Here is a 115,343-nt window from a genome sequence, read left to right on the forward strand (position 1 = left end):
CGGGTTCGCGCAGTGTGGTCCGGGTCGCCGTCGACCGCGAGGGCGGGATCGATCTCGACGCCGTCGCCGCGGCCAGCAGGCTGGTCTCCGCCGCCTTGGACGACGAGGCCGAGGACGGTGCCGGCGGGCCACTCGCCGGGCCGTACGTGCTGGAGGTGACCTCGCCCGGAGTTGACCGGCCCCTGCTGGCTCCGCGGCACTGGCGCCGGGCCGTCGGGCGGGTGGTGCTCGTTCGCCGCTCCGATGGCGGCGACGTTGAGGGCAGGGTGCTTTCGGCTGACGACGAGGGTGCTGACCTGGCGGTTCCCACCGGGCCGGCCCGTCGTGGCCGGCCTGCCCGCACCCGGGTGGAGCGGGTGGTCTACGGCACGGTGACCCGCGCGACCGTACAGGTCGAGTTCGGGTCGGCTGCGGATGCCGACCAGCACGACCGGGAGGCGGGCGGAGACACGGTCGTCGGCCCCGGAGACGTCACCGACACGGATCTCGACGACTCCGAGGACTTCGACGACGCGGACGATTCCGATGACACGGACGACTTCGACGACGTCGACGACGCCCACGACTCGGACGACGCCGACGGAGTGGACGACCCGCGCGGCGTCGCAGGGGCGGCGACCGCCGAGGGCGGTGTGGGGGGCGTGGTCGCGGCGGAGGCCGGGCACACCGCGTCACACCCCGATGAGCTGGTGCAGGATCATGGTGCCGTGGGCGCGGTTGCGGGCCCGAGCGGCCGGGACGGCAAGGAGATGAACCGGTGAAGCTCGACGTCGCTGCGCTGCGGGGAATCGAGCGCGAGAAGGAGATCGCCTTCGACACTCTTGTCGAGGCGATCGAGACCGCGTTGCTGACCGCCTACAAACACACCAGTGGCTCCGCCGAGGATGCCCGGGTGGTGATCAACCGCACCAGTGGCGAGGTCGCGGTCTTCGCGCGGGAGAACGGGCCGGACGGTACCCCCAGGGAGTGGGACGACACGCCCGCGGACTTCGGCCGGATCGCCACCATGACCGCCAAGCAGGTCATCATGCAGCGCCTGCGTGAGGCGCAGCAGGAGGTGACCTACGGCCAGTACGCCGACCGCGAGCACGAGGTGGTCTCCGGCGTGGTCCAGCACCACGAGCAGCGGGCCGGTTCCCGGGTGGTCCTGGTCGACCTCGGCACGGTGGAAGGTGTCCTGCCGCCGGCCGAGCAGGTCCCCGGCGAGCGGCTCGAGCACGGTGATCGGATCAAGTGCTACGTCGTGCACGTGTCCCGCGGTGCGCACGGGCCGACCGTGACGCTCTCCCGCACCCATCCGGAGCTGGTCAAGGGGCTGTTCCGGCTCGAGGTGCCCGAGGTCGCCGACGGCACGGTCGAGCTGGCGGCGATCGCCCGCGAGGCCGGCCACCGCACCAAGATCGCGGTTCGTTCGAAGGCGTCCGGGGTGAACCCGAAGGGTGCCTGTATCGGCCCGATGGGCAGCCGCGTCCGGGCGGTCATGGCGGAGCTCCACGGCGAGAAGATCGACATCGTCGACTGGTCGGGCGACCCGGCGACCTTCGTCGGCAGCGCGCTCTCCCCGGCGCGGGTGTCGCGGGTGGAGGTCACCGACCTGGCGAGCCGGTCGGCAAGGGTCGTCGTGCCCGACTACCAGTTGTCGCTCGCGATCGGCCGGGAGGGCCAGAACGCCCGGCTCGCCGCGAGGCTCACCGGGTGGCGGATCGACATCCACTCCGACACCGAGGGGAGCGGGGAGCGTGCCGAGCGGCCGACCGGGGACAACACGCCCCGGCACAACGGATCCGGGGGCGGCCCGCGGAGGTCCTCCGCCATGGGCGGCCACTCTCGGGGCGCAACGGGATAGACTTATCATGGCGCGCCGTGCGGAGCCGGCTCCCCGGGTGACTCCCGCCCGTGCATCGAAAGCCCGTGCATCGAAACCAGATGCCGAGAAGTCGAATGCCGAGCAGGGGCCACCGGGGRACTCTGGACCGATTCGTACCTGTGTCGGTTGTCGAAGCCGGGTGGCGCGGTCGAGCCTGTTGCGTATCGTCGTGGTCGGTGGCGAGCTCCTTCCGGATGTCCGCCGCCGAATGCAGGGCCGGGGCGCCCACGTGCATCCCGACCCCACCTGCGTCGATCTCGCGGAGCGCCGCAAGGCGTTCCCGCGGGCACTGCGGGTCTCCGGGCCGCTCGGGCTGAAACAGGTCAGAGCACATCTGGAGCAGCGGACGCGCAACAGCAGCATGTAAAACTGAGGTACGGGCGCCGCGAAGTGGCGGTGCCCGGGTGAGACAGCGGTGCGGTACCCGTTCCGGTGGGGATCGGTTCGGGGGGTTCGCGCCGGTAGGCGACGCCAGATCGACGTCGACATGGAAGCAGGTCGAGACAGCGATGACCGCGCAGTGAGAACGCAACCATGATCACCAGCAGGTAACGAGGTCACGCGGGCATGGACCGCGGGCCGAACGAAGGAGCACCGTGGCAGGAAAGGCCCGCGTACATGAGCTCGCGAAAGAGCTCGGCGTCGACAGCAAGACCGTGCTCGCCAAGCTGAAGGATCTTGGTGAGTTCGTGAAGTCCGCCTCGTCCACTGTCGAGGCACCTGTGGTCCGCAAGCTCAAGGAGGCCTTCCCCGCGGAAGGCTCCGGCGCCGCGGGCCGTTCCGGTGGCCGTCCCGGTAACGGGGCCCGGCCAACCCCGCCGCCTCGCCCAGGCCCGGTGCCTGGTCGTCCCGGCCCCATGCCTGGTCGTCCCGGCCCCGCCGGTGCCCGGCCCGTGCCTGGTCGTCCTGGCCCCGCGCCCGCTGCGGCGCGTCCCGGCCCGCCGGCCCCCCCGCAGCCCCCCGTGACTCCGCCGTCTCCGATCGCCCCGCCGCCCGCGGCCCAGCCGCAGGCGCCCCGTCCGATCGCTGCCTCGGCGGCACCGGCCGCGCCCGCACCTCCGGCGCCGGCAACCCCGCCCGCTCCTGGCGCTCCTGGCGCTCCGGGTGCCTCCGGGCCGCGTCCCGGCCCGGCGAGCCCGACCGCGGGTGGCCCGCGTCCCGGCCCGGCCCAGCAGGGCCGGCCGCGTCCCGGTGGCCCCGGCCAGGGTGGTCCCGGCAGCGGTCCGCGTCCCGGCCCCAGGCCGGGTCCCCGCCCGGCCGGCGCCGGCAACAACCCGTACACCTCCCCGTCGGCCGGTCCGCGTGCCGGCTCCGGCCAGGGCGGCTCGCCGTCGGCTCCGCCGCGGCCCGGCGCCCCGCGTCCGGGTGGCCCGCGTCCGGGCGGCCCGCGTCCCGGTGGCCCGGGTGGTCCGCGTCCGTCGCCGGGCTCGATGCCGCCGCGTCCCGGCGGTTCCGGTGGTCAGCGTCCGTCGCCGGGCTCGATGCCGCCGCGTCCTGGTGGCTCCGGTGGTCCGCGTCCCAACGCGGGAATGTTCCAGCCCCGGCCTGCCGGTGGCGCTCCCGGGCGTCCTGGTGGCGCGCCGGGCCGTCCCGGTGGCGGCGGTGGCGGCGGTCCGCGCCCAGGCGGCGGCGGCGGGTTCGCCGGCCGTGGCGGTGCGCCCGGTCGTCCCGGCGGCGGTGGCGGTGGCGCTCCCGGTCGTCCCGGTGGCGGCGGTCCAGGTGGCGGCGGTCGTCCGGCCGCTGGTGGCCGCGGTCGCGGCGGTACCACGGCAGGTGCCTTCGGCCCCGGCGGCCGCGGGCGTCCCGGCCGGCAGCGCAAGTCCAAGCGCGCGAAGCGGCAGGAATGGGAGAGCGGGCTCGAGGCRCCGCGCATGGGGGCGATGGTCCCGCGCGGCAACGGGCAGGCGATCCGGCTGCCCCGCGGCGCGTCGCTCGCGGACTTCGCCGACAAGATCGACGCCAACCCCGGCGCTCTCGTCCAGGTGGTGTTCACCCAGCTGGGTGAGATGGTCACGGCCACCCAGTCCTGCACCGACGAGACGCTGCAGCTGCTCGGTGTGACGCTCGGCTACGAGGTCCAGATCGTCAGCCCGGAGGACGAGGACAAGGAGCTCCTGGAGAGCTTCGACCTCTCGTTCGGCGGCGAGTACGGCGACGACGTCGAGCTGGGTACCCGTCCGCCGGTCGTGACGGTCATGGGTCACGTCGACCACGGAAAGACGAAGCTGCTCGACGCGGTCCGCTCCACGGACGTCGTCGGTGGCGAGGCCGGCGGGATCACCCAGCACATCGGCGCCTACCAGGTGCGGGCGGTGGTCGACGGCGACGAGCGGCCGATCACCTTCATCGACACCCCGGGCCACGAGACCTTCACGGCCATGCGTGCCCGCGGTGCCCAGGTGACCGACATCGTGGTCCTCGTCGTCGCGGCGGACGACGGTGTGAAGCCGCAGACCGTCGAGGCGCTCAACCACGCGCAGGCGGCCGGTGTGCCGGTCGTCGTGGCGGTGAACAAGGTCGACAAGGAGGGCGCGGACCCGGCGAAGGTCCGCGGCCAGCTCACCGAGTACGGCCTGGTCGCCGAGGAGTACGGCGGCGACACGATGTTCGTCGACGTCTCCGCGCGCAACCGGACCGGTATCGACGCTCTGCTGGAGGCGGTCATCCTGACCGCCGACGCCTCCCTCGACCTGCAGGCGCCGACCGGCACCGAGGCTCAGGGTGTGGCGATCGAAGGCCGCCTCGACCGTGGCCGTGGCCCGGTGGCGACGGTGCTGGTCCAGCGCGGGACCCTGCGAGTCGGTGACTCGGTCGTCGCCGGCGAGGCCTTCGGCCGGGTGCGTGCGATGCTCGACGAGAACGGCGCGCAGGTCACCGAGGCGGGCCCGGCGCGGCCCGTGCAGGTGCTCGGTTTCACCAGCGTTCCCGACGCCGGCGACAACTTCCTCGTCGTACCCGAGGACCGGGTCGCCCGGCAGATCGCCGAGCGCAGGCAGGCCCGTGAGCGCAACGCCGAGCTGGCGCTGAGCCGCGGTCGYCCGACGCTGGAGAGCATCCTCGAGCGGATGAAGGAGGGCGAGAAGACCCAGCTCAACCTCATCCTCAAGGGTGACGTGTCGGGTTCGGTCGAAGCCCTCGAGGACGCCCTGCTCAAGATCGACGTCGGCGACGAGGTCGGTCTGCGGATCATCGACCGTGGTGTCGGTGCGATCACCGAGACCAACGTCATGCTGGCGTCGGCCTCGGACGCGGTCATCATCGGCTTCAACGTCCGCCCGCAGGGCAAGGCGACGGAGCTGGCCGACCGCGAGGGCGTGGAGGTCCGCTACTACTCGGTGATCTACCAGGCCATCGAGGACATCGAGAACGCCCTCAAGGGCATGCTCAAGCCGGTGTACGAAGAGGCCCAGCTCGGCACCGCGGAGGTCCGCGAGGTCTTCCGGGTGCCCCGGGTGGGTAACGTCGCCGGTTCGCTCGTCCGCTCCGGCATCATCCGCCGCAACACCAAGGCCCGGCTCATCCGGGACGGTGTGGTGGTCGCGGACAATCTCACCGTCGACTCGCTCAAGCGGTTCAAGGACGACGCGACGGAGGYCCGCGAGGGCTACGAGTGCGGTATCGGTCTCGGGTCGTTCAACGACATCAAGATCGATGACGTGATCGAGACCTTCGAGCAGCGGGAGGTTGCCCGCACCTGATCCGGCGGTGCCGGTGCCGGTCGTACCTCTGGTCCGACCGGCACCGGCGCTCGGCGCAGTCAGGATGTGGGAAGATCATGTGGATCGGGACCCTGACGCTGGACATCCTTCTCGGTGACGTCCACTCGCTGAAGGAGAAACGGTCGGTCGTCCGGCCGGTCGTGGCCGAGCTCCGGCGGCGTTTCGCGGTGAGTACCGCGGAGACCGGCAGCCTGGACCTGCACCGTCGCGTCGAGATCGGAGTGGCTGTCGTGGCCGCGGATCGCGCGCACTGCGTGGAGGTCATCAGCGCCTGCGAGGACCTGGTGGCGCGACGCCCGGAGCTGGAGGTCCTCTCGGCGCGAGCGCGCTTCCTCTCCGGGGAGGACGTGGACGGCCATCCCGGGCCCGCAACGGTTCCGTCCCAGGGAGTGTCCTAGGCCGTCCCGTGCCACGGGACGGCCCCTGCTGTGGACACGGACACGAGCGCGGCGGCACGGTTGCGAGCGCGGCACACGTAACCGGCGGTTCCGGGTGCGGTGCCTGGACCGCGGGGGCAGCAGAAATCTGGTGGGTGTCGACCGTGAACCGGCCGGGCACCGTGGTGTCCGCCCGTCGAGGTCGACCGGGTGAGTGAGTGAGGGAGGTGGGCGGTGGCTGATCCGGCCCGCGCACGCCGGCTGGCAGTGCGCATCCGTGAGGTGGTCGCGTCCACGCTGGAACGCGGTGTGAAGGATCCCCGTCTCGGAATGGTGACCGTGACGGACGCTCGGGTCACCCCCGACCTGCTCGACGCGACGATCTTCTACACGGTGTACGGCGATGACGACGCGCGGGAGGCCTCGGCCGCCGCGCTGGAATCGGCGAAGGGGATGCTGCGCAGCCAGGTCGGGCGCGCCACCGGGGTCAAGGTCACCCCGACGCTGACCTTCGTCCACGACYGGCTACCCGAGGACACACAGCACCTCGAGGACCTGCTCGACGTCGCCCRGCGGCGGGACGCGGAGATCGCCCGGGCGCGCCAGGACGCCACGCCCGCCGGTGAACCGGACCCTTACCGACGGCCCCGGGAGATCGATGCCGCTGAGGTCGACGAAGCCGACCTCGACCTCGAGCTCGACGTCGATCCGGAGCCGGGCCACGACTGGGCGGACCCCGATGCTGTGGGCGGTGACGAGGCCCGGAGCGGGTGGCGGGAGTCGGCGTCATGACGGTCATCTCCGCGACGGGTCCGGGATCCGGTGCGGGACCGTCCGGCCCAGGTGACGCCACGCTCGGCGCGCCGGGCGGCGCGGGATCCGTCCAGGCCCTGCAGGAGGCGGTGCGGGCGCTGCGCGGCGCCGCGGACGCCGGTGCGGAAGTGCTGCTGCTCGCCCACATCAACCCGGACGGGGACAGCCTCGGCTCGGCGATCGCGCTCGGCCTGGCCCTGCGCCGCCTTGGTGCGCGCCCCCGTGTCTCGTTCGACGCGGATCCCTTCGTGGTCCCGCGCACCCTGGGTTTCCTGCCCGGCCAGGACCTGCTGGTCGCACCCRACGACCTGGGCGGGCGTGGCGGTGCGGAGCTGGTGGTGACCCTGGACGCGGGCAGCGAGGAGCGTCTCGGTGTCCTGGCCCGGCGGCTCGCCGGCCCGCGTTCGCTCGTCGTGGACCACCACGCCTCCAACACCCTGTTCGGTGACATCAACCTGGTCGACATCGCGGCGGCGTCCACCAGCGTGCTGGTGGTGCGGCTGATCGACGCCCTCGGCGTGGAGCTCGACCGGGACATGGCCACCGCGGTGTACACGGGGCTGGCCACGGACACCGGTTCCTTCCGGTACGCGGCGACGACGCCGTCCGTCCACGAGCTGGCCGCCCGCCTGCTGGCGACCGGCGTCCGGCACGACCTGATCGGCCGGACGCTCTGGGACACCCACCGCTTCGGCTATCTCAAGCTGCTGGGGGAGACGCTGCAACGGGCCCGGCTGGAGCCCGAGTTCGATCTCATCTGGACCTGGTGCACCGAGGCCGACCTGCGCGCTGCCGGGATCGGGTACGACGAGATCGAGGCCGTCATCGACACGGTGCGGACGGTGTCCGAGGCCGAGGTCGCCGTCGTCTGCAAGCAGGACAGCGGCGTCTGGAAGCTGTCGGTGCGTTCCAAGGGTGCGGTGGACGTCGGCGCGGTCTGCACCGCCCTGGGCGGTGGCGGCCATCGCTTCGCAGCCGGGATCTCGTCGTCGGCGCCGCTCGAGACGGTGATGGCCCGGTTCCGGGAGAAGATCGTGCACGCTACCCGGCTCGCGGGGTGAACTCGTGGTGAGCCCGCCCGAATCCCCGGCCTCGGCGCCGGCGCCGGCGCCGTCTTCTCCGGCTGGGCCGTCGGCTGCGGCCGTGGACGGCCTGGTCGTGGTCGACAAGCCGGCAGGGTGGACGTCCCACGACGTGGTGGCGCGCTCCCGGCGCCTGCTGCGCACGCGCCGCGTCGGTCATGCCGGGACGCTCGACCCGATGGCCACCGGAGTGCTGGTCCTCGGCGTCGGCCGCGGCACGCGGCTGCTCGGCCGGCTGGCGCTGACCACGAAGGTGTACGAGGCGACGATCCGGCTCGGCCGCACCACCACGACGGACGACGCCGAGGGCGAGCTGATCGAGGACCGACCGGTCGAGGTCGACGCCGCTGGCCTGGCGGCGGGGATGGCGGCGTTGACCGGGGAGATCGACCAGGTCCCGTCCAGCGTGAGCGCGGTGAAGGTCAACGGGGTGCGGGCCTACGCCCGGGTCCGGGCCGGCGAGGAGGTCACCCTGGCGGCCCGCCGGGTCACCGTGAGCCGTTTCGACCTGCTCGCGCGGCGCGACAGCGATCTGGACGTCGTGGTGGCCTGCTCCAGCGGGACGTACATCCGCGCGCTCGCCCGCGACCTGGGTGCCGCCCTCGGCTGTGGGGGGCACCTGACCGCGCTGCGCCGGCGGGAGGTCGGGCCGTTCGGGCTCGCCGCGGCGGTGACCCTGGACGAGCTGGCCGAGCGTGGGCCGGCGGCGGTGCTGCCGCTCGGGGCGGCGGTGGCGACGGCCTTCCCACGCCGGGACGTCGGCGTGACCGAGGCCCGTGATGTCGCTCACGGCCGGAGACTGCCTCCGGTGGGCAGTTCCGGCCCCTACGGCGTGTTCGGCCCGGATGGCGCAGTTCTGGCCCTGTTCGAGGAGCGGGACGGAACAGCCCGGCCGATCGTGGTCTTCGCGCCGGCGTAGCACCGGCACCCCCCCGCCCGGCGCCGGCACCGCGCCGGCACCGCGCCGGCCGGGGGCAGTCGCGGGAACGCGAAGCTCGACCTGCCGCGGATCGAAGATCAATTCGCGATGCCCTAGGCTTCGGCAGGTGCGACGTTGGCGCGGAGTCGAGAACACCCCGGACGACTGGCCCGGCGGAGTCGTCACCATTGGCTTCTTCGACGGCGTTCATCTGGGTCACCGTCGGATCATCGGGCGGGCCGTCGAGCTTGCCCGGGAGCGCGGGCAGCAGGCGACGGTGCTGACGTTCGATCCGCATCCCGCCGAGGTCCTGCGCCCCGGTACGCATCCCGCGCAGCTGACCACCCTGCGCTACAAGGCGGAGCTGCTCGCGGCCATCGGCGTCGACGCGCTCTGCGTCGCCCCGTTCACCCTGGAGTTCAGCCGGATCCCGGCGGAGGAGTTCGTCCGCCAGGTGCTGGTGGGCCGGCTGCGGGCGTCCACCGTGGTCGTGGGGGAGAACTTCACCTACGGCCATCGCGCGGCCGGCACGGTGCAGACGCTGGCCCGCGGCGGGGCGGCGGAGGGCTTCGCGGTGGAGGGGATCGGCCTGGTGCGCGCGGACGAGAAGGTGCTGTCCTCCACCGAGATCCGCCGCCGGGTCGCCGCGGGCGACGTCGAGGGTGCCGCGGTGGCGCTCGGCCGGCCGCACCGGGTCGAGGGCGTGGTGGTGCACGGTGACGCCCGTGGCCGCACGATCGGCTACCCGACGGCGAACCTGCAGTGCACGCCGTGGTCGGCGGTGCCCGACGACGGCGTCTACGCGGGGTTCGCGAGCTGGTCCGACCAGCGTCGGGCCGCCGCGATCTCGATCGGTACGAACCCGACGTTCGAGGGGCGGGAGCGCAGGGTCGAGGCGTTCCTGCTCGACTTCGACGGCGACCTCTACGGCGAGTACATGACCTACGAGTTCACCCGCCGGCTGCGTCCGACCCTGCGTTTCGATTCCGTCGACGAGCTCGTCGAGCAGATGGGCCGGGACGTCGACGCGACCAGGACGGCCACCCTTCCCGTCTGACCCGGGCCGGAACCCGGGCCGTCTCGAGACCGGATCCGCGACCGGCTGGCGGGGCCCGCGGGTGGGGCGCGGAGAGGGCGCGGGGGCGGGGGCCGATGGTCGGTGTCCGGGCGGGTCGCCCGGGGTTGATAAGCTTCCCCCTCAGGCGGGAGCGGTGTGTCCGGTGACGGCGTGCCGGATGGTCGACTCGCGGTGGTTGCTGATGGTGTACAGCTGGTGACTTGCAGCTGATGGTGTTCAGCGGTCGCCGGGGTTCGGTGGTGGTCGGGGCGGGTTCGGCGTGGTGCCGAGAGCCCGGGGCCGCCGGCGGCGGTGCGACATCCGGTGGCTCACACCGGCGGGATGTCCGGGTGGAGAAGACCCCGGGCGCGCGCCGCCCCGGACGAGGAACGAGGTGGAGCGTGCCGCTCTCTAGCGACGTCAAGCAGAAGATCATGTCGGACTACGCCACGGTCGAACGGGACACCGGTTCGCCCGAGGTCCAGGTGGCGATGCTGACCCGTCGCATCAGTGACCTGACGGAGCACCTGAAGGTCCACAAGCACGACCACCACAGCCGCCGCGGGCTGCTCCTGCTGGTCGGGCGCCGGCGCCGGCTGCTGAACTACCTGTCGAAGACAGACATCAACCGCTATCGCGCACTGATCGAACGACTCGGTCTGCGCCGATAGTCAACAAGAGGGAGCGCCCCGGTGGCGCTCCCTCCGGCGCATCCGGGGTAGATACCGGGGCGTCGGGCCGTCGGCGGCACTCGGTCGCCCGGCGGTCGCAGGACCTGACCGGGTCCGCGCGGCATGAGCCGCCGGTCCTCGGTCGTGGCCGCCTGGACGGTGCCCACCGGCGCCGGCCCCGGAGACTTCGACTGAGCACCGGCATCCTCGATGGCGCGGGCACGGCCCACGATGAGGATGGAGTTTCGAGTGGACGACTCGACACAGGCGGCCGAGGCGGTCATCACGACACCGGCCGGAACCCGCACGGTGCGCTTCGAGACCGGCCGGCTGGCCAGGCAGGCCGCCGGTGCGGTGGTCGCGCACCTGGGCGACACCATGGTCCTGTCGGCGACGACGGTGAGCCGGTCGCCGAAGGAGCAGCTGGACTTCTTCCCGCTCACGGTGGACGTCGAGGAGCGGATGTACGCGGCCGGGCGCATTCCCGGATCGTTCTTCCGCCGTGAGGGGCGTCCCAGCGAGGACGCGATCCTGACCTGCCGGCTGATCGACCGCCCGCTGCGCCCGTCGTTCGCGAAGGGGCTGCGCAACGAGATCCAGGTCGTCGCGACCGTGCTGGCGCTGGACCCGGAGACCCTCTACGACGTCGTCGCGATCAACGCGGCGAGTGCGTCGACCATGCTGGCGGGCCTGCCGTTCAGCGGCCCGATCGGCGCGACCCGGGTCGGGTTCGTCGATGGTGAGTGGATCGCCTTCCCGACCCACCCCGAGCTGGAGCGGGCCACGTTCGACATGGTCGTGGCCGGCCGTGTCCTGGAGGACGGCTCCGACGTCGCGATCATGATGGTCGAGGCGGAGGCCACCCCGGGCACTGTCAACCTGCTCGCGGGCGGTGCGGCGGCGCCGACCGAGGAGGTCGTCGCGGCGGGTCTGGAGGCGGCGAAGCCCGCGATCCGCGAGCTGTGCCGGGCACAGAGCGAGCTCGCGGCCGGCGCGGCCAAGGCGCGGCGCGAGTTCCCGGTCTTCGTCGACTACCACGACGACGTGCTGGAGTCCATGACCGCGGCCGTGGGCGAGGAGCTCGCGGCGGCGCTGCGCATCGCGGGCAAGACCGAGCGCGAGACGGAGCTCGAGCGGGTCCGCGCGCTGGCGGTCGAGAAGGTCTCCGGCCAGTTCGAGGGTCGCGACAAGGAGATCAGCCCGGCCTACCGGGCGCTGACCAAGAAGCTGGTCCGCTCGCGGATCGTCGCCGACGGCGTGCGTATCGACGGCCGGTCGACGACCGAGATCCGGGAGCTGTCGGCCGAGGTCGACTACATCCCGCGGGTGCACGGCTCGGCGCTGTTCGAGCGGGGTGAGACGCAGATCCTCGGCGTCACGACGCTGGCGATGCTGCGGATGGAGCAGACCGTCGACACGCTCAACCCGGAGCGCACCAAGCGTTACATGCACAACTACAACTTCCCGCCGTACTCCACCGGGGAGACGGGCCGGGTCGGCTCGCCCAAGCGTCGCGAGATCGGCCACGGCGCGCTCGCCGAGCGGGCGCTGCTGCCGGTGCTGCCCAGCCGTGAGGAGTTCCCCTACGCGATCCGCCAGGTCTCCGAGGCGCTGGGCTCGAACGGCTCGACCAGCATGGGCTCGGTGTGYGCGAGCACGCTGTCGCTGCTCAACGCCGGTGTGCCGCTGAAGGCGCCGGTGGCCGGCATCGCGATGGGCCTGATCAAGGAGGGCGACTCCTTCGTCACCCTCACCGACATCCTCGGTGCCGAGGACGCCTACGGCGACATGGACTTCAAGGTCGCCGGCACCCGGGACTTCGTCACCGCCCTGCAGCTCGACACCAAGCTCGACGGCATCCCCGCGTCGGTGCTGGCGGCGGCCCTGCAGCAGGCGCGGGCGGCCCGGCTGACGATCCTGGAAGTGATGGCCGAGGCCATCGGCGAGCCGGACGAGATGTCCGCGCACGCCCCGCGGGTCATCTCGGTGAAGATCCCGGTCGACAAGATCGGCGAGGTCATCGGGCCCAAGGGCAAGATGATCAACCAGATCCAGGCCGACTCCGGCGCCGAGATCACGGTCGAGGACGACGGCACGATCTACATCGGCGCCGCCGACGGGCCGTCGGCGGAGACCGCCCGCTCCGCGATCAACGCGATCGCCAACCCGCAGATGCCCGAGGTGGGGGAGCGCTACCTCGGCACCATCGTCAAGATCACCAACTTCGGCGCCTTCGTGTCGCTGACCCCGGGCAAGGACGGCCTGCTCCACGTGAGCAAGCTCAAGCAGCTCGCGGGCGGCAAGCGGGTGGAGAAGGTGGAGGACGTCCTGTCGGTGGGCCAGAAGCTGCAGGTGGAGATCACCGAGATCGACGCCCGTGGCAAGATCAGCCTCGCGCCCGGGGCGGAGGCCGCCGACGCGGTTGCGGTCGAGTCCTGAGTCGCCCCGTGCACGCGGGGGTCCTCCTCCTGACAGGAGCACTGTGACGGAGACGGAACTGTCCTCCTCTGACGGGCGCACGCGGGCCACGGGCGGGCCGGAGGTCACCTCCGGCCCGCAGCCGGGCCGTGTCGCCGATCTGCTCGCGGCGGGCGGCGGCACCGCGGAGCTGCTCGCCGGGACGGTGCGCCGCACCGTCCTGCCGGGTGGCCTGCGGGTCATCACGGAGAAGGTGCCGGGGGTCCGCTCGGTGGCCATCGGCGTCTGGGTCGGCGTGGGGTCCCGCGACGAGACGCCCCTGACCGGCGGCTGCTCGCACTACCTGGAGCACCTGCTGTTCAAGGGCACGCCGACCCGGGACGCGCTGACGATCAGCGCCGCCATCGAGGCGGTCGGCGGGGATCTCAACGCCTTCACGAACAAGGAGTACACCTGCTACTACGCCCGGGTCCTCGACGATGACCTGGGCCTGGCCGTCGACGTCGTCTGCGACATGGTCGCCAACTCACTGGTGACCGCGGACGACGTCGAGGCCGAGCGCGGCGTGATCCTCGAGGAGATCGCCATGCACGAGGACGACCCCGGTGACGTCGTGCACGACGTCTTCGCGGATGCCGTCCTCGGGTCGTCCGTGCTGGGCCGGCCGGTGCTCGGCACGGTCGAGACGATCCAGGCCCTCGGCCGGGAGACGATCTTCGACTACTACCGCGAGCACTACGCGCCACCGGCGCTGGTGATCTCGATCGCGGGCAACCTCGACCACGACCACGCCCTTGACCGGGTGGCGAGGGCGTTCGCCGACCGCCTCGGCGGGCCGGCGCGGCCGCAGGACGTCCGCCGGGGTGACTACCCGTTCCCCCCGCCGCCGGGCATCATCGTCACCAACCGGCCGACCGAGCAGGCCCACGTCGTGCTCGGCACGGTCGGCCTGTCCCGGCACGACCCGCGCCGCTACGCGCTCGGGCTGCTGTCGCAGGCCCTGGGCGGCGGGATGAGCTCGCGGCTGTTCCAGGAGGTGCGGGAGAAGCGCGGCCTGGCCTACTCGGTCTACTCGTTCGACAACCAGTTCGCCGACGCCGGCCTCTTCGGGGTCTACGCGGGCTGCACCCCGGGCCGGGCGGACGACGTGCTGGAGATCTGCCGTGAGCAGGTGCACCAGATCGCCGAGCACGGCATCACCGATGAGGAGCTCGACCGGGCCCGCGGGCAGAACCGCGGGGGCCTCGTGCTCAACCTCGAGGACACCGGCTCGCGGATGACCCGGCTCGGCAAGTCCGAGCTCGTCCACGGCGAGATCCTCCCGGTCGACGAGGTGCTCGCCCGGGTCGAGGCTGTCACTCTGGACGACGTACGGGCCCTCGCCGGCGAGCTCGTCGACCAGCCGTGGGCGCTCGGTGTCATCGGCCCGTTCGACGACCACGACTTCAGCGCCGCGGTCGCCCGCTGAGTCAGCAGCCGTCAGCCAGCAGCCAGCTTTGATGATCATCCGGCCCCGCGGCCTGTGCCGCGGGGCCGGCACACGTGAGGGGCACGAAGTGATTGCTGTCGGGGTGCTCGGCTCCCGTGGCCGGATGGGTGCCACGGTGTGCTCGGCTGTCCGGGAGGCGCCGGATCTGGAGCTGGTGGCCGAGGCGGACGCCGGCGACGACCGCGCTCCGCTCGCGAAGGCGGACGTGGTCGTCGACTTCACCCATCCCGACGCGGTCATGGACAACCTGCGCTGGGCGGTCGACAACGGCGTCCACGCCGTGGTGGGCACGACCGGGCTCGACGGCGACCGCCTCGACACCGTGCGCGGCTGGCTGGGCGCCGAGCCGTCGGTCGGGGTGTTCGTGGCACCCAACTTCGGCATCGCCGCCGTGTTGATGATGCTCTTCGCCGCCCGGGCGGCGCCGTACTTCGAATCGGTGGAGATCGTCGAGCTGCACCATCCCGGCAAGGCGGACGCGCCCAGCGGCACGGCCCGGCGCACCGCCGAGCTCATCGCCGCCGCCCGGAAGTCCGCCGGACTCGACCCGGCCGGCCCGGACGCGACGACCTCGGCGCTCGACGGGGCCCGCGGTGCCCGCGCCGCCGGCGTGYCGGTGCACGCCGTCCGGCTCGCCGGGCTGGTCGCGCACCAGGAGGTGCTTCTCGGCGGTGCCGGCGAAACCCTCACGATCCGCCACGACTCGCTCGACCGCGCCTCGTTCATGCCCGGCGTCCTGCTCGCGGTGCGTCAGGTGGCCGCGCATCCGGGACTGACCGTGGGCCTGGAGAGCCTTCTCGACCTCGGCTGAGCCAGGCCGGGCCGGGGCCGCGCACCGGCGCGGGACCGGGTGTCGCCAAGCCGTCACCCGGTCCGCTGTCCGCCGCCGCCCATGCGGATGGATAGGTTTCGGGTGTGGCACGACAAACGGGTGGCCGGCCGGCCAACACGGGGACCGTCTTCGGTATCGACCTCGGGACGACCTTCAGCTGCCTGGCCAGGGTGTCCGCCTCCGGCGACCCCGAGGTCATCCCGCTGATGGACGGGTCGACGATCCTGCCCAGCGTGGTGCTGTTCGTCGGCCGCGACGACTACATCACCGGTGAGACCGCCCGGCGCCTCGCCCGGGCCCGGCCCGATGACGTCTGCTCGCTCGTCAAGCGCCGGATGGGCGACCGCGACTGGCGGTTCGTCACCCACGGGGCGGCCTGGTCGGCGCCGGCGGTCAGCGGGCTGATCCTCAAGGCGCTCGTCTCGGACGCCGGGATGACCGCCGGGGAGCCCGTCCGGGACGCCGTCATCACCGTGCCGGCCTACTTCGGTGACGAGGAGCGCCGGGCCACCGTGCTGGCCGGCGAGTACGCCGGGCTGAACGTCGTCGACGTCATCAACGAACCCACCGCCGCCGCGCTGTCCTACGGGTTCGCCCGGTTCGAGGTCGCGGGCCGGCGCACCCTCGCCGGCCCCGGCGTCCTCGCCGAGGAGGTCGCCCTCGTCTACGACCTGGGCGGTGGAACCTTCGACGTCACCATCGTCGAGCTCGCCGACCGCCGGGTCTCCGTCGTCGCGACCGACGGTGACCACCAGCTGGGCGGGGCCGACTGGGACGAGAAGATCGTCCTGTTCCTCACCGACCGCTTCCTCGCCGCCCACCCGGGCGCCGACGACCCGCTCGACGACGGCGAGGCCGCGCAGGTGCTGCAGCTCGCCGCCGAGCGCGCGCGGCGTGAGCTGACCGACGCGGACTCGACCGTGATCACCGTCAGTCACGGTGGGAGGACTCTGGACGTCACCCTGACCCGGGACGAGGTGGAGAACCTCACCGCGGTACTGCTCGACCGCACCCTCGAGCTGACCCGGTCGGCGATCGAGGCCGCCCGCGAGCGCGGGGTACGCGGCGTCGACCGGGTCCTGCTGGTCGGCGGTGCCTCGCGGATGCCGGCCGTGGCCCGGCGGCTGGCCGCCGAACTGTCGGTGCCGGTGGAGCTGAGCGATCCGGACCTGGCCGTCGCCCGCGGTGCCGCGATCTACGGGGAGAAGAAGGCGCTGGAGCGCCTGGTCGCCGCCGACCTCGTCACCCGCGGCCAGCTGGTGGACGGCGCCGCGGTGGACACGGCCGCCCCCGCCGACCTGGACGCCGCGTGCCGGCGCCTCGCCGAGGCCCTGGGGCTGCCCGCGGACCGGGTGCGGCGGACCGTCGAGGTGCAGGTCGTCAATGTCGTCTCCCGGGGCTTCGGTGTGCTGGCGCTGGACCGTTTCGGCGATCAGCGGGCGGTGTTCCTCGTTCACCGCAACGACCGGCTGCCGGTGGCCGTCCGCCGGCTGTTCGGCACCGTGCGCGACGACCAGGACGCGGTGACCGTCCACGTCGTCGAGCAGGCCGGGGGCGTGGAGTCCGCCCGCGTCGACGACAACAAGATCATTGCCAACGCGGAGATCACCGGCATTCCACCGGGCTATCCGGCCGGTACTCAGATAGAAATCATGTTTCGGATGGGGTTCGACGGCATCCTGGAAGTGACGGCACGCCACGAGGGGCTCGCCGACCGGCCGCTGACGGTTCGCATCGAGACGTCCGCGGCACTGAGCCAGGCGGACGTCGCGCGCGAGCGGGAGCAGGTCGCCCGGGCCCGCCGTGAGCGGGGCACGGATCCGGGCGCCGGTGGCGACCCCCTCCGCAAGAAGCCGCCGGACGCGGAGCAGGGCGGGCTCGGCGGCCCGCCCGGCTGGGTGTAGCCGGGCCTGGGCGCCAGCCGGCAGAGCGCCCGACAGAGCGCCCGACAGAACGGCCGGAGAGCGCGACGCCAGAGAGGGAGACCACCGTGCTGCCCTTCGACTCGAACGACTACCGGCGGCGGGTGCTCGCGGCGCTCCACGCCCGCGGCGGGGCCGAGCAGAGCGACCCCTTCGAGATCTACGACATCCCGGTCGTGGAGGCGCCCCGGCTCGGTGACGCGGAGGTCCGCGCCCGCCTGGACGAGGTCTGGGCCTTCTGGCAGCGCAGCCGGGACCATCCCCGCTACCGTGGTGTGATCATCGCCCTGCTGGGTCTGCACGACGAGCTGTCGGCGGCACTGGCCACCGCCGCGTCCCGCGCCGACCTCGCCGAGCGGGTCACCGCCGCCCGCGCGGCCCGGGACAGCGAGCGCTTCGCCGAGCTCGACGCCGCCGTCCGCCGCCTGGTGAGCCGCTTCGGCGGCCTGCCCGAGGACAAGGTCGCGGGACTGCGCGCCCTGGCCGCCGCGCAGGGCGTCGACGAGGCGGCGTTCGCGCAGCGCATCCGCCGGTACCGGCTGCTCCCCGCGGGCGCGCCGGAGCGGGCGACATCCGCGCAGGCCCGCCGGGCCGTGCCCGCGGAGGTGATCCGCCAGATCCGTGCCGATCTCGACGAGCTCGGACGGATCGCCGGGACCACCCCGCCGCGCAGCCTGTTCGACCTGCTCGGGGTCTCCCCGGGGAGCACCCGGGAGGAGATCCGGGCCGTCCGCGACGCGGCCGCGGCCCGCAACCGCGAGCGCCGGCCGGACCGGCGGCGCGCGCTGTTGGACGACCTGCTGACGGCCGTCCGTTCGCTGCTCGTCGACGGTGATCCGGAGGCCTACCTCGACGCCCTGGTCGAGCCGGTCAGGGCGGCGCTGCGACCGCGGGTCGCCACCGCCGTCCTCATCGAGGACCGTCTGCTCGCGTCGGCCGCCGCGGAGTTCGTCGCCCACGCCGAGGCGGAGGGCCTCGACCCGGCCCGGGCCCGGACGGTCGTCGCCGACCTCGCGCGTGAGAACGGCGTGGAGGCACCCGAGGTGGCGTACACGCCGCGCCGGTCCGGCGGTGCTGGCGGTGGTGCCGGTGCCGGTGCTGCCGGTGGCGGCGACGTGGTGCCGCCCGGGCGGGCGGTGCCGGCTCCCGCCCCCGGCCGTACGCGTGACTGGCAGGCCCTGCTTTCCCGGGCCCGGGCCGCGCTCCGGGCCGGACGGCCGATCGAGGCCAGTGACGAGATCTCCCGGGCGCGTGAGGCGGCAGGGGAGACCCTGCCACCCATCCGGGCGCTCGGGGACGAGGTGGAGCGGGTCATCCGGGCCGCGGGGGAGAGCTGGCGGGTCATCGTCGCCGAGGCCGGCACCGACCGACACCGCGCAGTTGCCCGCCTCACCGAGGACCTCGCCCGGGTCGCGGCGGACGTCCCTGGTCCAGGCGGACGGGTGCTCGACGAGGTACGCGCGACGGCACGGGCGCGCTGCGCCCAGGCGGACGAGCTCGTCCGCCGCGCGCGTGAGGCGCCCGGGCCGGAGCGGATCCGGCTGGCGCGGGAGGCGCTGGCCGCGGTGGCGGATCACGAGGAGGCACGCGCCCTGCTCGCGGACAGCCCGGACGCCGACGCCCCGCCGCGGCCGGCCCGGCAGCGACCGGTCACCGCCCCGGGTGACGGTTCGAACGAAGGTCCGAGCGAGGGTTCGGGTGAGGGCTCGGGCTCGGGTGGGCGGCCGGAGCCGGAGCGCGGGCAGGCCCGGGTCCCGGAGCAGGAGCGGGTGTCGGTGGACGACCGTCCGGCCCCTGCCGCCGTGCCGTCTGCCGTCGTGCCATCGGCCGCCGAGGCGCGGGTCGTCGAGGCGCCGAGCGGGGTGTCCGCCCGGTGGGACGGCGCGTCCGTGGTCGTCAGCTGGCGTGCGACGATCACTCCGGGTGATGTCCGGTACCGCATCCGGCGGATCACCGCGGACGGCAACGCCCGTGCGGTGGGTGTCACCGCCGCCACCTCGATCGAGGACGGCGGCGTGTACCGCGGGTCGTCGATTCCCGAGTACGAGGTGATCGCCGGCGTCGGTGGCGTCTGGTCGGTGCCGGCCCGGTGGCCGGAACCGGTGCGCGGCGAGGAACCTGCGCGTGACCAGGAACGGGTGCCCGAGCCGGAACGGGTGCCCGAGCCGGAGCGGACGGCGTCCGGTGCCGCCGGGGAGCGTGGCGGGACGCAGGCGCCGGGCCGGCTTCCGCCGGTTCCGGTGCCGGCCGAGGTGCCTGCCAAGGCGGCAGACGCGGCGCCGGCGGCAGACGCGGTGCCCGTGCCCGACGCGGTGCCCGGTCCGGCAGACGTGCGGGTCCCGCCGCCGGGTCCGCGGACCGCCGCCGATGAACTCGACCCGGCGTCCGACCTGCGGCTGGTGGCGGGGCGGCTGTGCTGGACCTGGCCGTCCGGCTGCACGGAGATGATGGTGACGGCGCGTGCGGACCTGCCGCCCGCCGGCGCGCAGGAGCTCGGCTCCATCACCCGCAAGATCACCAATACGAGGTACGACATCGACGGCGGCTTCGTGCTGCCGGAGGCGCGTCCGCTGCACGTGGCGCTCTTCGCCTGCGTTCGCGAGCGTGGTGAGCTGGTGGTCGCGGGCGCGGCGGCCGGGCGGTGCCTGGTGGACGCCGCCGGCGTCCTGGCTGTCATTGYGGTGACGCCTGGTGTTGCCGCTCCCGCCACGGGTGCGTCAGGAGGCTCCCGGACTGCCTAGCCGTCGGCGTGTAAGGTTCCGATCGTGCTTTTCTCGTCTCGACATCGGTGATCGCCGCGCTCTCAGGGTCCGATGAGCGTGTGTGGAGGCCACGCGCGCCCGCAGTGTCGAGAAAGAGGAGTTGTTCCGGCGATGGCCGATGCACCCGTGGTCCGTCCCACCCCGATCAGCGGATTTCCCGAATGGCTGCCCGACGTGCGGATGGTCGAGCTCCGCTGGCTGGACACCATCCGCGCCACGTTCGAGCGGTACGGGTTCTGCTCGGTCGAGACCCCGTCGGTGGAGGCGCTGGACGCCCTGATGGCCAAGGGCGAGACCTCGCAGGAGGTCTACACCCTGCGGCGGCTGCAGGCGGAGGACGACGGCGACAGCTCGCGCCTCGGTCTGCACTTCGACCTGACCGTTCCGTTCGCCCGTTACGTCGCGGCGCATTTCAACGACCTGGTCTTCCCGTTCAAGCGCTACCAGATCCAGCGGGTGTGGCGTGGGGAGCGGCCCCAGGAGGGGCGGTTCCGGGAGTTCACCCAGTGCGACATCGACGTCATCAACATCGACCAGGTGCCACTGCACTTCGATGCCGAGCTTCCCCGGATCGTGCACGAGGTCCTCACCACGCTCGGGGTGCCCGCGTGGACGCTGAACATCAACAACCGCAAGGTGCTACAGGGGTTCTACGAGGGGCTGGGAATCGGCGACCCGCTGGCCGTCATCCGGGCCGCCGACAAGATTGACAAGATCGGGTCCGCCGGAGTCGAGGCGCTGCTGACCGGCCCGGTCGGGCTCACCGCGGACCAGGCCCGGGCCTGCCTGGACCTGGCTCACGTGCGGGGGTCCGACTCCGGGGTCGTCGAGGCGGTCGGCCGGCTCGGGGCCAAGTCCGACCTGCTCACCGAGGGCCTCGACGAGCTGGCGCGGGTGCTCGACGATCTGGCGGACCTGCCGCCCGGCAGCGTGGTCGCCGATCTGTCGATCGCCCGCGGGCTGGACTACTACACGGGCACCGTCTACGAGGCGAAGTTCGTCGACGCCCCGGGCTACGGCAGCATCTGTTCCGGCGGGCGTTACGACGATCTCGCGGGGACCTTCATCCGCCGCCACCTGCCCGGGGTCGGCATCTCGATCGGCCTCACCCGCATCTTCGCCAAGCTGGTGGCGGACGGCCTCGTCGGCGGCGGGCCGGCGAGCCCGGCCCAGGTTCTGGTGGTGATCCCGAGCGACGAGCGGCGGGCGGACGCGCTGGCCACCGCCCGGCAGCTGCGGGCCCGCGGCCTCAACGTCGAGACCTACCACCAGGCGGACAAGCTCGCCAAGCAGATCCGTTACGCCTCCCGCAAGGGCATCGGGCACGTCTGGTTCCCGCCGTTCGGGGACGACCGGCCACACGAGGTGAAGAACATGGCGACCGGGGAGCAGAACCCGGCGGACCCGGCGGTGTGGTCGCCCGCTTCCTGAGACGGGCCCGGCCGCGGCCTCGTGAGCACGTGGCCGGCCGCGTCGCCCTGCCACGCGGCCGGTGGCTTTCGGCACGGCCGGTGGCCGCCCGTGCGTCGGTGGCCTTCCACGCGACCGCGGCGCCGGTCGGCGGCGCGGGAGACGGGCCGACCGGCGGTCGCGGCCGCGTGGCAGACGCGGTGCCCGCGCCGCCGACGTGGAGCTCGACCAGGAGCTGACGGGGGCGGAGACCCCTGGCCGCGCAGCGCCTGCCGGGCGAGCACCGGACCCCCCGCCGACCGCGGCGAGGCGCCCACATCCGGTGTACCACGGTGCGCCGCCGCCTCCACCGCGGTGTTCCGTACGGGTCACCGGACGGGTAAGTGGGTGGCGACACGGGTCGGTTGGGCGGTTCGAACGTAACCGGTCCGGTGCATGCCGATGCCGCCCCGCAGGAGATCGCCACCGGCGGGCCGGGGCGCGGTGGTCCCCTTGTCCCCGTTCGGCTCCAGTTCCTGACGGGCCGCGGAGAGCGGATACCGTGGGATGGCAGTCGCCGCGGTGCCCGCCGCGCGCTGGTTCCGGCCGTCAGACCGTCGGGGGAAACCGTCAGACCAACGGGAAATCGTCAGGACCGTCGGGGCAACGGGGTGGAGGTCGCTGTGGTGGATGTCGGAGTGCCGGGCGGAACCGGTGGGAGCGGGACTGGATCCGGGCCCGGGTCCGGGTCCGGGAGTGGTCCGGCGCAGGCCGGGCTGCGGGTCCAGGTGATCGCCCGCACCGAGTTCCTCCCGCCGGACGACGTCCCGTGGAGCACCGACGCCGACGGCGGCCAGGCGCTGGCCGAGTTCGCCGGGCGGGCCTGCTACCAGAGCTGGAACAAGCCGAACCCGGCGACGGCGACGAACGCCGGCTACCTCCGGCACATCCTCGACGTCGGGCATCTGTCGGTGCTGGAGCACGGGACGGTGTCGCTGTACATCACCGGGGTGTCGCGCAGTCTCACCCACGAGCTGGTGCGGCACCGGCACTTCTCCTACAGCCAGCTGTCGCAGCGCTACGTCCCCGAGCACGACGCGGCCCTGGTCGAACCGGCGGTGATCGCCGAGGACCCGGAGCTGCACGAGCTCTTCACCGAGGCGGCGRCCGCCTCGATGGAGGCGTACGCCCGGCTGCTGGAGGGCCTCGAGAAGCGCTTCGCCGACGTCTCCGCACCGACGTCACGGCGCAAGCAGGCCCGACAGGCGGCCCGGTCGGTGCTGATGAACGCCACCGAGACCAGGATCGTCGTGACCGGCAACTACCGCGCCTGGCGGCACTTCATCGGCATGCGTGCCAGTGAGCACGCCGATGTCGAGATCCGCGGCCTGGCGGTCGCGGTGCTCCGTGCACTGCAGGGCGTGGCGCCGAACGTGTTCGCCGACTTCCGGGTCAGCGCGCTGGATGACGGTACCGAGGTGGCGTCCAGCCCGCTCGTCGGCGAAGGCTGAACCAGCGCCCCGGCCGGCCGCAAGGGCCCTTCGGCTCGGAGACTGCCGACATTCGCCTCGCCGGTGCGCGGGCGGAGATAACCAGGTTCGTCCTCACAATGGATCAGTGTTCGGTCAGGAGCGCGCGGCACGATGATGGGGTCGAGCGGTGGGACGAGCGCGCGGGCAACGGCGCCGGAGCGGGCCGGGCAGGGGAGGGCAGGCATGGTCGACGTTGCCGAGATCRGCGCGGGGTCCGAGGTGGCGACACCGAAGCCGCTGCCGGCCGACGAACTGCGCCTGCTCGACGCCTACTGGCGGGCCGCCAACTACCTGGCCGTGGGGCAGATCTACCTGCTGGACAACCCGCTGCTGGCCGAGCCGCTGCGGGCCGAGCACATCAAGCCGCGCCTGCTGGGCCACTGGGGCACCACGCCCGGTCTGAACCTGATCTACACCCACCTCAACCGGGTCATCCGTCACCACGACCTGGACGCGATCTACGTGATCGGCCCGGGCCACGGCGGGCCGGCCATCGTGGCGAACACCTACCTCGAGGGCACCTACAGCGAGACCTACCCGTCCATCACCCAGGACCTGGCCGGGATGCGCCGGCTGTTCCGCCAGTTCTCCTTCCCGGGCGGGATCCCCAGCCATGTCGCCCCGGAGGTGCCCGGCTCCATCCACGAGGGCGGTGAGCTCGGCTACGCCCTCACCCACGCCTACGGGGCCGCGTTCGACAACCCGCACCTGCTGGTGGCCGCGGTCGTCGGCGACGGTGAGGCCGAGACGGGGCCGCTCGCGGCGAGCTGGCACTCGAACAAGTTTCTCGACCCCGTCCGTGACGGGGTGGTGCTGCCGATCCTGCACCTCAACGGATACAAGATCGCCCAGCCGACTGTCCTGGCCCGGATCCCGGAGACCGAGCTCGACGCGCTGATGCGCGGCTACGGCTACGAGCCGCTGTACGTGACCGGGGATGACCCGGCCGAGGTCCACCAGCAGTTCGCCCACGTGCTCGACACCGCGATCGCGCGGATCCACGGCATCCAGGACCGGGCGCGCCGGCTCGGTGATCCGTCCCGCCCGGCCTGGCCGATGATCATCCTGCGTACGCCGAAGGGCTGGACGGGCCCGGCGACCGTGGACGGCAAGCCGGTCGAGGGGAACTGGCGCTCCCATCAGGTTCCGCTTTCCGATCCGAAGAACGACACGGCGCACCTCGCCCAGCTCGAGGCCTGGCTGCGCAGCTATCGGCCCTGGGAGCTGTTCGAGGCCGACGGGCGGCTCCGGCCGGAACTCGCGGCACTGGCGCCGGTGGGCACCCGCCGGATGAGCGCCAACCCGCACGCCAACGGCGGCGAGCTGCTGCGCGACCTGACCCTGCCCGACTTCCGCGACTACGCCGTCGACATCCCGTCGCCAGGGATCGGCTGGAGCGAGGCGACACGGGTCCTCGGTGGCTTCCTGCGTGACGTCATGCGCGCCAACCCGAACACGTTCCGGGTCATGGGGCCGGACGAGACCGCGTCGAACCGGCTGGGCGCGCTGTTCGAGACCACCGCGCGCGCCTGGAACGCGGAGGTCGTCCCGACCGACGAGGATCTCGCGCCCGACGGCCGGGTGATGGAGGTGCTCTCCGAGCACCTGTGCCAGGGCTGGCTGGAGGGGTATCTGCTCACCGGCCGGCACGGGTTCTTCTCCTGCTACGAGGCGTTCATCCACATCGTCGACTCGATGGTGAACCAGCACGCCAAGTGGTTGAAGACGACGCTGAACATCCCCTGGCGCCGGCCGATCGCGTCGCTGAACTACCTGCTCACGAGCCACGTCTGGCGCCAGGACCACAACGGTTTCTCGCACCAGGACCCGGGCTTCATCGACCATGTGGTCAACAAGAAGRCAGAGATCATCCGCGTCTATCTGCCGCCGGACGCGAACACGCTGCTCTCGGTCGCCGACCACTGCCTGCGCAGCCGGCACTACATCAACGTGATCGTCGCCGGCAAGCAGTCAGCCCTGAACTACCTGCCGATGCCGGACGCGATCGCCCACTGCACCCGCGGGCTGGGTATCTGGGACTGGGCGAGCAACGACCACACCGAGYACGGCGACGGCAATCCGGACGTCGTGATGGCCTGCGCCGGCGACATCCCGACCCTGGAGACGCTGGCCGCGGTCGACATCCTGCGCCAGCACTTCCCGGACCTGAAGGTCCGGGTCGTCAACGTCGTCGACCTGATGTGCCTGCAGGACGAGGCAGAGCATCCGCACGGCATCTCCGACGCCCGGTTCGACGCGCTGTTCACCGAGGACCGGCCGGTCATCTTCGCCTACCACGGCTATCCGTGGCTGATCCACCGGCTCACCTACCGCCGCCGCAACCACAACAACCTGCATGTGCGGGGCTACATCGAGGAGGGCACGACCACCACGCCCTTCGACATGGTGATGATGAACAACCTCGACCGGTTCCACCTGGTCGTGGATGTGATCGACCGGGTGGAGAGCCTGGGCGCGCGGGCCGCGCACGTCCGGCAGCGGATGGTCGACGCGCGCCTCGCCGCCCGCGCCTACACCCGTGACCACGGAGTGGACGACCCACGCATCCGCGACTGGGTCTGGCCGTACTGAGAGCGGATCCAGAATGACCAGGGCCACGGACCGGGCGGGCGCCGCGACGGCGGGAGCGCCGTCCGCCCCCGCGTCGGCGGCGTCTCCCGACGGGCCGGGGAACGTCCTGGTTGTCAACGCGGGGTCGTCCAGCGTGAAACTGCGCCTGCTGGCCCCGGATGACCAGGTGCTGGCCGCACACGACCTGCGGGCTGCCGCCGGCCGGCCGGACCCCGACGAGCTGGAGCAGGCGGTCGAGGAGCTCGCACACGCCGGTGAGGTCGCGATCACCGGTCACCGGGTCGTGCACGGCGGATCGGTCTTCACCGACCCCGTCCTGGTCGACGACGAGGTGGAGGGGCAGCTACGGGCGCTCGTCCCGTTGGCGCCGCTGCACCAGCCCGCGGCGCTGGCCGCGCTCGCCGACGTGTCGGCGGCGCTCCCCGGGGTGCCGCGGGTTGCCTGCTTCGACACCGCGTTCCACGCGCGGATGCCACCCGAGGCCTTCACCTACGCGGTGCCGGCGCGCTGGCGGGAGGAGTACGGGGTGCGCCGCTACGGCTTCCACGGCCTGTCCCATGCCTATGCCTCGCGCCGTGCCGCCGAGCTGACCGGCGCCCGCCGGGTGGTCACCGCTCACCTGGGCTCGGGCGCCTCGCTGGCCGCCGTCCGCGACGGTGTGAGCGTCGACACGACCATGGGCTTCACCCCGCTGGAAGGCATGGTGATGGCCACCCGGTCCGGGACGGTGGACCCTGGCCTGCTGCTGTGGCTGCAGACCGAGCAGGGGATGTCCGCCGAGGAGCTCACCGACGCCCTGTTCCACCGCAGTGGCATGACCGGCCTGGTCGGCTCGGCGGACATGCGGGCCGTGCTCGACGGAGCCCGGCGTCCGGGCAGCCCGGAGGCGCTGGGCCTTGCCGTGTACCTGCACCGGCTGCGCGCGGAGACGGCCGCGATGGCCGCCGCCCTCGGCGGGATGGACGCGCTGGTCCTCACCGGCGGGGTGGGTGAGCGCGCGGCCCCGGTGCGGTCCGGCGCGGCGGCCGGTCTCGGCTTCCTGGGAGTCGAGATCGACGAGGCGCGCAGCGACTCCTACCAGCGCGGAGACCTGGAGATCAGCGTTCCCGGCGCACCCGTGCGCACCCTGGTCATCGAGGCTCGCGAGGACATCGAGATCGCCCGCGCCGCACGTGCCTACCTCCCGGCCCGCGCCGGAGGGTAGCGGCCTTCCGCCGTAAGGAGCGGCATCCGATCCGTGAGGATGCTGCTACTCTGCCCGGATGTGACGCGGCATCTGTATGGATCTGACCGGTTTCGGCCGCCGGTGCCCGTGGTCTGCGCGGCCGCCGCGGGGCTGGGGTAACGCGCGTGGCGTCAGGAAACGGGGGCGCGACCGGCGGTGCCGGAGGTCCGGGCGGGCCCGGCGGTGGATGGCCCGGCAGTGGGTGGCCCGGCGGGCGGCTCCGGCGCTGGAGCCGGCGGGACGACGCCGACAGCGCACCGGTCCTCGACCTCACCGACGTCGACGAGGTCACCACCATGCTGCTGGCCCCGCCGGCCGAGTACCAGGGGCTGCGTCGCCGGGTCGTCGACCAGTTCACGATCGTCAGCGCCAACCGCTGCCAGCTCGCCCGGTCCGTCAACTGGGGTCCGCTGGACGGGCTGCTGACCAGCATCGTTCCGGGCACCGGCCGCCTCGACACAGCCGGTCGGCTGCCGCCCGAGGTGTGCCTGCTGCTCCCGGTCTCCACCTTGCCGAAGCGGGCGCTGGTCGGTTTCGACCTCGTCGGCCCGAGCGGCTCGGACGCGCACCTGATGCCGTACGGAACGTCGGTCGCGATCCAGGGCAACCTGATCGCGCTGCTCGCCGAGGCCGCCGGCTGCCCGCTGCCGGGGCCGGCCCGCCGGGTCGTGGACGCGATCTCCCGCTTCCGGCCAGGCCGGCTCACCGGCAACATGCCGCGGCTGAGGCCCCGGCCGGGCCGTCCGCTCAGCCTCGACGCGGTGCGCACCTACCTCGAGCGCGAGGCGGACCTGGCGGTGCCCGCGGCGACCCTGCGGTCCTGGCACGCGCTGCTCGAACCGGCCCAGATCGCGCTGGGCGAGGCGCTCGCCGAGCCGTTCGACCCGCTGAGCAGCGCGGACACCCTGCTGCTCGCGGTCGGTGAACTGTGGCGGGACCCGGACGTCCCGACCCCGCTGGAGATCGGGCACATCGGCTACTACCTGCGCGAGTTCACCGGCTGGGTGGACGAGCTGAGCCTGGTGGGCGAGACCGCGACACCGGTGCTGAGYACGGTCGCCGAGTACGGGCGGCGCTGGGAGGCACTCGCCGCCGTCACCACGGACCCCTACCGGCCGTGTCTGATCAAGATGAAGGAGGAGCGCCGGACGGCGCTCGCCCGCCGGTGCCCGGTACGGGACGACGACGCAACGCTACGCCGGCGGTGGCTGATGCCGGTCGCCCTGGTGGACATCGACCCTGGCGGTCCGGGCAGCTACCACGTCAGCATCGGCACCGACGACTCCAGCATCGAACTGAGCACTCCGATCACGGTCGACCTGGAGCATCGGCGGATCGCCCGGACCTATGTGGAGGACGTCCACCAGAACCGCGAGGTGTATRCGTTCTACAGCACCGACGCGCGGCGGGCGGYGCGGGCGAAGCTGGTCGTCGGCCTGAGCGTCTCGCCGGATGTCGGCCGGGTCGCCGCCGCGATCATGATCCTCATGGTGCTCACCGTGGCGCTGTCGGCGCTGCCGTTCGAGCTCGGCGCCGACGCGGTCGCGGTGGTGGCGGTGCCGTCGTCGTTCGCCGCGACGGTGCTGCTCACCCGCGAGCGGTCGAGCCTGGCGGCCTGGGTGCTGGGCCCGGCGAAGCAGGCGCTGCTCGCGTTGCTGGTCGCGCTGGCGGTGCTGTCCGGGCTGCGCGCGCTGGGCTGGCACCGGCCGCCGGACGAGCCGGTCACGTCGATCACTCCCGGGGCGGGCGGGCAGCCCCAGGCTGGGCCGACACCCCTGACTGCTGTGGCCGCACTGTGGCCTTAGCGGACCATCAGGCCTGCTGGCAGGGGCGGGACGCCTCCCGCGCCGGCGAACAGCGACCGCCGCCGGGGCCGTGGCGGTACCCTGAACCCACTGTCGTGCGAGACGGGACGGTGAGCATGCCGAAAAACTACGGCGCGGGGGTCGCTGGCGGCGCGGCGCGCGTGGGTGGCCTGCGGTCGTTCGTCCGTCTCGGCCGTCGTGAGCTGTGGATGCGGCTTGACCGGAACATGATCGCCGGGGGCCGTCGAGAGCCCGCAGGGCGTCCGCCCGCGGGTCCGTCGGGGCCGTCGGGGCTGGTGTCAGGGTCCTGAAAGCCGCTTGGAAGTAGTTCTTCGTTCCCTGCCCGGCCCGCCGGTGCCGCGGACGCCCGGACGAGACGGTCCGGTCGTTCCGCCGGCACGCCGCGGAACTACGGGTGCGTGGTGGGGGATGCCGACTCCGCCGGTCGGTGACCGTCGGAGGAGATGTCGGAGGTGCCCGCTAGCGTGGCAGGTATGTCAGCATTGCCCCCGGCCCCGTTCGGGCGGATGATCACGGCGATGATCACGCCGTTCACCACGGACGGCGGGCTCGATGTCCCGGGCGCCGCGGCGCTCGCGGAGCACCTCGTCGACGCCGGGAACGAGGCGCTGGTCGTCAACGGCACGACCGGGGAGTCCCCGACCACCTCCGACGCGGAGAAGGACACGTTGCTGCGCGTGGTCCGCGAGGCGGTCGGTGGCCGGGCGCGTGTCATCGCCGGTGTCGGCACGAACGACACCCGGCACACGCTGGAACTGGCCGGCGCGGCCGAGAAGGCGGGCGCCGACGGCCTGCTGGTCGTCGCTCCGTACTACAACAAGCCCCCGCAGGCCGGGCTGCTCGCGCACTTCCGGGCCGTCGCGGACGCGACGTGCCTACCTGTCATGATCTACGATATTCCTGGCAGGTCCGGGGTGCCCGTCACGACGGAGACGCTTCTGCAGCTGGCCGACCACCCGCGCATCGTCGCGGTGAAGGACGCCAAGGACGATCTTTCCGCGTCGTCATGGGTGCTGGCCAACTCGGGCCTCGCCTACTACTCGGGCACGGACGTGCTCAATCTTCCGCTGCTGTCCGTTGGTGCGTGTGGTGTGGTCAGTGTTGTCGGTCACCTGGCCGCCCCCGCCATCCGGGCGATGATCGAGGCCTTCGGGGCCGGTGAGGTGGGTCGGGCGATCACGCTACACAAGGGCTTGCTGCCCGCATACGAGGGAGTTTTCCGCACTCAGGGTGTGATCACGACGAAGGCGGCACTGGCGATGGCCGGCCTGCCGGCGGGGCCGGTCCGTGCCCCACTGGTCGACGCCACCGAGGCCGAGCGCGCGCGGCTGCGCGCCGACCTCGCCGCGGCCGTCCTGGAGCCCGCTGCGGGTGGGTCGGCGGCGGCGCCGTCAGGGTCCGCCCCCGCGGGACCAGACGCCGCGAGACCGGGCACCGCCGCGGCTGCCGCCGGGACGGCGGCTTCATGACGCACCCGCACCCCGAACTGGGGCCACCGCCGCCGCTGCGTGCCGACGGCCTGCGGATCATCCCGCTGGGCGGGCTCGGTGAGATCGGCCGGAACATGACCGTGTTCGAGCACGCCGGCCGGCTGCTCATCGTGGACTGCGGCGTCCTGTTCCCGGAGACCGACCAGCCCGGCGTCGACCTGATCCTGCCCGACTTCACCGCCATCCGCGACCGCTTGCACGACATCGAGGCGGTCATCCTGACCCACGCCCACGAGGACCACATCGGGGCGGTTCCCTACCTTCTGCGTGAACGCCGCGACATCCCGCTGATCGGCACCAGGCTGACCCTCGCGCTCATGGTCGCGAAGCTCGCCGAGCACCGCATCAAGCCGGTGACGATGCAGATCCGCGAGGAGGAGCACCATACGTTCGGGCCGTTCGAGTGCGAGTTCCTCGCGGTGAACCACTCGATTCCGGACGCGGTGGCGGTCGCCATCCGCACCGATGCGGGCCTGGTCCTGCACACCGGTGACTTCAAGATGGACCAGCTCCCGCTCGACGGGCGACTGACCGACCTGGGTGGCTTCGCCCGCCTCGGCCGGGAGGGCGTCGACCTGCTGATGTCGGACTCCACCAACGCCGAGGTGCCCGGCTTCGTGGCCTCGGAGCGGCAGATCGCACCCGTGCTCGACAAGGTCTTCCGCGAAGCCGACCGGCGCATCGTCGTGGCCTGCTTCGCCAGCCACGTCCACCGGGTGCAACAGGTTCTCGACGCCGCGGAGACGCACGGCAGATCCGTCTGCTTCGTCGGTCGTTCCATGGTCCGCAACATGGGCGTCGCCCGTGACCTGGGCCTGCTGCGCGTTCCGCCTGGTCTGGTGATCGACAGCCGGGACGTCGACTCCCTGCCGGACCGCAACATCTGCCTGGTCTCGACCGGCTCCCAGGGCGAGCCGCTGTCGGCGCTGTCCCGAATGGCCAACCGGGACCACGCGATCCGGATCGAGGAGGGCGACACGGTCGTCCTCGCCTCCAGCCTGATCCCCGGCAACGAGACCGCGATCTACCGGGTGATCAACGGTCTGACCCGGTGGGGCGCGAAGGTCGTCCACAAGGGCGTGGCGATGGTGCACACCTCCGGGCACGCCCCGGCCGGCGAGCTGCTGTACGTGCTGAACGCGACGCGGCCGTCGAACATGATGCCGGTGCACGGCGAGTGGCGGCATCTGCGTGCCCACGGTGCCCTGGCGGAGGCGACCGGCGTCCCGCCGGACCGCGTGATCCTCGCCGAGGACGGCATGGTCATCGACCTGATCGACGGCCAGGCCAGCATCACCGGCGCGGTGCCGTGCGGCATGGTCTTCGTCGACGGTCTCGCCGTCGGAGACGTCGGAGAGTCCAGCCTGAAGGACAGGCGGATCCTCGGCGAGGAGGGCTTCATCACGATTACGGTCGTGGTGGACGCCGCCGCAGGGAAGGTCGTCGTCGGCCCGGACCTGTCGGCCCGCGGCTTCTCCGACGTCAAGAGTGCCTTCGACGAGGTCCAGAACCGGCTCGCCGACGCCCTGAACGACGCGATGCGCTCGGGGATGACCGACACGAACGCGCTGCAGCAGCTCGTCCGGCGCACGGTCGGCCGATGGGTGAACGAGCGTTACCGGCGCCGTCCCATGATCCTCCCGGTCGTCCTGGAAGTCTGAGAGCGGTCCGCGGATCTGCTCCGAAAGCCCTGGGCCAATCTCTGGCCCGGGGCTTTCTCCCTTTGCCGTGTGACATGCCGTGTGACATGCCGAGTGGCCCGCTCAGGCGGGTCAGAATGCCGTGGACACCGTCATGGCACGCCCGGATAGTCTGGGTTGCAGCGACTCGCGTCGCTTCCCGGGTACCTTCTCCGCGTGGCCACACGCACGTCCGGCGCCCGTACGCAGGCGCAGACCAAACCACGAGCGGCCACGGCGCGGTCCGGTGCGGGCGGCTCCGGGCGGGCTCCCGCGCGCAGGCAGCCCGCGGCTCCCACCCGTGGCGCCGCGACCCGCGGCGCGAGCGCGCGCCGGCGGTCAGAGCCGCCGAAGCCGCCGATCCAGCTGCTGATCGCGCAGATCGCCGTCAAGGCGGTCTACCACGCGTGGATGGCCGCGGCCGGGCTGCTCGGCAGCGCGCTGCGCCGGTTCGGCCGCAACACGCGGGATCTGCGGATCCATGCCGACCACCGGCGCGACGGCCTGGGGCTCGCCGCCTTCGGCGCCGCGATCCTGCTCGGCGCGGCTCTGTGGGGTGGCGCCGGCGGCCCGGCCGGGGGCTTCGTCGCGGCGGCGATCGAGCTGTTCGTCGGGGCCGGGGCGCTGGCCGTCCCGCTGTTCTGCCTCGGAGCGTCCTGGCGGCTCGTCCGGTCGCCGTCGGACCCGGAAAGCCGCGGGCGGGTGGTCATCGGCTGGGCCGCTGTCGCGCTGGGCATCCTGGGCGTGCTGCACATCGCGCGTGGCGAGCCGGACCTCGCCCAGGGCGTCGACAGGATACGCACGGCCGGGGGCCTGCTCGGGCTGCTCGGCGGCGCGCCGCTGGCGAGCGCGGTGACCGCCTATGTGGCCGTCCCGCTGCTGCTGATCATGTCGCTCTTCGGGTTCCTGGTGGTGACCGCGACACCGATCCGCCAGGTGCCGGAGAAGCTCCGCGAGTTCGCCGAGCGGCTCACCGTCCCGATCCGCGAGCCGGGTGGCTACGCCGGCGAGGACGACGAGTTCGACGACTACGAGTCGGGTGCGGACGTGGACGGCGCCGTCCACGAGGACACCGCGCTCGACGAGCTGCTCGACGAGGAGCCGCCGCGGTCGCGACGCCGGCGCGGTGCCTCCCGGTCCCCGCGCGAGGGCGTGTACGACGTGGACGCCGGCGGCGCGGGCGCGGAGGCGGGTGCGGGTGCGGGGCGCGGGCGGTCCGCTGCCGGCCGTTCGCGCCCTCCCGCGCCAGCGGATGACGGCACCGACCCGGCCGACCTGTTCGCCGACGTCGCGGGCCTGGCGGACGGGGAGGACAGCGAGGACGTCATCGGCCTCGTTGCCGGCGAGAACGGCGCGGCCGGCCCGGCAGCGCGGCGCCAGCGCGCCCGCGCGGCGGCCGGCGCGCCCGCCGCCGCAGCCGCGGTCGCGGTCGCGGGGTCCGACCTGGCCGGCGACCCACCGCCTGGTCCGGACGAGATCGAGTACCTTGTCCCGCCGACGGACGGCGCCTACCGGCTGCCGTCGCCGACGCTGCTGCGGTCGGGGACCCCGCCGAAGGTTCGCTCGGCGGCCACTGACGGTGTCATCGCCTCGCTGACCGACGTGTTCACGCAGTTCAAGGTGGACGCGAAGGTCACCGGCTTCACCCGGGGGCCGACGGTGACCCGGTACGAGGTGGAGCTGGGCTCGGCGGTGAAGGTCGAGCGCATCACCCAGCTCGGGAAGAACATCGCCTACGCCGTCAAGAGCCCGGACGTGCGGATCATCAGCCCGATCCCGGGCAAGAGCGCCGTGGGTATCGAGATCCCGAACACCGACCGCGAACTGGTGTCTCTCGGTGACGTCCTGCGTAGCGGGGAGGCGACGGGAAACCCGCATCCGCTGCTGGTGGGCCTCGGCAAGGACATCGAGGGCGGCTATGTGCTGGCCAACCTCGCGAAAATGCCGCACATCCTCATCGCGGGCGCGACCGGAGCGGGAAAATCGACCTGTATCAACACGCTCATCACCAGCGTGCTGGCGCGGGCCACCCCGGATCAGGTCCGCATGGTCCTGGTCGACCCGAAACGGGTCGAGCTGACGAGCTACCAGGGCATCCCCCATCTCATCACGCCGATCATCACCAATCCCAAGAAAGCGGCGGACGCGCTGCAGTGGGTGGTGAAGGAGATGGAGAACCGGTACGAGGATCTCGCCGCCGCCGGGGTCCGCCACGTCGACGACTTCAACCGCAAGGTCCGCAACGGCGAGATCGTGGCCCCGCCCGGGTCGGAACGGGTCTACGTGCCCTACCCGTACATCCTCACGATCGTCGACGAGCTGGCCGACCTGATGATGGTCGCGCCGCGTGACGTCGAGGACGCGATCACCCGGATCACGGCGATGGCCCGTGCGGTCGGCATCCACCTCGTGCTGGCGACCCAGCGGCCCTCCGTCGACGTCGTCACCGGTCTGATCAAGGCCAACGTGCCGTCCCGGCTGGCGTTTGCGACAGCGTCGCTGGCGGACAGYCGGACAATCCTCGACCAGGCGGGCGCGGAGAAGCTGGTCGGGCTCGGCGACGCGCTCTTCCTGCCGATGGGCGCGAGCAAGCCGGCCCGTATCCAGGGCGCGTTCGTCTCCGAGGACGAGATCTCCGCGATCGTCGATCACACGAAGGAGCAGGCGCAGCCCACCTTCGTGCCGGATGTCTTCGACGGCGGCGGCGAGGCACGCAAGGAGATCGACGAGGAGATCGGCGACGACATGGCGCTGTTCCTCCAGGCGGTCGAGCTCGTCGTGAGCACCCACTTCGGCTCGACGTCGATGTTGCAGCGCAAGCTGCGCGTCGGGTTCGCCAAGGCCGGCCGACTGATGGACCTGATGGAGAGCCGCGGCATAGTCGGGCCGAGCGAGGGCTCCAAGGCGCGGGACGTGCTGGTGATGCCGGACGAGCTGGAGGGACTTCTCACGACGCTCCGCAGCGGATAAGAAAGTCTGGACAGGTCCGTTGCCGGCTGTCGGACGTCGGCGGGCAACCGTAATATCGGCAGGCGCCGCTACGGCGCCAGCGGGATAACGGGTGCGGAGGTTCGCTCATGCAATCCGCGGACGAACCTGCGGCCCCTCGGTCGGGTGCCGCAGAGCCGGATGCGACGGAGCCGGATGCGACTGAGCTGGCTGTGACTGAGCCGGGCACACCGGAGCCGGGCACACCGGAGCGGGATGTCCCGATGCAGGGCGCCCCGGCCCCAGGTGCGTCCGGTGCCCCGCGTGCCTCCGGTGACCCGGATGCGGGCGGGTCACCGCAGCTGAGCCCGGACCTGCCGCTCCCCGGCCCGGTGGCCCCGGACTCGGTCGGGCAGACGCTCGTGGCGGCGCGTCACGCCGCGGGTCTCACCGTCGAGGACGTCAGCGACCGGACGAGGATCCGTGCGGCGCTGATCGGGCAGATCGAGCGCAACGACTTCAGTAACTGCGGTGGTGCCGTATACGCGCGCGGGCACCTGCGGACCATCGCGACCACGCTCGGCCTGGACCCGGTGCCGCTGCTCGCCGCCTACGACGCCGGCCACGAACGGGTTCCGTCCCCGGTTGTGGTCGCCTCGCCGGAGTTCGACCCGCTGCACGGCGGCGGCGGTGGCGGCGGCGGGCGACGGCGGGGTGGGTTCCGCTGGGCCCCCGCGATGATCGTGTCGCTGGTGGTGGTCTGCCTGTTCGCACTTGTCGCCCTGCTGCTGCCGTCCGGCGGTGACGGCGAGGACACGGTCGCCCAGCGTCCGAGCGCGCCGCCGAGCACCGCCCCCGTCGCCGCCCCGCCCACGCCGTCGCCGGCCCCGGCCACCTCCCAGCCGCCTGGCGTGAACGTCCGGGTCGAGGCCCGCGATGCGCAGAGCTGGCTGGAGGTGCGCGACGAGGGCGGGGAGCTCTTCCAGCTGCTCCTCGAGCAGGGTGACAGCCGCGAGGTGTCGTCCGAGGGCACGCTGGAGATCAAGATGGGTAACGCGGGTGCGGTGGATCTCTCGTGCAACGGGCGGAATCTCGGCCCGGCCGGGGCGCCGGGCCAGGTGGTCACCGTCCGGCTGACGCTCGCCGCGTCCGGTGGCGGCTGCACCATGGGCGATGACCAGGCGACCGGCCTGGCCGCGCCGAACCTGCGCTCACCGGCCGGTCGGCCGGGCCGCTGACCGGTCGGCACGCCGGCTCCGGCCGGGCCGTCGGCACGTCCGCCAGGCCTGTCCCGGTAGCCTGGGTCCGTGTCCCCTCGTCCGACCCGCCGGGTAGCTGTCGTCACACTCGGCTGTTCACGTAACGAGGTGGATTCGGAGGAGCTCGCCGCCCGGCTCGCCGGCGACGGCTGGGAGCTCGTCGACGACGCCGCCGACGCCGACGCGGTACTGGTGAACACCTGCGGTTTCGTCGAGGCGGCGAAGAAGGACTCGATCGACGCCCTGCTCGCGGCGGACTCCCTGCGCGAGCCCGACGGGGCAGCCGAGCCCGGCGGGCCGGCGGGCGGTCCGCGGGCGGTGGTCGCCGTCGGTTGCATGGCGGAGCGGTACGGCCGGGATCTGGCCGAGAGCCTGCCGGAGGCGGACGCGGTTCTCGGCTTCGACGCCTACCCGGCGATCTCGGCCCATCTCGACGCGGTCCTCGCCGGTGAGCGGCCGTCCGCGCACACCCCGCGGGACCGGCGCGCGCTGCTGCCGATCACGCCGGTCGAGCGGGCGGGCGCCGCGGGTGCTGCGCACGCCCCCCATCTGCCCGGCCACATCCAGCTGCCGCCCGCGGAGGCGGTCTCGGCGGCGCGGGCCGAGCCGGTGGGCGCGAGTGGTGCCGGCCGGCGGCGGCTCACCGCCGGTCCCGTCGTTCCGGTCAAGCTGTCGAGCGGGTGTGACCGGCGCTGTGCGTTCTGCGCCATCCCGTCGTTCCGCGGGTCGCACGTCTCCCGCCCCCCGGAGCAGGTGCTGGCCGAGGCCGAGTGGCTGGCCGGGCAGGGTGCGCGGGAGCTCGTGCTGGTCAGCGAGAACTCGACGTCCTACGGCAAGGACCTCGGTGACCTGCGGGCGCTGGAGAAGCTGCTGCCCCGGCTCGCTGCGGTCCCCGGCATCGTGCGTGTCCGGACGGTGTACCTCCAGCCGGCGGAGCTGCGCCCGTCACTGCTGGAGGCGCTGCTGACGACGCCAGGGCTGGCGCCGTACCTCGACCTCTCGTTCCAGCACGCCAGCCCGGCCGTGCTGCGCCGGATGCGCCGTTTCGGCGGCACCGACGATTTCCTCGACCTCCTGCGGCGGGGCCGCACCATGCTGGGTGACCTCGGCGCGCGCTCGAACGTCATCGTCGGCTTCCCCGGCGAGACCGAGGAGGACGTCGAGATCCTCATGGACTTCCTCGAACGCGCCGACCTGGATGCTGTCGGCGTGTTCGGCTACTCCGACGAGGAGGGGACCGAGGCGGCCGGGATGGACGGCCACCTGGACCCCGACGAGATCGAGCGCCGCCGCGTCGACGTCACCAACCTCGTCGAGCAGCTGACGGAGGCCCGCGCCGAGCGCCGCGTCGGCACCACGGTGGAGGTACTGGTCGAAGAGGTGGCCGGCGGGCTGGTGTTCGGCTGCGCAGGCCACCAGCAGGCCGACGCCGACGGTGCGTGCACCGTGCGGCTCCCCGCGGGCGGGGTGGCCGGCGGGGTCGCCGTCGGCGATCTCGTCACAGCCCGGGTGGTGGCGGCCGAGGGTGTCGATCTCGTCGCCGAGTTCGCCGACGTCCTCGACCGGGCCAGCGTCGCGCCGCCTGGCACCGCTGCCACCACCAGCACCAGCACCGGTGCCACTGGTGCTGGTGCTGGTGGTGGTGGTCATACCGGTGCCGTCGCGGCGGAGCCCGTCCCGCGGTCACGTGATCTGGCAGGCGTGGTGGGCCGGCTCCCGGATCCGGCGTGACCGGACCGGGCGCGGGCACATCATCCGGCGACGCCGCCGCGTGGGCAGAGCAGGCCGCTCTCGCCAGTGCCGGTCCGCCGCGGGCGGATCCCGCGCCCGCTGCCGGGCCGGTGCCGCACCGCGCGGAGCCGAAGCCCCCGCTGCTCAACATCGCCAACGCCCTCACGATCATGAGGCTGGCGCTGGTACCGGTGTTCATCGCCTTCCTCTTCGCCGGCCCGGACACCGACGGCTGGCGCTACGCGGCCTTCGCCGCCTACGCGATAGCCGCCGTCACCGACCAGATCGACGGCACGGTCGCTCGTCGACGCGGGTTGATCACCGACTTCGGGATCCTCGTCGACCCCATCGCGGACAAGGCCCTCACCGGCGCCGCCCTCGTCTCCCTGTCGCTGCTGGACGAGCTGCCCTGGGCGGTCACGGTCGTCGTCGCTGTCCGTGAGATCGGCGTGACCCTGCTGCGGCTGTGGGTGATCCGGTTCGGCGTGATCGCCGCCAGCCGTGGGGGAAAGGCGAAGACACTGCTGCTCAACATCTCGCTGGGCCTCTATGTGCTCCCGCTCGACGGCATCGCCGCGACGGGGCGGGCAGCCATCCTCGGCTGCGGTGTCGTCGTCGCGGTCGTGACCGGGGCGGACTACGTCTACCGGGCCCTGGCACTGCGCCGTCAGGCCGGAGCCGCGCCCGTGCAGAGCACCACCGGTGGGTGAGCTGGTCCGAGGGGTGGACGGGCCCGCCGTCGGGCCCGGAACGGGGGAGACCGATGCGCGCTGAGCTGCTGGCCGTGGGGGACGAGCTTCTCTACGGCGACATCGTGAACGGCAACGCGGCCTGGCTGGGCGGTCAGCTCGCCGACGTCGGCGTGCAGGTGGCGACGTCCAGCGTGGTCGGAGATGTGATCTCCGACATCGCGTCCGCGATCACCCTGGCGCTGGGACGCGCCGACGCCGTCGTTCTCACCGGCGGGCTCGGCCCGACCCAGGACGACCTGACCCGCGAGGGCATCGCCCAGGCAGCCGGTGTGGGGCTGCGCCGCGACGAGGCCGAGGAGACGAACCTGCGCCGCAGGTTCACCGAGATGGGACGGAACCGGGCCGCCACCGGCAGCCGCGGCGTGCCGGAGATGAACTTTCGCCAGGCCGACCTGCCGGTGGGCGCGCAGGCCCTGCCCAACGGGCCCGGAACGGCTCCCGGCATCCGGATGGAGATCGGTGTCGGCGTGGTCTACGCCATGCCCGGGGTCCCGTACGAGATGAAGGACATGTTCACCCGCAGCGTGCTGCCGGACATCCTGCGGCGGGCCGGCGAGCCGGCTGTCGTCGTGCACCGCGTTCTGCGCACGGCGGGCATGTGGGAGTCGGCGGTCGCCGAGGCGCTCGCCGACGAGGTCACCAGGCTGGAGCCGGTCGGGAATCCGCGGATCGCGTTCCTCGCCAGCGGTGGCCAGACCAGGGTGCGGATCACTGCCCGGGCGGCTGACCGGGCCGCTGCCGACGAGCTCATCGCTCCGGTCGAGGCTGCCGCCCGCCTCGCGCTCGGCCCCGGCCTGTACGGCACCGACGAGGACTCCCTGGAGAAGGTCGTCCTGGAACTGCTCGGCGCCCGGGGTGCGACCCTTGCTGTCGCCGAGTCGCTGACCGGCGGCCTGCTGGCCGGCCGGCTGACGGACGTCCCCGGTGCCAGCGCGGTCTTCCGCGGCGGAATCGTCGCCTACGCCACCGACGTGAAGGACTCCGCGCTCGGCGTCGACCCGAAGATCCTCGCGACCGACGGCGCGGTGTCGGACGCCACCGCCGAGGCGATGGCGGCGGGGGTCCGGGACCGGCTCGGGGCCACATACGGGCTGGCGACGACAGGCGTCGCCGGTCCGGACGAGCAGGAGGGCAAGCCGGCCGGCACGCTGCACGTGGGCCTCGCCGGCCCGGACGGCTCGGCTGCGCGCTCGCTGCGGCTGCCCGGCGACAGGCGCCGCGTCCGCGAGATCGCCGTCGTTCAGGCCCTGGACGTCCTGCGGCGCGTTCTGGCCGGTCTCACGGCGCTGGACGGTTCCAGGGGTAGGCCCGCACCGGGGGCACGCACCGACTCGCGCTGACGGGCCGAGGCGCCGGTCATGCCCCGGTCGTGCGCCGATCATGCCCCGGTGGCCTGGGGGTGCCGCCGATCTCGGAATGTCGCGGCCTGGGGGTGCTTACAGCGTTACAGTCCCGTCAACGACGCCCCGGAAGGGGGCTCGGCGGGTATACGGTGAACCCAGCCCGTGGACGAAGGAGGAGGCTCGATGGTCCTGCTCCGACGCGTGATCGGCGAGGCGTTGCGCCGCCGCCGACAGGATCAGCACCGGACACTGCGGGAGGTGTCGTCGGCGGCCAGAGTGTCGCTCGGCTACCTCTCCGAGGTGGAACGCGGCCAGAAGGAGGCGAGTTCAGAACTGCTCGCGTCCATCTGCGACGCGCTGGGAGTACGCCTGGCGGATCTCCTTCGCGAGGTCAGCGGTGACCTGGAGCTCGCCGAGCTGGCCGTGGGCGCGCCGACACCGGTCGGTGCCGCCTCGGCGGTGGTCGTGCCGGCTCGTCCGGCGGTGGTCAACCGGGCTGCCTAGCCCTGCTGCTGAACGGCCGGGCTGACCGCTGAAAGGCTGCAGGCCGCCAGCTGCCGCGCGGCCCGGGCGCCGTCCCGGTCCCGCCGCCGGAGTACGGATCTCCCCTGCGGGCACGTTTTTCTCTGGACGTGCCCGAGCACTCAGAGGGGATCATTATGAGCGCTATCCGCAGTCCGCTTTCCGACGAGGCGCGCGCAGTCGCCGGTGAGGCGCTTCAGGGCGCCGTCGTCGACCTCATCGATCTGTCGCTCCTGAGCAAGCAGCTGCACTGGAACGTCATCGGCCGCAACTTCCGCAACGTGCACCGTCAGCTCGACGACGTGGTGACGCTCGCGCGCCGCTACACGGACATGGCCGCCGAGCGCGCCGTGGCGATCGGCGTCAACCCCGACGGGCAGACGACGACGGTCGCCAGGGGCAGCCACCTGCACGGCGTCGAGGCGGGGTACATCGGTGACGAGAAGGCCATCCGGCTGATCACCGACGTCCTCGCCAGCCTGATCACCAGGATGCGTACCCGGATGGACCTGACCGCCGAGCCGGACCCGGTCACCCAGGACCTGTTCATCGACGCGATCCGCGACCTCGAGGAACAGCACTGGATGTTCCAGGCCATGGTCTAGGAACCCCGGGTCCTGGCACGGGCCCGTCGGGTGCTGACGGGGCGGAGCCGTCCGCGACCCGACAGGTCGCGGCGGCATGCCGTCGGATCCGTGACAGTTGTCGACTCTCCGGATCGTGGCGGGCGTGCGACGATCGAGCAATGGCAAATGTCGTCCGCAAGGCCTTCCGCTACCTGTCAAAGCGGGCCGAGGTCGCGTTCGAGGAGAAGGCCAGGCCGGAGATCCAGCTGGAGCAGGCCATCGACGACGCGCGGGGCCAGCACGAGAAGCTCGTCTCCCAGGCCGCGCTTGTCGTGGGCAACCAGCGACAGATCGAGATGAAGCTCGCCCGCCAGATCGAGGAGGTCACCAACCTCACCGACGCGGCCCGCTCGGCGCTCACACTCGCCGACAGCGGCCGCGCGGCCGGCGACCTGGCCGCGGCGGCCCGGTACGAGCAGACCGCGCAGGCGTTCGCGGGCCGGCTGATCGCGGCCGAGGCGGCGCTGGAGGACCTCAAACTGCTCCACCAGCAGGCCGCGGAGTCCGCCGCCCAGGCGCGGACGGCGGTCGAGGACAACACGATGCGTGTGCAACGCCTGTTGGCCGAGCGAACCCGTCTGCTCACCCAGATCGAGCACGCCGCCATGCACGAGCAGATGGGCCGGGTCATGGAGCAGATGACCTCGCTCCCGCCGGCCAGTGACACGCCGACGCTCGCCGACGTGCGTGACAAGATCGAGAAGCGTTACGCCGTGGCGCGCGGGCGGCAGGAGCTGGCGTCCCAGGGTCTGGAGGCGCAGATGCTCGAGGTCCGGCGTGCCACCATGGACGCGCAGGCCCTCGGCCGTCTGGCGGAGCTCCGCGGCAGCATGCAGCCCGGCGCACCTGGTGCGCCCGGTGCCCAGGCCGCGGCGGGAGCGGGCAATGTTCCCCGAATCGGGCCCGGCGCGGTCGGCGGCACCGGCGACCGGCCTCCGTCGTTGGAGAAGACACCGGGCGACCCGGAGGCACCGCCGGATGAGGGCCTGACGAGGCCGGCACCCGGTCCGCAGGGCACCCCGCCGTCGTACTGAGTGCCGTCCTACTGAAATGGCAGGTCGGTCGATGGCCATCCGCGGCGTGGGCTTTCGGCGCGGGCCTGGTTCGGACGAGCACTGATGCCGGGAGGCTACTGATGCCGGGAGGCTGCTGATGACCGAGGCGGCTGATGGCCTGGAAGCGGCCGGCGGCCCGGACGCGATCGCCTCCGACGTGCGACGGTCCAGCCCGACGCCTTCTCCCTCGCAGGTTACTGCGCCGTCTCCCGCGGTACCGACGCCCGCTGCTCCACTTCCGCCGACAGCCCCGTCGCCGTCTGCCGCGCCGGCTTCACCGTCGCCCTCGGCCGCGCCGTCGTCGCATTACCGGGGATATTCCGAGCCATCGGTCACGCTCAATTACTCAGGTTCGACCGGGCGTGTTCCGGGAGGCTCGGAAGTGTCGTCGGGCGGCCGTAAGCGAAGAAGTTCTTTTCACTTTCCCGGACTGGCTGACAGGGGCCGTGGACTCGGCCGCCCGGACGTGGCGGCGGCGATGGCCGCCGGCCTGCCGGACTGGCTTCGCGCCGACATCGAGCGCCGCTCGTTCGAGAATGCCGAACGTCGGTTCAGCCGGCCGTTCCGGCGGGCCAGGCAGCGTGCGCTGCTTTCCGCCCAGGCCTGGGCGGCGGCAGCAGCGGCGTCTCCTGTCGTGGCCGCCGTCGGCGATGAATGGGGCTGGCTCGCGTTCGGTGCGGCGGCTCTCGCCCGCGCCGGACTGTCTTTTCGCGAATACCGGACGTCTCCGGAGAGCGGGCTGCCGGCACCGTCCGTCCCCCCGTTGCGGGCGCTGGAGCTCAGGCGGTCGGCGGCGGCGCGGCCGTTGCGGCGAGGAGAGGCCGGGCTGGCCRCTGCCGCCGCGTTGCTCTGCTCGGTGGAGGCGCGCCCCGGCACGACCCAGGTCCAGACCGCGATGGTGACCGCCGCTCGCCTGGTGGACGGGCTGCGGATGACCGCCCGGAGAGTACTGGCCTGCGAGTCCGCAATGCGGGCGGTGTCGGACCCCGCCCGCCGGGCGGATATCCGGGCGACGTCCGCCCGCCTGCTGGCGGCCATGGAGCAGGCTGCGGACCTGCTCGACGAGCTGCTGACCGCCGCGACGGAGATCGTCGTGACCGTCACCACGCCGACGGCCGAGCTCACCGGGCTCGCGGACGAGGTCGAACGCCTGCGCACCTACGCTGATGGGCTATCCGAACTGCTCGGATTCGCGGGCCCGGGCCGTCCGGCCTGATCCGAAACAATCCTCTCAGCTGTCACCCTGGATTAACTTCCCGCCGGCGCCGGCCGGCGTCATCCGCAGGCGCCTCGTGCCGGTAGTGCCTGACTGGCAGCGACTTTCGCCTTCTGGTGCAGGACAAAAGTCATTCTCTTATCTGCACAGTGACTTCGCAGTTATTTTATTTTCACCGATCTGGTGTACACCCGGGTTGGCACCAAGGGGTGGGATGTAGGTTTGAAGATGTGACCGGAGTTATGGCGCAGACGCGAGGATTGCCTTAATGTCCCAGATGTCCGATCGGCGATTGTGGCGTCGGGTGACGAAGGGGAGCGTCGTCCACGTTTTCATCGCCGCCGTGCGATGGCCAGACCGGCAGTCCCGGACGTCCGGATGGCATGACGCAGCCAGGCAGGTGGAAGTGCCATGACGCAAATCAATGGGGACGCTATCGAATCCCCGAGCCCGCAGCCTGCCCGGCAGGCACCTGATGAGACGGCTTCGCTCTCGGCCGTCGACCAGCCGTTCAGCGGCGATCGGTGGTCGCTGGTGTTGCCGCACCGTGAGCGCCTGGTGCACATCGCCCGCCGGCGGCTGCCCAGCACCGCCGATGCGGAGGACTGCGCCCAGGAGGCGCTCGTCCGCGCGGCGGGGTTCCGCAACCTCGACAGCCACCGGGTCGGTCAGTTCCTGACCACGACCGTGCTCCGGCTGTGTGTCGACCATCACCGCGCGCGGATGCGTGCGGACCGCGCCATGGCCCGCAGCGTCGCGGCGCCCAGCGACCCCGGCCCCGAGGACTCGACGTGTGACCGCGCGGAGGCGCTCTGGCTGCTTGACCAGACCCGTCGCCTCCGTGGCCGGGAGCGCCAGATCATGATGGCCCGCGCGGCTGGCCGAACCACCCGCCAGGCGGCTGATGATCTGTCGATCAGCGTGAAGGCCGCCGAGGGAGCGTTCACTCGCGGTCGGGCCCGGCTGCTGGCCGCGAGCCGGGTGTGAGCCCCGGCCGGCCGGATCAGTTCTCCGGCCGGCCGGCCAGCAGGCCCGGAACCGGGCCCGGCTGGCAGGTCGGGCACCATGCGGTGACCCGGCCGTTCTGCCTGCCGGCGTCGAGGGTGACGCCGGCCGGATCCCCGGCGTCAGCTGGGCGCCGGTAGCTGTCCTGCCTGGCGCCTGTGCGCCGGCCCTGGTCACGCCGGACGTCGTTGCGCGGGCCCCGCCCACCGAGCCCGCCCGCACGTTCCGGCGATCCGCGCCCCGGTGAACTCTGGGTGGACCTCCGCTGCTCCAGCCGGCGGACAAGCGTGCCGCAGCGCCGACACGGCCTGCCCGCGCGCCCGTACACCCAATGCTGTTCGCCTGGGCGGGCGGACCCGGTGGTTACCTGGTGTCCGCCCCGCGCCCCGGCCGTGACCATCGCCTGGGCGCGGCGGACCAGGCCGGGCAGATCCGCCACCTCACCGACCGGCGTCCACGGGCTCACCCCGGCGAGGAAGCACGCCTCCGTCCGCCAGACGTTTCCCAGCCCGGCGAGCGCGGCATCGAGCCGGCGCGCCGTCAGCCAGACCGTGTCACCTTCGGGCATCCACCGATGGTGCTCCGCCGCCGGCCGGACGTCAGCTTCGATCAGCTCAGCCCGACACGGCGGGGAACACACGGGCGGGGGCACGGCGGGCGACCACCGCGCCCAGCACAGCCACGGCCGCGGCCAGCGGGAACACGACCGCGAGGCCGGCGTCCGGCGTGCCGCTCGCGGCCTCGCTGGCCGCTACGGCGACCCCGCCCAGGCCGGTCCCGAACACGGTGCCCAGGTTGTCGGACAAGGTCACCGACGTCGACGCCGTGCCGTGACGCTCCGGTGGTGTCTCGGCCAGGACCAGCGTGACGATCGGCGAGTAGGCCAGGCCGATCCCGAATCCGGCAGCCGCCCAGCAGGCGATGGCGACCCCGAGCGGGACCGGGTCGACCAGCACCAGGGCGAAACCGGCGGTGCCCCCGGCGACGAGGAGCAGACCGAAGCGGATCAGATCCCGGCCGGGGACCCGGCCGGCCAGGCGGGCCTGCATCCATGAGCCGCTCGTCCAGGTCACCGTCGCGGCTGTCACGGCCACGCTGGCCATGGTGGTCGACTCGTCCCGGCCCGCGGTGACGGCGAGCGGGACGAAGGTGTCGGCGCCGAAGAACGCGAAGGTCAGGAGTCCGCGAGCGGCGACCGCCGCGGCGAGGCCGCGGCGTGCCCGCAGGGTGCCCTCGGGCAGCAGGGTCCGTAGCGGGCGGTAGGCGAGACAGGCCCCGGCCACGATCGCCGCCAGCCCGAACGGGGACCGGCTGGTCAGGCCCGCCAGCATCAGGCCGGCGCCGACGCTGACGCGCAGCGCGGCGACGAGCCGCCCGGAGGCGGCACCGACGTCCACGGTGGTCGGTGGCCCGAGCCGGGCCAGCGCCCGCACTGTCAGCGCTCCGGACACCAGGACCAGCGGCACCAGGCCCCCGAAGACCCAGCGCCACCCGGCGTGCTCCGCCACGAGCGCGGCCGCCACCGGGCCGACCAGCCCGGGAACGACCCAGGCGGTGGATGTCACGGCGAACATCCGCGGCCGCTGCGACTCCGGGTAGGCCCGGCCGATCGTCGCGTAGAGCACGGCGGGCACGGCACCGCCGCCGAGCCCCTGCAGGATCCGGCCGGCCACCAGGACTTCCATCGACGGGGACACCGCGGCTACCGCGAGACCCGCTCCGAACAGCGACAGCCCGACGGTGAACGGGCGGACTGCTCCGACCCGGTCCGTCTCCGCGCCGGCGATCACCACACCGAGCAGGAGGCCCAGGAAGAACCCGCTGGTGGTCCAGCCGTACAGAGACAGCCCGGACAGGTCCTCGGCGACGTCGGGCAGCACGGTGATGACAGCCATCGCCTCGAACGCGATCAGCGTCACGGTGCTGACGAGCCCGAGAGTGAGCCCGCGTAGCCGCGGGTCCCACGGCGTCGCCTCGCGGGCGTCTCCGGACGGCATCGGCTCCTGGTTCACCCGCGCAGCCGCAGGCCGCGTGGGGTGGGGTGGAAACCGGCTCCTTCGAGCGCCGCGCCGAGCGCGCTGCCGACCACCGCGGCCCCGTCAGCCTTCTCGACCGCGAGCCGGCCCAGCGAGCCTGCGCGGACTGCGTCGGCCAGCGCACCGACGGCCGGCCCGAGCAGGTCGGGCGAGTCCGTCCAGGACAACAGCGTTCGGCCGCCGCGCTCCACATAGAGCACCAGTTCGCCGTCGACCAGGACGACGAGCGCGCCCGCCTTGCGGCCGGCCCGGTGACCGGCCCCACCGCCGCCCCCACCGGTCCCGTTGCTCGCGTTGGCCTCGCTGGCCGCACCGGCTTTGCCGCCCCCGCCTGACTCTGCCTGGCGCGCGGGCCAGGGCAGGGCGGCTCCGTACGGGTTCGCGGGATCAGCGGCCGCCATCACGATGGCCCCGCTGCCGGCCGCGGCGCTGGCCCCACCGCCGCCTCGGCCGCGGGCTCCGCCCCCGAGAACGTCTCCGACCCCGATGCCGGCGGGGCCACCGCCGTTTCGAGCGGCCGCCAGGCGCAGGGCGGCGGCGTGGCCCGAGCCCGCCGGCACCGTGCCCGCCGCACCCGCGCGGGTGAGACCGGTGGCTGTGCCGCTCGGTGCCACCGCCCCGTACCCGGCGCTCGGATCGGCGGCCCAGGCGGGCTGGTCGGCGGCGTCGCGCTGCGCGCCGGCGATCGCACGGAGGCGGTCCACCGCGCCGGGGACGGCGAACTGCGCGGCGCCCAGCGATTCGACGAAGTAGCCGCGGCGGCAGCGCCCCGCCTCCTCGAAGGCGGACAGCACCCGGTAGACGGCGGCGAACCCGCCGGGGGTGCGCTCGGCGGCGACGGCGCCGCGGGTGACGATGCCGTGCCGGTCGAGCAGTGCCTCGGCCAGCGCATGCGCGCGGCGGGTGGGGTCGATCTCCCGCTCCGGCAGCAGTGACCAGCGGCCGCCGACTGTCGGCGGGCCGGTCCGGCGCGGCATCGCGGGCCGGCTGCGGCCGTAGCGTGCCGCCCGGCTCCGCGGGGCGCGCCGGGCGGAATGCGTCGGATGCCCGGCGCCGAGCTGGACGCGCAGCGCGGCGAGCGTGTCGTTGGTGATCAGGCCGGCCCACACCAGATCCCACAGCGCGTTCGCGAGGGCGGTGTCGTCGAGGCCACTGGTCCGGTCGGCCAGCGTCCGGAAGAACAGCGCCTGTCCGTCGCCGAGAGCATCCAGGATCTCGCGGTGCACCGGGCTGTCGGCCGCCTCGAGATCCGGTGGCGGGAGCAGATCCTCGGCGGCGTCGGCCAGGACGAGGGTGACCCAGCCGTCGTTGCCGGGCAGCCCGCCGGCGCCGGCCCACAGCACCTCGCCGGTGGAGCACAGCTCGTCGAGCATCGCCGGCGCGTAGTCGCCGACCCGCGCAGGGAGCACGAGCTGCTCCAGCGCGCTGGCCGGCACGAGCGCCCCCTGCAGCTGCTCGACGGCCCGCAGCACGCCGTCGACCCCCCGGCCGCGACCGCCGGTGACCGACTGCCAGGCCGGCAGGAACGCCCCCATCGCCCGGACGGGAACAGCCTCGACCTCCTTGCGCAGCGCCGCCAGGCTGCGCCGGCGCAGCGCCCGCAGCACCCCGGCGTCGCACCACTGCTCGCCCGCACGGTCCGGGTGCAGCTCGCCGTGCACCAGCCGGCCGTCGGCGGTGAGCCGCTCGAGCACGCCCGTGGCCACGGTGATCCCGAGCCCGAACCGACCGGCGATGTCCTCGGACTCGAACGGCCCGTGCGTGCGCGCGTACCGGGAGACGAGGTCGCCGAGCGGGTCGCGGACCGGCTCGGTGAACGCCGCCGGCACCCCTACCGGGAGGGGAACTCCGAGCGCGTCCCGAAGCCGGCCGGCGTCCTCGACCGGCACCCAGCGTTCCGCTCCGGCGATGCGGACCCGGATCACCCGGCCGGCCCGCTCCAGCTCCTCCAGCCAGGGCGCCGTGGCACCGCGCGCCAGCGCCTCCTCGGTGCTGAGATCGCCGAGGGCCCGGAGCAGGTCGGCGGTGGTCTCCGCGTCCCGCGCATGCCGCTCCGGGGCCAGYCGCTGCAGCTCCGCCGTGATCCGCTCCAGAGACCGCGGGTCGATGAGCTCCCGCAGCTCGGCCTCGCCGAGCAGCTCGGCGAGCAACGAGCTGTCCAGCGAGAGGACCTGGGCGCGTCGTTCGGCCAGTGGCGCGTCCCCGTCGTACATGAAGGCGGCGACGTAGCCGAACAGCAGCGACGAGGCGAACGGGGACGGCGCGGTCGTCTCCACCTCGACCACCCGCAGCGCCCGGGCGTCGACGTCGCGCATCAGACCGACCAGGGCGGGGACGTCGTAGACGTCCTGCAGGCATTCGCGCATCGTCTCCAGTACGACCGGGAAGTCGCCGAACGTCGAGGCGACGGACAACAGGTGCGCGCTGCGCTGACGCTGCTGCCACAGCGGCGTGCGCCGCCCGGGGGTGCGGCGGGGAAGCAGCAACGACCGGCTGGCGCACTCGCGGAAGCGGCTGGCGAACAGCGCGCTGCCGCCGACCTCCGCCCGGACGAGGGCCTCGATCTCCTCCGGCTCGAAGACGACCAGCTCCGCCCCCGGCGGTTCGGCGGCGTCCGGAACCCGGGCGACGACCCCGTCGTCGGTGTGCATGACCTGGACCTCGGAGCCGTACCGCTCGCGTAGCCGGGCGCTGATCGCCAGCGCCCACGGTGCGTTCACCGGTGCGCCGAAGGGTGAGTGGACCGCCAGCCGCCAGTCGCCGAGCTCGTCGCGGAACCGCTCGACGACCAGGTGCCGATCGTCGGACAGGCGGCCGGCGGCGGCCCGCTGTTCCTCCAGGTAGCTCAGCAGGTTGCCGGTGGCCCACTCGTCCAGCCCCGCCGCACCGACGCGGGCCGCCGCGTCGACGGGACCCATCGTCGACAGCTCCCGCAGGAAGGCGCCCAGCGCCCGGCCCAGTTCGGCGGGCCGCCCGGGGGCGTCGCCGTGCCAGAAGGGCAGCCGGCCGGGCCGGYCGGGCGCGGGGGTGACGAGCACCCGGTCCGGGGTGATCTCCTCGATCCGCCAGCTGGACGAACCGAGGAGCACGACGTCGCCGACCCGCGACTCGTAGACCATCTCCTCGTCGAGCTCGCCGACCCGGCTGGCCTTCTCCCCGAGCAGGAAGACCCCGAACATCCCCCGGTCGGGGATGGTTCCGCCGCTGGTGACGGCCAGCCGCTGTGYACCCGGCCGGCCGGCGAGCACACCGGTGGCCCGGTCCCAGGTGATGCGGGGCCRCAGCTCGGCGAAGTCGTCCGACGGGTAGCGCCCGGCAAGCATGTCCAGCACGGCCTCGTACGCCGAGCCGGGCAGGCCCGCGAACGGGGCCGCCCTGCGCAGCAGCACGCCCAACTCGTCGACCTCACGGTCCTCCATGGCGACGATCGCGACGATCTGCTGGGCCAGCACGTCCAGCGGGTTGCGCGGGTAGTGCACCGCCTCGATCCGCGCCGCGCTCATCCGTTCGGCCACGACCGCGCACTCCACCAGGTCCGAGCGGTGTTTGGGCAGGACCACACCCCGGCTGGCGGCACCGACCTGGTGGCCGGCCCGGCCGATCCGCTGCATGCCGGCCGCGACACTGGGTGGGGACTCGATCTGCACCACCAGATCGACCGCGCCCATGTCGATGCCCAGTTCCAGGCTGGACGTCGCCACCACGGCAGGCAGGCGGCCGGACTTGAGCTCCTCCTCGATCAGCGCGCGCTGCTCGCGGCTCACGCTGCCGTGGTGGGCCCGGGCGACCTCCACCCCGGCCGGTGGCGCGGCCGAGCCGGCCTGGCCCATCAGGGCCGCCGGAGCCGTCACCGCCCCGGCCGCCCCCGAGGCGGGACGGACCTGGCCGGCCGCCTCGTCCGCACTCCCACCCGCACCCGTACTCACACCCGAACCCGCACCGGCCAGCTCGGCGGCCAGGGCGAGACGGTCCGCGTACAGCTCGTTCAGCCGGGCGCACAGCCGCTCGGCGAGCCGTCGCGAGTTCGCGAAGACGATCGTGGAGGAGTGGGCGAGGATCAGGTCCAGCACCCGCTCCTCGACCGCCGGCCAGATCGACGCGCGCGGCCCCGCTGCCGCCGCCGGGCCCTCGGGGACGCCCTCGGCCTGCTCACCGAGGCTCGCCATGTCCTCGACGGGGACGACCACCTCGATCTGGAGGGTCTTCGCCGACGGCGGCCGGATGACGCTGACCGGCCGCGCCCCACCGAGGAAGCGGGCGATCTCCTCGACCGGCCGCACCGTCGCCGACAGCCCGACCCGCTGCGCGGGAGCGTCCAGCAGGTCGTCGAGGCGCTCCAGGCTGAGGGCAAGGTGCGCCCCCCGCTTGGTGCCGGCGACGGCGTGCACCTCGTCGACGATCACGGTCTGCACGCCCCGCAGTGCCTCCCGTGCGGCACTGGTCAGGATCAGGAACAGTGACTCCGGGGTGGTGATCAGGATGTCCGGTGGAATGCGGCCGAACGCACGGCGCTCGGCGGCGGGGGTGTCGCCGGACCGGACACCGACAGACACGTCCGGGACGGGCCGGCCGATCCGGGCCGCGGCGGCGCGGATACCGGCGAGCGGCGCCCGGAGGTTGCGCTCGACGTCGACCGCGAGCGCCTTGAGCGGGCTCACGTACAGCACGCGGCACCGGCGGGTCGGGTCGGCCGGCGGGCCGGAGCGGGCCAGCCCGTCGAGTGACCAGAGGAAGGCCGCGAGCGTCTTGCCGGACCCGGTCGGCGCCACGACCAGAGCACTGCCGCCCCCGGAGACGGCGGCCCACGCCTCGGCCTGCGCCGGCGTCGGCGCCGCGAACGAGGACGCGAACCACTCCCTGGTGGGGGCCGAGAAGGCTGCGAGCGGGTCCGATGCGGTCACGCACACAGTCTGCGTCGTCCCACCGACACAAACCTCGCATCGCCGTCCGCACCACCATCCGGTTGCACGCTCACCGCCGGCGGTGGACGTGCCGGGACCTCCAGGGCCACGTGCGACGCCGGGGCCGACGACCAGTGCCGACGACCGGCGCCGCACGCAGGGCCGTGGCTGGCGGCGTGCACACTGGTCCGGTGCGACTGACGGAGTTCTGGGCGAACATGAACAGCCAGTTCGGTACCGCCTACGCCGACTCGCTCGCCCGCGACCACGTGATTGCTGGTCTGGGTGGGGCGACGGTGGAGGCCGCCCTGCGCCGCGGCGACGACGCCAAGGCGGTGTGGCGTGCCGTCTGCGACGAGTTCGGCGTGCCCGTGCGCGACCGCTGAGACCCGGACGCGACTTTCCGTCGCCGGGTGATGACTCCTGGTCGTGGATGCTGTCGGGATGGTCGTGGTGTGCCGGGTCGCCTGGTGCGGAGTGTGGTGGAACCACCCGATCGGGTGGGCCGTGGCGTGTCGCCGAAGACTCGAACGGATGTTCGGCTACTGTTGTCCACATGCGCTCCGATGTCCACAGAACCGACCCGGCTCTCGAAACTGTCGGACCCACCCCCTAGCGTCGGATCGTGGCCAAGACTCGACGACCTCAGCATGGAGTAACTCCAATGGCAGGACCCGACCGTGAGAAGGCGTTGGAGAACGCCCTTGCGCAGATCGACAAGCAGTTCGGCAAGGGCTCGGTCATGCGCCTGGGTGACGACACCAGGCCGCCGGTCCAGGCGATCCCCACCGGATCAATCGCTCTTGATGTCGCGCTCGGTATCGGAGGCCTTCCGCGCGGRCGCGTCGTCGAGATCTACGGGCCGGAGTCGTCGGGAAAGACGACGGTTGCCCTGCACGCCGTGGCGAACGCGCAGGCGGCCGGGGGCATCGCGRCCTTCATCGACGCGGAGCACGCCCTTGATCCCGAGTACGCCGGGAAGCTGGGTGTCGACACCGACGCGCTGCTGGTTTCCCAGCCCGACACGGGTGAGCAGGCGCTGGAGATCGCCGACATGCTCATCCGCTCCGGCGCGCTCGACATCATCGTCATCGACTCGGTGGCGGCCCTGGTGCCGCGTGCCGAGATCGAGGGGGAGATGGGTGACAGCCACGTGGGCCTGCAGGCCCGGCTGATGTCCCAGGCGCTGCGGAAGCTCACCGGAGCGCTCGCGAACTCGGGCACCACCGCGATCTTCATCAACCAGCTCCGCGAGAAGGTCGGCGTGATGTTCGGCTCCCCGGAGACGACCACCGGTGGAAAGGCGCTGAAGTTCTACGCCTCGGTCCGCCTTGATGTTCGTCGCATCGAGACGCTGAAGGACGGAACCGAGGCGGTCGGTAACCGGACCAGGGTCAAGGTTGTCAAGAACAAGATGGCGCCGCCTTTCCGGACGGCCGAGTTCGACATTGTCTACGGCGGCGGTATCAGTCGTGAGGGTTCGCTCATTGATATGGGCGTCGAGCACGGGATCATCCGCAAGTCCGGTGCCTGGTACACCTACGACGGAGACCAGCTCGGCCAGGGCAAGGAGAACGCGCGCTCGTTCCTGCGCGACAACCCTGATCTGGCCAACGAGGTCGAGAAGAGGATCAAGGAGAAACTGGGCATGGTCCCAACGCTCGACGCGGACGCCCCCGCTCCTGTCCCGGTCGATCTCTGACCGGGCGCGCCGTGCCCGGCCCCGAGTCGAGTCGGCCGTCACACCTCCACGAAGCGTCCGCAGACCGCGGCGAGTCGGATGAGGGGTTCCTGCCGATCATGCGTGCCGCTGCTGTGGATCCGGCGAGGTCCACAACGGCCAGTGCGGTACCCGCGCGGGAGGGCCGCCCGGCGCGGCGCGGAGCAGCAGTCGCCGACCCGCTGGAGGCGGCGCGGGAGATCTGTCTGCACCAGCTGGCGGCCCGGCAGCGTAGCCGGGCCGAGCTTGAAGCCGTGCTCCGGCGCCGAGGTGTCGCCGAGGAGATCGCCGAGCAGGTGCTCGATCGCCTGACGGAAGTCGGGCTGGTCGACGACGAGGCTTTCGCTGCCGCTTTCGTCTCGTCGGCCCGGGCCGGGCGCGGCCTGGGGCGTCGGGCGCTCGCCGGCGAGCTGCGGCGGCGAGGGGTGGATCCCGAGGCGTCGGAGACCGCGCTGGCCGCCGTCGGCGCGGAGGACGAGGAGGCCACCGCGCGGTCGTTGGTGGCGCGGCGGCTGCGTGCGATGGAGGGCCTGCCCGCACCGGTGCGGGTCCGTCGGCTGATCGCTCTACTCACCCGAAAGGGCTACTCGCTCGACCTCGCGATGCGGGTGGTGGCCGAGGCTGCGCCGACCGAGGACGAGGAGGCCGATGCCGGCCTGGGTGACGACGCATACGACCTGCGCTAGGCCGGGCTGTGTCCGATCCGGGCCCGGCAGCGTCGACGAAAGCGCGAGTGCCAGCCGGTCGTCCGGTGTCTGTGGTTCGCCCACGTTTTTCTTGACCGGATGAAAGCGGCAGACCTACCCTTTCCCCAAAGGTGCGAGGACTCCTGCTCGTAAGCGGTCCAGATAGCTGGCACAACTTCACATCAGGGCGAGCGTTCCTTCGGGCGCCGGTGGTCGCGCGCCCTTCCTGCCTGGTTTTTCGGCCGGGTGGGTACTGCTGGCGACCCTGGTTTTGGGTGTCGTCGGTGCGTGTAGTTCGTCCAGCGGTTGGTCCGGTCCCGCGCCCCACGCCTGTCCTGGCAGGCACAGACGGAAGCGGGAGGAGCAACCGTGGGTGCCGCCCTCATAACGCTTCTCGTGCTGCTCCTTCTTGCTGTCGGCGGCCTCACGCTGGTTCTGCTACGCCTGGTGCGGGCTGGTGGTCTCGGTGTGATCAGCGCGGATGCGGGCGAAGTCGCCCGCCGGGCACACATACCGGATGCCCGGACGGCGACCACGGATGTGAGCGCCGAGGCAGTGCTCGATCCACCTCGACCTCCGGTCGCGGCGGGCGGCACCCCACCGGCCGGAACTCCGTCGGCCAGCACCCTGCCAGTCGGTACCCCGTCAGCCGGCACCTCGCCGGACGGCGAGCAGCCACGAACCGCCGCGGCGGGAAAGACGCTGCCAGACAGCCTGCAGGCGGCGGGCCCGCCGCCGGGCAGCGAGCGGTCGGATCCCGCTGACGCAGCTCAGTTCGTGGAAGGGCCGCCGGCAGGACATGACGAGCCACCGGGCACCATCACCGAGCCGGCAGAGAACATCACCCTGGTTCCCGGCGTACCGGCGGACGCGGTGGCCGGCGATGCGGTCGCTGGCGGAGCAGGCCCGGTCACCGCGACAGCCGCAGATCCGGACAGAGCTGCCGGCGCGGAGGCGGAGCCGTCGCCGGAGAGCGGGGCGGCGGCACCGGTCGCCGAGGTGAACGAGTCGTCCGGCGGTGTGCCGGCGGCGGGCGGGGCCGACCCGGCCACGCGGCCGCCCGACCCGCCCATGGCGGGTGCGGACACTGCTGTGATCGTGGATGAACGGGCGGCGGAAGCGAGCCGATCCGAGCTTGCCGAGATCTCCGCCCGGCTCGCCGAGCTGCGGCGACAGGCGCGTGACGCCGAGGAGGACGCCGAACGGGCCCGCCGCCGGGCTGACCAGGACGCGGCCGAACAGGCCGCCCGGGTCGACCGGGAGGCCGCGCAGATCCGTCGGCACGCGCAGGAGGCCGCCGAGGCCATCCGGGCCCGGGCGGTCGCGGACGCCGAGCTGCGGGCCTCGAAGGCGGAGGCGGAGGCCCGTGAGGCGGTGCGAGCCGAGAGGGAGCAGGTCCGCGCCGAGCTCGCCGAGAACCTCCGGACCGAGCGGGCGGAGCTGCGGGGCTGGGACAGCCGTCTCACCCAGCGCGAGCAGCGACTCGCTGACCAGACCACGTCCGTCGAGGAGCGGATCCACCGACTGGAGACCCGTGAGGGGGAGCTCGTCGCTCGCGAGGCGGGGCTCGACGCACGGGACACCGATCTGGCCGGGTTGGAGACGCACTGGCGGCGGGAGCTGGAGCGGGCTGCCGGCATGACCGCGACGGAGGCACGGAGCGAGCTGGWCAAGGTGGTCGAGGACCAGGCCAGGCTCGACGCCGCGGTCCGGGTCCGGGACATCGAGACCCGCGCCGAGGAGGAGGCGGAGGAGCGGGCCCGCCGGATCGTCACCCTCGCCATCCAACGGGTCGCGTCCGAGCAGACCGCCGAGTCGGTCGTGTCGGTGCTGCACCTGCCAAGCGACGAGATGAAGGGCCGGATCATCGGGCGCGAAGGGCGCAACATCCGGGCCTTCGAGTCCGTCACGGGTGTCAACGTGCTCATCGACGACACCCCGGAGGCCGTGCTGCTGAGCTGTTTCGACCCGGTGCGCCGGGAGACGGCGCGCATCACGCTGGCGGCGCTGGTGTCGGACGGGCRCATCCATCCGCACCGGATCGAGGAGGAGTACGCCCGGGCCGAACGCGAGGTTCTCGCGAAGTGCGTGCGGGCCGGGGAGGACGCCCTCATCGACGTCGGCATCGCCGAGATGCACCCCGAGCTGATCACGTTGCTCGGGCGGCTGCGCTACCGCACGAGCTACGGGCAGAACGTTCTCGCGCACCTGGTGGAGAGCGCGCATCTGGCCGGCATCATGGCCGCCGAGCTGCGGCTGCCGCCGGCGATCGCGAAACGCGGCACGCTCCTGCACGATCTCGGCAAGGCGCTGACCCACGAGGTCGAGGGCTCGCACGCGATCGTCGGCGCGGAGATCGCCCGCCGATACGGCGAGCATGAGGACGTCGTCCATGCCATCGAGGCGCATCACAACGAGGTTGAGCCGCGTTCCATCGGCGCGGTGCTGACCCAGGCCGCGGACCAGATCTCCGGGGGGCGGCCCGGGGCGCGCCGGGACAGCCTGGAGTCGTACGTCAAGCGCCTGGAACGTATCGAGCAGATCGCGGGGGAGCGCCCCGGTGTCGAGAAGGTCTTCGCGATGCAGGCCGGTCGCGAGGTGCGGGTGATGGTGGTGCCCGAGCAGGTCGACGATGTGGCGGCCCACATGCTTGCCCGCRACGTGGCCCGGCAGATCGAGGACGAGCTCACCTACCCGGGGCAGATCAGAGTGACCGTCGTCCGCGAGACCCGCGCCATCGGTCTGGCCCGCTGACGGCGGCCCCATCCGGAGCAGCCCCCGCTCTCGGAGCTGCCTCCGGCCTGTGGTCACCTCCAGGACCGGGTTGGTGGTGTCAGGGCGCCAGCTCGGCGGGGGTGTCTCCCACGGAGGTGTCCCCCGGAGTGCGCGCGGGCCCGTCCGCCCGGGCGGACTGCCGCCGCTCCAGCCAGCGCGCGATGAGCGACAGTGTCCCGTTGACGATGATGTAGATGACGGCCAGGGTGGTGTAGATCGGGAGTGCGTACCGGCCGCCCAGGAACTCGACGGCGGAGCGGCCCTGCCGGAGCAGCTCGGTGTAGCCGATGACGAAGCCGAGCGACGTGTCCTTCAGCAGGGTGACGAGCTGGCTGACCAGGGTGGGGCTCATCCGCCGCACGGCCTGCGGGAACTGGATCAGGGTGAAGATCTGGGTGCTGCGCAGGCCGAGGGCCTCCGCCGCCTCGGTCTGGCCCCGGTCGATGGAGAGGATCCCGGCGCGGAAGATCTCGCTGAGCACAGCCCCGTTGTAGGCGGTGAGCCCGATGACGAGGGCCCAGAACGCGGTCAGGTTCACGCCGAGCTCGGGCAGGCCAAGGTAGGCGAAGAAGATCAGCATCAGCAGAGGCAGGCCACGTAGGACCTCGACCACCGCGGTGGCCGGGCCGCGGACGAACTGCCGGCGGGACAGCCGGGCGAACGCGAGTGCCGTGCCCAACACGACCGCGAGCACCATCCCGGTGGCGGCCGCCCGGAGGGTGTCGAGCAGCCCCTCCCAGAGCAGTGTCCGCAGCTCGGGCTCGTCGGCGAAGACCTGCCACAGCTCGGGGTCGAGCTGGCCCTTGTCCGAGAGACGCAGCATCGCGAGYACGACGAGTGCGATCAGCAGGGCTGCTGCCACCAGGCTGGCAAGCAGAATGCGTCGCCGGCCGCGCGGGCCCGGCGGGTCAGCCAGGACGAGGCTCATCGGGGTACCGCCGCCAGCCGCCGCTCGGCGAAGCCGACCCCCGCCGCCAGGGAGAGCGTCAGGATCAGGTAGCAGACGATGCCGGCCAGCAGGACGGCGATGACGTCGCTGGGGTTGGCCGTGGTCAGGCCCTGGCTCACACCGGTCAGCTCCTGTACTCCGAAGGCCGCCGCGATCGAGGTGTTGCGGATCAGTGCGCTTCCCACGCTGCCCAGCGGCTGGATCACGTTGCGGAACGCCTGCGGCAGGATGACCAGCCGCAGCGTCTGGGGGAAGGTCAGGCCGAGCGCGCGGGCGGCCTCGGCCTGACCGGCGTCCACCCCGTTCACGCCGGCGCGCACGGCCTCACACACGAATGCTGTGTGGTAGACGGTCAACGCCACCACCGCGAAGGTGAAGTAGCTGAAGACGATATCGACCTGCGGCAGGACGAAGACGACAAAGAAGAACACGACAGTCAGGGGAGTGTTGCGCACAATCTCCACGTAGGCCGCCCCCGCCCAGCGTAGTGGCGGGACCGGGCTCACCCGCATGGTCGCGAGGATGCTGCCGAGCAGCAGCGCCGCGACGGCGGCGAACAGGCTCAGGAGAAGTGTCCGCACGAAACCCTCGCGGAAGACATCGAGGTTGTCGAGGACGGCGTCGATGAGGGACCACCCACCGGTCGGGGACGGCACCCGCCCCGCCGCCCGTGCGGGTCAGGCACGGGCGGCGGGCCTGCGATGCGTCAGGACTGCCTGCTGGTGATCAGAAGGCGTGGCCGCGGATCAGGAGGTGTAGTTGTCGACCGCCGGCGGCGTGGGCATGTCCGGCTCGACCTTGCCGATCGTCGACTCGTAGGCATCCTCGTACCGGCCGTCGCTGTAGGCGGCCGTCAGGGTCTCGTTGATGAAGGTGCGGAAGTCGTCGTCACCCTTCGCGATGCCGATGCCGTAGGGCTCCGTGCTGAACGGCTCACCGACGAGCTTGAAGGTGTCCGGGTCGGAGTCCATCAGACCGAGCAGGATCGCGTTGTCTGTCGTGACCGCGTCCACCTGGCCGTTCTTCAGGGCCTCGGCGCACTTGCTGTAGACGTCGAACAGGACGAGCTCGGCCTGCGGTGCCTCGGTGCGAATCCGCTCCGCCGGCGTCGAGCCGCTCACCGAGCAGACCTTCTTGCCTGCGAGCGTGTCCTTCCCGGTGATCGCCGTCTCGTCCGCCCCTACCATCAGCGTCTGGCCAGCCACGTAGTACGGACCGGCGAAGTCGATGACCTGCTTGCGCTTGTCGTTGATGGTGTAGGTCGCGACCACCAGGTCGACCCTGCCCTGCTGGATGAAGGGCTCCCGGTTGGCCGAGACGGTCTCGACGAACTTCACCTTGTCCTCGGGGATGCCGAGCGCGTTCGTGATGATCTTCGCGATCTCGACGTCGAAGCCCTCGGGCTCGCCGCGGAGGTTCTTCAGGCCGAACAGCGGCTGGTCGAACTTGGTGCCGACGGTGATCGACCCGGCCGACTGGAGCTCGGCCATGGTGCTGCCCGCGGGGAACGTCGTCGCGGCGGCGGCGGCAGGTGCCTCGTCGTCGCTGTCGTCGTCGCCGCAGGCCGCGAGGGCTAGGGACGCGACCATCGCCGCGGTGAGAACGAACGCCGCCCGGCGCGGCGACCGACGGGAGGCCACAGTCGGGGCCAGGGCCGGAGCCGGGGCGGTGGGTGCCGTTCGCTGTCTGGTGCGGGTGAACGGCATGCGCATGGGGAATCCCCTCCAGAAGGTGGACTGACATCAGAATTCAGGTACCTGATTGCGTGGTCTCGGTGCGCCCCCGGTTGGCCTTCGCCCGACGACTCTAGTGTCCGCCGGCTACCGGCCAGGAGTAGCCCGGGACAGTCCTTCTCCGGGCTTTCGCCGGTGACCCGGTGCGGTCCGGGTGAATCCGGTCCGGGTGAATCCGGAAGGGGTCGTCACCAGGGTGCCCTCCGATGGTCGCCCCACAGAGGTTCCCTCAATGYGTCAGAACCTTCGCCAGAAATTCGGCCGCGCGCTCACTTTTCGGCGCCGCGAAAAAGGCGTCGGGGGCCGCCACCTCCACCAGCCGCCCGTCCGCCATGAAGACGACGCGGTCGGCCGCCGAGCGGGCGAAGCCCATCTCGTGGGTGACGACGATCATCGTCATACCGGACGCGGCGAGCGACCGCATGACATCGAGCACCTCCTGGATCATCTCCGGATCCAGCGCGGAGGTCGGCTCGTCGAAGAGCATCAGCTTCGGCTCCATCGCGAGCGCCCGGGCGATGGCCGCCCGCTGCTGCTGACCGCCGGAGAGCTGGCGCGGCAGCCGGTCGGCCTTGTCCGCGATCCCGACCCGCTCCAGCAGCGCCTGAGCACGGGTCTCGGCCTCGGCGCGGCGAACGCCGAGAACCTTGCGCGGGCCGAGAGTCACATTGTCTAACACGGTTCGATGCGCAAAAAGGTTGAACGACTGGAACACCATGCCGACCTGAGCTCGCATGCGGGCCAGCTCCCGGCCCTCGGCCGGCAGCGGACGGCCGTCGAAGGTGATGCGGCCCTCGTCAACGGTCTCGAGGCGGTTGACACATCTGCACAGGGTCGACTTGCCGGAACCGGACGGGCCGATGACGCACACCACCTCACCCGGCGCCACGGCGAGGTTGATGTCGTGCAGGACTCGGTTCTTCCCGAAGGATTTTCCGACACCCTCCAGGGTCACGAGCGCCATCGTGCACTCCCGGCGCACCGGTCCGGTGCGAAGAGTGCGGAGGGACGGCTGTCGCGCAGCCGGTGGTGCACGGCCCCGAGGGGTTCATGCGATCGCAGCGTGGTCGCGAGCATTTGAGAATTTTACGTCTGGTCATCCGCATTGGCTATGTTCTGCGGCACTACTGCCAGTCAGGCAACAGTGCATACCACGCCCCGGACCGGGGTACGGACCTGCCTTCGCGTCGACCCGGGYGGCCTTCGGCCTGCTCGCCCTGCGCCCACGGCCGGCCACCGTCGGCCATGGTCGGCATCGGGTGTCGGTCCGCTGGTCACCGTCTCCGAGGCCATCGTCGCGCACTCGGCGCCGTGCGGGCCCGACCGGACGCTCCGGCGCGTCGAACGGCAGTCGGGCGCGGGCCGTAGGCTGGACCGGTGAGTGGCCGCAGCTATCAGGTCCGGACATTCGGCTGTCAGATGAACGTCCACGACTCCGAACGGCTTGCCGGTCTCCTCGAGTCCGCCGGGTACGTTCCGGTCGCGGAGGGGTCCGACGCCGACATCGTCGTGTTCAACACCTGCGCGGTCCGTGAGAACGCAGACAACCGGTTGTACGGAAACCTGGGGCACCTGTACCCGGCGAAGAAGAAGAATCCCGCGATGCAGATCGCGGTCGGCGGGTGCCTGGCGCAGAAGGACCGCTCGGTCATCCGGGACCGTGCGCCCTGGGTCGACGTCGTGTTCGGCACGCACAACCTGCACCGGCTGCCGGTCCTGCTGGAACGGGCCCGACACAACGCCGCCGCCCAGGTGGAGATCGCCGAGGCGCTCGAGGTCTTCCCGAGCAGCCTGCCGGCCCGCCGGGCGAGCCAGCATTCGGCCTGGGTCAGCATCAGCGTCGGCTGTGACAACACCTGCACCTTCTGCATCGTGCCGAGCCTGCGCGGCGGCGAGCGCGACCGTCGTCCGGGCGACGTGCTTGCCGAGGTCGAGGCCCTGGTGGCCGAGGGCGCGCTGGAGATCACGCTGCTTGGCCAGAACGTGAACTCCTACGGCCGCTCGCTCGGCGACCCCGGGGCGTTCGCCCGGCTGCTGCGCGCCTGCGGCCGTGTCGAGGGGCTGGAGCGGGTGCGCTTCACCTCTCCGCATCCGCGTGACTTCACCGACGACGTCATCGAGGCGATGGCGCTGACGCCGAACGTGTGCCCACAGCTGCACATGCCGCTGCAGTCGGGGTCGGATGCCGTGCTGCGCCGGATGCGGCGCAGCTACCGCCGCGACCGTTTCCTCGGCATCGTCGAACGGGTCCGGGCGGCGATGCCGGATGCGGCGATCACCACCGACATCATCGTGGGTTTCCCGGGCGAGACGGAGGCGGACTTCGCCGACACCCTCGACCTCGTCCGCACCGCGCGCTTCGCCGGTGCCTTCACCTTCAAGTACTCCCCGCGGCCCGGAACGCCGGCCGCCGAGATGGACGGCGAGGTCGACCCCGCCGTCGTCTCGGAGCGCTATGAGCGTCTCGCCAGCCTGCAGGACGAGATGTCGTGGGCGGGTAACCGCGCGCAGGTCGGGCGGCAGGTCGAGATCCTCGTCTCCGAGGGGGAGGGGCGGAAGGACTCCGAGACCGGCCGACTGTCCGGCCGTGCGCGGGACGGGCGGCTCGTGCACCTGCTGGTGACCGGTCCACACGCCGAGGACGGCGTYGTCCGCCCCGGGGACGTCATCGAGACCGTGGTGACCAGGGGCGCACCGCATCACCTCACCGCTGACGGCCCGCTGCTCTCCCACCGGAGGACGAGGGCGGGCGACGCCTGGGAGGCCGCCCGGTCCCGTGGCGCTGCGGGTGACCGAACCACGGGTGAGGGCACTGCGGGTGATGGCACTGCGGGTGAGGGCACTGCGGGCGCGGCGGCCGGCGCGGGGCGCCCGGCGGTGGCCCTCGGCATGCCGACGATGCGGCCGAGCAGCCCAGCCTCCCGGTGACCCTGATCGCCGCGGCTGTCTGCCCGCACCCACCACTACTGGTGCCCGAGGTCGCCGGCGTCGACCCGATCGAAGCCCGCGATCACGCCGTGTCGGCGGTGAGCCGGTTGTGTGCTCTCGGTCCGGACCGGATCGTGCTCGTCGGTGACGACGTCCGCGACGCCGTCTACGACGAGACATCCACCGGGTCACTCGCCGGCTTCGGCGTCGACCTCACCGTCCCGCTCGGCGGGCCCGCGTCGCCGACCCCGGAGGCCGCGGCAGGCGGGGCGGGCGGCGGGTGCCGGATGCTGCCGCTTTCACTGACCATCGGGGCCTGGCTGCTGCACGAAGTGGGATGGGCCGGCGCCCGGGCGGCCCACGGTGTGCCCGCGACGACCACTCCGCAGGCGGCTGCCGCGCTCGGCGCCCACCTCGTCGCGGCCGCGGAGGCGGACGGGTCCCGGCTGGCGCTCCTGGTCATGGGCGATGCCAGCGCCCGGCGGACGATCCGGGCGCCGGGGAGCCTCGACCCGCGGGCCGCGGCCCACGACGCGGCCGTCGCCGCCGCACTCGCCGCGGTGGACGCCGACGCGCTGCTGGCGCTCGATCCGGAGCTGGCGCGGGACCTGCTCGCGCCCGGGCGGGCGTCCTGGCAGGTCCTGGCCGGCGCGGTCCACCGCGCGACCGCCGCCGCTCCGGYCGGCGAGGCGGCCCGCCCCGCGGACGCGGCTCCGGTAGACGCGGCTCCGGCGGGCCCAGCCGCCGGGTGGGTGAGCCGGGTCCACTACGACGATGCTCCGTTCGGAGTCGGCTACCTGGTGGTCGGCTGGGAACGTGCGGGTGGTGCGGGCCCGGCCGGGCAGGGAGGACGACCTCCCGCGGGGAGTGTTCGGTGACCGCGCGCCGCGGGCCCGTCGTCGCCGTCGTGGGGCCGACGGGGGCCGGCAAGAGCGACTGGGCGGTCGAGATCGCACTGGACCTCGGCGGCGAGATCGTCAATGCCGACTCGATGCAGCTCTACCGAGGGATGGACATCGGAACGGCCAAGATCCCCGAAGAGGAACGTCGCGGCGTTCCGCACCATCTTCTCGACATCTGGGACGTCACCCGCCCGGCCGACGTCGCCAGTTACCAGGCTGATGCGCGCGCCACCGTCGACCGGCTGCTTGTAGCCGGCCGGGTCCCGGTCATCGTCGGGGGCTCCGRTCTGTACGTGCGGGCTGTCCTGGACGACCTGTCGTTCCCCGGTACGGACCCGGTGGTGCGGGCGAGGCTGGAGCAGGAGCTGGCCGAGGTGGGGCCGGGCCCGCTGCACGACCGGCTGGCCGCGCTGGTGCCGGCAGCGGCCGCGGCGATCCTGCCGAGCAACGGGCGACGCGTCGTGCGTGCCCTGGAAGTGGTGGAGCTGACCGGCACCTTCGTGGCGACCCTGCCGGAGCACCGGTCGGTGTACGACGTCGTCCAGGTCGCCCYGGATCGCCCGGATCTCGACGAGCGGATCGCCCACCGGGTCGAGGCCATGTGGCAGGCGGGGCTCGTGGAGGAGGTCGAGGGGCTGGTTTCGCACGGCCTGCGGGACGGCCGGACGGCATCGCGGGCCCTCGGGTACGCGCAGATCCTGGCCGTGCTGGACGGCGCAATGGATTCCATGGCCGAGGCCAAACAGGCCACAACAAGCGCTACCAGGCGTTTCGCCCGTCGGCAAAGGTCCTGGTTCCGGCGTGATCCGCGGATATCCTGGTTCGCGTCTCCGGACCTCGCCGCGGTGCGACGTCTGGTGAGTTCACTCTGACGTGTGGCCGGCCTCGTGCCGCGGGAGCTTCGCTGATCCGTCCCCGGGTCCCCCCGGGTCTCCCGGCTCGGCGCCCGGCCCGTCCCGGCGTCTGGGGAGTCCGCTGTGACCGCGCTCGACCTTGCGATGGTTCCCGCGCTGTACGCCTCGTTCGACGACGGCACGCTGCGGCTGCACTACCAGCCCGACGTGGACCTGCGCAACGGCTCGGTTCCCGGTATGCGGGCGCATCCCCGCTGGGCGCATCCCGATCTCGGCCTGCTGGGCCCCGCGGACTTCATGTCCGTCGCCAGCGCCGCGGGGCTCGTCGGCCAGGTGCACCAGTGGGTGCTGCGGATGGCGGTGATCGAGGCGCGTACCTGGCACCGGATGGCCGCGGGCACCGCGGTGCGGCCGCCGAGGCTGTGGGTGCGGGTCGAGAGCGGCCAGCTGGAGCGGCCCGACTTCGTCAGCGAGATCGAGCGGCTGGTGATCGGGCGTTCGCTTCCACCCGGTGCGGTCGGCCTGCAGTTCACCGAGGACACCCTGGCCTTCGCTCCACCCGGCCTGCCCCGGCTGCTCGGCCAGCTGCGGGCGATGGGAGTCGCGGTGGGCGTCGACTCCTTCGGTACCTGGTACGGGTCGCTGTCGACCCTCGACCAGCTCCCGCTGGACCTGGTCCGGATCGACGGGCGGTTCCTGCGGGCGACGATCCGCGACCTGGAGGGCCAGTCCGCCTTCGCGGCCATGGTGGGGATCGCGCACCGGCGGCGCATGGTCGTGGTGGCCGAGGGCGTGGACACGGCGGGGCTGGCGGCTGCCGTCGGCCGGATGGACTGCGACCGGGTCTCCGGGCCGCTGTTCTGCCCGCCGGTGCCGGTTGAGGAAGCTCGGCTGATCGCACTCGGCAGAGGGCGGCCGGACCGCTGGTACAAGCCGTCCGCCGAGTCCTGGGAGCACGGCAGCCCGCGCCCGGCCGACGGGCCGGGCGGATCGCCGCACGACCCGCTGAGCGGACGTCCGGCCGGTTACGGGCAGGGCGACCGCCCGCGGGCAGCGGCTGCCGGTGCGGGGGTCTGACGCCGTACGATCGCCGCGTGCGGTACGTCAAGGGACACGGAACGGGTAACGACTTCGTCATCCTGCCGGACGCCGACGGTGACCTCGAGCTGCCCGCCGCGCTGGTGCGGGCACTGTGCCACCGGGGCACCGGAATCGGCGCGGACGGTGTGCTGCGTGTGGTCCTCTCCGCGGCCGAGCCCGCAGCGGAGCAGTTCCGGGGCGAGGCCCGCTGGTTCATGGACTACCGCAACGCCGACGGCTCCGTCGCCGAGATGTGTGGCAACGGGATCCGGGTCTTCGCCCGCTATCTCGTGGACGCCGGCTACGAGGCCGCCGGCACCCTGCTCATCGCCACCCGGGCGGGTCTGCGCACCGTGGAGGTGCCGCCGGCCGGGGACGTCAGCGTCGACATGGGGCCGCCCGAGTTCGCCCCCGGCCCGGTGCCGGTCACCGTCGTGGGCCGGGAGTTCGCCGCTGTGCCGGTCTCGATGGGCAACCCGCACGCAGTCTGCTTCGCCGACGACCTCGGGCCCGCCCAGCTGGCCGGCCTGGACCTGCGGGCGCCCGTCTACCCCGCCGAGATCTTCGCCGACGGTGTGAACGTCGAGGTCGTCGTGCCGACGCCGGGCGGGGTCGCGATGCGGGTGTTCGAGCGGGGCGTCGGCGAGACGGCCTCGTGCGGCACCGGCGCGTGCGCGGTCGCGGTCGCCTGGGCCGCCCGTGAGGGCGGCGGGCCGCCGGCCGAGGTCCAGGTCGACCTGCCCGGCGGACGGCTGACCGTCGGCTGGGACGAGCGGACGGTGGTCCTGCGCGGCCCGGCCGTGCTGGTGTCCGATGGTGTCCTGCGCCCCGAATGGCTGCGGCTGGTGGCCGGGCCACCGGGCGCCGATGCCGCCGCCACTGATCCCGCCGGCACCGACGCTGCTGGCCGGGAGGCCGCCGGCACGGAGGCGGCCCCATCGGCCGCCGGGCGGGCAGCGGCGGGGGTGTAGCCCGTCCCGGGACCCGTCCGGCAAACGGTTCGCGGTCGCGGGCGCATCGTGTCACTCTGGGCCTGTGGATGTTCCGCTGGCGGTCCGACGGGCCGCGGCGGAACCGGCCGTCCCGTCCCGTCCGGGACGGGCTGGAATGACACGGTCACCGGACCGTGTTGAGAACGGATGGTATGAGTCTTCCCGCTGACGCCGTGAGGGCGTCCACCCGGTACCTGCACCAGAGCTCCGACCACGCCGGCGACGGTGTGGTGGTGCTCGACGACACCGATGGCTTCTCGTTCTTCGACGAGCAGGGCGACGGCTTCGACCTGGAGGAGCGCGGGGCGCTTCGCCGGGTCCCGGGCCTCACCACCGAGCTCGAGGACGTCTCCGAGGTCGAGTACCGCCAGCTCCGCCTGGAGCAGGTCGTGCTGATCGGCGTGTGGACCTCCGGTTCGCCCACCGAGGCCGAGGCGTCGATGACCGAGCTGGCCGCGCTGGCCACCACCGCTGGCTCGGTGGTGCTCGACGCGCTGGTCCAGCGCCGCGACCGGCCCGACGCGGCGACGTTCGTCGGCTCCGGCAAGGCCCGTGAGCTGGCGGAGATCGTCCAGGCGACCGGCGCGGACACGGTGATCTGCGACGGTGAGCTGACCCCGGGTCAGCTCCGCCAGCTCGAAGAGGTCGTCAAGGTCAAAGTGATCGACCGGACGGCGCTCATCCTGGACATCTTCGCCCAGCACGCGACCTCCCGCGAGGGCAAGGCCCAGGTCGAGCTCGCGCAGCTCCAGTACATGCTTCCGCGGCTGCGTGGCTGGGGTGAGTCGATGTCCCGGGCCGCCGCCAGCAGCGGTGGCCGCGCACCGATCGGAACCCGCGGGCCCGGTGAGACGAAGATCGAGACCGACCGTCGGCGGCTGCGCGCGCGCATCGCGAAGCTGCGCCGCGAGCTGGTCGGCATGGCCACCGTGCGGGCGACGAAGCGGTCGGCCCGCCGGCGCGGCGCGATCCCGTCGGTCGCGATCGCCGGATACACCAACGCGGGGAAGTCCTCGCTGCTCAACCGGCTGACCGGAGCCGGCGTGCTGGTCGAGGACGCCCTTTTCGCGACCCTTGACCCGACCGTGCGGCGGGCGACCCTGCCCGACGGCCGGGTGTTCACCCTGGCCGACACGGTCGGCTTCGTCCGGCACCTGCCGCACCAGATCGTCGAGGCCTTCCGCTCGACGCTGGAGGAGGTCGTGGACGCCGAGCTCGTCCTGCACGTGGTGGACGGCGCGGCACCGGACCCGATGGGCCAGATCAACGCGGTCCGCGAGGTCCTCGCCGAGATCGATGCGGCTGGGGTGCCGGAGCTCATCGTGGTCAACAAGGTCGACGCGGTCGATCCGACCACGCTCGCGGTGCTGCGCCAGGCGGTGCCGGACGCCGTCTTCGTGTCGGCGCGCTCCGGGGCGGGCCTGGCGGAGCTGGTCGAGGCGCTCTCGGCGCGGATCCCGCACCCGGAGGTCGAGATGTCGTTGCTGGTGCCCTACACCCGCGGCGACCTCGTCTCCCGCATCCACCGGGACGGCGAGGTGCTGAGCATCGAGCACACCGGCACGGGCACGGCGGTGGCCGCGCGAGTGCCGGTGGACCTGGCTGCCGAGCTGGAGCCTTTCCGCGCCGAGGTGCATGCCGTGGCCGGCTGACCGACCCCGGTAGTCCGGTGGCAGAGTGGCCTCAGCCGCGGACCCTGCGCCGCCCCGGGCATCCTTGCTCTCGCGAAGGTGCCCGGGCTGCGGCCCGGGGAGCCGTGCCGGACCGGGCGTAGCCGGGCCCGGGAGGCCATTCAGGGACCACCGTCGGGCACCCCGGCTCGGCCCCCCGCCCCCGGGCGGTTCAGACCCGGCGCATCACGGCGACGATCCGGCCGAGAATCGTCGCATCCTCGGCCGGGATGTCCGAGAAGGCCGGGTTCTCCGGTGCCAGCCACACGCGGCCGTCGCGCTGCCGGAAGCGCTTGACGGTCGCCTCGCCGTCGATCATCGCGGCGACGATCTCGCCGTTGTCCGCCACCGGCTGCTGCCGCACGACGACGTAGTCGCCGTCGCAGATCGCGGCGTTGATCATCGACTGGCCCACCACCCTGAGCAGGAACAGCGTGCCCTCCCCGACGATCTCCTTCGGGAGCGGGAAGACGTCCTCGATGGCCTGCTCGGCAAGGATGGGCCCGCCGGCGGCGATCCGCCCCACCAGGGGGACGTAGGTCGGCGTGCCCCCTTCCACCGCCACGGCCTCCTCGACGGGCCGGCCGGCGATGGCGGCGCGGGCTCGGGCGCCTGTCTTCTGCCCGCCGATCGGCAGCACCTCCATAGCCCGCGGGCGGTTCGGGTCGCGCCGCAGATAGCCCTTCTCCTGGAGCACCTTGAGCTGGTGCGCGACGCTGCTGGTGCTGGTCAGACCGACAGCCTCACCGATCTCCCGGACGCTCGGGGGGTATCCGCGCCGCTCCACCGCGGTGCGGATGACCTCGAGAACCTTCTTCTGTCGCTGTGTGAGGCCCGAGGCGTCCGCGGGGCCGTCGGGAAGATCCCGGACGTTGCCGCGGGCTTCGCCTCGGCGGGTACCCCGTCCCTGGCTGGTCATCGCCTACCGCTCTCCCTGTCGATGCTTCCCCGCCGCGGGCCACCCCGACGGCGGTTTCTCCCTGACCGGGCGGTCGGTGCCCCCGGCTCGTTGTGAGCCACCCGGTCGATCTCTTGTTTTGTCCTATTAGTAACTTCTGACCGGTTCGGCGTGGTTCTTTCGTGCTCGGTTCTTCTCGCACGATCGTCCACAACTGATCGTCCTTGACGGTAGTCGGACGGTCGCCGAATCTCAAACGTCTGTTCGAGCGTGTCGGGGGAAGTGTGCGTGGCGGCCGTGTAAGAATCGCTCAGGCGTTCGATCGAACGGATGTTCGAGCCTGGGAGGTTGGCGTGGCCGACGGCAAGCGTGTGACCAGTGGCAGGGTGCCGGTCGGGTCGGGGTTTCGGGAGTCCCGTGATCGCATGGCACGTCAGACCGCAGGTACGGGCGGCGCCGTCGCGACGGGGCGGGGAGTGCGCGGGTGTCGGGGCGCTGCGGTCGGCGGTGTCGCCGTCCGGGGCCGTGCGGTGCGGGGGATGGCGGCGCGTGGCGCCGACCGGCGGCGCGCCAGCGGTGCGCGTCGCCTGCGGTGTCCCGGTCGTGGTCCTTCCGGTGCAGCAGCAGTGACCGGCGGCAGGTTGGCGGGCGGCGCTGCCGACGCTGCCCGGGAGCCGCTGGCGCTGCCCGGGCAGCGGGAGGCCGCGGGGGCGCGGGTCATCGAGATGCCCGGGCTGGCCTGGCGGGCCCTGGCCGTCGGGCATCCGGTGCGAGGGGCTGGTGGTCGTCCTGCGCCGGGCGCGAGGGAGCGCCTCCCGGTGCTCCCGGAACAGTCCGGCCCACCGGCGGGCTGGGAGTACGCGAGCCGTCAGGAGGTCGAGGGCTACGGCGAGTACCTCGACAGATCAGCCCGGTGGCAACGCGAGGAGTGGTCTGGCTGGCAGGCGTCGGCCGACGACGCGGGGCTGCTCGTTCCCCCGCGTCCGGCACGGTGGGGCGGGCAGCGATCCGCATCTGGACCGGGCGGGCGACTGCCGGGTCACGCCGGCCCGCGTGCACGGCCCCGGCCCCGTCCGCGGGCGAGGCGCCGGTCGCAGCCACCCCTGCGGCTGACCATGCGGGGGCGGGTTGTCCTCGGGCTCCTGGCGAGCATGGTCCTGGGCGTGGTCTTCTCCGCGGTGCTGGTCACCTCGTCGCAGGCGTTCACCGGCACGCCGGTGACCTATCAGACCCACCGGGTCCTGCCCGGGGAGACGCTCTGGGAGATCGCGCGCGGGATCGACCCCGATGCCGACACCCGCGAGGTCGTGGGTCAGCTCATGGCGCTGAACGGCCTTCCGACCGCGGCGCTTCTGCCGGGCCAGCAACTTCGGCTGCCCTGAGCGCGCCTCGCTGCTGGCTGTGTCCTGGCCCGTGGGTTTCGGACACGCCGATGGGGGCGGTGTCGGGACTGCCGGGGGTGTGCGCTACGGTTGAACACAACATCTTGTAGTTACAAAGCGGTAAGTCATCCACAGGTTGTGCACCGGTATCCACAGGTCCCGGGCGGGCCCCCGTTGTCGGGAGGCTCGCCGAGGGCGGCCGGCGACCAGCCGGAGGTGCTCCGCGCGCGGCCGTGCAGGCCCGCCGGAGTAGGAGAGGAACGAGCTGTGCGGTGTCCCTTCTGCAGGCATTCCGACAGCCGTGTCGTGGACAGCAGGGAGGCCGAGGAGGGCGCCGCCATCCGGCGGCGGAGATCATGTTCGGCGTGTGGCCGCCGGTTCACCACGATGGAGGAGGCCTCATTGCGGGTGCGCAAGCGTAGCGGCGCCACCGAGCCGTTCAGCCGGGCGAAGGTGATCGTCGGCGTGCGTAAGGCCTGCCAGGGGCGACCCGTCCGGTCGGACGACCTCGCTCTGCTCGCCGAACGGGTCGAGGAGACAGTGCGTGCCTCCGGCTCCGCCGAGGTGGCCGCGGAGGATGTCGGTCGGGCGATCCTGGGCCCGCTCCGGGAGCTCGACGAGGTCGCCTACCTGCGGTTCGCCTCCGTCTACCTGGCCTTCGAGTCGCTTGGCGACTTCGAGGATGCCATCGCGGCGCTGCGCGCCGATGCGAGCCAGGCACCAGGCTCCCGCGGAGGGCGCCCTGCGACGGCGGCCCTGAGCACCGCCGCGGCGGCCGACCAGAACACCGCGGTGCCCGCCGGCCGGCCGCGCCTGCCGACGGTGTCCGCCCTCCAGGCGGCCTCCGGCCCCTGAACCGTCACCGCCAGCCGTCGCTGGCACCGACCCAGCGCCGGTGCCAGCGACGGCTGGCGGTGAGAACCCGGCTGCCGGGGGCCCAGACCTGGGCCCGGTAGCGGCGCGCGGTGGCTCGCAGGCGAGGGCGGCCCGCCGCGAGCATCGGTTCCGCGAACCCGAGCCGATGACTGACCTGGGCCTGCGCGGGCTGGTTGCCATGAACAACGCGTAAGCAGCCCGTCGACGCGCTTCTGCCAGGTGGTCGGGGTCTCCTGTGCCCCTCCGGCAGCGAGGTGGACCCGCGACGCTCCACCGGCCAGGGAGCAACCCACGGCGGGCGTATCACTGACGTCATCCCGCCCCGCCGTGTCCCCGCGTCACCACGACCACGTCCGCCAGTCACTGCCACAGATCCCACGAGTGCATCCAGCCGATCGGCGACCAGGCTGATCCGGCTGTTCCGCTGTGCCTTTCTGCCCGTTCGGAGCGGATCCGACCGCGCCCGGACGGGGCAGGTAGGCACAGCGGCCACTGTTGAACCTGTTCGAGAGCGAAGACGAGGAGTGCCATGACCGAGACCCGCGGCAAGGGGAGCAGGCCGGCCGCCAAGGTGGCCGGGCTGAAGATCCGGCGGGTTCGCACCACGCCGGGCGTCCACCCCTACGACGAGGTCGAGTGGGAGTYCCGGGACGTCGTCATGACGAACTGGCGGGACGGGTCGGTCAACTTCGAGCAGCGCGGGGTCGAGTTCCCGGTCGCCTGGTCGGTCAACGCGTCCAACATCGTGGCCAGCAAGTACTTCCGCGGGGCGGTCGGCACGCCCGAGCGGGAGTCGTCGCTGCGCCAGCTCATCGACCGGGTCGTGCACCGCTACGGCACGGCGGGCCGCGAGCACGGGTACTTCGTGTCGGAGAACGACGCGGAGATCTTCGAGCACGAGCTGACCTGGATGCTGCTGCACCAGGTCTTCAGCTTCAACTCCCCGGTCTGGTTCAACGTGGGGACCCCGGCGCCGCAGCAGGTCTCGGCCTGTTTCATCCTGGCGGTCGACGACACGATGGAGTCGATTCTCAACTGGTACCGCGAAGAGGGGCTGATCTTCAAGGGTGGGTCCGGCGCGGGCCTCAACCTGTCCCGCATCCGCTCGTCGAAGGAGCTGCTCTCCTCCGGCGGGACGGCGTCCGGCCCGGTCAGCTTCATGCGCGGCGCCGACGCCTCGGCAGGGACGATCAAGTCCGGCGGCGCGACCCGCCGGGCCGCGAAGATGGTCGTCCTCGACGTCGACCACCCCGACGTCGTCGAGTTCGTCGAGACGAAGGCGCGGGAGGAGGACAAGATCCGCGCGCTGCGCGACGCCGGTTTCGACATGGACCTCGGCGGGCGTGACATCGTCTCGGTGCAGTACCAGAACGCCAACAACTCGGTGCGGGTCAACGACGAGTTCATGCGCGCCGTCGTCGACGGGACGTCCTTCGACCTGCGGGCCCGCCTCGACAACCGGGTGATCGAGTCGGTGGACGCCCGTGGGCTGTTCACCACGATCGCCAAGGCGGCCTGGGAGTGCGCCGACCCGGGTATCCAGTACGACGGCACGATCAACGACTGGCACACCTGCCCGGAATCCGGCCGGATCTCGGCGTCGAACCCGTGCTCGGAGTACGTCCACCTCGACAACTCCAGCTGCAACCTGGCCTCGCTGAACCTGATGAAGTTCCTGCGGCCGGACCGCACCTTCGACGCGGAGGCGTTCGTCTCCGCGGTCGAGCTGATCATCACCGCGATGGACATCTCCATCTGCTTCGCGGACTTCCCGACACCCGAGATCACCGCGGTGACCCGGGCCTACCGCCAGCTCGGCATCGGCTACGCCAACCTGGGTGCGCTGCTCATGGCGAGCGCCCGGGCCTACGACTCCGAGGGCGGGCGCGCCCTCGCCGCGGCGATCACCTCGTTGATGACGGCGACCGCCTACCGCCGCTCGGCCGAGCTCGCCGGCACCGTCGGCGCCTACGAGGGCTTCGCCCGCAACGCCGATGCGCACCGCCGCGTCGTGCGCAAGCACAGCGCGGCGAACGACTCCGTGCGGGCCGTTCACTCCGAGGACGCCCGGCTGATCGCCGCCGCCTCGCGGGAGTGGGAGCGGGCGCTGGCGGTGGGGGAGAAGAACGGCTGGCGCAACGCCCAGGTCAGCCTGCTGGCCCCGACCGGGACGATCGGGCTGGCGATGGACTGCGACACCACCGGCATCGAGCCGGACCTCGCCCTGGTCAAGATGAAGAAGCTGGTCGGCGGCGCCAGCATGAAGATCGTGAACCAGACCGTCCCGGCGGCGCTGCGGGCGCTGGGCTACCCGGAGGAGACGATCGAGGCGATCGTCGAGTACATCGCCGAGCACGGGCACGTCATCGACGCGCCCGGCCTGCGCCCGGAGCACTACGAGGTCTTCGACTGCGCGATCGGTGACCGTGCGATCAGCCCGATGGGGCACGTCCGGATGATGGCGGCGGTCCAGCCGTTCCTCTCGGGCGCGATCTCGAAGACGGTGAACATGCCGGCCACCGYCACGATCGCCGATGTCGAGGAGATCTACCTGGAGGGCTGGCGCCTTGGCCTGAAGGCGCTGGCGATCTACCGGGACAACTGCAAGGTCGGCCAGCCGCTGACCGACGTCAGGGGCGCGAAGCGGGACGCCGACGCGGCCGAGGCCCTCGCCGCGGCCAGCACCGCGGCGGCGGCCACCGCCGGCAGCGCACTCGGCACCGCACTCGGCATCGCCGCCGGCCCCGGTGCCGCTCCTGGCCTGGCACCCGGGGTTCCGCACTGGCCGGCCGGGCCGGGTGAGCACCGTCCGGTGCGGCGCCGGCTGCCCAAGAAGCGCCCGTCGCAGACCGTCTCGTTCAGCGTCGGCGGCGCCGAGGGCTACATGACCGCGGGCTCCTACCCGGATGACGGCCTCGGCGAGGTCTTCATCAAGATGTCGAAGCAGGGATCGACGCTCGCCGGGGTGATGGACGCCTTCTCCATCGCGATCTCCATCGCGCTGCAGTACGGAGTCCCGCTGGAGGCCTACGTCAGCAAGTTCATCAACATGCGGTTCGACCCCGCGGGCATGACCGACGATCCGGACGTTCGGATCGCCCAGTCGATCATGGATTACCTGTTCCGCCGGCTGGCGTTGGACTACCTCAGCGAGGAGCAGCGCGCGGAGCTGGGCATCCTGTCGGCCTCCGAGCGCACGAGGCGGCTGTCGGACCAGCCCGCCGCACCGGTCGAGCCGGAGATCGACATCGACGCGCTGCGGACGTCCGCGCCGGTGGAGGGTGCTCCAGCGGGCGCGGGCGCACCGGGCGCCGCCGCCGTCGGTGACGGCGCGGTGCCGGCCGACCCGGCACCGTCAGCCGGGGTGAACGGCCTTGCCGGGCCGGCTGCCGGTGGTGGGCCGGAACTGGTGGTGCGCGAGCTGCGAGCCACCATGCCGGGCGGCTCGCTCACCGCGCAGACGGTGGTCGACGCGCCGCTGTGCTTCACCTGCGGCGTGAACATGCGGCCGGCGGGGAGCTGCTACGTCTGCGAGCAGTGCGGTTCGACCAGCGGCTGCAGCTGACACCGCACGTCGCGGCACAGGTGACCTTCCCGGGTGGGCGCGTTCCCGCGCCTGCCCGGGAGATCGCACCCAGCCGAACCTGGGTCCCGTACAGCTCCACGACCAGGTCAGCCATGGCCGTTGCCGGGGGGCGTGACGGTCGCCGCCAGCTCCATATCGACGTCAGTGGCGGCTGTGCGGGTCGGTCGGGTCAGCGTGGCGGGTGGGTGGCGAGGATGTCGACGAGCAGGGCCGCCGTCCAGGAGAAGCGGTTGCTGCCGGCGCCGGAGCCGTCCAGAGGGGAGTAGTACTCGAACATCGAGCCGGACGAGCGGATCACATCGACGGTGTTCCGGCGGATGGCGTCGGCGGCCTCGCGGCGGCCGTAGCGGTCCAGCCCGTCGGCGAGCAGCCAGTTCATGTTGACCCAGACCGGACCCTGCCAGTAGCAGCGGGGCAGGAAGGCGGGATCGTCGGTCGGCACGCTGGCAATGCCGTACTTCGCCCAGTACCGCGGCGACATCAGCTGCTCGACCATGCCGTCGACCTCGCTGTCCGGCACGACGCCGGCGTACAGCGGAAGGAAACTGGCGATCGTGGGGTGAGGCAGCAGGCCGCCGGTGCGGAAGTCGCGGCTGAGGTAGAGACCGTCCGACCACAGATCGTTCATCGCGGCCCGGGTCCGCCGCATCGACCGGGCCAGCCAGCGCGGGACCGGGAAACCGGCCTCCTCGGCGATCGTCACGAGGTGCTCGTTCGCGCGGACGAGGATCGCGTTGAAGGCGACGTCCTGCACCAGGGGGACGAAGGTGTTCCGAATGGTCCGGAACTCGTACCGGCTGCGCCGCAGCTCGCGGACGATCCGATAGAGGGTGAACAGGTCCGCGGAGGTCAGCCGCTCGTCCGGCGGAACCTCCTTGGAGTCACGGCGCAGCGCATCGAGCGCGTCGTCGCCGTTGATCCGGCGCAGCGCCCGCACCGTGCGGGGCGCCACCGGCTTGGTCATCTCCATCCAGGTGGGTGTGTTGTCCATCCCGGACTCCCACGAGTGCACCAGCGTGACCAGCCCGGTGTCGTCCGGGTCGCGCTCGCGGTAGAGCCACTCGTGGAACCGCATCAGCCCCGGCACGAGCCGCCGGTAGAAGGTGACCCGCTCGTCGCGGCTCATGGCCTCGCCGACCCGGACCGCCGCCTCCGCGATCATCGGCGGCTGGGTGACGCCGGTCGACTGGACTCCGCCGGCGGTGGTGCACACCCGGTCGCACCGCCAGCGCTGCGGGCCCGCGTGGTAGTAGTCGGACGTCTCCGCGAAGATGACGTGCGGGATCATGCCACCGGGCCACTGCCCCCGAAGCAGGGAGAGCAGTTCGGCCGCGGCCCGTGCCGGGTCGAGGTGTCGCAGTCCGATCGCGATGAAGCAGCTGTCCCACAGCCACTGGTGCGGGTAGAGCGTGGGCGACGGACGAGTGATGTCCCCGAGGTCGTTCGCACGCAGGACCCCGATGGCCGTCTCGCGCAGCGCGGCCAGGTCGGCGGGCAGCGCGACCTCCCCGGCGGGCGGCGCCACCGTGGTGCCAGCACCGGCCCCGGTCGCACCCGGCGTGGCGGGTGTCACATCAGGCGGGTCGGCGGGGGCCGGGATGTCGGCGGGCACGGCGGTGCCGATGCCGGCGGCGGCCCCGCGTGACCGGTTGGTGCCCGTCGCCGGCACCGGAGGGGGACCGGCGGTCGAGCCGGTCGGCGTCCCCGGCGGCGCCGCGGCAGGGGTGGCATCACGCGCGACGGGCGGCATGATCGGGCTGGACGAGGACGGTGCGGGCATCGGGGAAACCGACATCGTGAGAGAGTAGCGGTTACACGCCGTGCTCGCCTGGCGGGGGCCGCCGGTGTGGTCCGCCTAACGGAAGATGATTGCGCCCGAGCTACGGGTGCGTTGCGACACGTTCGTCGTCCCCCTGCCACGCAGGGAAAAGTCCGGTTCGATGGTCAGGCGTGATGTCGCGGCGCGGCCCGCGGAGCCCGCCGGGGGCGGGGGCGGCAGGTGGGGCCAGGGCGCCGCAACCCGGCAGATCAACTACCTAGAGTGACGATTGGGCGGTTGGCGTGGAGGTCTCCTCCGGAGTCGGCCCCTGGGCGGCGTCCGGTGTGCGGCCGGAGTCGGCTGCCCGGCAGGATCCCGACGGGACGCCCCGGGCTCGATGCCGCGACCGCCTTTCCGTGGGCCCGACGTGGCCTCGTGGTGCGGGAGTGTGAGGGGCGGCCCGGCTGGTGCGCGTCGCGCCGGTGCCGCTTTCCGGAGTCACGCAGTGGTGTCGAGGCGGCTGGCTGTGGGCCCGCTCACGCATCCGGAGTCCTTGCTGGGCCCACAGTGGTCTCCACGTGAGCTCTTCGTGGTGCGTGTCACAGCGCTGAACCCGTTTCGCGCGGGCATGCGGGCCCGCACGGCGGGTACCAGCACGGTGGGAACGCCGTTGCGGCCTTCCCTGCCTGCTCGGGGCGCATCCGAATCGAGGCGGGCGTGCGACGGCCTTCGGTTGCGCACCCTCGCCGAAGAGCCGGGAAGGTGACGCCGATCTCTGGATCGAACTCCCTAAAGTGTCATGGTGGCGACTCTCCGCTGTGAAATGTCACTGATAGTCGAGGGGCCACCGTGGGAGCCACCGAGATAGTTGCTCGTTCCCGCCACAGCACGCGATCTGCCAGGTAGTCTTCGCGACAGCGGGTTCAGCGTCCCGAAGGCAGGGGTCTACACTTCTCAGTAGGCCCGGCGATCGCTGACGTCCGGCTGTGCCTGCACGGGAATGGTTGCGCCTCTTCGGTCGTTACCTCCACGTGCAAGGAAGTAGACGACCCACCCGCACCGACCATCGGATCTGCCACTGATGACGCTGCCTGCCCTTGAACTAGCCGAGCGCACCGACGAGTCACGCCCGCGTCCGCGGCGTACCCGTCGCTCCGCTTCTCCTGCCCGTAACACTCCGAGCCGCACGCTGGCTGCGGTTCCCGACGAGCTTGACGAGCTCGACGTCTCCGCGGTCGCGGAGCTCATCGCCCGCGGTCGCGAGACCGGTGAGCTCAGCCGCGCCGAGCTCCGTGAGGCCCTTGAGGCCGCGGACATCGGCGTGGAGCTGCTGCCCGCGCTGATCAGTCGGCTCAGCGCCGCCGGCATCGACCTCGTCGAGGAAGAGGACGTCGAGCGCCCCGGGGCCGGTGCCGCACCGACCCGCACCGTCGCCGACCACGCCGGTACGGCGGACCTCGTCCGCATGTACCTGCGCGAGATCGGCAAGGTGCCGCTGCTCAACGCCGCCCAGGAGGTCGAGCTCTCCAAGCGGGTCGAGGCTGGTCTGTTCGCCGAGCACAAGCTCGACACGGACCAGAACCTGCCCGAGGAGCTCCGCCGCGACCTGGGTCGGCTCGTCGCCGACGGCCAGGCTGCCAAGCAGCAGCTGGTCTCCGCCAACCTGCGCCTCGTGGTGTCGGTGGCGAAGAAGTACAGCGGCCGCGGCATGACCCTGCTGGACCTCGTCCAGGAGGGGAACCTGGGCCTCATCCGCGCGGTCGAGAAGTTCGACTACGCGAAGGGCTACAAGTTCTCGACCTACGCCACCTGGTGGATCCGCCAGGCCATCGGCCGCGCGCTGGCCGACCAGGCCCGGACGATCCGCATCCCGGTGCACGTGGTCGAGCAGATCAACAAGATCACCCGGCTGCAGCGCCAGCTCGTCTCGACCCTCGGCCGTGAGCCGACGGACGAGGAGCTCGCGTTCGAGCTGGACATGCCGATCGAGCAGGTCGTCGAGCTGCGCCGTTACGCGCAGGACACGGTGAGCCTGGAGACGTCCGTCGGCGACGACGGCGACTCCGTGCTCGGCGACTTCATCGAGGACTCCGACGCGACCTCCCCGGCCGACGCCGCCTCCTACGGCGCGATGCAGGATGAGATCGACAACGTCCTCGGCGCGCTGAACCCGCGTGAGCGCGAGGTGATGCGGCTGCGCTTCGGGCTCGCCGACGGCAAGCAGCACACGCTTGCCGAGGTGGGTAACCGACTCGGCCTGACCCGTGAGCGTATCCGTCAGATCGAGCGCGACACGCTGAGGGAGCTGCGCAAGCCCGCCGTCGCCGGCAGGCTGCGCGAGTTCCTCGACTGAGGATCGGTCGTCTGGGACGAGGTCGTCTGGTGGGCGGCGGCAACGCGGGCCGGCGCCCACAGCAGGCCGGAGCAGGGGCAGTCGCACCGCTCCGGTAAAGGGTGGTGGGAAGCCGGATCCTCGCTGATGCGAGGATCCGGCTCTTCCATTTCCCGCGCCCCCGTGCCCCCGCGGCCTCCCATGGCCCCCAGGTTCTGCGGCCTCGCGACCCCCTCCCGGACCGCGGGTCAGGGCGGGACGGGCGGGACAGGCGGGTCAGGGCCCGGGGCGCAACCCGGACGGGATGAGTGCCGGGAAGGCGACGTCCCCGACGGCGAAAGCGCCGGCAGCGGTCGCCCGGGCCCGTTCACGCTGCCACCACCAGCCGGGAAAGCGGCCCAGCCGGGTCTGGTAGAGCCACGCGCCCGTCGGGTCTCCCCAGACGAACACCGGCATCGACGGCAGCGGTGCCGTCACGACCAGCTCGCCGCCGGTGTCCGCCCGGTCGGTGACCCGCACCGCGCAACCCAGCGTCGGCCCGGCCTCGCCGGCCCGTACCGGTTCCGTCGGCAGTGCCAGGATCAGCGCCGTACCGAGTTCGGCGCTGCCACTCATAGGTGTGAAGGCCACCGACGGGCTCACCGCCTCGTACACCCACGCCGCCGCGTCGGGGGCGAACGGGGCTCCGAACGCCCCGACTGTCCGCAGCAGGGAGAGGTCCGCGAGGGCTGCCGGCACGAGCCCGCTGTCCCGGCAGGCTTCCACGAACGCCGCGGCCAGCCCCAGGCAGGTCACCTCGATCGCCTCGGTGAGCCGCCACAGGATCGACAGGTCCGGGTGGGCCGGGCTGCCGTCGTACAGGACGATCGTCGTGCCCGTGAGCAGCCCGGAGACCAGGTAGTGCCACATCACCTCGCCGGTGGTGGCCTGCCAGCAGAGGCGGTCGTCCGGCCCCAGGTCCAGGTGCATGGCCAGCGATTTCAGGTGCTCCAGCAGGATGCCGCCGTGCCCGTGGACGACCGGTCGCGGCTGGCCGCCGGCCTCGGTGGTGAAGAGGATCCACAGTGGGGCGTCGAACGGCAGCCGGGCGAAGACCAGCTCCTCCTCGACGGCGAGCAGATCGTCCCAGGACCGCAGCGCAGGCACCCCGACCTCGGCCGCCCGGCCGAGCGCGTCGGAGGTGAGATAGGGGATCACGACCGTTGCCGCCAGGTTGGGCAGCCGTCGGGCGAGGTGCGCCAGCGGCTCCAGGGAGTCGAAGACCTGGCCACCGCGGGTGTACCCGTCGACGCCGATCAGCACCCGCGGGGTGATCGGGGCGAACCGGTCGGCGAGCCCCTCGGGCGCCGCGTCAGGCGGGCAGGAGGCCCAGACCGCCCCGATACTGGCCGTGGCCAGCATCGCGATCACCGCGTGCGCCGTGTTCGGCACCACCGCGGCGACCCGGTCGCCGGGTCCGATGCCGAGCCGGCGCAGTCCGGCGGCGGCGCGGGCGACCTGCCGGCGCAGCTCGTCCCAGCTGACCACGGCGGTCGCCCCGTCCTCGCGGACGGCGATGATTCCCGGTGCGGCGCCGTGGCGGGTGAGCGCGTTCTCCGCGTAGTTGACGCGCGCACTGGGAAACCAGTGGGTTCCGGTCATCCCCGCGCCGGTCAGCGGCGGGCCGTCCCCGCGGTCACCCTCGACGGCGCAGAACTCCCAGAGCAGGTCCCAGAAGCGGCCGGGTTCGGTGACCGACCAGTCCTGGAGTGCCGCCGATCCGGCGAGGGGCAGCCCGTGCTCCTCGGCCAGCCATCCGCGGAACCGGGTCACGGATGCCTCGGCGACCCGCCGCGCCGGCGGCTCCCACAGCACGGCGCCGACCGGGGTCCTCGACGCCGTGCCGGGAACCGGCCGGCGACCGCGTGGTTCGTCGTGTTCTGGTCCTTCGTCTCCCGCCACGTGATCTGACCCTAATGTGTCGCGTTTCGCCATCCGTCCGCCGCGTCGTCGCTCCGGACAGCGATGGGAGTTACCGTCTTGTCGTGTGAGCGGGTCCGTGAACGCAGAGCCGGCGCAACCGCGAGACACCGGATCCCGGCCGCGGCCGCCGGTCGGCGGTGCGGACGGCCGCACGCTGCTGGTCTGGGACCCGGCGATGCTCGACTACGACTTCGGACCGAGCCATCCGCTGCATCCGGTCCGGCTCGCCCTGACCATGGATCTTGCCGGCGCGGCCGGTCTGCTCGACCGCCCCGGGCTCACGGTGTCGTCCGCGGCGCTGGCATCCGACGACCTGATCGAGCTCGTCCACGACCCTGCCTACCTGCGGGCCGTCCGGGAGGCGTCGCCGGGCTCGGCGACCGGCGCCCGGCTGGCCGCCAGATTCGGCCTCGGCTCCACCGACAACCCCGTCTTCGACCGGATGCACGCCGCCGCCGCGCTCGTCACCGGCGGCACGCTGGCCGCCGCGCGGGCCGTGTGGGAGGGCACCCACCGGCACGCGGTGGCGATCGCCGGCGGCCTGCACCACGCCATGCGCGGCACGGCGAGCGGGTTCTGCGTCTACAACGACCCGGCGGTCGCCATCGCCTGGCTGCTGTCGGCGGGTGCCGGCAGGGTCGCCTACATCGATGTGGACGTCCACCACGGCGACGGCGTCCAGGCGGCCTTCTACGACGATCCGCGGGTTCTGACGATCTCGTTGCACCAGAGCGGGCGCACCCTGTTCCCCGGCACCGGCTTCCCCGACGAGGTCGGGGTGGGTGACGCCGAGGGCACGGCGGTCAACGTGGCGCTCCCGCCGCGGACGGACGACGCCGGCTGGCTGCGGGCGTTCTCCGGCGTGGTGCCGGTGCTGCTGCGCTCGTTCCGGCCGCAGGTCCTCGTCACCCAGCACGGGTGCGACACGCATGCCTTCGACCCGCTGGCGGATCTGCGGCTGTCGCTGGAGGGGCAGACCGCCTCGTACGCGGCGCTGCACGCGCTGGCGCACGAGGTGTGCGGCGGCCGGTGGCTGGCCTGCGGGGGAGGCGGGTACGCGCTCGACGCCGTCGTCCCGCGGGCCTGGACCCAGCTGCTGGCGATCGCCACCCACGCCCCGCTGGACCCGGCCCGGCCGCTGCCGCCGGACTGGGCCGCCGGCGCGCCGGCGAAGGTGCGGGCCGCGACCGGCCACGACTCGGTCGGCGCGGCCGGGATGCCGGCCGCCTTCGGAGACGGCGCCTCGGCGCGCTACCACCCGTGGGACGCGGGCGAGGGCGACGTCGACGACCCCGTCGACCGGGCGGTCGCCGCCACCCGCCGCGCGGTGCTCCCCCTGCACGGCCTCGACCCCCTCCAGGACCGGTGAGCCGCCCCGGTCCCGACGCCGCGCCGGCACCGGTGGCAGTACGGGCGTCGGCGGCAGTACCCGTGCCGGACGACTACCCGGAGCACTGGGAGGCCGACGTCGTCCTGCTGGACGGCGGGACGGCGCACATCCGGCCGATCCGCCCGGCGGACGGAGCGCTGCTGCGCCCCTTCTGGTCCCGCCTGTCCACCCGAACGATCTACTTCCGCTACTTCAACGTCCGGCGCGGCCTCAGCGACGAGGACATCGCCCGCACGACCCAGGTCGACCAGCGGGCCCGCGGCGCACTGGTCGCCCTGATCGGCGGTGAGATCGTCGCGCTCGCGCACTGGGAGCGCGGCCGCGCGACCGACCTGCCACCGCCCGCGCTGGCCACGGCGGCCGAGGTCGCCTTCCTGGTCGAGGACGCCCAGCAGGGCCGCGGGATCGGCTCGGTGCTGCTGGAACATCTCGCCGCGGCAGCGGCCGAGCGCGGGGTGCGCCGCTTCGACGCCGAGGTCCTCGGCGAGAACCAGCAGATGATCCGGGTGTTCCTGGACGCCGGCTACACCGTGGCGCGGGCCTGGGAGCCCGGCGCTGTCCGGCTGTCGTTCGACATCGCGCCGACCGCTCGCTCCGTCGACGTGATGCGGGCCCGGGAGCACCGGGCGGAGGCGGCGTCCGTGTACCGGCTCCTGCACCCGCGGGCCGTGGCCGTCATCGGGGCGGGCCGGGACCGGGGGTCGCTCGGCAACATCGTGCTGCGCAACCTGCTGGCCGGCGGCTTCGACGGGCCGGTGCACCCGGTGAACCCGCTCGCGGCGGCGGCCGACGGCGCTGTCGCCTCGGTCCGGGCGTACGCCTCGGTCGAGGACACGCCGCGCCCGGTCGATCTGGCGGTGCTGTGTGTGCCGGCCGCCCAGATCCCGGCTGTGGTGGCCGCCTGCGGGCGGCACGGGGTACGCGGGCTGGTCGTCATGACCGACCAGCGTGACGACGCCGCGGACGTCCGGCTCGCCGCCGACGCCCGCGCGTACGGCATGCGGGTCGTCGGGCCGGCCAGCCTCGGGCTGCAGAACCCTGCCGCGGGGCTGAACGCGTCACTGGTCGGCGAGATGCCGGCCGCGGGCCGGATCGGCTGCTACTCCCAGTCCGGCCCACTTGGCGGCGCCCTGCTGGAGGCCGCCGCCGGCCGTGGGCTGGGACTGTCGGTCTTCGTCTCGGCCGGCGACCGCGCCGACGTCAGCGGCAACGACCTGCTGCAGTACTGGAAGGCCGACCCGTCCACCGGGGTGGCCCTCATGCACCTGGAGACCTTCGGTAATCCGCGCAAGTTCGCCCGGCTCGCCCGCTGGCTGGGGCGGGACACTCCGGTCGTCGTCGTGCTCTCCGAACGGACGCCGCTGGACGAGGCACTGCTGCGTCAGGCCGGGGTGATCGGCGTCGACCGGGTCTCCCAGGGCCTGGACGTCGCCCTGCTGCTCGCCAGCTGCCCGCTGCCGGCGGGGAACCGGGTGGCGGTCGTCGGCGACTCGCGCGCCCTGGTCCGGTTCACGGCGCGGGCCGCGGACGCCGCCGGCCTCGCCGTCGAGGAGGTGCTGCTGCCCGTGGACAGCACCCCGGAGGCGTTCCGGAAGGCCCTCGTCGACGCCTCCACCAGGGCGGACGCGCTGATCACGGCCGCCGTGCGGCCGCCGTCAGCGGTACCTCGGCCCCGACCCGGTCCCACCGGTCCCACCGGTCAGACCGGTCAGACCGGTCCCGTCGAGTCGGCGGCGGTCGGCGCGGCCACCGCGGCGGCGAGCGTGAACGTGCCGTTGCTGGCGACCGTGAGCGGCGGTCGGATCGGGCCCGAACTGGACGGGATCCCCACCTACTTCTCGCCGGAGGCGGCGGTCGGCGCGCTGCGCCGGGCTGTCGCCTACGCCCGCTGGCGGGCGCTGCCAGCAGGCGCCGTCCCCCCGCTCCCGGTCCAGGTCGACGAGGCCCGGCGGCTTACGGCGGGCGTGACCGGCACGCTCGCCTCCGGCGCCGCGCGTGCGCTGCTCGCCTGCTACGGCATCGAGCTCACCCCCGCGCCGGACGTCCACAGCCCAGGGCAGGACGTCCACCTCCCCGACGCGGCGGGGCCGCCGGGCGTGGCGGTGGTTCTCGGCGCCGAGGAGAATCCCCGCTTCGGTCCACTGGTGTCCTTCGGGCTGGCGGGCCCGGCGACGGAGCTGCTCGGCGACCGGGCGCACCACATCCTGCCGCTGACCGACGCCGACGCGGCCCGGCTGGTCCGGTCGGTACGCGCGGCGCCCCTGCTCTTCGGTTACCGCGGAGCCGCGCCGGTCGACGTCGCGGCGCTGGAGGACCTGCTGCTGCGGCTGGCCCGACTCGTGGACGAGATCGGCACGGTGCGCCGCCTGGCTCTGGACCCCGTCATCGTCGCGGCGGACGGGGTCAGTGTGCGCGCGGCGGAGATCCTCCTGGCACCCCCGACACCACGGGCGGATGCCGGTCCGCGCCGGTTCTGGAGGCCGGTGACGGAGCGCCCGGCCGCGGCCGACCCGCAGCCCGGTTCGGCACAACGTGTCCCCACCGTCCACAATCGTCTGCCATGACCACGCCGTACCCTGCTCAGCCAGCCGGCCGGCCGTCCATCGGCCCCGACGCGGACGGCCGCGACGCCGCCGGCGACGAACCGGCCGGGTCGGGTGGTCCTGACTCCACGGGCTTGGGCTATCCCGGTCTGCCGATGCCCGGCTGGGACAGCACGGACCATGCGGCGGGAGGCTGGAACGGGCTGGCCGGCCAGCATGGCTGGCCCGTCTACGCGGAGGTGAGTGGCGCGGGCGCCGGTGCGGCCGGCGCCGCGGCGCACACGCCGTCCGGCTGGGAGCCGCTGGCGGGCGAAGGGGAGGGCGGCGAACCGCGGCCCTCGGCCACGGCCGGACTGGCGCCCCACGGCCCGGCGCCGGTACCACCGCTGCTACCGCCGTCCGAGTCCGGACCGTCCGCGGTACCGCCGGTGACTGCACCGGACCAGCTACAGCCGGACCAGCTGCAGCCCACCCCCCTGCAGTCCGGGCAGCCGCAGTCCGGGGAAGGCGCCTCCGGGCCCGTGCCGCCCGGGGCACTGCGCCCGCCGCCGCCGCCGTCGGAGGCGCCGCCGGGGTTCGTGCCCTCCCTCGGCCAGGTGGCCGACGAGCGGTCCGTGGGCGAAGTCGCCGGGCCGGGTTTCGCCGGTCTCGCCGGTCTGCCCGGTTTCCCGCCCACCGCCCCGCCGGACGCGGCCGGTGCGATCCCCGCTGACTTTGGTACGCCCTGGCACACACCGACCCTCGATCCGACATCCATGCCCGCCTCCGTCTCCGCCTCCGTCTCCGCCTCCGGCTCCGTCTCGGCGTCCGCGGCGGGCGGGACGGGAGCCGGAGCGGTCGGCGGAGTCGGGCCGGACGGGCTGCTGCCGCCGGGCTCCGCGCATCCCGGCGCGGGATCCGACCTCGGCACGTCCCTGCCGCCGCCGCTGCTCCCCCCGGCCGCGGATCCCACCGGGCAGACCCTGCGGGACGCCCTGTTCGACCGGGCGCCGGTCGGCCTCGCCCTCTACGACACCGCCGGCCGCTACGTCCGGGTCAACGAGGTGCTCGCCCGGCTCAACGGACGTCCGGCCGTCGAGCATCTCGGCCGCACGATGTCGGAGCTGCTCGGCGACATCGGGCAGGAGATGGACGTCCTGCTGGGCCGCGTGCTGCGAACCGGAGAGCCGGTGACGGACCTGGAGATCGGCGTCGCCACGGGCGGCACCGGTCCGGACCAGACCTGGCTGGCGAGCTGGTACCCGGCGACGGACCGGCTGGGTACGCCCGCCGGCGCCGTCCTGGTCGCGGTCGACGCGACCCGGGCGAAGACAGCGCAGGCAGACCTCACCCGCGCGCAGGCCCGTGAGCGCCTGCTGGTTGACGCCGCAGCCGCCGACGTCTTCCACGCCACCGCCGACGGCGCTCTCGACATCGATCTGCCCCGCTGGCGTGCGGCGACCGGGCAGACCGGCCCGCAGACGGCCGGTTTCGGCTGGCTGGACGCCGTCCACCCGGACGAGCGGGAGCAGGCCCGGCGGTCCTGGCACGGCGCGGTCGAGCGCGGCGAGCCGTTCGACGCCGAGTTCACCGTCCCGGACGTCACCGGTGGGTTCCGGACGATGACCGCGCGGCTGGTGCCGGCGGTGGACGGCCAGCACGCCGAATGGGTCGGCGTGTTCGCGGACGTCACCGAAGCCCGTTCGGCCGCCGCGGCGCGGGCGTCGTTCACCGCTGCCGCGGACGAGGCCGCGTGGCGCCGGGACCAGTCGCGGCGCCTCACCTCCGCGCTGGGGCGGGCGGTGACCGTCGACGACGTGGTCGCCGCCGTCGTCGAGCACGCCGGCCGCGCCGCGCGCGCCGTCAGCCGCGGCGTGGCGCTGATCGACGAGACCGGTGACCGGCTGCGTTTCCACGCGCTGGTCGGCACCTCGGCCGAGTACGCCGGGCGATGGTCGGAGGTGTCGCTCGGCGCCATCCACCCGCTCGCCGAGGTCGTCCGCGGCCAGCGGCCGGTTCTGCTGCGCAGCCGGGACGAGCTCGGCGCCCGCTGGCCGGTCGCGGACCTGCTCGGCACCGTCGAGGCAGGCCCCGAGCATGCCTGGGCCCTGGTGCCGCTGGCGACGACGGACGCGCCGTTCGGCGTCCTGCACCTCGGTTTCCCCGCGGCACGGGATTTCGACGGCGAGGACCAGGAGTTCCTGCTGGCCCTCGCCGAGCAGTGCGCACAGGCGCTGGAACGGGCGACGCTGTTCGAGCGGGTCGCCGCCGACGCGACCGAGCGCCGGCTGGCCCGGGACGAGTCCGACGCGGACCTGGCGACAGCCCGGGCCGCCGCCCAGACCCAGCAGGCGTCGGCTGCCACGGCCCGGCGCCGGTTGGAGCAGCTCGCCCAGGCCGGAGCCGCGGTCACGGCCGCGGCTGATCCCGACCGGGCGCTGGCCGCGCTGGCGGCGGTCGTCGTCGCGGAGATCGCCGACGTCTGCCTCGTCCATCTGGCGTCCCCCGCGGACGGATCGGACCCCGCCGACGGGCCCGCGGTGCGCCCGGCCGTGTTCGCCGTCCGCGACGGCCTCGCCGCCGGCCCGCCGCCGGGCGGCCCGGCGCTGCTCCTGCCCACCCCGAGCCCGCTCGCCGCCGCCGCCGTCGCTGCCGTCGCCGACGGTCCGGGCGGGCGTCCCGGCCCCATCCTGCTGAACGCGGGGGAGGGCAGCGCGGCGCCTGGCGGCGTTCCGTACTCCGGCGCCCTGTCCTCGTCCGGAGGGCTGCCCCTGCCGGGCCTGCCGCTGTTCCTGGACGGCGTCCTCGCCCCGGAACTGGCCCGGTGGGTCCGCGACGCGGAGGGCCACAGCGCCGCCGCGGTCCCGATCCTGTTCCGCGGACGGCCCGTCGGCGTCCTGACGATGATCGTCACCGGTGAGCGGGCCGCGTTCACCGGGGATGACCTGCCCTTCCTGACCGAGGTCGCGGCCCGCACCGCGCCGGCTCTCGAACGCGCCGGGCGGGGCGGGCCGGCCGGCGGCGAGGCCCGGGAACTGCAGCAGGCGCTGCTGCCGCGGCTGCCCACCCTGGCCGGCCTCGACCTGGCGGCGCGGTACCTGCCCGCCGGTGAGGCCGACGAGGTCGGCGGCGACTGGTTCGACGCCATCGACCTGGGTGCCGGGCGGGCCGCGCTGGTCATCGGCGACGTGATGGGACGCGGCCTGCGCGCGGCGGCGCTGATGGGGCAGCTGCGCAGCGCCGTCCGGACCTGCGCCCGCCTCGACCTGCCGCCCGCGGAGGTGCTCACCCAGCTCGACCTGCTTGTCGCCGATCTGGCCGAGGACCTGATCGCCACCTGCATCTACGCGGTCATCGAGACCGAAACCGGCCAGCTCACCCTGGCCAGCGCGGGACATCCGCCGCCCCTGGTGGTTGCCCCGGACGGCCTGGTGTCGCGGCTGTACATGGCGGTGGCGACACCGCTGGGGCTCGCCCGCGACGCGATGACCGAGTACACCGTGCAGCTTGGGCCCGGTTCCCTGCTCGCGCTGTTCACCGACGGGCTCGTCCGCGGGCCCGGGACGGACATCGACGCGGGCGTGTCGAACCTCGCCGCGGTGCTCGCGCGCCCGGCGGAGGACTGGGACGACCGACTCGACGTCCTGGCCCGGGCGGCCTGCGCCGCCCGGCCGCCGGCGGGCTCGGGTTCCGGTGATGACGTGGCCCTGTTGTTGGCCCGGCTGCCAGAGCGCGACAGCCGGGCGGAGCCGCTGGATGTCTCGGCCGACCCGGGCGCCGGCCTGAGCCAGGTGCGGGCCCAGGTCCGGGTCGCGCTGGAGAACGCCCTGCTCCCACCCGCGCTGATCGACACCGTGGTCCTCGTGCTCTCCGAGCTCGTCGGCAACGCGCTCGTGCACGGCCGCGAGCCGCTGTCGGCGCGCGTCCGCCGGATGGCGTCCGCCGGAACAGGCACGGGCGGGGCGCCGCACCTGCTGATCGAGGTCACCGACGCCGGCGGCCGGATGCCCCGCCGGCGCCGCGCCGGGCCCGAGGACGAGACCGGGCGCGGGCTCGACCTGGTGGGCAGGCTGGCGTCCCGGTGGGGCACGCGCCCGGTCGGCGACGGCAAGCTGGTATGGGCGGAGATCGACCCCGACCGGACCTGACAGGGCCCGCGCGAGGCCCGGCCGACGCCCGCCCGACGCCCGGTCGCCGGGCCGGTCAGCAGCGGGCCGCCGGGGCCGCCGGGGGGCCGGCCGGGGCTGGAAAGCCGTTGTCCCGTTCCGGCCTTCTCCGGCCGCGCAGGGGCGCGGGTACGTCCTGCTTTCCCTTGACCGGGACGCCGGAACACCGGCCGGCTCGCGTAACGTGAGCGTCATGTCGGACGCCGTGCTGCGCCTAGATCAGGTCACGGTCAGACGTGACGGGCAGGACCTCCTGCGCGACGTGAACTGGGTGGTGAACCAGGGCGAGCGCTGGGTGCTCCTCGGGCCGAACGGCGCAGGCAAGACCACCCTGCTGCAGATCGCGTCCTCACGGCTGTTCCCCACCTCCGGCACGGTGCATCTGCTCGGCGAGCGGCTGGGCCGGGTGAACCTGCAGGAGCTGCGCTACCGCGTCGGTGCGGTCAGCCCGGTGCTCACCGACCGACCGCCGGCCGACGAGCGTGTCCTCGACGCGGTGGTCACCGCGGCCTGGTCGGTGCTGGGCCGCGGCGACGAGCAGTACGACGACGTCGACCTGAAGCGGGCCACCGAGCTGCTGGGCCAGTTCGGCTGCCGGAACCTCGCGGCGCGGACCTTCGGCACCCTTTCCGAGGGCGAGCGCAAGCGGGTCCTGATCGCCCGTGCACTGATGACCGACCCCGAACTGCTCCTGCTGGACGAGCCGGCGAGCGGCCTCGACCTCGGCGCCCGGGAGGCGCTGCTCCGGCGGCTCACCCGGTTCGCCGCCGACCCGGCCGCGCCCGTCACCGTGCTGGTGAGCCATCACGTCGAAGAGATACCGATCGGGGTCACACACGCCCTGCTGCTGCGCCGTGGCCAGGTTCTCGCCGCCGGGCCGGTCGGCGAGGTGCTGGTTTCCGAGCGCCTGTCATCCTGTTTCGGTCTGCCGCTGGAGGTGTCGGCCACCGCGGGCCGGTACGCGGCCCGGCTCGCCGCGCCTGGACCGCGTACCCGGCCGCCGGCCTCCGCACCTGTGCCGGCTCCGGCACCGGCCTGACAGGGCAATCCCGCGCCATCGCGGCTGAACCGTCATTTCATCGAGGTAGGTCCACCCGGATCCGGCCGGAGAACACCGGCGCCGGTACACGCGTGCCGAACCAGCCTGCGTCCGCCTGGCCGGCCGGAGCAGCCCGTCGCCGAGCAGCCCGTGCCATGGCGGGCGGATGTGATCCCGGTGTCCGACCGCGTCCTGCTTTCGCGTCCGGCGGGCATTCCGCCGCCCTCCGATGCGCGCGGCCGCGCCGGACGCGGGCGCAGCCGCGGTGGGCCTGAGCGGCTGTAGCTGCCTACGAAAGCTGCCCGCGAAGCCGCTCAACCCGCTCAAGCCGCTCAGGTCGCCTGTGCTGGCCGGTATCGAGAATCGAGGGTTTCATTACCCTCCCGGCGTTCGAGGGCCTTCCTGGCGCGGTGGGGCGGCTGGGGAGCGGTCCCGGCCGCGAGTCGACTCCCGGCTGCGGGTCGACTTCCGGCCGGCCGGCCGCGGCCGGCGCAGGGGTGTAGGGGCGTCCGACCCGGCTGGACCCGCCGTATCCGCGGTGGCAAACCGGGCATCGTGACCGGCGAAGGTGGGACGGGCGCAGGCCGGTGCCTTGGGCGTCCTTATCTGTCGGCGTCCTGAACGTGTCGCGGTGCCGGGGTTCGGCCTTCGAAAAATGTGATTCCGGACATAGTGATTTCCGGCATATCGGTACTCAGGTCTCGTCAAGGAGATCCCGTAGCCAGCGGGCGCTCGTGACCTGTGCGCCGAGTGCGCGAACGCGATCCCGCAGCGCCCGATCGGATGTCACCACCAGAGTCGGCGATGTCGTGCCGCGTACCGCATCCACGATGGCGTCGTCCCCACTGGCTGGTGCGTGGATCACCAGGAGGTGTGGGGGTTCCGTCCCCTTTCCGGGTAACGGGGCGTTCGGTTCGGATGCTGGCGCCGGGAGCTGGTCTTCCCGCTGTCCGGCGGAGATATCGCCCGAACCGTGCCGGGGTGGTGCGAACTTCGGCGAGCCGGGCCCGGCCGGTACACCCGCCCGGGCGGCGCCTTCGAGAACAAGAAGCACCTGTGCCGGCCGGTCGGCTTGAGTGCGGGGTCCATCCGCCCGGTGGAGCAGGGTGAGAATGTCCCTGTGTAGTCGCCTGGCGGCACCTGCGCGGTCGCGCCACCAGCCGTCGGGCCGGGCGCCAATCACGTTCGCCGCGTCCACGACCCAGGTGAGACCGTAGTCCGCGCCAGTCGGGTGCATAGCGTCAGGAGCGGAATCCGGCGTACTCATCCGGCGCGGTGGGTCGGCTTTGGCAAACACGGCGGTGGGTTCCCGCCCAGCAGGTTGACCAAAGACCCTGCCCCGTCGGGGGCCTCGTTTGCCGGGCAATCGAACGGTCCGGACGCGTACCAAGCCTGTCTCGTGCCCGGGTAGCGGCGTCTCCGGGATGGCACCGGCTGCTGGTGGGTTGCCGTGAGCGACGGTGGCTCCGTTCGTGGGTCGACGTTTCGAACCGGAAGGTGTGATTCGAAGAACATGATCATCTCTCTATCATGTCGATGTCGATCCGCTCCTTTGGGCTGCGTCGACACCCCACCTCGAGCCCGCACTTGCGCCATCGACGCGGTTGGAGCGCGAGTCTGTCGAACCAGGCGTGACAGTTCACGGTGTTCTCGTGGTAATACTAGACCCGTAAGTTCTGCGGTCCGCTGACCTGAAGGAGAGTGGCATGGCACAGAAGACCATCGTCTCGTTGATTGACGATCTCAGCGGAGAAGAGGCCGACGAGACGGTCCGGTTCGGACTGGACGGCGCACAGTATGAGATCGACCTGTCGGAGAAGAACGCCACGAAGTTGCGGGAGTCGTTGGCGCCGTTCGTCACCGCCGCCCGTCGTTCCGGTGGGCGTGCCGCCAGTGGCCGGCGCGGTGCGCGCGCTGCTTCGCGGCGCACCGGCGGAACCGACCGCACGGCCGACATTCGCGAGTGGGCGCGCAGCAACGGCTACACGGTGAGTGACCGCGGCCGTATCGCGTCGAACATCGTGGAGGCGTACGACAAGGCTCACTGAGCCTGGTCCTACTGCTTTCGGGTCGACGCGCCGAGCGGGTCGACCCTGGTACTACCCGAGCACCACCCTGATAGCTGGTGTGGGTCTCCTCGGGCCGGCGGCCGAAGAAGGCGTGATCATCTTTTCGCGTCGTGGTTCCTGCCCATCGTGCGATCGATGGGCAGGAACCAGACCACGTTGTGTCGATTGCCGGCCGACGGTCGTACTACGGCCGGGGGCGGTCAAATGGGCGGCCGGCTGGCTGGATCCCTCGCGGTTTCAGCACCTGCCGGCTTCGCCGGCCATCCACCTTTCGACCTCGTCGGCCGAACGCACGAGCCCGGCTGACATGTTGCGACTTCCGTCTGACGTGACCAGGATGTCGTCCTCTATCCGGACGCCGATCCCGCGAAGCTCCGGCGGAACGGTGAGGTCGTCCGGCTGGAAGTAGAGGCCAGGCTCGACCGTCAGTACCATCCCCGCCTCCAGCGCGGCATCCCGGTATGTCTCATCGCGCGCCTGCGCGCAGTCGTGCACATCCAGGCCGAGCATGTGTGACGTCGAGTGCAGCGTGTAGCGCCGGTGCAGGCCCGCCCCCGGGGCCTTCGGATCCTCGCTGAGGGACTCCTCCGGGGTGACCGGCAGCAGCCCCCAGTCATGCAGCGCCGCAGCGATCACGCGCATTGCGGCGCGGTGTGGATCGAGGAAGGTCGCGCCCGGCCGCACGGCGGCAATTCCCGCCTGTTGTGCCTGGTAGACGACGTCGTGGACCTGGCGCTGGAGCGGGCTGAAGCGTCCGCCGACGGGCAGCGTGCGCGTCAGGTCGGCCGTGTACAGCGAGCGTCCCTCGACACCCATGTCGAGAAGAGCCAGGTCACCGGGCCGGACAGGGCCGTCATCCCGCACCCAGTGCAGGGTCGTGGAGTGTGGCCCGCAGGCGACGATGGATCCGTAGCCGACGTCGTTGCCGTCGACCCGGGCCCGCCGCCAGAACGTTCCCTCCAGCCACCGCTCGCCGTTGGGCAGAGCCGCCGCGCGCTCGAACTCGGTCATGCACTCGGTGAAACCGACAATGGTCGCGGCCACCGCCTCGTCGAGACGGGCGATCTCGAAATCGTCCTTGACCAGTCGGAGCTCCGACAGCGTCTGGGCGAGCACGGCATCCCGGTCGGCGGACGAGGTGGTCGGAGCCCAGCGGCTCACCGCCCGGTCCACCCGGGCATCCAGCCCGCGCAGCACTCTTGTCCGGGCCGGGGCGAGACGGGCGAGAGCTTCGGGTAGTTCCGGCAACGGCCGGCATTCGACGTCAAGTGCTGCTGTGGTCTCCCGCACCCCGGGGCGCGGGCCAACCCACAGTTCGCCGTAACGGCGGTCTGTGTAGAACGCGGAGCTGGACCGGTCGGAACGATCGGCGAGATACAGGACGGCGTCGTGATCGCCGGCGGCGTTGGGATGCAGGATCAGGACAGCGTCCGGTTCGTGACATCCGGTGAGCCAGAAGAAGTCACTGCCCGGGCGAAACGGGTAATCGGTGTCGTTCGCCCGGACGTGGATCCCGCCGCTGGGCACAACGAGTGTGTCCGCGGGGAATCTGGTGGCGAGAAGCGAGCGCCGTTTGGTGGTGTAGGGAGCGCACTCGTCACGCGGCGCGACCGTGTCGTCCACCGGAGCCCAGCCGCTCGCCATGAAACGCCGGAAGGCGGCGTGTGGCTGCTCGTCGTGATTGGCCTGGCGGACCCTGTCCGGTTCGTCCGTTCCTTGTTCGGCTGTCGTCGGGGGGTTTTCCTGTGGTGMCCCGGCCTGCCCGGCGCCCGCGGAGGCCTCCGCGGGAGGCGTTGCCTGTTCCGCTTCTGCGTCGGGCGAAGTGAGAGAGCTCCGGTGTGCGGTGTCCTCGCTCCCGCCGCTCGGGGGTGAGCCCGGGGCGGGGTGTGAAGCTGGTGTTTGGTGGGACTGGGCGCTCATACCGTTAACGGTAGGCCGCCCACGCCCTGGTCGGGTAGCGTCGTTCGCCGTGGCGAGCGCTCCCGGATCGAGGCCGGGCCTTCTCGCCGTTGATCTCACCCGGTTTTGGCCGGCCCGTTCGCGACGATGATGTGTGCCGATCTCGGGGCCCCGGGTCATCAAGGTCGAACGTCCGGGGCGCGGGGGCGACTCGCGTACCTACGGTCCGTTCATCGACGGGCGATCGATGTTCTTCGCCCGGGTCAACCGAGACAGGCAATCCATCGTTCCGGATCTCCGGGACGCGACGGACCGTGACCTTCTGTTGCGGATCGTCGATCAGGCGGATGTTCTGGTGGAGAACTATCGGCCGGGGGTGATGGAGCGGGCCCGGGCTCGGCGCGGACCTGCTCGCTGCGCGCAATCCCCGTCTCATTTTCGTGAGCATCTCCGGCTTCGGGCAAACCGGGCCGTGGCGGGAGCGGCCCGGCATACGACGCCGTCGCGCAAGCCGCGTCGGGTATGGTGTTCATCACGGGTCGTCCGGGTGAGGACCCCATCAAACCGGGTGTTCCGATCGGGGATCTCGCCGCTGGCTCTACACTTTCGGAGCCAGCGGTGCAGCGTCGCGCGGCCGGGGAGCGACGGGCTGCGGAACCCATCTTGATATTGCCATGTTCGGCGCCACGGTCTCCCTGCTCGAAGGGGCCGCGTTGGCATATCTGGCGACCGGTGTCGCCCCGCCCCGGATCGGAAACGCACACTACTCCACTGCGCCCTTTGAGACGCTCGCCTGCGCTGCCGGCAGCATCGTGATCTGCGCCGCCGACGACGACCTGTTCGCCCGGCTCTGCGCCGTGATCGACCGGCCGGATCCGGTGGTGGATCCGCGCCCGCGCGTCAACAGCGATCGGCTGAAGGCACGGGCGGAGCTGAAAACCGAGATCGAGTCGGGGCTGCGCCGCCGGGGCTGGCGGCTGGCTCAAGATACTCCAGGAGACGGGGCTGCCCACCGGGTCCATCAATGAGGTCGCCCAGGCGATCGGCTCACCCCAGACGAGCGCCCGCCGGATGGTGATCGAGGCCGGCGGCCTTCCGCTTCCCCGGTAATCCCATCAAAGCTTCGGGGTATTCGGATCCGGTTGAGCGCCCCGCGGCACCGGCCCTCGATGCGGACGGCTCGGTGATCCGGGCGGACTTCGCGGCACCCGCGACCGGCCCCGCCTCGCCGAGGCTGCTCCGCCCTGGGACAGGCCGGGACAGCTGGGACAGTCGTGACGGCTGGGACGGCCGTGTCAGCCTGGGTAGGTGCTGGGCAGACGACCCAGCGCGGGAGCTGTCGGATACCGAGCAGTGTCGGTCGCGCGTGACCGGGATACCGGTACAACGGAGGATGCCGACAGAACACAGGTAGAACAGTCATGTGCGGTCAGCGTGGTCCGCGGAGCCGGGCGGGTACCGGTTCGCGGCCTGCGCGGCGCAACAGTGGGTATCGGGTGACCATAGTGGGTATCGAGCGATGTCGGCACCGGTCAGCCTGGTGCGGATGTCGGACGAACCCGGCGATACCCCGGCCGCCTGCGGGCGGTGCGGGAGCACGTCGGGTCCGGGCGGGGCGACGATCTTCGCTCCGGCAGGTGAATGAGGGGACGTGGCCGTGAGCTGGCCTCCGAACGATGGCAATCCGGATGGTGGGGATCCGCGTGAACGCCGCCGGAGGCCACCCGGCGCAGGCGCGGGCCGGTCGGCTTCCCCCGACCCGGCTGATCCCCGGCCCGCACCAGGCCGACCGCCCCGGGATTCGCGCGACCCCCGGGCGCCCCGAGCCGGCTCTCCGAGGCCTCCCGCCGGCGGTGAGAACTGGCCGGCCGGCGGGTGGCCCCGCCGTGAGCCCCGACCGGTTCCGCCGGCGGTTCCGCCGACCAGACGACTGCCACCGGCCACCCCGCCCGCCGGTCCCGGGTCACGCCAGCCCGGGTCACGCCAGCCCGGTTCGCAGCAGCCGGGAGCAGGGTGGCCGCGTCCCGGGCCGGGCGGTGGCCGGCCCGAGCGGTCGCACCCCGGCCCGGGTGACCGTGGCGGCGCGCCGCCTGCCGGGCCGTACGACCGGTACGACCCGAACGGCCCCCGCGACCCGTATGACCCGTACGGCCCGTATGTGGACGAACCCGTCGACGAACCGCGGCGCCCGGCCAGTGGCGCACGCCGTGCCATCCTGGTGTGCGCAGCCCTGGTCTCTGTCGCGGTGCTGGCGGTGGCGACGGGCGGCTGGGCCGTCCTGCGTCACTACGACGGCAAGGTCGGCCATGTGAACCTGTCGTTCTCGGATGCCGCTGCCCGACCCGACTCGGCCGGGGGCGGGACCCAGAACATCCTGCTCGTCGGGTCCGACACCCGGGCGGGTACCGAGGGGGAGTTCGGGCAGACCGAGGGCCAGCGCTCGGACACGACGATCCTGGCGCATCTCGACTCCGACGGCTCCACGACGCTGGTGTCGTTCCCGCGGGACCTGTGGGTCGAGATCCCCGCCTACGCCGACTCCGACGGGACGGAGCACGGCCCGCAGAAGTCCAAGCTCAACGCGGCGTTCGCGTACGGCGGTCCGTCACTGCTGATCCGGACGATCGAGACGCTCACCAACATCAGGATCGACCACTACCTGCAGATCGACTTCGTGGGCTTCCAGGCGATGACCGATGCGCTTGGTGGCGTGACGGTCTGCGTCAAGGAGCTGCCGCCCGAACTGAAGTCGCGCGGCCTCGACAACCTCAACGACAGGTACTCCGGCTGGCACGGCCAGGTCGGCGACAACACTCTCGACGGCACCCAGGCCCTGGCTTTCGTCCGCCAGCGCTACGGTCTGCCGGAGGGGGACATCGACCGCATCCGCCGGCAGCAGCAGTTCCTCGGTGTGGTCTTCCGCTCCATCGCCTCGACCGGCACCCTGCTCAACCCCGGGAAACTGATCAACGTCGTCGACGCGGCCACCTCGGCGCTGACACTCGACGAGAACACATCCCTGGCCGACCTGCGCCTGCTGGCCGTGCGGATGCAGGGCATCAGCAGCGGCGGGGTCGCCTTCGAGACGATCCCCGCGACGCCGTCGACGGTCGGCCAGCAGTCAGTGCTGCTCGCCAGTCCGGAGGAACTGGGGGTGCTGCTGAACCGGCTCGGTGGGTCCGTTCCGCAGAGCGCCGGCGCGGCGGGCCTCGCTCCGGCAGGCTCAGTGGTGCCCGCACACTTCGCCGTTCCGGCGGGCTCTGTTCCGGCGGGTGCTGTGGTGCCGGCGAACCAGACGGCGCGGGAGCGGGCGGTGCCCGCTCGGTCGGTGCAGGCCCAGGATGCGCCAGCCCAGGGCGCGCCGGCCGAGGGCGTTGGCTGCACGTACTGAGCGGCGCGACGGCCGGCGCCCGCGTCGCGAGCTCCGTCCAACACACCCGCCGGGGATCAGCGGGTGTGTTGCCGGTGCTCGCCTCGGTGGCGCCGGCGCGGCGGGCGCTCGTCCAGCGCGGCGTTGAGTTCGGCGCCCAGCAGGACCGCCAGCGCGGTGATGTAGAAGAAGAGCAGGGCGGCGACCGGCGCGGCGAGCGATCCGTAGACGAGCTCGTTGCTGAAGACCAGCTCCAGGTACATGCGGAGCAGATAGCTGCCGACGAGCCACAGACACAGGGCCAGCCCGGCACCGGGCAGCGCCCGCCGCCACGGGCGGCGCTGCGGTAGCGCCAGGTTGTACAGCGACGTCAGCATCGCCAGTGAGACCACGCCGACCACCGGCCAGAAGAGGTCCTTCAGGAGCTCGTCCACGATCGGGTGGCGGCCGGAGCCGAGCAGGTCGGAGAGAATGCCCGGCCCGAGCACCAGCGCGGGCAGCAGGATGACACCGGTCGCGACCTGGGCGAGGAACAACGCGAGGGCGAGGAGCCGGCTGCGCACCGCGGAACGCAGCTCCCGCTGGCCGTACGCGATCGTGATCGTGTTGACGAACGTCGCCATCGCGGCGGAACCCGTCCACAGCGACAGCAGGAAGCCGATGGAGATGACGTCCGGCCGGCCGCGGGAGAGGATCTCGTCGATCGTCGGCCGCACCGTGTCGTCGACCACCGACTCCGTGAGCAGGTTGTCGGCGGCGCCGAGGATGGTCTGGCGGACGTTGTCCAGGGCGTCCCCGCCCAGGGCGTCGCCGACGTAGCCGATGGTGCCGAGCAGTGCGAGCAGCAGCGGCGGCATCGACAGCAGCTGCCAGAAGCCGGCTTCGGCGGCGAGCCCGAGAACCCGGTGCCGCCAGGCGTTGGCGACGGTCACCCGGGCCAGGCGCAGAGCGCTCCAGGGGATCCAGGAGCGGGGCCGCAGCAGCCGGCGGGCGAGATCCCGCAGGGCCTCACCGCGCAGGGGGCCGTCGGGGCCGAAGAAGACGCGGAACCCGACAAGGACCCGCGCCGCGCGCTGGGCCGCCCCGCGTGCGCCGCCTCGGGCGGTTCCTGGGCCACCTCCGGGGGATGCCAGGGCAGGTGCCGGCTCGTTCCCCGTGGTGGACACGTGCCCACCGTATGACTACCCGCCCAGGTGGGCGGTCAGCGCACCCTTCGGTCAGATTCGGGTGGTCGACGTGGGCATCGGCCCGGCCTGGCGGCCACGACGCCAGGCCGGACACGAGTCGGGGGCATGCCATGCGTCCATGGCATGCCCCCGGTAGCAGGATGTGTCAGGAGACACTCAGCTTTTCGGTCTCGTCGTGGTACTCGACTGCCACCGAACGGAGCTTGGAGTCGTACGACTTCGCGTGGTGGCGGCAGAACAGCAGGTCTCCGCCGCCAGGCAGAACGACTCGGACGTACGCCTGTGCGCCGCACCTGTCGCAACGGTCGAGGTTGGTCAGCGTCGGCTTCGTGGTAGTCCCTGTCACACCTTCTCCAACTGTGTTGAGCGGCCAGACGTTCCGCCTGACCATGTGACGGTTTACTCACAGCCGGCTCTCTCGGCGTCGTTGCATCCAGAGCGGCCCCCGCCCCCCGGTTCCACCCGGGGGTGGAGCGGTGACGGGTCTCGTGCTCAGGCCCGCCGGTCAGGGCCGGCGAGCGCCGAACACGATGTCATCCCATGCTGGCACCGACTTGCGCCCGCGTCGACCGCCTGCGGGACGTTCGCCTCCACGACCTGTCCCGTTCTGGCGCCCACGGTTACCCGCTGCTGCCGCCTGGTTGCCCCGCGTCGACTTCGCGGCCGTTTCCGTTGCCTCATCTGCCGGATCTGTGGCAGTGCTCTCATCTGCGGCGTCCGAGGTGGGAGCCGTCGCCGGGGCCGAGTCACCAGTCGCGGCACCGTGGACTGCGGGGCCGTCGGCCACGGAGGCGGTGTCGACGGCGCTCTCGCCCGAGGTGGTCCCCGCCAGGTGCTCGGTGCCGCTCGGATCCGCCCCCGCGGACCCGGCGGCGCCGGGTGTCGCGGGCGCCCCGGGCGAGTCGGTGGCGCGGGCGACCGCGCCGCCGCCAGCCACCCCCGCACCCCCGGGCACCCGTGCGGCGCCGGCACCGGGCCGGCCGGAGCGTCCCGGTGCTGGCGCCGCCGTGCGCGCGGGGGTGCTACGGGTCCCAGCGGCGCGGCGTGGCCCGCTGGCCGCGGTAGCTGACCGGCGTGGTGCGGTCTGCAGCGGTGTTACGGGTGTCTCCGCCGCTGTCGTCCCCTCTTCGGCGCCGTGCGGCTCGGCGGCCGTGACAGGTCCCGGAGAGTCGGCCGGGGCCTCGTCCCAGACGTCCTCGGCGGGTGACATCCCGGTCAGATCCTCGATGGCCTCCGCGCTCGCGGCCGGGGCGCCGATGCCGGCCGTCTCCGGTGTGACATCCGCGAGCGAGGCCGGGCCGGGGCCGGCACCGAGGAGGTTCACCTCGTCGATCGGCCGCGACCCGGCGTAGGGAACCTGGGCCGCCGTGGGCACCGCCTCGTCGCGGGCGGGGGCGAAGTCGGGGGTGGGGGCGAAGTCGGGGGCGAGGTGGGAGACACCCGGCGGCTGGGCGTACTCGACCGCGTCGGCCTCGCGCGCAGCTGCCTCGTGGGTGGGGGAGTCATGGGTGGGGGCGAGGGCACGGCGGCCGGTCGGTACGGAGGCGGAGGGGTGGCTCTCGCCGCCGGGGCCGGCCGTGCCGTGGTCCGGCGGCGGCACCGCACGGTCGCGGGTGGCGAACCTGCCCGCGGGCGGCGCGGCGCGCCGGCCGCCCGCGGACCGGGCCGGCGCTCCCGGAGCCGTTCCCTGCCATGGGGTCGGGGCCGCGCGGCGGGCCGCGGACACCGGACGGGGCGGGGCGGCCGGGTAGGCATCCTGGGATGACGCGATCCGGGTGGGCCCGGTGTGCTCCGGTGAGCGGGACCGGCCCGCCCCGTGGAGACCCGTGCCCCGGCCGGCGGCGTCGTACCCGGCCGGCTCGTACCCCTCGGGGTTCTCGTGGCCGGTGCTGTCGTGGCCGGTGCTGTCGTGGCGGAAAGCTTCGTCCCCGGCGGTTCCGGCGTCGCCGTACCCGGCCGCCCCGTACCCGCCGGGGGCACTGACCTGGTGGGACCCGCCGGAGACGGTCTCGTACCCGGCGACCTCCCGGCCGCCGGTCCCATGCGCAGCGGCCTCATAGCCGGTGGGCTCGTACCCGGTGCTGCCGTAGGTCACGCGGCCGTGGCCGGCGGACTGGTGCCCGGCGTCATCGCCCGCGTTGTCGACTCCGGCCGGCTCGTGGGCGGTGGTGGCCTGCGGGCCGGCCACCGGGACCGGCGCGCCCGCGTCCGTCTGGCCGTACCCGGCCGGATCCGGTACGCCGTGGCCGGCCATCGCGCCGGTGCCGCCCGGCAGGTAGCCGGCAGCGTTCACCGCGGCCGCGGCGGGGAACGCGGTGGGCACGGCGGTCGGAGCAGCCGGCGCCTGCGGCTGGACGGAGCCACCGGCCCCGTGGGTGTTGCTCGGGTAGGCCGGAGGGGCGCCCTGGTCGTGTACGAGGGTGAGGGCCGGTGCGGAGGCGCGGCCGGGAGCCTGCGGCTGCGGCTGTGCCGGCGGCAGCTCGACGGACTCGGGGGCGACCAGCGCCCGAGCGGCGTCGTCGTGCGGGCGCACGCGGCGGACCACCGGGTCCCACGTCCAGCGGGCGCAGCGGCTGTCCGAGGTGAGCTGGACCAGCCAGATCCCGTCCACCCGCCGCCAGGCGTCCCACTGCGCGGCGACCGGATCGTCCTGGACGCTGAGCAGGCGCGCGTCGACGACCTCGCCGAGGGGCCGGCCCGGGATGCCGCCGGGGTCCTTCGGGAGAAGCGCGGCGCGGGCCTCCTGAACCACCCGGGCGCGCTCGGCGAGGACGGGCCCCTCGTAGCGCTCGACCCGCTCCACGGGGATGCCCGCGGCTCGCGCGACGTCCGCGGCGGTCTCGCCGGCCCGAAGTCGGGCCTGGATCTCGCGGGGGGTCAGCGCGCTTTCCGCGCGTACTTCACTACGTCGGGCCCCGCGCAGCGCGGCCCTCAGCCGATCGTCAACGGCGACCCGGAACTGTTCCGCATCGGCACGCCCGGCTGCGTCGGCGAGTACGAGATAGCCGCCGTCCTCGCTGAGTGCGACCGCCCGCAGCTCGCGCATGGCGCCTTCTCCTCCCGTCGATCTCCTGCCGTGGGGCCCGGTGCGGTGACACACCGTGCCGAAGCCCGTACGGGGCCGAGTGTCCGGCCTGCCCCGCTGGACACCCTGAGGGCACGCCGGCGTGCGGCGTGCACGCCAAACCGCCTCGCCGCCATGCCCGGTAGGTGACAGCCTGCCATCGATGGCGCCAGACGGTCGCATTGCGGCCGACGACACGCACAGTCTGACTCGCGTCGAAGGTTCTGGACACGTCGGGGGCTGGTCCCGGACGTCGATGTGACGTATCACCACCCTGCGGACCACCCATGTGGATGGCCCGTCCGGGGGATGCMCGCGGGACGGGCGGACGACTCGCCCCGCCGCCGTGGTCAGGGACGCCGGCCCCCCGGCGGCCGGGTGGCCGGGCCTCGCCGGCGCGCCGGCCGCGGGGCCGGCCGCGGGCGGATCTGCTCACCGGCGGCGAACATGGCCGCCCCGACGATGCCCGCCTCGTTCTGCAGCTGCGCCGGGACGACCTTCGTCCGGAGCTCCAGATGGTCGAAGAAGCGGTCAGCCTTCTTGCTCGCCCCACCACCGACGATGATCAGATCAGGCCACAGCAGCGCCTCCAGCGCACCCAGGTAGCGGTTGACCCGTTTGGCCCACTTCTCCCAGGAGAGGTCCTCGCGCTCCCGGGCGGCGTCGGACGTCTTCGTCTCCGCGTCGTGGCCGTGAATCTCCAGGTGCCCGAGCTCCGTGTTCGGGATCAGCTGGCCGTGCAGGAACAGCGCGGTGCCGATGCCGGTGCCGAAGGTGGTCATCACGACAAGGCCGGCGGTGTCGCGGCCGGCACCGAAGGCCATCTCGGCGATCCCCGCGGCGTCCGCGTCGTTGACGACCGCGACCTCCGTGCCGCCGAGGGCGGGGCCGAGTGCCCCGCCGAGCACCGCGGACACGTCGCTGCCGACCCAGCTCTCGTCGACGTTCGCGGCGGTGTGTGCCACCCCTGCCCTGATCACCGCGGGGAAGGTGGCGCCGACCGGGCCGGTCCACCCGAAGTGCTCGGCCACCTGCGCGACGGTCTGCGCGACCGCCTCGGGCTCCGCCGGCTGTGGCGTGGGGATGCGGAACCGGGGGGCGACCAGCGTTCCGTCCTCAGTGTCGACCGGGGCGCCCTTGATACCCGTCCCACCGATGTCGACCCCGAAGACCCGCATGTACCCCGTCCTCTCCCCAATGTCTCGCTGTGCGCCGTGCCGCGGAGCGCCGTGCTCCGAAACGCCGGCGCCGGGCGGCCTCGCCGGGCCACGCCGACCTTGCCTTACCTGCTGTAGTTTCGCAGGCCGCCGGGACGTCGTGGCGGTCGCGGGCGCTTTCGACGGTGCCGGACGTTCATAGCCACTGCGGACGATCGGGCCACCCGGGGCACGACCCCCGGCGTCGGGCGTGCCCGTCAAACGCGTGTGCCCCGTCCGGGCGGCACCTAGTCTGGCCGTATGCGGCTAACCGATTCCTACGGGCGAGTCGCGACCGACCTGAGGGTGTCGCTGACCGACCGGTGCAACCTCCGCTGCACCTACTGCATGCCCGCCCAGGGGCTCGACTGGCTACCCACCGAGCGGATCCTCACCGACGACGAGGTCCTGCGCCTGGTCACGCTCGCGGTGACCAGGCTCGGGGTGACCGAGATCCGCCTCACCGGGGGTGAGCCGACCCTGCGGCCCAGCCTCGTCCACCTGGTGGAACGGATGGCGGCGCTGTCGCCGCGGCCCGAGATCTCGCTCACCACGAACGGCCTGCGGCTGAGCGACCTGGCGCCCCGGCTGGCCGCCGTGGGTCTGGACCGCGTCAACGTCTCGCTGGACACACTGCGCGCCGACCGCTTCGCCCGGATCACCCGCCGGGACCGGATCGAGGACGTCCTCGCCGGCATGGCCGCCGCGGTCGACGCCGGGCTCACCCCGGTGAAGGTCAACGCTGTCCTCGTCCGTGGCCTGAACGATGACGAGGCGGCGCCGCTGCTGCGCTTCTGCCTGGAACACGGCTACGAGCTGAGGTTCATCGAGCAGATGCCGCTCGACGCCCAGCACGGCTGGCGCCGGGCCGAGATGGTCACGGCAGCTGAGATCATGGAGCTGCTGCGGGCCGAGTTCAGCCTGGAACCGGCCCGGGCCCAGGCGCGGGGGAGCGCACCGGCCGAGTTGTTCATGGTTGACGGCGGCCCGGGCACCGTCGGGGTGATCGGCTCGGTGTCCGCGCCGTTCTGCGCCGCCTGCGACCGGGTGCGGCTCACCGCGGACGGGCAGGTCCGCAACTGCCTGTTCGCGCGGGAGGAGTCCGACCTGCGGGGCCCGATGCGCGCCGGCGCCGACGACGACGACCTGGCGGTCCTGTGGGCCCGGGCCGTCGAGGGCAAGCGTGCCGGCCACGGCATCGACACACCCGGCTTCCGCCAGCCGGACCGCCCGATGTCGGCGATCGGCGGTTGACTTCACCAGGGAGTGTCCGCGCGGCCCGGCGACACCTGTACGGGCGGCGATGGCGCTCCGTGGGATGCGATCGTGCTGGCTGGCGGCCTGGCCCGGAGGATGGGCGGCGCGGACAAGGCCACTCTCGAGGTGGACGGCGCCCGCCTCCTCGACCGCGTGCCCGGCGCGGTCGAGGAGGCCCGTTCGACCGTCGTCGTCGGACCACCCCGCCCGCGGGCAGCCGGTTCTCGGCGGGTCAGGTGGGCCCGTGAGCACCCGCCCGGCGGGGGCCCCGTCGTCGCCATCGCCGCCGGGCTGCGCCTGGTGGAGGCCCCGGTGGTCGTAATCCTCGCCGTCGACCTGCCCTTTCTCGCCGTCGGCCTGCCCTTTCTCGGCGCGGCCGAGATCCGCCGCCTGCTCGACCGGCTCGACGTGCACTCCCCTGCCGCCCCTGCTGCTRCCGCCGCTGCCCCTGTCGATGCGACGGTGCTGAGTGATCCGTCCGGGCGGTCGCAGTACCTGGCCGCCGCCTGGCGGACGGCGGTGCTCCGGGCCGCGCTGCCGGCCGATCCCGCCGGCCGCTCGGTGCGGTCGCTGCTGGCAGGCCGGCAGGTGCGCACGGTGCCGGCGGACGCCCGCGCCTGCCTGGACTGCGACGATCCCGAAGCGCTGGCCGCCGCCAGGGCCTGGCCGCGATGACGCAGCCTGAGGGGCGGCGCGACCGACGGCGGACGGCGTCGGTCAGCAGCCGAGGGACGGCCCCGGCAGGCACACGGTGGATGGAGGCAGGCTGATGGCGGGTGGCGACGAAGTCTCGCGGGCCCTCGACGGGTGGGTCGCCCGGGTGAGCGCCGCGCTCGGCCTGGAGCCCGGAAGCGTGGACGCCACGCTCGTCCTCGACCTCGCCCGGGAGGTGGCGCACGGCGTCGCCCGGCCGGCGGCGCCGCTGACCGCGTTCCTGGTCGGGCTGGCGGCGGGCCGTGCCGGCGGGAGCGGGCCGGACGTGCACGCAGCGGTCGAGACGGTCCTGTCGCTGCTCCCCGGCCCCGACCGCGGCACGGACACCGGGACGGACGACGCCGCTCGTGCCTGACGGCTGGCAGGCACGGCGATGGCGACGGCGACCGCGACCGGCGGCGCGGCAGATGCCCGTCAGCGCATGCGGGCGGTGCCGGTCTCGTCCAGGTAGCCACGCATGTCGATGGCCATCGTGTGGACGTCATCCGCCGCGGGCTCGGGCTCGTCGTCCTCGGCGTCGCGGCTGTAGCGGAACGCCAGTCGCGGAAGCATCTGCGTGGGCGCGTCGACGAGGCCGGGCGCGGCCTCGATCAGCCCGGACTCCCAGTCGAGCTCCTTGCCGCTCAGTGGACCGGACGGCAGGCTTTCCGCAGCCGGTGACTTGGTGACGATCACGAAGTCCAGCACGCCGAGAACGACGATCACTGCCAGGGCGGGGATGGCCGCGATCGGCCGCCACACGGTCAGGCCCACCATGACGAACACAGCGACGACGGTGAGCCCGCCGACGATGTGCCTGCGCACCGGGGGCAGCGCGGGCACCTTCCGTCCACGCCGGTAATGCGCCATACCCGACAGTGTGCCCCCTGCGGGGTACCTGTCCGGACCTGGGTACTCCTGCGCCCTATTCCAGGCCCCGGATATTCGGCGCTCGCGCTGATCGTCCGTGCCTGGCCGGGGTGCGCTGCCGCGGGTCCGGGGGCCGGCCCGATCGTGCGTTCATGGGCCCGCGCCGCGCAATCTTCGCCAGGCTCGGACGGAGACCGGGTGGTGACCGACTGGCGCCCTCACCTGGGGGCCCGCAGGGTGGAGAGCGGCGCCGCACCCACCAGGGAGGGGGCGGCCATGACAACGGAGGGTATCGGCGGTTGCTCTTTCCGGTGAATCTTCTCCGACCTCACACCGGAATGAGTCACACTTGCAATGGGAAATACGAGATCCATGGCCCGGTGTAGATCCATGGACCGGAGTCGCACCATGGGATCGACCTCGCGAGGCTGGAGGATCGCCGTGGAGGTTAAAAGTCGTGGCCTGCCACGACCACTGCCACGACCCTGGCCATGTTCGCGGCCGAGGTCCGGCCCCGTTCTGGTCGTCGTCGCGGTGGTCGCGCTCCTGGCCGCTGTGGTCGGGTGCGGCTCGCCCAGTTACCAGTATGTAACGAATGAGAACGACGGTGCGTTCCTCAAGGTGCCGGCCGGCTGGACGCATCAGGAGATGYCCGGGCCCGCGCTGTTCGGTATCGACGCCCGCACCGTGAGCCCGGAGATGCTTCGCGGCCTGATGTCGCGGGAGTGGGTCGTCGGCCTGGACGCAGCCGAGAAGTTCGACGAGACGAGCCTGTTTGTTCCCGACGCCCCGTTGCCGAAGGGCTTCGTCCAGGTGCGGCACCTCCTTCCGGAGGAGGCCCGGGCGGTCTCCACGAACGACCTGCGCAACTTCGTCGTCTCCGTCGACGACGCGGTCGCGGCACAGGAGGCGGCGGTCCGCAAGGACCCCTACGGCGCGCGGATGGCGCCGAACTTCCTGCTGCTGGCCGACGAGGCGGTCGCGCAGGACGAGGGCGTCCACGGAGTGCACCTGGTGTACCAGGTGGCCACGGCGGCAGGCCTGGTGACCATCGATCAGACGAGCCTGCTGGACCAGAACCAGACCGTGCTCTACCAGCTCGTCCTGGCCTGTTCGGCGCTGTGCTACGCCCAGCACGGCGGGCAGATCGGCGAGGTCACGGGCTCCTTCACCATCAAGCCGACGGACCGAGGGCAGTAGGCATGAGCACACGCGACCGGGTGGGACGTCCGGGATCCTCCACCGTGACGGGGCCCGTGGACGAGGACGGCGGCGCGAGGCCGGGCGAGTCGCAGCGCCGCCGCCCCGCGGCGCTCTGGGACAGGGTGAAGTTCCTGCTTCTGCTCGGGGCGCTCTTCGCCTTCGTGGTGGCCGCGGACGTCTCGGGCAACCCACTGATGACGTGGGGCGACGCGATCCGCATCCAGGCGGAGTCGAGCTGGTGGATCCTGGCGCTGTTCGGCCTCGAGGTCGTCCACCAGATCCACATCTTTCTCGGCGAGCGGTCGGCGGGTTACTACCGCTTCTGGACGGAGAAGGTCTTCGGTCGAGCCGAGCGCCGTCTGCAGCGCCTGAACGACTGGAACCGGTACCGGGTCAGTCGCGCGCTTAAGATCGTCGTGGCGCTGGCGCTGTTCCTGTTCATCTACGCGCGGATCGTCGACGAGTCCCTCTTCGAGGCGACGGTCGGGTTGCCYGGCGCGGCCTGGGACGCGATTCCCTACGTGCTGCAGCTCGTGATGCTGATGCTGGTCGTCGTCGGCCAGTTCGTTGCGATCTTCTGGTTCCTGTCCAAGGGCGGCGTCGAGGTCTACTTCCCGGAGGACATCAAGACACGGTTCGCCGACGTGTGGGGCCAGGACCACGTCGTCGGGCGGGTCCGGGAGAACGTGTTCTACCTTGAACGCCCGGAGGAGATCGAGGACCGGGGCGGTTACGTTCCGGGCGGCATCCTGTTGTGGGGCCCGCCGGGAACCGGTAAGACGCTGATCGCGGAGGCGGTCGCCGGCGAGACCGGCAAACCCTATGTCTTCGTCGACCCAGGTGCCTTCTCGGCGATGTTCGTCGGCGTCGGCATTCTGAAGGTGAAGTCGCTGTTCCGCAAACTGCGGAAACTGTCGCTGCGGTACGGCGGCGTGATCGTGTTCTTCGACGAGGCCGACACCCTCGGCAACCGGGGCCAGCTCGCCACCGGCTTCGGGGGGAAGCTCGGCGGCGCGACCCCGTTTGCCGCCGGTGCCGCCCGCACGGGCGGGTTCGCCGGCGGCCGCGACGTCTTCTCCGCCGGGCACGGCGCCTTCGGGGTGCCGGCGGGCGCGGCGTCGGTGGACGCCTGCAACGGCTTCTCCTACCTCGACACCTTCGCCCAGGCGCAGATCGCCCGCGACCACGCGCAGCGGGACAACTTCGTCATGGGTGGAATGGGCGGCGGCGGGGGAAACATGGACGGGACCCTGCAGGCGCTGCTCACCGAGATGTCGGGCCTGAAGAAGCCGCGCGGCTTCCTCAACCGGGTCGTGCGGCGCACCCTCGGCATGCGCCCGAAGCCGCCGCCGAAGTACCGCATCCTGGTCATGATGGCGACGAACATGCCCCAGTCGCTCGACGAGGCCCTGCTGCGGCCCGGTCGCATCGACCGCATCTACAAGGTCGGCTACCCCAGCAAGGAAGGCCGGATCCGCACCTTCGAGGGCTATCTGGCCAAGGTGAACCACGAGCTGACGGCCGAGCAGATCGAGCGGCTCGCGATCATGAGCCCCGAGGCGACCGGCGCCACCATCAAGGACACGGTCAACGAGGCCCTCGTCCAGGCGATCAAGGATGGCCGCGAGGTCATCACCTGGCAGGACATCCTCCGCGCCAGGGTGATCAAGGAGTACGGCCTCGCCGACGACCACGAGCACATCGCCCGCGAGCGGCACAGCATCGCGCTGCACGAGGCCTGCCACGCCGTCGTCGCCTACCGCACCCAGCGTGGCCGGGTCATCGACCTGGCGACCATCGAGCGCCGCGGGGGAGTCGGCGGCTTCGTCGCGCACGTCGCCGTCGAGGACCGCATGTTCATGTGGAAGTCGGAGATCGAGATCCAGGTCATGGTCTCGCTCGCCTCGCTGGCCGGCGAACGGATGTTCTTCGACGGCGACAACACCGTCGGCGTCGGCGGCGACCTGCGCAGCGCCACCCTGCTGGTCTCGGGCAACATCTCCTCGGCGGCGATGGGGGAGACGCTCGCCTCCCGGCTCAGCATGATCGAGCACCAGATGGGCCAGGCATCCATCGACGCGGACCGGCCGTTCGGTGAGCAGGTCGAGGCCAAACTGCGGGAGCTCTACGAGCGCACCGAGGGTGTCCTGGCCGCCAACCGGCGTGAGGTGCTGTCGCTGACCCACGCGCTGGAGACCCACAAGACGCTCACCGGCGAGGACGTCGAAGCCATCATGGAGGGGACCGTCGGCCCGACCATCGACGGGCGCCGCTACCGGGACCCCGGCTTCCTGGACGTCGCCGAGGCCTACCACCGCTCGGAGGTACTCGCCCACCGGGGGATGTACGAGAACGACGGGCTGCGCGAACTGCCCGAGCTCGGCAAGGCGGCAGCCCAGGAGGCACCGACCACCCCGCGTGCGCTGCCCGAGGGCCCGTCCACCACGAACTGAGGCTCAGCTCCAGGGTGGCACTCAGCTCCAGGGTGGCTTTCAGATCCTGGACGGTGTGACAGCCGGCTCCAGTGCGGAGGTGGGCTCGATCCCGTCGGCGGGCGCCAGCGCGGCCGTGGGCACCAGCACGGCCGTGGGCACGTGGCGGGCGACGGGCTGGTCCGCGGCAGTGCCCTCCTGCCCCGCACGGGCAGCACCGCGGCGCAGCGACGACAACGCGTAGAAGGAGCCGGCGAGGGCGGCGGCGCCGGCCAGCAGCAGGCCGGCGCGGGCACCGAACGTCTCCGCCGCCCAGCCCGCGATCGGCCCGCCCACCGGCGTCGAGCCGAGGAACGCCACCGACCAGAGGGCCATCACCCGGCCGCGCATCTCCGGCGCAGCGGCCAGCTGCACGGTCGCATTGCCGGTGGAGATGAAGGCGACGCTCGCCGCGCCGACGACGACCAGCGCGGCGACCTCGAGCGCCAGCGTCGGGGCGGCCGCCGCGAGCAGGAGCACCGCTCCGAACAGGCCCGACGCCAGGGCGAGAGCGCCGATACCGATCCGGCGACGCCGGGCCACGAACAGGCCGCCGGCGACAGCCCCGGCCCCCATCGCGCCGGTGAACAGGCTGTAGGTGGCCGCCGAACCGTCGAAGGTCTCGCGGGCCACCAGCGGCAGCACCACCTGGAACTCGTACGACAGGGCGCCGATCACGGCCATCATCAGCAGCGGGATCCGCAGCTCCGGGGTCCGCGCCACATAGGCGAGACCGGAACGCACCTGACCGGGCGCCCGAGGCACCGGGCGGTAGGGGGTCAGAGCGCCGACATCCATGCGCCGCAGGGCGAGGACGACGGCCACGAACGAGGCCCCGTTGAGCAGGAAACAGCCGCTCGTCCCGACCAGGCTGATCAGGATGCCGGCGATGCCCGGCCCGACGACGCGGGCGGCGTTCATCGTCACCGAGTTCAGGGTGACGGCATTCGGGAGATGGTCGGCGCTGACCATCTCCTGGACGAAACTCTGACGGGTCGGGTTGTCGACCGCGCTGATCAGACCGATCACCGCCGCCACTGCCGCGACCATCCACAGCTCGGCGGTGCCGGTGGCGTCCAGGATGCCGAGCAGGACCGCGAGCGCGGCGAGCATGATCTGGGTGGTGATCAGCAGTCGCCGYGAGTCCGAGCGGTCGGCGATCAGGCCGCCGTAGGYGCCGAACAACAGGACCGGCAGGAACTGGGCCGCCGTCACCAGGCCGAGCTCGGTACCGGAGGCACCGAGGGAGAGCACCAGCCAGCCGAGGGCGATGGTCTGCATCCAGGTCCCGCACAGGGAGACCACCTGGCCGCCCAGGAAGAGGCGGAAGTTCGGCACCTGCAGCGCGGCGAACGTCCCGGTTCGTGGCTCCGCGGTGCGGGGGGTGACAGATCCGTGCGCCATTGACGTGGCCATGCGTCTCATGCGTTGTACCTCCGCCCTCGACAACGCGTGCCTTGCGAAATTTATTTCGCAAGGCTAAGTATTTCTCGCCGGTCGCCGGTCGCCGGTCGCCGGTCGCCGGTCGCCGGTCGCCCTCGCGTGGCCCGTGTGTGTTCCGCGGGCGGCCGTGGTCGTCGCGGGCTGGTGTCGGAAGATCTCGCCGACTACTATCGAACACACATTCGAATAATGAGGTGCGGCGAGCTGTGGGCGGCAGCGAACGGGTGTGGCGGAGGACGGGTGGCGGAGGACGAATGCCGATCGAGGGGGTGGCGGTGGATGACATCGACGCGCAGGTGGCCAGGCTTGCCACTGTCGATCCGGGCGGGCTGCCGGACAGCGAGCTGGCGCTGCTCGTGATCGACATGCGCCGGCTCGTCGACGCGACGGAGGCCAGCTGGATCCGGCTGCTCGCCGAGTTCGACCGGCGGGGGCTGTGGCAGCTCGACGGCGCGCGCTCGGCGGCGGCCTGGCTGCGCCGGGAGTGCCGGCTGGTGCATCCCGCGACGACGGCCGCACTTCTGGTGGCGGGCGTGCTGCGGTTCCTGCCGGTGACGGCGGAGGCGTTCCGGTCGGGGTCGATCAGCTTCGAGCACGTCCGGGCGATCGCGCCCGCGGCAGAAGGCGGCCGGGTCGACCTGGTGCGCAACGCGGACCCGATCTTCGCGCGTGCCGCGCTGTGGATGAACCCGCGCCAGATGGGCAACGTCGTGCGCACCTGGATCCGGCTGACGGATTCCGGGCGTCCCGATCCGCCCGAACGGCGAGGCGGGCGCGGGCCGTGAGCCGTGCGCGGCCGCCGGAAACGGGCGCGGCCGGGTGGTCCTACGTAGGACCACCCGGCCGCGCCCGGTACCGCTGGCTACAGCGGGATGTTGCCGTGCACGTTCTTGTCCGGGCGGGCGGCCGCCAGCGCCTCCGCGAGCGCGGTGGCCACGGCCCCGCGGGTCTCGGCGGGAGCGACGACCGCGTCCACCACGCCGAGCTCGACCGCGCGCTCCACACCGCCGACGGTGCGGACATGCTCCTCGGCCAGCTCGGCCATCACGTCCGGGCGGCGCTGCGCGGGCACCTCGGCGAGCCGGCGGCGGTGCAGGATGCCGACCGCGGCCTCGGCGCCCATGACCGCGAGCTGGGCGGTCGGCCAGGCGTAGACGGCGGTCGCGCCCAGGCAGCGGGCGTTCATCGCGATGTACGCGCCGCCGTAGGCCTTGCGGGTCACCACGGTGACCCGGGGGACGGTGCACTCGGAGAAGGCGTAGAGCAGCTTCGCCCCCCGGCGGACCACACCCTCCCACTCCTGGCCGACACCCGGCAGGTAGCCGGGAACGTCGACCAGCACCACCAGTGGAATCCCGAAGGAGTCACACATGCGCACGAAGCGGGACGCCTTCTCCGCCGAGAGGGCGTCGAGGCAGCCGCCGCGGCGCAGCGGGTTGTTGGCGACCACGCCCACCGTCCGGCCGCCGAGACGGCCGAGAGCGGTCACGATGTTGCGGGCCCACTTGGGGTGCAGCTCCACGACCTCGTCGTCGAGCAGGCCGGCGACCAGCGGGCGCACGTCGTACGCGCGCCGCGGGTTCTCCGGCAGCAGCTGGCCGAGGTCCCGCTCGGGGACGGGGCCGATCGAGCCCTGGTCGGCGAGCAGCGCGGTGATGGCACGGGTCTGCTCGAAGGCGGCGTCGTCGGTGTCGCAGGCGAGGTGGACGACACCGCTGCGGGTCGAGTGCACCTCGGGCCCGCCGAGGCTGTCCCCGGTGCACTCCTCACCGGTCACCGAGCGGACCACGTCGGGGCCGGTGACGAACACCTTCGCGTCCGGGCCGGTGATGACCAGGTCGGTCAGCGCCGGGCCGTACGCGGCGCCGCCGGCAGCAGCACCCAGGACGAGGGAGAGCTGGGGCACCTGCCCGGAGGCGCGGACCGTCGCGGCGAACACGCGGCCGACCCCGTCGAGCGAGGCCACGCCCTCCTGCAGCCGTGCGCCGCCGGAGTGCCAGATGCCGATGACCGGACAGCCCATCCGGACCGCCGACTCGATCGCGTGCACGATGCGTGCGCAGCCGTCCCGGCCCATCGCGCCGCCCTGGACCGTCGGGTCGGTGGCGAAGGCGACGACCTCGTTGCCGGCAACGAGCCCCTGCCCGGCGACCACGCCGGAGCCGTCGGCCGCGGCGAACAGGGACAGGGAGTCCGGGTCGAAGAAGCGGCTCAGCCGCGCCACGGGCGTGCGTGGGTCGGTGCGATCGATGGTGGACAGACTCACCGTAGGTCTCCTCGGTTGAGCGGTAACAGTCTGCTCCTGCGCAGATGGCGGTAACGCAGAAGCCCGCCGTGAGCTCTCATGAGCATGGACGTCGATTACTGCCCGGGCCGAACATTGTCGTGCCGCGTTCCCAGGTGTGCCGCCGCCGTCGCGGCGGCACAGTGCCCTGGGAAGCGTCTGTCTCCTAGACCGTGAAGGCGAGGCAGACGTCGTGCCCGCCGAACCCAAACGAGTTCGAAAGGCCCGCGCCCGCGCCCAGCTTCCGGTTGTCGATACGCACGACGTCGAGAGCGATCTCGTCGTCGAGCGCGTCAAGGTTGCGCGTCGCCGGAACGACACGCTCGCGCAGCGAGAGAAGCGTGACCACTGCCTCCAGCGCGCCGGCCGCGCCGAGCAGATGGCCTGTCATCGACTTGGTCGAGGTGACCGCGATCGAATCGAGGGCGTCACCCAGTGCCAGCCGCAGACCCACCGACTCGGCGACGTCTCCGGTCGGTGTCGACGTCGCGTGCGCGTTGATGTGGATCACATCATCGGCCTCCAGAGAGGCCGAGCGCAACGCGGCGCGGACCGCGCGGGCCGCACCCGCACCGGTCGGGTCGGTCGCCGCCACATGGTAGGCGTCCGAGCTGATGCCGGCACCGGCAAGGATGCCGTGCACCCGGGCGCCCCGGGCCTGCGCGTGCTCCGCCGACTCCAGCACCACGATGGCGGCGCCCTCGCCGAGGACGAAACCGTCCCGGCCCTTGTCGAACGGCCGCGACGCGGTCTCTGGCGCGTCGTTGCGCCGGGAGAGGGCCTGCATCTGGGCGAAACCGGCGATCGGCAGGGCGGCGATCGCCGCCTCCGTGCCACCGGCGATGACGATGTCCGCCCGGCCGGCGCGGATGATGTCCAGCGCCAGCGCGATCGCCTCCGACCCGGAGGCGCAGGCGCTGACCGGTGCGTGCACACCGGCCTTGGCGCCGAACGCCAGGCCGACCGTGCTCGCCGGGCCGTTCGGCATCAGCATCGGGACCACGTGCGGCGAGACCCGCCGCGGCCCGCGCTCCCGCAGCACGTCGTGCTGTTGCAGCAGGGTCTGCACCCCGCCGATCCCCGAGGCGACGCAGACCGCGAGCCGCTCGGCGTCGACATCCGGGGTACCCGCGTCAGCCCACGCCTCCCGTGCGGCGACCAGAGCCATCTGCTGGCTGCGGTCGAGGGTTCTCGCCTCGACCCGGCCCAGCGGAGGCTCGACCGCCAGCGGGGCGGCGATGTGGACGGGGAGCTGCTCGACCCAGTCCTCGGTCAGGCGACGTGCGCCGGAGCGGCCGGAGAGCAGCCCCTCCCACGTGGACGGCACGTCGCCGCCGAGGGGAGTGGTAGCCCCGAGGCCGGTGACGACGACCTGCCTGGGGGAGGCCGTCACGCGGCGACACCCGCCCGCTGGATGTAGGAGACGGCGTCGCCGACGGTCTTGAGGGTCTTGACGTCCTCGTCCGGGATCTTCACACCGAACTTCTCCTCGGCGGCCACCACGACCTCGACCATGGACAGCGAGTCGACGTCCAGGTCGTCGATGAAGGTCTTGTCCGCGGTGACGTCGGCCGGGTCGACGCCGGCAACCTCCTCGAGGATGGCGGCGAGGCCGGCGAGGATATCGGCTTGCGACATGGGGGTTCCTCCTGTGCAGGATGCGGGGTCAGCGTCCCGGCTGGGCYGGTAGCTGGGGCGGGGCGGATGGCCCGCTGGGGGCCGGTCCGGACTGTCGTGGTGCAGGAGCATGGCACCGTCCGGCCGCCATGCTGATGCGGGTGCCGGGGATCCCGGTACCAGGGATCCAGGCGGGGGTCCGGGTGCTCAGGGGCAACGGACCACCTGCCCGCAGTAGGTGAGGCCGGCGCCGAACCCGAAGAGCAGCACCGGGTCGCCCGACACCACCTCACCGGCTTCCATCATCCGGTCGAGTGCGAGCGGAATGCTGGCGGCGGACGTGTTGCCGGAGTCCACCACATCGCGGGCGATCGGGATGCCGGGCACGCCGAGGCCGCCGGYGAGCGCCTCGACAATACGCAGGTTTGCCTGGTGCGGCACGATCGCGGCCAGCTCGGTCGGCTCGACACCGGCCCGCTCGCAGACCGTCCGCAGGGTGGGGACGAGGGAGATCGCCCAGCGGAACACTGCCGGGCCCTCCATCCGGAAGGCGTTGTCGCCTCGCCCGGGTACCTGGATGGCCTCCGGCCGGGAGCCGTCGTGACCCCAGACCGCGGGGCCGATCCCACTCTCCGCGGGGCCGACGACCACCGCGCCCGCGCCGTCGGCGAGCAGGACGCAGGTGGAGCGGTCGCTCCAGTCGGTGTAGTCGGAGAGCCGCTCGGTCGCGACGACCAGCGCGTGCCGCACGCTGCCGGCGCGGACCATGTCGGCCGCGGTGGCGACGGCGTAGCAGAAGCCGGCGCAGCCGCCGTTGATGTCGAAGGTGCCGGCGGTGGACGCCCCCAGCCGCGCGGCGATCTGCGGGGCGGTGCCCGGGATCTGTGACGGCGCGGTGCAGGTGGCGCCGATGACCGCGTCGACGTCGGTGGCGGTGAGCCCGGCGGAGGCCAGGGCCTTCTCCGCCGCGCTGGTCCCCATCGCGACGGTGGACTCCTCCTCGTCGGCGATGCGCCGCGTCACGATGCCGGTCCGGGTGCGGATCCAGGAGTCGGACGTGTCGACCACGCCGATGAGCTCCTCGTTGGTGACCAGCCGGGCCGGGCGGTAGGTACCGAGGCCGAGCAGGCCCGCGCCAGCAGGGCTCATGAGGCCGCCCCGACGAGCGCGGCCGCCTGGGCCGGCACGGCCGGCGGCGGCAGGTACTCGGCGACGAGGGCGCGCGCCGCGTCGAGGTCGTCCGGGGTCTTCACGGCGACGATCTTCGTGCCGCGCAGCTCGCGGCGGGCGATGCCGGCCAGTGTGCCCGCCGGCGGAAGCTCGATGACCGCGGTCACGCCGGCCTCTCGCATGGCGGCGAGGCACAGGTCCCAACGGACCGGGGCGGCGACCTGGGTGACGAGCCGGGCGACGAGGTCCGCGCCGTCGTGGACGAGCGCGCCGTCGGCGTTGGAGAGCTGACCCAGCGCCGGGGTGCCCGGCAC

Annotated in this window: 81 protein-coding genes and 2 pseudogenes (2 of these 83 cut by a window edge); 61 read left to right on the top strand and 22 right to left on the bottom strand. The window is 72.8% G+C overall.

Annotated features, from left to right (window positions below; genetic code table 11):
• The 32 genes from rimP to CC117_RS04985 all read left to right on the top strand — a co-directional run.
• Window positions 1–761, top strand: partial view of a ribosome maturation factor RimP gene (gene rimP / locus CC117_RS04825; RefSeq protein WP_071082542.1) — the 3' portion only. 208 nt of this gene lie to the left of the window's left edge; only the last 761 of its 969 coding nucleotides appear in the window; its start codon lies beyond the left edge, outside the window; the stop codon is at window positions 759–761.
• Window positions 758–1,846, top strand: a complete 1,089-nt coding sequence (gene nusA / locus CC117_RS04830) for a transcription termination factor NusA (RefSeq protein ID WP_071082543.1) — start codon at window positions 758–760, stop codon at window positions 1,844–1,846. The genes rimP and nusA overlap by 4 nt, the downstream gene beginning before the upstream one ends.
• Before the next feature lie 130 nt (window positions 1,847–1,976).
• A complete protein-coding gene (locus CC117_RS39730) occupies window positions 1,977–2,234 on the top strand; it encodes a YlxR family protein (RefSeq protein ID WP_407671492.1) in 258 nt (85 codons plus the stop codon).
• A gap of 229 nt (window positions 2,235–2,463) precedes the next feature.
• A complete protein-coding gene (gene infB / locus CC117_RS04840; protein WP_071082544.1) occupies window positions 2,464–5,565 on the top strand; it encodes a translation initiation factor IF-2 in 3,102 nt (1,033 codons plus the stop codon).
• A gap of 77 nt (window positions 5,566–5,642) precedes the next feature.
• Complete coding sequence (locus tag CC117_RS04845; protein ID WP_071082545.1) at window positions 5,643–5,984, top strand: DUF503 domain-containing protein; 342 nt, start codon at window positions 5,643–5,645, stop codon at window positions 5,982–5,984.
• A 213-nt stretch (window positions 5,985–6,197) separates the two neighbouring features.
• Window positions 6,198–6,755 carry a 30S ribosome-binding factor RbfA gene (gene rbfA / locus CC117_RS04850; RefSeq protein ID WP_071082546.1) on the top strand — a complete coding sequence of 186 codons (558 nt, stop codon included), beginning with the start codon at window positions 6,198–6,200 and terminating at the stop codon, window positions 6,753–6,755.
• On the top strand, window positions 6,752–7,837 hold the full coding sequence (locus CC117_RS04855; protein WP_071082630.1) for a DHH family phosphoesterase: 1,086 nt from the start codon (window positions 6,752–6,754) through the stop codon (window positions 7,835–7,837). Before rbfA ends, CC117_RS04855 begins: the two co-directional genes overlap by 4 nt.
• An 82-nt stretch (window positions 7,838–7,919) precedes the next feature.
• Entirely contained in the window at window positions 7,920–8,777 is an 858-nt protein-coding gene (gene truB, locus CC117_RS04860) for a tRNA pseudouridine(55) synthase TruB (RefSeq protein WP_116287698.1), read from the top strand.
• Window positions 8,778–8,904: 127 nt separating this feature from the next.
• The gene (locus CC117_RS04865; RefSeq protein WP_071082548.1) at window positions 8,905–9,834 is read left to right on the top strand and encodes a bifunctional riboflavin kinase/FAD synthetase; all 930 of its coding nucleotides are present in this window, start codon (window positions 8,905–8,907) and stop codon (window positions 9,832–9,834) included.
• A 401-nt stretch (window positions 9,835–10,235) separates the two neighbouring features.
• A complete protein-coding gene (gene rpsO, locus CC117_RS04870; RefSeq protein WP_018640655.1) occupies window positions 10,236–10,505 on the top strand; it encodes a 30S ribosomal protein S15 in 270 nt (89 codons plus the stop codon).
• 249 nt (window positions 10,506–10,754) lie between these two features.
• Entirely contained in the window at window positions 10,755–12,944 is a 2,190-nt protein-coding gene (locus tag CC117_RS04875; RefSeq protein ID WP_071082549.1) for a polyribonucleotide nucleotidyltransferase, read from the top strand.
• A gap of 43 nt (window positions 12,945–12,987) precedes the next feature.
• Window positions 12,988–14,391: a M16 family metallopeptidase gene (locus tag CC117_RS04880; protein WP_071082550.1), complete on the top strand. Its 1,404-nt coding sequence runs from the start codon at window positions 12,988–12,990 to the stop codon at window positions 14,389–14,391.
• Between the two features lie 88 nt (window positions 14,392–14,479).
• Window positions 14,480–15,223, top strand: coding sequence for a 4-hydroxy-tetrahydrodipicolinate reductase (gene dapB, locus CC117_RS04885; RefSeq protein WP_071082631.1), 744 nt, complete (start codon window positions 14,480–14,482; stop codon window positions 15,221–15,223).
• 104 nt (window positions 15,224–15,327) lie between these two features.
• Window positions 15,328–17,148: an Hsp70 family protein gene (locus CC117_RS04890; protein ID WP_071082551.1), complete on the top strand. Its 1,821-nt coding sequence runs from the start codon at window positions 15,328–15,330 to the stop codon at window positions 17,146–17,148.
• An 86-nt stretch (window positions 17,149–17,234) separates the two neighbouring features.
• Entirely contained in the window at window positions 17,235–19,907 is a 2,673-nt protein-coding gene (locus CC117_RS04895; RefSeq protein WP_071082552.1) for a hypothetical protein, read from the top strand.
• Between the two features lie 132 nt (window positions 19,908–20,039).
• Window positions 20,040–21,359: a histidine--tRNA ligase gene (gene hisS / locus CC117_RS04900; RefSeq protein WP_071082553.1), complete on the top strand. Its 1,320-nt coding sequence runs from the start codon at window positions 20,040–20,042 to the stop codon at window positions 21,357–21,359.
• Between the two features lie 734 nt (window positions 21,360–22,093).
• On the top strand, window positions 22,094–22,828 hold the full coding sequence (gene thyX, locus CC117_RS04910) for an FAD-dependent thymidylate synthase (RefSeq protein ID WP_071082632.1): 735 nt from the start codon (window positions 22,094–22,096) through the stop codon (window positions 22,826–22,828).
• A 204-nt stretch (window positions 22,829–23,032) separates the two neighbouring features.
• Window positions 23,033–25,441 carry a phosphoketolase family protein gene (locus CC117_RS04915; RefSeq protein WP_071082555.1) on the top strand — a complete coding sequence of 803 codons (2,409 nt, stop codon included), beginning with the start codon at window positions 23,033–23,035 and terminating at the stop codon, window positions 25,439–25,441.
• Window positions 25,442–25,454: 13 nt separating this feature from the next.
• On the top strand, window positions 25,455–26,645 hold the full coding sequence (locus CC117_RS04920) for an acetate/propionate family kinase (protein WP_071082556.1): 1,191 nt from the start codon (window positions 25,455–25,457) through the stop codon (window positions 26,643–26,645).
• Window positions 26,646–26,791: 146 nt separating this feature from the next.
• A complete protein-coding gene (locus CC117_RS04925) occupies window positions 26,792–28,471 on the top strand; it encodes a hypothetical protein (protein WP_071082557.1) in 1,680 nt (559 codons plus the stop codon).
• Between the two features lie 464 nt (window positions 28,472–28,935).
• Complete coding sequence (gene dapA / locus CC117_RS04930; RefSeq protein ID WP_071082558.1) at window positions 28,936–29,961, top strand: 4-hydroxy-tetrahydrodipicolinate synthase; 1,026 nt, start codon at window positions 28,936–28,938, stop codon at window positions 29,959–29,961.
• On the top strand, window positions 29,958–31,643 hold the full coding sequence (locus CC117_RS04935) for a ribonuclease J (RefSeq protein ID WP_071082559.1): 1,686 nt from the start codon (window positions 29,958–29,960) through the stop codon (window positions 31,641–31,643). Before dapA ends, CC117_RS04935 begins: the two co-directional genes overlap by 4 nt.
• Before the next feature lie 195 nt (window positions 31,644–31,838).
• Window positions 31,839–34,631, top strand: coding sequence for a DNA translocase FtsK (locus CC117_RS04940; protein WP_071082633.1), 2,793 nt, complete (start codon window positions 31,839–31,841; stop codon window positions 34,629–34,631).
• Between the two features lie 191 nt (window positions 34,632–34,822).
• On the top strand, window positions 34,823–35,827 hold the full coding sequence (locus CC117_RS04945) for a helix-turn-helix domain-containing protein (RefSeq protein ID WP_407673472.1): 1,005 nt from the start codon (window positions 34,823–34,825) through the stop codon (window positions 35,825–35,827).
• Window positions 35,828–35,896: 69 nt separating this feature from the next.
• The gene (locus tag CC117_RS04950) at window positions 35,897–37,579 is read left to right on the top strand and encodes a MiaB/RimO family radical SAM methylthiotransferase (protein ID WP_071082560.1); all 1,683 of its coding nucleotides are present in this window, start codon (window positions 35,897–35,899) and stop codon (window positions 37,577–37,579) included.
• A complete protein-coding gene (locus CC117_RS04955; protein WP_071082561.1) occupies window positions 37,576–38,289 on the top strand; it encodes a CDP-alcohol phosphatidyltransferase family protein in 714 nt (237 codons plus the stop codon). The genes CC117_RS04950 and CC117_RS04955 overlap by 4 nt, the downstream gene beginning before the upstream one ends.
• Window positions 38,290–38,342: 53 nt before the next feature.
• Window positions 38,343–39,671: a competence/damage-inducible protein A gene (locus CC117_RS04960; RefSeq protein ID WP_071082562.1), complete on the top strand. Its 1,329-nt coding sequence runs from the start codon at window positions 38,343–38,345 to the stop codon at window positions 39,669–39,671.
• 186 nt (window positions 39,672–39,857) lie between these two features.
• Window positions 39,858–40,178, top strand: a complete 321-nt coding sequence (locus CC117_RS04965) for a helix-turn-helix domain-containing protein (RefSeq protein ID WP_018640674.1) — start codon at window positions 39,858–39,860, stop codon at window positions 40,176–40,178.
• Between the two features lie 155 nt (window positions 40,179–40,333).
• Window positions 40,334–40,801 carry a Dps family protein gene (locus CC117_RS04970; RefSeq protein WP_018640675.1) on the top strand — a complete coding sequence of 156 codons (468 nt, stop codon included), beginning with the start codon at window positions 40,334–40,336 and terminating at the stop codon, window positions 40,799–40,801.
• Window positions 40,802–40,941: 140 nt separating this feature from the next.
• The gene (locus CC117_RS04975) at window positions 40,942–41,856 is read left to right on the top strand and encodes a PspA/IM30 family protein (protein WP_071082563.1); all 915 of its coding nucleotides are present in this window, start codon (window positions 40,942–40,944) and stop codon (window positions 41,854–41,856) included.
• 499 nt (window positions 41,857–42,355) lie between these two features.
• Window positions 42,356–43,093, top strand: coding sequence for a phage shock envelope stress response protein PspM (gene pspM, locus CC117_RS04980; protein ID WP_241829844.1), 738 nt, complete (start codon window positions 42,356–42,358; stop codon window positions 43,091–43,093).
• Window positions 43,094–43,504: 411 nt separating this feature from the next.
• Window positions 43,505–44,080: an RNA polymerase sigma factor gene (locus CC117_RS04985; RefSeq protein ID WP_071082565.1), complete on the top strand. Its 576-nt coding sequence runs from the start codon at window positions 43,505–43,507 to the stop codon at window positions 44,078–44,080.
• A gap of 16 nt (window positions 44,081–44,096) precedes the next feature.
• Here the strand turns inward: CC117_RS04985 and CC117_RS04990 are convergent, their stop codons facing one another.
• From CC117_RS04990 to CC117_RS05000, 3 genes are read right to left on the bottom strand one after another with little or no spacing between them, the layout of a single operon-like run.
• Window positions 44,097–44,666: a hypothetical protein gene (locus CC117_RS04990; protein ID WP_241829845.1), complete on the bottom strand. Its 570-nt coding sequence runs from the start codon at window positions 44,664–44,666 to the stop codon at window positions 44,097–44,099.
• 46 nt (window positions 44,667–44,712) lie between these two features.
• Window positions 44,713–46,095, bottom strand: coding sequence for an MFS transporter (locus CC117_RS04995; RefSeq protein ID WP_071082635.1), 1,383 nt, complete (start codon window positions 46,093–46,095; stop codon window positions 44,713–44,715).
• An 11-nt stretch (window positions 46,096–46,106) separates the two neighbouring features.
• Window positions 46,107–51,041, bottom strand: coding sequence for an ATP-dependent helicase (locus CC117_RS05000; protein WP_071082566.1), 4,935 nt, complete (start codon window positions 51,039–51,041; stop codon window positions 46,107–46,109).
• A 185-nt stretch (window positions 51,042–51,226) separates the two neighbouring features.
• On the opposite strand from CC117_RS05000, the gene CC117_RS05005 reads away from it, so the two are divergent.
• From CC117_RS05005 to rny, 4 genes are all read left to right on the top strand, one after another.
• A complete protein-coding gene (locus CC117_RS05005) occupies window positions 51,227–51,421 on the top strand; it encodes a DUF3046 domain-containing protein (protein WP_071082636.1) in 195 nt (64 codons plus the stop codon).
• A 278-nt stretch (window positions 51,422–51,699) separates the two neighbouring features.
• The gene (gene recA, locus CC117_RS05010; RefSeq protein ID WP_071082567.1) at window positions 51,700–52,737 is read left to right on the top strand and encodes a recombinase RecA; all 1,038 of its coding nucleotides are present in this window, start codon (window positions 51,700–51,702) and stop codon (window positions 52,735–52,737) included.
• Window positions 52,738–52,835: 98 nt separating this feature from the next.
• A complete protein-coding gene (gene recX / locus CC117_RS05015; protein ID WP_071082637.1) occupies window positions 52,836–53,441 on the top strand; it encodes a recombination regulator RecX in 606 nt (201 codons plus the stop codon).
• A gap of 1,071 nt (window positions 53,442–54,512) precedes the next feature.
• Complete coding sequence (rny, locus tag CC117_RS05020; RefSeq protein WP_407673474.1) at window positions 54,513–56,195, top strand: ribonuclease Y; 1,683 nt, start codon at window positions 54,513–54,515, stop codon at window positions 56,193–56,195.
• 79 nt (window positions 56,196–56,274) lie between these two features.
• Here the strand turns inward: rny and CC117_RS05025 are convergent, their stop codons facing one another.
• The 4 genes from CC117_RS05025 to CC117_RS05040 all read right to left on the bottom strand — a co-directional run bounded on the left by CC117_RS05025 (window position 56,275) and on the right by CC117_RS05040 (window position 59,862).
• Window positions 56,275–57,144 carry an amino acid ABC transporter permease gene (locus CC117_RS05025; RefSeq protein WP_071082568.1) on the bottom strand — a complete coding sequence of 290 codons (870 nt, stop codon included), beginning with the start codon at window positions 57,142–57,144 and terminating at the stop codon, window positions 56,275–56,277.
• Window positions 57,141–57,821, bottom strand: coding sequence for an amino acid ABC transporter permease (locus CC117_RS05030; RefSeq protein ID WP_071082569.1), 681 nt, complete (start codon window positions 57,819–57,821; stop codon window positions 57,141–57,143). The genes CC117_RS05025 and CC117_RS05030 overlap by 4 nt, the downstream gene beginning before the upstream one ends.
• 90 nt (window positions 57,822–57,911) lie before the next feature.
• The gene (locus CC117_RS05035) at window positions 57,912–58,877 is read right to left on the bottom strand and encodes a glutamate ABC transporter substrate-binding protein (RefSeq protein ID WP_071082570.1); all 966 of its coding nucleotides are present in this window, start codon (window positions 58,875–58,877) and stop codon (window positions 57,912–57,914) included.
• Window positions 58,878–59,127: 250 nt separating this feature from the next.
• Window positions 59,128–59,862 carry an amino acid ABC transporter ATP-binding protein gene (locus tag CC117_RS05040; RefSeq protein WP_071082571.1) on the bottom strand — a complete coding sequence of 245 codons (735 nt, stop codon included), beginning with the start codon at window positions 59,860–59,862 and terminating at the stop codon, window positions 59,128–59,130.
• Between the two features lie 455 nt (window positions 59,863–60,317).
• Between CC117_RS05040 and miaB the strand changes: the two genes are divergently transcribed.
• The 6 genes from miaB (at window position 60,318) to hflX (ending at window position 67,306) form a co-directional block, all read left to right on the top strand.
• The gene (gene miaB, locus CC117_RS05045) at window positions 60,318–61,826 is read left to right on the top strand and encodes a tRNA (N6-isopentenyl adenosine(37)-C2)-methylthiotransferase MiaB (protein ID WP_241829846.1); all 1,509 of its coding nucleotides are present in this window, start codon (window positions 60,318–60,320) and stop codon (window positions 61,824–61,826) included.
• Window positions 61,823–62,704: a class III extradiol ring-cleavage dioxygenase family protein gene (locus tag CC117_RS05050; RefSeq protein WP_071082573.1), complete on the top strand. Its 882-nt coding sequence runs from the start codon at window positions 61,823–61,825 to the stop codon at window positions 62,702–62,704. The genes miaB and CC117_RS05050 overlap by 4 nt, the downstream gene beginning before the upstream one ends.
• Window positions 62,701–63,600, top strand: coding sequence for a tRNA (adenosine(37)-N6)-dimethylallyltransferase MiaA (gene miaA, locus CC117_RS05055; RefSeq protein ID WP_071082574.1), 900 nt, complete (start codon window positions 62,701–62,703; stop codon window positions 63,598–63,600). Before CC117_RS05050 ends, miaA begins: the two co-directional genes overlap by 4 nt.
• A 105-nt stretch (window positions 63,601–63,705) precedes the next feature.
• A complete protein-coding gene (locus tag CC117_RS05060; RefSeq protein ID WP_071082575.1) occupies window positions 63,706–64,659 on the top strand; it encodes an EAL domain-containing protein in 954 nt (317 codons plus the stop codon).
• A 17-nt stretch (window positions 64,660–64,676) separates the two neighbouring features.
• Entirely contained in the window at window positions 64,677–65,633 is a 957-nt protein-coding gene (dapF, locus tag CC117_RS05065) for a diaminopimelate epimerase (RefSeq protein ID WP_071082576.1), read from the top strand.
• Window positions 65,634–65,806: 173 nt separating this feature from the next.
• Window positions 65,807–67,306 (top strand): GTPase HflX, encoded by a 1,500-nt coding sequence (gene hflX / locus CC117_RS05070; protein ID WP_071082577.1) that lies wholly within the window; start codon window positions 65,807–65,809, stop codon window positions 67,304–67,306.
• Between the two features lie 190 nt (window positions 67,307–67,496).
• On the opposite strand, the gene lexA is transcribed toward hflX, so the two are convergent.
• The gene (gene lexA / locus CC117_RS05075) at window positions 67,497–68,243 is read right to left on the bottom strand and encodes a transcriptional repressor LexA (RefSeq protein ID WP_071082578.1); all 747 of its coding nucleotides are present in this window, start codon (window positions 68,241–68,243) and stop codon (window positions 67,497–67,499) included.
• A gap of 605 nt (window positions 68,244–68,848) precedes the next feature.
• Here lexA and CC117_RS38690 point away from each other — a divergent pair.
• From CC117_RS38690 to CC117_RS05090, 3 genes are all read left to right on the top strand, one after another.
• Entirely contained in the window at window positions 68,849–69,604 is a 756-nt protein-coding gene (locus CC117_RS38690) for a LysM peptidoglycan-binding domain-containing protein (RefSeq protein ID WP_241829847.1), read from the top strand.
• 267 nt (window positions 69,605–69,871) lie between these two features.
• The gene (gene nrdR / locus CC117_RS05085) at window positions 69,872–70,459 is read left to right on the top strand and encodes a transcriptional regulator NrdR (protein WP_071082579.1); all 588 of its coding nucleotides are present in this window, start codon (window positions 69,872–69,874) and stop codon (window positions 70,457–70,459) included.
• Between the two features lie 550 nt (window positions 70,460–71,009).
• Window positions 71,010–74,045, top strand: coding sequence for a vitamin B12-dependent ribonucleotide reductase (locus CC117_RS05090; RefSeq protein ID WP_071082580.1), 3,036 nt, complete (start codon window positions 71,010–71,012; stop codon window positions 74,043–74,045).
• A 190-nt stretch (window positions 74,046–74,235) separates the two neighbouring features.
• On the opposite strand, the gene CC117_RS05095 is transcribed toward CC117_RS05090, so the two are convergent.
• Entirely contained in the window at window positions 74,236–75,846 is a 1,611-nt protein-coding gene (locus CC117_RS05095) for an amylo-alpha-1,6-glucosidase (protein WP_241829848.1), read from the bottom strand.
• 1,060 nt (window positions 75,847–76,906) lie between these two features.
• Here CC117_RS05095 and CC117_RS05100 point away from each other — a divergent pair.
• Entirely contained in the window at window positions 76,907–78,178 is a 1,272-nt protein-coding gene (locus CC117_RS05100) for an RNA polymerase sigma factor (protein ID WP_018636861.1), read from the top strand.
• Between the two features lie 255 nt (window positions 78,179–78,433).
• On the opposite strand, the gene CC117_RS05105 is transcribed toward CC117_RS05100, so the two are convergent.
• The gene (locus CC117_RS05105; RefSeq protein ID WP_071082581.1) at window positions 78,434–80,011 is read right to left on the bottom strand and encodes an AMP-binding protein; all 1,578 of its coding nucleotides are present in this window, start codon (window positions 80,009–80,011) and stop codon (window positions 78,434–78,436) included.
• Window positions 80,012–80,195: 184 nt separating this feature from the next.
• Here CC117_RS05105 and CC117_RS05110 point away from each other — a divergent pair, with 184 nt between their 5' ends.
• The 5 genes from CC117_RS05110 (at window position 80,196) to CC117_RS05135 (ending at window position 91,284) form a co-directional block, all read left to right on the top strand.
• Window positions 80,196–81,488 (top strand): acetoin utilization protein AcuC, encoded by a 1,293-nt coding sequence (locus tag CC117_RS05110; RefSeq protein ID WP_071082641.1) that lies wholly within the window; start codon window positions 80,196–80,198, stop codon window positions 81,486–81,488.
• Entirely contained in the window at window positions 81,485–84,073 is a 2,589-nt protein-coding gene (locus CC117_RS05115) for a GNAT family N-acetyltransferase (RefSeq protein WP_407673473.1), read from the top strand. Before CC117_RS05110 ends, CC117_RS05115 begins: the two co-directional genes overlap by 4 nt.
• The gene (locus tag CC117_RS05120) at window positions 84,070–88,179 is read left to right on the top strand and encodes a SpoIIE family protein phosphatase (RefSeq protein WP_071082582.1); all 4,110 of its coding nucleotides are present in this window, start codon (window positions 84,070–84,072) and stop codon (window positions 88,177–88,179) included. Before CC117_RS05115 ends, CC117_RS05120 begins: the two co-directional genes overlap by 4 nt.
• 211 nt (window positions 88,180–88,390) lie before the next feature.
• A complete protein-coding gene (locus CC117_RS05125) occupies window positions 88,391–89,236 on the top strand; it encodes an ABC transporter ATP-binding protein (RefSeq protein ID WP_071082583.1) in 846 nt (281 codons plus the stop codon).
• A 1,706-nt stretch (window positions 89,237–90,942) separates the two neighbouring features.
• Window positions 90,943–91,284: a histone-like nucleoid-structuring protein Lsr2 gene (locus CC117_RS05135; RefSeq protein ID WP_006542630.1), complete on the top strand. Its 342-nt coding sequence runs from the start codon at window positions 90,943–90,945 to the stop codon at window positions 91,282–91,284.
• 258 nt (window positions 91,285–91,542) lie between these two features.
• Here CC117_RS05135 and CC117_RS05140 read toward each other — a convergent pair whose 3' ends face one another.
• Complete coding sequence (locus tag CC117_RS05140) at window positions 91,543–92,949, bottom strand: aminopeptidase P family protein (protein ID WP_071082585.1); 1,407 nt, start codon at window positions 92,947–92,949, stop codon at window positions 91,543–91,545.
• A gap of 409 nt (window positions 92,950–93,358) precedes the next feature.
• On the opposite strand from CC117_RS05140, the pseudogene CC117_RS40320 reads away from it, so the two are divergent.
• From CC117_RS40320 to CC117_RS05150, 4 genes and pseudogenes are all read left to right on the top strand, one after another.
• Window positions 93,359–93,535, top strand: a pseudogene (locus CC117_RS40320) (CoA transferase); the annotation flags it as partial.
• Window positions 93,536–93,611: 76 nt separating this feature from the next.
• Window positions 93,612–93,755, top strand: coding sequence for a CoA transferase (locus tag CC117_RS40325; RefSeq protein ID WP_407673475.1), 144 nt, complete (start codon window positions 93,612–93,614; stop codon window positions 93,753–93,755).
• Window positions 93,724–94,232, top strand: a pseudogene (locus CC117_RS39735) (CoA transferase); the annotation flags it as partial. The gene CC117_RS40325 and the pseudogene CC117_RS39735, both read left to right, overlap by 32 nt.
• 1,130 nt (window positions 94,233–95,362) lie before the next feature.
• Window positions 95,363–96,595 (top strand): LCP family protein, encoded by a 1,233-nt coding sequence (locus CC117_RS05150; RefSeq protein WP_321572584.1) that lies wholly within the window; start codon window positions 95,363–95,365, stop codon window positions 96,593–96,595.
• A gap of 56 nt (window positions 96,596–96,651) precedes the next feature.
• On the opposite strand, the gene CC117_RS05155 is transcribed toward CC117_RS05150, so the two are convergent.
• The 4 genes from CC117_RS05155 to ppgK all read right to left on the bottom strand — a co-directional run bounded on the left by CC117_RS05155 (window position 96,652) and on the right by ppgK (window position 102,003).
• A complete protein-coding gene (locus CC117_RS05155) occupies window positions 96,652–97,740 on the bottom strand; it encodes a YihY/virulence factor BrkB family protein (protein WP_071082587.1) in 1,089 nt (362 codons plus the stop codon).
• A 166-nt stretch (window positions 97,741–97,906) separates the two neighbouring features.
• Window positions 97,907–98,107, bottom strand: coding sequence for a DUF7455 domain-containing protein (locus tag CC117_RS05160; protein WP_018636871.1), 201 nt, complete (start codon window positions 98,105–98,107; stop codon window positions 97,907–97,909).
• 159 nt (window positions 98,108–98,266) lie between these two features.
• A complete protein-coding gene (sepH, locus tag CC117_RS39740; RefSeq protein WP_071082588.1) occupies window positions 98,267–100,807 on the bottom strand; it encodes a septation protein SepH in 2,541 nt (846 codons plus the stop codon).
• A 368-nt stretch (window positions 100,808–101,175) separates the two neighbouring features.
• Complete coding sequence (ppgK, locus tag CC117_RS05170) at window positions 101,176–102,003, bottom strand: polyphosphate--glucose phosphotransferase (RefSeq protein WP_071082589.1); 828 nt, start codon at window positions 102,001–102,003, stop codon at window positions 101,176–101,178.
• 279 nt (window positions 102,004–102,282) lie between these two features.
• Here ppgK and moaA point away from each other — a divergent pair, with 279 nt between their 5' ends.
• The 3 genes from moaA to CC117_RS05185 all read left to right on the top strand — a co-directional run bounded on the left by moaA (window position 102,283) and on the right by CC117_RS05185 (window position 104,347).
• Complete coding sequence (moaA, locus tag CC117_RS05175) at window positions 102,283–103,275, top strand: GTP 3',8-cyclase MoaA (protein ID WP_071082590.1); 993 nt, start codon at window positions 102,283–102,285, stop codon at window positions 103,273–103,275.
• A gap of 72 nt (window positions 103,276–103,347) precedes the next feature.
• Complete coding sequence (mobA, locus tag CC117_RS05180) at window positions 103,348–103,953, top strand: molybdenum cofactor guanylyltransferase (RefSeq protein WP_241829851.1); 606 nt, start codon at window positions 103,348–103,350, stop codon at window positions 103,951–103,953.
• 94 nt (window positions 103,954–104,047) lie between these two features.
• Window positions 104,048–104,347: a DUF6457 domain-containing protein gene (locus tag CC117_RS05185; RefSeq protein WP_071082591.1), complete on the top strand. Its 300-nt coding sequence runs from the start codon at window positions 104,048–104,050 to the stop codon at window positions 104,345–104,347.
• 59 nt (window positions 104,348–104,406) lie between these two features.
• On the opposite strand, the gene CC117_RS05190 is transcribed toward CC117_RS05185, so the two are convergent.
• Window positions 104,407–104,841, bottom strand: a complete 435-nt coding sequence (locus tag CC117_RS05190; protein ID WP_071082592.1) for a hypothetical protein — start codon at window positions 104,839–104,841, stop codon at window positions 104,407–104,409.
• A 534-nt stretch (window positions 104,842–105,375) separates the two neighbouring features.
• Here CC117_RS05190 and CC117_RS05195 point away from each other — a divergent pair.
• Window positions 105,376–106,041: a hypothetical protein gene (locus CC117_RS05195; RefSeq protein WP_071082593.1), complete on the top strand. Its 666-nt coding sequence runs from the start codon at window positions 105,376–105,378 to the stop codon at window positions 106,039–106,041.
• 2 nt (window positions 106,042–106,043) lie between these two features.
• Window positions 106,044–108,497, top strand: coding sequence for an AAA family ATPase (locus CC117_RS05200; protein WP_071082594.1), 2,454 nt, complete (start codon window positions 106,044–106,046; stop codon window positions 108,495–108,497).
• Between the two features lie 39 nt (window positions 108,498–108,536).
• On the opposite strand, the gene CC117_RS05205 is transcribed toward CC117_RS05200, so the two are convergent.
• Entirely contained in the window at window positions 108,537–109,931 is a 1,395-nt protein-coding gene (locus CC117_RS05205) for an MFS transporter (RefSeq protein WP_071082595.1), read from the bottom strand.
• A gap of 281 nt (window positions 109,932–110,212) precedes the next feature.
• Between CC117_RS05205 and CC117_RS05210 the strand changes: the two genes are divergently transcribed.
• Complete coding sequence (locus CC117_RS05210) at window positions 110,213–110,743, top strand: DUF222 domain-containing protein (RefSeq protein ID WP_071082596.1); 531 nt, start codon at window positions 110,213–110,215, stop codon at window positions 110,741–110,743.
• A gap of 77 nt (window positions 110,744–110,820) precedes the next feature.
• On the opposite strand, the gene CC117_RS05215 is transcribed toward CC117_RS05210, so the two are convergent.
• The 5 genes from CC117_RS05215 to CC117_RS05235 all read right to left on the bottom strand — a co-directional run.
• Window positions 110,821–112,224, bottom strand: coding sequence for an acyl-CoA carboxylase subunit beta (locus CC117_RS05215; protein ID WP_071082597.1), 1,404 nt, complete (start codon window positions 112,222–112,224; stop codon window positions 110,821–110,823).
• A 184-nt stretch (window positions 112,225–112,408) separates the two neighbouring features.
• Window positions 112,409–113,635 (bottom strand): beta-ketoacyl-ACP synthase II, encoded by a 1,227-nt coding sequence (fabF, locus tag CC117_RS05220; RefSeq protein ID WP_071082598.1) that lies wholly within the window; start codon window positions 113,633–113,635, stop codon window positions 112,409–112,411.
• Entirely contained in the window at window positions 113,632–113,880 is a 249-nt protein-coding gene (locus CC117_RS05225; RefSeq protein WP_018636883.1) for an acyl carrier protein, read from the bottom strand. Before CC117_RS05225 ends, fabF begins: the two co-directional genes overlap by 4 nt.
• A 186-nt stretch (window positions 113,881–114,066) precedes the next feature.
• Window positions 114,067–115,008 carry a beta-ketoacyl-ACP synthase III gene (locus tag CC117_RS05230; protein WP_071082599.1) on the bottom strand — a complete coding sequence of 314 codons (942 nt, stop codon included), beginning with the start codon at window positions 115,006–115,008 and terminating at the stop codon, window positions 114,067–114,069.
• Window positions 115,005–115,343: the final stretch of an ACP S-malonyltransferase gene (locus tag CC117_RS05235; RefSeq protein ID WP_071082600.1), read on the bottom strand. The gene runs 648 nt beyond the window's last position; the window shows 339 of its 987 coding nt (coding positions 649–987); its start codon lies off the right edge, out of view; the stop codon is at window positions 115,005–115,007. Before CC117_RS05235 ends, CC117_RS05230 begins: the two co-directional genes overlap by 4 nt.

It is taken from the genome of Parafrankia colletiae, from assembly GCF_001854655.1.
Lineage (GTDB): Bacteria > Actinomycetota > Actinomycetes > Frankiales > Frankiaceae > Parafrankia > Parafrankia colletiae.

Bases quoted from the DNA above. Each gene is read 5' to 3' on its own strand.
- CC117_RS04845 (WP_071082545.1), top strand. From the start codon at position 5,643: ATGTGGATCGGGACCCTGACGCTGGACATCCTTCTCGGTGACGTCCAC.
- hisS (WP_071082553.1), top strand. From the start codon at position 20,040: ATGGCCGATGCACCCGTGGTCCGTCCCACCCCGATCAGCGGATTTCCC.
- CC117_RS04920 (WP_071082556.1), top strand. From the start codon at position 25,455: ATGACCAGGGCCACGGACCGGGCGGGCGCCGCGACGGCGGGAGCGCCG.
- dapA (WP_071082558.1), top strand. From the start codon at position 28,936: ATGTCGGAGGTGCCCGCTAGCGTGGCAGGTATGTCAGCATTGCCCCCG.
- CC117_RS04935 (WP_071082559.1), top strand. From the start codon at position 29,958: ATGACGCACCCGCACCCCGAACTGGGGCCACCGCCGCCGCTGCGTGCC.
- CC117_RS04960 (WP_071082562.1), top strand. From the start codon at position 38,343: ATGCGCGCTGAGCTGCTGGCCGTGGGGGACGAGCTTCTCTACGGCGAC.
- CC117_RS04965 (WP_018640674.1), top strand. From the start codon at position 39,858: ATGGTCCTGCTCCGACGCGTGATCGGCGAGGCGTTGCGCCGCCGCCGA.
- CC117_RS04970 (WP_018640675.1), top strand. From the start codon at position 40,334: ATGAGCGCTATCCGCAGTCCGCTTTCCGACGAGGCGCGCGCAGTCGCC.
- CC117_RS04975 (WP_071082563.1), top strand. From the start codon at position 40,942: ATGGCAAATGTCGTCCGCAAGGCCTTCCGCTACCTGTCAAAGCGGGCC.
- CC117_RS04985 (WP_071082565.1), top strand. From the start codon at position 43,505: ATGACGCAAATCAATGGGGACGCTATCGAATCCCCGAGCCCGCAGCCT.
- CC117_RS04990 (WP_241829845.1), bottom strand. From the start codon at position 44,666: ATGCCCGAAGGTGACACGGTCTGGCTGACGGCGCGCCGGCTCGATGCC.
- CC117_RS04995 (WP_071082635.1), bottom strand. From the start codon at position 46,095: ATGCCGTCCGGAGACGCCCGCGAGGCGACGCCGTGGGACCCGCGGCTA.
- recX (WP_071082637.1), top strand. From the start codon at position 52,836: ATGCGTGCCGCTGCTGTGGATCCGGCGAGGTCCACAACGGCCAGTGCG.
- CC117_RS05035 (WP_071082570.1), bottom strand. From the start codon at position 58,877: ATGCGCATGCCGTTCACCCGCACCAGACAGCGAACGGCACCCACCGCC.
- hflX (WP_071082577.1), top strand. From the start codon at position 65,807: ATGAGTCTTCCCGCTGACGCCGTGAGGGCGTCCACCCGGTACCTGCAC.
- lexA (WP_071082578.1), bottom strand. From the start codon at position 68,243: ATGACCAGCCAGGGACGGGGTACCCGCCGAGGCGAAGCCCGCGGCAAC.
- CC117_RS05095 (WP_241829848.1), bottom strand. From the start codon at position 75,846: ATGCCCGCACCGTCCTCGTCCAGCCCGATCATGCCGCCCGTCGCGCGT.
- CC117_RS05100 (WP_018636861.1), top strand. From the start codon at position 76,907: ATGACGCTGCCTGCCCTTGAACTAGCCGAGCGCACCGACGAGTCACGC.
- CC117_RS05120 (WP_071082582.1), top strand. From the start codon at position 84,070: ATGACCACGCCGTACCCTGCTCAGCCAGCCGGCCGGCCGTCCATCGGC.
- CC117_RS05125 (WP_071082583.1), top strand. From the start codon at position 88,391: ATGTCGGACGCCGTGCTGCGCCTAGATCAGGTCACGGTCAGACGTGAC.
- CC117_RS05135 (WP_006542630.1), top strand. From the start codon at position 90,943: ATGGCACAGAAGACCATCGTCTCGTTGATTGACGATCTCAGCGGAGAA.
- CC117_RS05140 (WP_071082585.1), bottom strand. From the start codon at position 92,949: ATGGCGAGCGGCTGGGCTCCGGTGGACGACACGGTCGCGCCGCGTGAC.
- sepH (WP_071082588.1), bottom strand. From the start codon at position 100,807: ATGCGCGAGCTGCGGGCGGTCGCACTCAGCGAGGACGGCGGCTATCTC.
- ppgK (WP_071082589.1), bottom strand. From the start codon at position 102,003: ATGCGGGTCTTCGGGGTCGACATCGGTGGGACGGGTATCAAGGGCGCC.
- moaA (WP_071082590.1), top strand. From the start codon at position 102,283: ATGCGGCTAACCGATTCCTACGGGCGAGTCGCGACCGACCTGAGGGTG.
- CC117_RS05185 (WP_071082591.1), top strand. From the start codon at position 104,048: ATGGCGGGTGGCGACGAAGTCTCGCGGGCCCTCGACGGGTGGGTCGCC.
- CC117_RS05190 (WP_071082592.1), bottom strand. From the start codon at position 104,841: ATGGCGCATTACCGGCGTGGACGGAAGGTGCCCGCGCTGCCCCCGGTG.
- CC117_RS05210 (WP_071082596.1), top strand. From the start codon at position 110,213: ATGCCGATCGAGGGGGTGGCGGTGGATGACATCGACGCGCAGGTGGCC.
- CC117_RS05225 (WP_018636883.1), bottom strand. From the start codon at position 113,880: ATGTCGCAAGCCGATATCCTCGCCGGCCTCGCCGCCATCCTCGAGGAG.